General features: G+C 54.3%; 99 protein-coding genes, 3 rRNA genes and 1 pseudogene (2 of these 103 running past the window's edge). 60 read left to right on the top strand and 43 right to left on the bottom strand.

The genetic code is table 11. From position 1 onward, the window contains the following. The 4 genes in view from rnd to QEN58_RS12085 are tightly spaced (at most 30 nt apart) and all read left to right on the top strand, a layout consistent with a single transcriptional unit that may run on beyond the window. Window positions 1–8 carry the 3' portion of a ribonuclease D gene (gene rnd, locus QEN58_RS12100; RefSeq protein WP_280106934.1) on the top strand. 1,129 nt of this gene lie to the left of the window's left edge, so only the last 8 of its 1,137 coding nucleotides appear in the window; its start codon lies off the left edge, out of view; it ends in the stop codon at window positions 6–8. Further along, entirely contained in the window at window positions 5–319 is a 315-nt protein-coding gene (locus QEN58_RS12095) for a YcgL domain-containing protein (RefSeq protein ID WP_280103903.1), read from the top strand. The genes rnd and QEN58_RS12095 overlap by 4 nt, the downstream gene beginning before the upstream one ends. Window positions 320–331: 12 nt before the next feature. After that, window positions 332–910 carry an acyl carrier protein phosphodiesterase gene (locus QEN58_RS12090; protein WP_280103902.1) on the top strand — a complete coding sequence of 193 codons (579 nt, stop codon included), beginning with the start codon at window positions 332–334 and terminating at the stop codon, window positions 908–910. A gap of 30 nt (window positions 911–940) precedes the next feature. After that, window positions 941–1,396: a YcgN family cysteine cluster protein gene (locus QEN58_RS12085; protein WP_280103901.1), complete on the top strand. Its 456-nt coding sequence runs from the start codon at window positions 941–943 to the stop codon at window positions 1,394–1,396. Between the two features lie 11 nt (window positions 1,397–1,407). Here QEN58_RS12085 and QEN58_RS12080 read toward each other — a convergent pair whose 3' ends face one another. Together QEN58_RS12080 and QEN58_RS12075 are read right to left on the bottom strand one after the other, a co-directional pair. Further along, complete coding sequence (locus QEN58_RS12080) at window positions 1,408–1,563, bottom strand: hypothetical protein (protein WP_280103900.1); 156 nt, start codon at window positions 1,561–1,563, stop codon at window positions 1,408–1,410. A 97-nt stretch (window positions 1,564–1,660) separates the two neighbouring features. Continuing rightward, a pseudogene (locus QEN58_RS12075) lies at window positions 1,661–1,870 on the bottom strand (PAS domain-containing protein); the annotation flags it as partial. A 464-nt stretch (window positions 1,871–2,334) separates the two neighbouring features. Between QEN58_RS12075 and QEN58_RS12070 the strand changes: the two are divergent. Genes QEN58_RS12070 through QEN58_RS12060 form a run of 3 tightly spaced genes read left to right on the top strand, consistent with a single transcriptional unit; the run spans window position 2,335 to window position 8,945 of the window. Continuing rightward, the gene (locus tag QEN58_RS12070; protein ID WP_280103899.1) at window positions 2,335–6,900 is read left to right on the top strand and encodes an EAL domain-containing protein; all 4,566 of its coding nucleotides are present in this window, start codon (window positions 2,335–2,337) and stop codon (window positions 6,898–6,900) included. A gap of 7 nt (window positions 6,901–6,907) precedes the next feature. Then, on the top strand, window positions 6,908–8,389 hold the full coding sequence (locus QEN58_RS12065; protein ID WP_280103898.1) for a GAF domain-containing protein: 1,482 nt from the start codon (window positions 6,908–6,910) through the stop codon (window positions 8,387–8,389). After that, window positions 8,382–8,945 carry a biliverdin-producing heme oxygenase gene (locus QEN58_RS12060; RefSeq protein WP_280103897.1) on the top strand — a complete coding sequence of 188 codons (564 nt, stop codon included), beginning with the start codon at window positions 8,382–8,384 and terminating at the stop codon, window positions 8,943–8,945. The genes QEN58_RS12065 and QEN58_RS12060 overlap by 8 nt, the downstream gene beginning before the upstream one ends. On the opposite strand, the gene QEN58_RS12055 is transcribed toward QEN58_RS12060, so the two are convergent. Beyond that, complete coding sequence (locus tag QEN58_RS12055; RefSeq protein ID WP_280103896.1) at window positions 8,914–11,016, bottom strand: S9 family peptidase; 2,103 nt, start codon at window positions 11,014–11,016, stop codon at window positions 8,914–8,916. The two genes, QEN58_RS12060 and QEN58_RS12055, sit on opposite strands and share 32 nt — an antisense overlap. A 62-nt stretch (window positions 11,017–11,078) precedes the next feature. Between QEN58_RS12055 and QEN58_RS12050 the strand changes: the two genes are divergently transcribed. The 16 genes from QEN58_RS12050 (at window position 11,079) to arsJ (ending at window position 31,333) form a co-directional block, all read left to right on the top strand. After that, entirely contained in the window at window positions 11,079–11,504 is a 426-nt protein-coding gene (locus QEN58_RS12050) for a hypothetical protein (RefSeq protein ID WP_280103895.1), read from the top strand. 46 nt (window positions 11,505–11,550) lie between these two features. Further along, a complete protein-coding gene (locus QEN58_RS12045; RefSeq protein ID WP_280103894.1) occupies window positions 11,551–12,330 on the top strand; it encodes a class II glutamine amidotransferase in 780 nt (259 codons plus the stop codon). A gap of 210 nt (window positions 12,331–12,540) precedes the next feature. Continuing rightward, complete coding sequence (locus QEN58_RS12040; protein ID WP_280103893.1) at window positions 12,541–14,211, top strand: AMP-binding protein; 1,671 nt, start codon at window positions 12,541–12,543, stop codon at window positions 14,209–14,211. A 130-nt stretch (window positions 14,212–14,341) separates the two neighbouring features. Continuing rightward, window positions 14,342–18,346: an ATP-dependent RNA helicase HrpA gene (gene hrpA / locus QEN58_RS12035; RefSeq protein ID WP_280103892.1), complete on the top strand. Its 4,005-nt coding sequence runs from the start codon at window positions 14,342–14,344 to the stop codon at window positions 18,344–18,346. 128 nt (window positions 18,347–18,474) lie between these two features. Then, complete coding sequence (locus QEN58_RS12030; protein ID WP_280103891.1) at window positions 18,475–19,596, top strand: beta-ketoacyl-ACP synthase III; 1,122 nt, start codon at window positions 18,475–18,477, stop codon at window positions 19,594–19,596. Between the two features lie 32 nt (window positions 19,597–19,628). After that, window positions 19,629–20,468: an MlaA family lipoprotein gene (locus QEN58_RS12025; protein ID WP_280103890.1), complete on the top strand. Its 840-nt coding sequence runs from the start codon at window positions 19,629–19,631 to the stop codon at window positions 20,466–20,468. Between the two features lie 8 nt (window positions 20,469–20,476). Next, a complete protein-coding gene (locus QEN58_RS12020) occupies window positions 20,477–21,670 on the top strand; it encodes a PP2C family protein-serine/threonine phosphatase (RefSeq protein WP_280103889.1) in 1,194 nt (397 codons plus the stop codon). Further along, the gene (locus QEN58_RS12015) at window positions 21,660–22,178 is read left to right on the top strand and encodes an STAS domain-containing protein (RefSeq protein WP_280103888.1); all 519 of its coding nucleotides are present in this window, start codon (window positions 21,660–21,662) and stop codon (window positions 22,176–22,178) included. The genes QEN58_RS12020 and QEN58_RS12015 overlap by 11 nt, the downstream gene beginning before the upstream one ends. Before the next feature lie 139 nt (window positions 22,179–22,317). After that, complete coding sequence (locus tag QEN58_RS12010; protein ID WP_280103887.1) at window positions 22,318–23,505, top strand: multidrug effflux MFS transporter; 1,188 nt, start codon at window positions 22,318–22,320, stop codon at window positions 23,503–23,505. Between the two features lie 60 nt (window positions 23,506–23,565). Then, entirely contained in the window at window positions 23,566–24,297 is a 732-nt protein-coding gene (locus QEN58_RS12005; protein WP_280103886.1) for a sulfite exporter TauE/SafE family protein, read from the top strand. Window positions 24,298–24,427: 130 nt separating this feature from the next. Beyond that, window positions 24,428–25,441 (top strand): substrate-binding domain-containing protein, encoded by a 1,014-nt coding sequence (locus QEN58_RS12000; protein ID WP_280103885.1) that lies wholly within the window; start codon window positions 24,428–24,430, stop codon window positions 25,439–25,441. A gap of 153 nt (window positions 25,442–25,594) precedes the next feature. Beyond that, complete coding sequence (pstC, locus tag QEN58_RS11995; RefSeq protein WP_280103884.1) at window positions 25,595–26,845, top strand: phosphate ABC transporter permease subunit PstC; 1,251 nt, start codon at window positions 25,595–25,597, stop codon at window positions 26,843–26,845. An 18-nt stretch (window positions 26,846–26,863) separates the two neighbouring features. Beyond that, window positions 26,864–28,030, top strand: coding sequence for a phosphate ABC transporter permease PstA (pstA, locus tag QEN58_RS11990; RefSeq protein ID WP_280103883.1), 1,167 nt, complete (start codon window positions 26,864–26,866; stop codon window positions 28,028–28,030). Between the two features lie 24 nt (window positions 28,031–28,054). Beyond that, window positions 28,055–28,894 (top strand): phosphate ABC transporter ATP-binding protein PstB, encoded by an 840-nt coding sequence (gene pstB, locus QEN58_RS11985; protein WP_280103882.1) that lies wholly within the window; start codon window positions 28,055–28,057, stop codon window positions 28,892–28,894. 179 nt (window positions 28,895–29,073) lie between these two features. After that, window positions 29,074–30,105, top strand: coding sequence for an ArsJ-associated glyceraldehyde-3-phosphate dehydrogenase (locus QEN58_RS11980; protein WP_280103881.1), 1,032 nt, complete (start codon window positions 29,074–29,076; stop codon window positions 30,103–30,105). A 4-nt stretch (window positions 30,106–30,109) separates the two neighbouring features. Next, window positions 30,110–31,333, top strand: a complete 1,224-nt coding sequence (gene arsJ / locus QEN58_RS11975) for an organoarsenical effux MFS transporter ArsJ (protein WP_280106933.1) — start codon at window positions 30,110–30,112, stop codon at window positions 31,331–31,333. A gap of 3 nt (window positions 31,334–31,336) precedes the next feature. Here the strand turns inward: arsJ and arsB are convergent, their stop codons facing one another. After that, window positions 31,337–32,407 carry an ACR3 family arsenite efflux transporter gene (arsB, locus tag QEN58_RS11970; protein WP_280103880.1) on the bottom strand — a complete coding sequence of 357 codons (1,071 nt, stop codon included), beginning with the start codon at window positions 32,405–32,407 and terminating at the stop codon, window positions 31,337–31,339. A 197-nt stretch (window positions 32,408–32,604) separates the two neighbouring features. Here arsB and QEN58_RS11965 point away from each other — a divergent pair, with 197 nt between their 5' ends. Continuing rightward, window positions 32,605–33,018, top strand: coding sequence for an arsenate reductase ArsC (locus QEN58_RS11965; protein WP_280103879.1), 414 nt, complete (start codon window positions 32,605–32,607; stop codon window positions 33,016–33,018). Window positions 33,019–33,042: 24 nt separating this feature from the next. Continuing rightward, window positions 33,043–34,743, top strand: coding sequence for a methyl-accepting chemotaxis protein (locus QEN58_RS11960; RefSeq protein WP_280103878.1), 1,701 nt, complete (start codon window positions 33,043–33,045; stop codon window positions 34,741–34,743). A 90-nt stretch (window positions 34,744–34,833) separates the two neighbouring features. Here QEN58_RS11960 and QEN58_RS11955 read toward each other — a convergent pair whose 3' ends face one another. Then, a complete protein-coding gene (locus QEN58_RS11955; RefSeq protein ID WP_280103877.1) occupies window positions 34,834–36,021 on the bottom strand; it encodes an acetyl-CoA C-acyltransferase in 1,188 nt (395 codons plus the stop codon). 126 nt (window positions 36,022–36,147) lie between these two features. Here QEN58_RS11955 and QEN58_RS11950 point away from each other — a divergent pair, with 126 nt between their 5' ends. From QEN58_RS11950 to rlmM, 8 genes are all read left to right on the top strand, one after another. Beyond that, on the top strand, window positions 36,148–36,717 hold the full coding sequence (locus QEN58_RS11950; protein ID WP_280103876.1) for a TetR/AcrR family transcriptional regulator: 570 nt from the start codon (window positions 36,148–36,150) through the stop codon (window positions 36,715–36,717). A 189-nt stretch (window positions 36,718–36,906) separates the two neighbouring features. Continuing rightward, window positions 36,907–38,577: an AMP-binding protein gene (locus QEN58_RS11945; RefSeq protein WP_280103875.1), complete on the top strand. Its 1,671-nt coding sequence runs from the start codon at window positions 36,907–36,909 to the stop codon at window positions 38,575–38,577. A 52-nt stretch (window positions 38,578–38,629) separates the two neighbouring features. Continuing rightward, a complete protein-coding gene (locus QEN58_RS11940) occupies window positions 38,630–39,397 on the top strand; it encodes an SDR family NAD(P)-dependent oxidoreductase (protein WP_280103874.1) in 768 nt (255 codons plus the stop codon). 243 nt (window positions 39,398–39,640) lie between these two features. Continuing rightward, window positions 39,641–41,446: an acyl-CoA dehydrogenase C-terminal domain-containing protein gene (locus QEN58_RS11935; RefSeq protein ID WP_280103873.1), complete on the top strand. Its 1,806-nt coding sequence runs from the start codon at window positions 39,641–39,643 to the stop codon at window positions 41,444–41,446. 543 nt (window positions 41,447–41,989) lie between these two features. Continuing rightward, window positions 41,990–43,522 (top strand): 16S ribosomal RNA (locus tag QEN58_RS11930). Between the two features lie 247 nt (window positions 43,523–43,769). Beyond that, window positions 43,770–46,662 (top strand): 23S ribosomal RNA (locus QEN58_RS11925). Window positions 46,663–46,813: 151 nt separating this feature from the next. Further along, a 5S ribosomal RNA gene (gene rrf / locus QEN58_RS11920) occupies window positions 46,814–46,929 on the top strand. The 16S, 23S and 5S rRNA genes sit together here, the layout of an rRNA operon. Before the next feature lie 141 nt (window positions 46,930–47,070). Next, window positions 47,071–48,141, top strand: a complete 1,071-nt coding sequence (gene rlmM / locus QEN58_RS11915) for a 23S rRNA (cytidine(2498)-2'-O)-methyltransferase RlmM (protein ID WP_280103872.1) — start codon at window positions 47,071–47,073, stop codon at window positions 48,139–48,141. 19 nt (window positions 48,142–48,160) lie between these two features. Here the strand turns inward: rlmM and QEN58_RS11910 are convergent, their stop codons facing one another. Beyond that, window positions 48,161–48,448: an antibiotic biosynthesis monooxygenase family protein gene (locus QEN58_RS11910; RefSeq protein ID WP_280103871.1), complete on the bottom strand. Its 288-nt coding sequence runs from the start codon at window positions 48,446–48,448 to the stop codon at window positions 48,161–48,163. Window positions 48,449–48,477: 29 nt separating this feature from the next. On the opposite strand from QEN58_RS11910, the gene tusA reads away from it, so the two are divergent. Continuing rightward, the gene (gene tusA / locus QEN58_RS11905) at window positions 48,478–48,732 is read left to right on the top strand and encodes a sulfurtransferase TusA (protein ID WP_280103870.1); all 255 of its coding nucleotides are present in this window, start codon (window positions 48,478–48,480) and stop codon (window positions 48,730–48,732) included. A gap of 88 nt (window positions 48,733–48,820) precedes the next feature. Here the strand turns inward: tusA and QEN58_RS11900 are convergent, their stop codons facing one another. The 3 genes from QEN58_RS11900 to QEN58_RS11890 form a co-directional block, all read right to left on the bottom strand. Then, window positions 48,821–49,516, bottom strand: a complete 696-nt coding sequence (locus QEN58_RS11900; protein WP_280103869.1) for a hypothetical protein — start codon at window positions 49,514–49,516, stop codon at window positions 48,821–48,823. Between the two features lie 109 nt (window positions 49,517–49,625). Continuing rightward, window positions 49,626–50,618, bottom strand: coding sequence for a DUF3080 family protein (locus QEN58_RS11895; RefSeq protein ID WP_280103868.1), 993 nt, complete (start codon window positions 50,616–50,618; stop codon window positions 49,626–49,628). A 2-nt stretch (window positions 50,619–50,620) separates the two neighbouring features. Further along, window positions 50,621–52,039 (bottom strand): MATE family efflux transporter, encoded by a 1,419-nt coding sequence (locus tag QEN58_RS11890; protein WP_280103867.1) that lies wholly within the window; start codon window positions 52,037–52,039, stop codon window positions 50,621–50,623. Between the two features lie 137 nt (window positions 52,040–52,176). On the opposite strand from QEN58_RS11890, the gene QEN58_RS11885 reads away from it, so the two are divergent. Beyond that, the gene (locus tag QEN58_RS11885) at window positions 52,177–52,761 is read left to right on the top strand and encodes an elongation factor P hydroxylase (protein WP_280103866.1); all 585 of its coding nucleotides are present in this window, start codon (window positions 52,177–52,179) and stop codon (window positions 52,759–52,761) included. Here the strand turns inward: QEN58_RS11885 and QEN58_RS11880 are convergent. The 9 genes from QEN58_RS11880 to dctP all read right to left on the bottom strand — a co-directional run bounded on the left by QEN58_RS11880 (window position 52,758) and on the right by dctP (window position 61,296). Beyond that, window positions 52,758–53,237 carry a hypothetical protein gene (locus QEN58_RS11880; RefSeq protein WP_022522953.1) on the bottom strand — a complete coding sequence of 160 codons (480 nt, stop codon included), beginning with the start codon at window positions 53,235–53,237 and terminating at the stop codon, window positions 52,758–52,760. The two genes, QEN58_RS11885 and QEN58_RS11880, sit on opposite strands and share 4 nt — an antisense overlap. A gap of 13 nt (window positions 53,238–53,250) precedes the next feature. Continuing rightward, window positions 53,251–54,102 (bottom strand): TatD family hydrolase, encoded by an 852-nt coding sequence (locus QEN58_RS11875; protein ID WP_280103865.1) that lies wholly within the window; start codon window positions 54,100–54,102, stop codon window positions 53,251–53,253. Window positions 54,103–54,583: 481 nt separating this feature from the next. Continuing rightward, window positions 54,584–55,675 carry an SMP-30/gluconolactonase/LRE family protein gene (locus tag QEN58_RS11870; protein ID WP_280103864.1) on the bottom strand — a complete coding sequence of 364 codons (1,092 nt, stop codon included), beginning with the start codon at window positions 55,673–55,675 and terminating at the stop codon, window positions 54,584–54,586. Between the two features lies 1 nt (window position 55,676). Next, window positions 55,677–56,438 carry an SDR family NAD(P)-dependent oxidoreductase gene (locus QEN58_RS11865; protein ID WP_280103863.1) on the bottom strand — a complete coding sequence of 254 codons (762 nt, stop codon included), beginning with the start codon at window positions 56,436–56,438 and terminating at the stop codon, window positions 55,677–55,679. A 15-nt stretch (window positions 56,439–56,453) separates the two neighbouring features. Continuing rightward, window positions 56,454–57,386, bottom strand: a complete 933-nt coding sequence (gene kce / locus QEN58_RS11860; RefSeq protein WP_280103862.1) for a 3,5-dioxohexanoate:acetyl-CoA acetone transferase — start codon at window positions 57,384–57,386, stop codon at window positions 56,454–56,456. 47 nt (window positions 57,387–57,433) lie between these two features. Continuing rightward, window positions 57,434–58,207: an SDR family oxidoreductase gene (locus QEN58_RS11855; RefSeq protein WP_280103861.1), complete on the bottom strand. Its 774-nt coding sequence runs from the start codon at window positions 58,205–58,207 to the stop codon at window positions 57,434–57,436. A gap of 68 nt (window positions 58,208–58,275) precedes the next feature. Further along, entirely contained in the window at window positions 58,276–59,610 is a 1,335-nt protein-coding gene (locus QEN58_RS11850; RefSeq protein WP_280103860.1) for a TRAP transporter large permease, read from the bottom strand. Further along, a complete protein-coding gene (locus QEN58_RS11845) occupies window positions 59,607–60,107 on the bottom strand; it encodes a TRAP transporter small permease subunit (protein ID WP_280103859.1) in 501 nt (166 codons plus the stop codon). Before QEN58_RS11845 ends, QEN58_RS11850 begins: the two co-directional genes overlap by 4 nt. Window positions 60,108–60,207: 100 nt before the next feature. Then, window positions 60,208–61,296 (bottom strand): TRAP transporter substrate-binding protein DctP, encoded by a 1,089-nt coding sequence (gene dctP / locus QEN58_RS11840; RefSeq protein ID WP_280106932.1) that lies wholly within the window; start codon window positions 61,294–61,296, stop codon window positions 60,208–60,210. A 254-nt stretch (window positions 61,297–61,550) separates the two neighbouring features. Between dctP and QEN58_RS11835 the strand changes: the two genes are divergently transcribed. Both QEN58_RS11835 and QEN58_RS11830 read left to right on the top strand, forming a co-directional pair. After that, window positions 61,551–62,591: an AraC family transcriptional regulator gene (locus QEN58_RS11835; protein ID WP_280103858.1), complete on the top strand. Its 1,041-nt coding sequence runs from the start codon at window positions 61,551–61,553 to the stop codon at window positions 62,589–62,591. A 221-nt stretch (window positions 62,592–62,812) separates the two neighbouring features. Continuing rightward, window positions 62,813–64,729, top strand: coding sequence for an ATP-binding cassette domain-containing protein (locus QEN58_RS11830; protein WP_280103857.1), 1,917 nt, complete (start codon window positions 62,813–62,815; stop codon window positions 64,727–64,729). Between the two features lie 62 nt (window positions 64,730–64,791). On the opposite strand, the gene QEN58_RS11825 is transcribed toward QEN58_RS11830, so the two are convergent. Continuing rightward, a complete protein-coding gene (locus QEN58_RS11825) occupies window positions 64,792–65,244 on the bottom strand; it encodes a universal stress protein (RefSeq protein WP_280103856.1) in 453 nt (150 codons plus the stop codon). A 182-nt stretch (window positions 65,245–65,426) separates the two neighbouring features. Between QEN58_RS11825 and QEN58_RS11820 the strand changes: the two genes are divergently transcribed. Then, the gene (locus QEN58_RS11820) at window positions 65,427–65,993 is read left to right on the top strand and encodes a preprotein translocase subunit YajC (protein WP_280103855.1); all 567 of its coding nucleotides are present in this window, start codon (window positions 65,427–65,429) and stop codon (window positions 65,991–65,993) included. Here the strand turns inward: QEN58_RS11820 and slyA are convergent. Together slyA and QEN58_RS11810 are read right to left on the bottom strand one after the other, a co-directional pair. Beyond that, window positions 65,972–66,424: a transcriptional regulator SlyA gene (gene slyA, locus QEN58_RS11815; RefSeq protein WP_280103854.1), complete on the bottom strand. Its 453-nt coding sequence runs from the start codon at window positions 66,422–66,424 to the stop codon at window positions 65,972–65,974. The genes QEN58_RS11820 and slyA overlap by 22 nt on opposite strands. Before the next feature lie 76 nt (window positions 66,425–66,500). Further along, a complete protein-coding gene (locus tag QEN58_RS11810; RefSeq protein WP_280103853.1) occupies window positions 66,501–67,655 on the bottom strand; it encodes a DUF5924 family protein in 1,155 nt (384 codons plus the stop codon). 233 nt (window positions 67,656–67,888) lie between these two features. Here QEN58_RS11810 and fadB point away from each other — a divergent pair, with 233 nt between their 5' ends. Next, the gene (fadB, locus tag QEN58_RS11805) at window positions 67,889–70,075 is read left to right on the top strand and encodes a fatty acid oxidation complex subunit alpha FadB (RefSeq protein WP_280103852.1); all 2,187 of its coding nucleotides are present in this window, start codon (window positions 67,889–67,891) and stop codon (window positions 70,073–70,075) included. 23 nt (window positions 70,076–70,098) lie between these two features. Next, complete coding sequence (fadA, locus tag QEN58_RS11800; protein WP_040480633.1) at window positions 70,099–71,277, top strand: acetyl-CoA C-acyltransferase FadA; 1,179 nt, start codon at window positions 70,099–70,101, stop codon at window positions 71,275–71,277. A gap of 112 nt (window positions 71,278–71,389) precedes the next feature. On the opposite strand, the gene QEN58_RS11795 is transcribed toward fadA, so the two are convergent. Both QEN58_RS11795 and QEN58_RS11790 read right to left on the bottom strand, forming a co-directional pair. Next, the gene (locus QEN58_RS11795; RefSeq protein WP_280103851.1) at window positions 71,390–72,478 is read right to left on the bottom strand and encodes a histone deacetylase family protein; all 1,089 of its coding nucleotides are present in this window, start codon (window positions 72,476–72,478) and stop codon (window positions 71,390–71,392) included. A 151-nt stretch (window positions 72,479–72,629) separates the two neighbouring features. Further along, on the bottom strand, window positions 72,630–73,106 hold the full coding sequence (locus QEN58_RS11790; RefSeq protein ID WP_280103850.1) for a flavodoxin family protein: 477 nt from the start codon (window positions 73,104–73,106) through the stop codon (window positions 72,630–72,632). Between the two features lie 93 nt (window positions 73,107–73,199). Between QEN58_RS11790 and QEN58_RS11785 the strand changes: the two genes are divergently transcribed. From QEN58_RS11785 to QEN58_RS11775, 3 genes are all read left to right on the top strand, one after another. Further along, on the top strand, window positions 73,200–73,574 hold the full coding sequence (locus tag QEN58_RS11785) for a thiol-disulfide oxidoreductase DCC family protein (protein WP_280103849.1): 375 nt from the start codon (window positions 73,200–73,202) through the stop codon (window positions 73,572–73,574). 43 nt (window positions 73,575–73,617) lie between these two features. Further along, window positions 73,618–74,094: a YbhB/YbcL family Raf kinase inhibitor-like protein gene (locus QEN58_RS11780; RefSeq protein ID WP_280103848.1), complete on the top strand. Its 477-nt coding sequence runs from the start codon at window positions 73,618–73,620 to the stop codon at window positions 74,092–74,094. Between the two features lie 76 nt (window positions 74,095–74,170). Continuing rightward, window positions 74,171–74,512, top strand: a complete 342-nt coding sequence (locus QEN58_RS11775; RefSeq protein ID WP_280103847.1) for a zinc ribbon domain-containing protein YjdM — start codon at window positions 74,171–74,173, stop codon at window positions 74,510–74,512. 77 nt (window positions 74,513–74,589) lie between these two features. Here the strand turns inward: QEN58_RS11775 and QEN58_RS11770 are convergent, their stop codons facing one another. Next, window positions 74,590–74,793, bottom strand: a complete 204-nt coding sequence (locus tag QEN58_RS11770) for a putative motility protein (RefSeq protein ID WP_280103846.1) — start codon at window positions 74,791–74,793, stop codon at window positions 74,590–74,592. Window positions 74,794–75,108: 315 nt separating this feature from the next. Here QEN58_RS11770 and QEN58_RS11765 point away from each other — a divergent pair, with 315 nt between their 5' ends. The 7 genes from QEN58_RS11765 to QEN58_RS11735 all read left to right on the top strand — a co-directional run bounded on the left by QEN58_RS11765 (window position 75,109) and on the right by QEN58_RS11735 (window position 81,909). After that, a complete protein-coding gene (locus tag QEN58_RS11765; RefSeq protein WP_035580287.1) occupies window positions 75,109–75,573 on the top strand; it encodes an SUF system Fe-S cluster assembly regulator in 465 nt (154 codons plus the stop codon). 79 nt (window positions 75,574–75,652) lie between these two features. Next, window positions 75,653–77,095: a Fe-S cluster assembly protein SufB gene (gene sufB, locus QEN58_RS11760; RefSeq protein WP_035580285.1), complete on the top strand. Its 1,443-nt coding sequence runs from the start codon at window positions 75,653–75,655 to the stop codon at window positions 77,093–77,095. Between the two features lie 73 nt (window positions 77,096–77,168). Then, window positions 77,169–77,918, top strand: a complete 750-nt coding sequence (gene sufC, locus QEN58_RS11755; RefSeq protein ID WP_035580283.1) for a Fe-S cluster assembly ATPase SufC — start codon at window positions 77,169–77,171, stop codon at window positions 77,916–77,918. Beyond that, a complete protein-coding gene (sufD, locus tag QEN58_RS11750) occupies window positions 77,915–79,255 on the top strand; it encodes a Fe-S cluster assembly protein SufD (RefSeq protein WP_280103845.1) in 1,341 nt (446 codons plus the stop codon). The genes sufC and sufD overlap by 4 nt, the downstream gene beginning before the upstream one ends. A gap of 26 nt (window positions 79,256–79,281) precedes the next feature. Beyond that, complete coding sequence (locus tag QEN58_RS11745) at window positions 79,282–80,562, top strand: aminotransferase class V-fold PLP-dependent enzyme (RefSeq protein ID WP_280103844.1); 1,281 nt, start codon at window positions 79,282–79,284, stop codon at window positions 80,560–80,562. A gap of 36 nt (window positions 80,563–80,598) precedes the next feature. Further along, window positions 80,599–81,168 (top strand): putative Fe-S cluster assembly protein SufT, encoded by a 570-nt coding sequence (gene sufT, locus QEN58_RS11740; RefSeq protein WP_280103843.1) that lies wholly within the window; start codon window positions 80,599–80,601, stop codon window positions 81,166–81,168. 18 nt (window positions 81,169–81,186) lie between these two features. Next, window positions 81,187–81,909: a SanA/YdcF family protein gene (locus QEN58_RS11735; RefSeq protein WP_280103842.1), complete on the top strand. Its 723-nt coding sequence runs from the start codon at window positions 81,187–81,189 to the stop codon at window positions 81,907–81,909. Here the strand turns inward: QEN58_RS11735 and QEN58_RS11730 are convergent. The 4 genes from QEN58_RS11730 to QEN58_RS11715 form a co-directional block, all read right to left on the bottom strand. Further along, complete coding sequence (locus QEN58_RS11730) at window positions 81,906–82,352, bottom strand: hypothetical protein (RefSeq protein ID WP_280103841.1); 447 nt, start codon at window positions 82,350–82,352, stop codon at window positions 81,906–81,908. The two genes, QEN58_RS11735 and QEN58_RS11730, sit on opposite strands and share 4 nt — an antisense overlap. An 87-nt stretch (window positions 82,353–82,439) precedes the next feature. Then, on the bottom strand, window positions 82,440–83,348 hold the full coding sequence (rimK, locus tag QEN58_RS11725) for a 30S ribosomal protein S6--L-glutamate ligase (RefSeq protein WP_280103840.1): 909 nt from the start codon (window positions 83,346–83,348) through the stop codon (window positions 82,440–82,442). A gap of 41 nt (window positions 83,349–83,389) precedes the next feature. After that, on the bottom strand, window positions 83,390–83,830 hold the full coding sequence (locus QEN58_RS11720) for an ATP-dependent zinc protease family protein (protein ID WP_280103839.1): 441 nt from the start codon (window positions 83,828–83,830) through the stop codon (window positions 83,390–83,392). Window positions 83,831–83,866: 36 nt separating this feature from the next. After that, the gene (locus QEN58_RS11715) at window positions 83,867–84,904 is read right to left on the bottom strand and encodes a DUF3549 family protein (protein WP_280103838.1); all 1,038 of its coding nucleotides are present in this window, start codon (window positions 84,902–84,904) and stop codon (window positions 83,867–83,869) included. 329 nt (window positions 84,905–85,233) lie between these two features. Here QEN58_RS11715 and QEN58_RS11710 point away from each other — a divergent pair, with 329 nt between their 5' ends. Continuing rightward, window positions 85,234–85,569 (top strand): YqcC family protein, encoded by a 336-nt coding sequence (locus QEN58_RS11710; protein WP_280103837.1) that lies wholly within the window; start codon window positions 85,234–85,236, stop codon window positions 85,567–85,569. Window positions 85,570–85,651: 82 nt separating this feature from the next. Here QEN58_RS11710 and QEN58_RS11705 read toward each other — a convergent pair whose 3' ends face one another. From QEN58_RS11705 to QEN58_RS11675, 7 genes are all read right to left on the bottom strand, one after another. Further along, the gene (locus QEN58_RS11705; RefSeq protein ID WP_280103836.1) at window positions 85,652–86,278 is read right to left on the bottom strand and encodes an OmpW/AlkL family protein; all 627 of its coding nucleotides are present in this window, start codon (window positions 86,276–86,278) and stop codon (window positions 85,652–85,654) included. A 336-nt stretch (window positions 86,279–86,614) separates the two neighbouring features. Beyond that, window positions 86,615–90,280 (bottom strand): bifunctional proline dehydrogenase/L-glutamate gamma-semialdehyde dehydrogenase PutA, encoded by a 3,666-nt coding sequence (gene putA, locus QEN58_RS11700; protein ID WP_280103835.1) that lies wholly within the window; start codon window positions 90,278–90,280, stop codon window positions 86,615–86,617. A gap of 76 nt (window positions 90,281–90,356) precedes the next feature. After that, window positions 90,357–91,847, bottom strand: a complete 1,491-nt coding sequence (gene putP / locus QEN58_RS11695) for a sodium/proline symporter PutP (RefSeq protein ID WP_280103834.1) — start codon at window positions 91,845–91,847, stop codon at window positions 90,357–90,359. Between the two features lie 245 nt (window positions 91,848–92,092). Next, on the bottom strand, window positions 92,093–95,284 hold the full coding sequence (gene putA / locus QEN58_RS11690; RefSeq protein ID WP_280103833.1) for a bifunctional proline dehydrogenase/L-glutamate gamma-semialdehyde dehydrogenase PutA: 3,192 nt from the start codon (window positions 95,282–95,284) through the stop codon (window positions 92,093–92,095). A gap of 162 nt (window positions 95,285–95,446) precedes the next feature. Then, the gene (locus QEN58_RS11685) at window positions 95,447–96,268 is read right to left on the bottom strand and encodes an AraC family transcriptional regulator (RefSeq protein ID WP_280103832.1); all 822 of its coding nucleotides are present in this window, start codon (window positions 96,266–96,268) and stop codon (window positions 95,447–95,449) included. Window positions 96,269–96,342: 74 nt separating this feature from the next. Beyond that, the gene (locus QEN58_RS11680; protein ID WP_280103831.1) at window positions 96,343–96,702 is read right to left on the bottom strand and encodes a hypothetical protein; all 360 of its coding nucleotides are present in this window, start codon (window positions 96,700–96,702) and stop codon (window positions 96,343–96,345) included. Window positions 96,703–96,999: 297 nt separating this feature from the next. After that, the gene (locus tag QEN58_RS11675; RefSeq protein WP_280106931.1) at window positions 97,000–97,407 is read right to left on the bottom strand and encodes a CBS domain-containing protein; all 408 of its coding nucleotides are present in this window, start codon (window positions 97,405–97,407) and stop codon (window positions 97,000–97,002) included. 241 nt (window positions 97,408–97,648) lie between these two features. Here QEN58_RS11675 and QEN58_RS11670 point away from each other — a divergent pair, with 241 nt between their 5' ends. The 7 genes from QEN58_RS11670 to QEN58_RS11640 all read left to right on the top strand — a co-directional run bounded on the left by QEN58_RS11670 (window position 97,649) and on the right by QEN58_RS11640 (window position 103,391). Beyond that, window positions 97,649–98,188 carry a YqaE/Pmp3 family membrane protein gene (locus QEN58_RS11670; RefSeq protein WP_280103830.1) on the top strand — a complete coding sequence of 180 codons (540 nt, stop codon included), beginning with the start codon at window positions 97,649–97,651 and terminating at the stop codon, window positions 98,186–98,188. Between the two features lie 101 nt (window positions 98,189–98,289). Further along, window positions 98,290–99,159 carry a carboxylate/amino acid/amine transporter gene (locus tag QEN58_RS11665; RefSeq protein WP_280103829.1) on the top strand — a complete coding sequence of 290 codons (870 nt, stop codon included), beginning with the start codon at window positions 98,290–98,292 and terminating at the stop codon, window positions 99,157–99,159. A 63-nt stretch (window positions 99,160–99,222) separates the two neighbouring features. After that, entirely contained in the window at window positions 99,223–100,158 is a 936-nt protein-coding gene (locus QEN58_RS11660; RefSeq protein WP_280103828.1) for an NAD(+) kinase, read from the top strand. Window positions 100,159–100,160: 2 nt separating this feature from the next. After that, window positions 100,161–101,147 (top strand): metallophosphoesterase, encoded by a 987-nt coding sequence (locus QEN58_RS11655; protein WP_280103827.1) that lies wholly within the window; start codon window positions 100,161–100,163, stop codon window positions 101,145–101,147. Between the two features lie 253 nt (window positions 101,148–101,400). Then, window positions 101,401–102,252 (top strand): rhomboid family intramembrane serine protease, encoded by an 852-nt coding sequence (locus tag QEN58_RS11650; protein ID WP_280103826.1) that lies wholly within the window; start codon window positions 101,401–101,403, stop codon window positions 102,250–102,252. A gap of 10 nt (window positions 102,253–102,262) precedes the next feature. Beyond that, window positions 102,263–102,547 (top strand): YeaC family protein, encoded by a 285-nt coding sequence (locus QEN58_RS11645; RefSeq protein ID WP_280103825.1) that lies wholly within the window; start codon window positions 102,263–102,265, stop codon window positions 102,545–102,547. Beyond that, entirely contained in the window at window positions 102,531–103,391 is an 861-nt protein-coding gene (locus QEN58_RS11640) for a DUF2797 domain-containing protein (protein ID WP_280103824.1), read from the top strand. The genes QEN58_RS11645 and QEN58_RS11640 overlap by 17 nt, the downstream gene beginning before the upstream one ends. 163 nt (window positions 103,392–103,554) lie before the next feature. On the opposite strand, the gene QEN58_RS11635 is transcribed toward QEN58_RS11640, so the two are convergent. Further along, window positions 103,555–103,854 (bottom strand): winged helix-turn-helix domain-containing protein, encoded by a 300-nt coding sequence (locus QEN58_RS11635; protein ID WP_041158640.1) that lies wholly within the window; start codon window positions 103,852–103,854, stop codon window positions 103,555–103,557. Between the two features lie 41 nt (window positions 103,855–103,895). Then, complete coding sequence (locus QEN58_RS11630; RefSeq protein ID WP_280103823.1) at window positions 103,896–104,981, bottom strand: PA0069 family radical SAM protein; 1,086 nt, start codon at window positions 104,979–104,981, stop codon at window positions 103,896–103,898. 182 nt (window positions 104,982–105,163) lie between these two features. Between QEN58_RS11630 and QEN58_RS11625 the strand changes: the two genes are divergently transcribed. Next, complete coding sequence (locus QEN58_RS11625; protein ID WP_280103822.1) at window positions 105,164–105,703, top strand: DinB family protein; 540 nt, start codon at window positions 105,164–105,166, stop codon at window positions 105,701–105,703. Between the two features lie 233 nt (window positions 105,704–105,936). On the opposite strand, the gene pgi is transcribed toward QEN58_RS11625, so the two are convergent. The 4 genes from pgi to ptsP form a co-directional block, all read right to left on the bottom strand. Next, window positions 105,937–107,604: a glucose-6-phosphate isomerase gene (gene pgi / locus QEN58_RS11620; RefSeq protein ID WP_280103821.1), complete on the bottom strand. Its 1,668-nt coding sequence runs from the start codon at window positions 107,602–107,604 to the stop codon at window positions 105,937–105,939. 329 nt (window positions 107,605–107,933) lie between these two features. Continuing rightward, window positions 107,934–109,667 carry a PTS fructose-like transporter subunit IIB gene (locus QEN58_RS11615; RefSeq protein WP_280103820.1) on the bottom strand — a complete coding sequence of 578 codons (1,734 nt, stop codon included), beginning with the start codon at window positions 109,665–109,667 and terminating at the stop codon, window positions 107,934–107,936. Continuing rightward, window positions 109,664–110,647 carry a 1-phosphofructokinase gene (gene pfkB, locus QEN58_RS11610; protein ID WP_280103819.1) on the bottom strand — a complete coding sequence of 328 codons (984 nt, stop codon included), beginning with the start codon at window positions 110,645–110,647 and terminating at the stop codon, window positions 109,664–109,666. The genes QEN58_RS11615 and pfkB overlap by 4 nt, the downstream gene beginning before the upstream one ends. Then, complete coding sequence (ptsP, locus tag QEN58_RS11605; RefSeq protein WP_280103818.1) at window positions 110,647–113,517, bottom strand: phosphoenolpyruvate--protein phosphotransferase; 2,871 nt, start codon at window positions 113,515–113,517, stop codon at window positions 110,647–110,649. The genes pfkB and ptsP overlap by 1 nt, the downstream gene beginning before the upstream one ends. Window positions 113,518–113,701: 184 nt before the next feature. Between ptsP and cra the strand changes: the two genes are divergently transcribed. Next, window positions 113,702–114,679, top strand: a complete 978-nt coding sequence (gene cra / locus QEN58_RS11600; RefSeq protein WP_280103817.1) for a catabolite repressor/activator — start codon at window positions 113,702–113,704, stop codon at window positions 114,677–114,679. Here the strand turns inward: cra and QEN58_RS11595 are convergent. After that, window positions 114,676–115,152, bottom strand: a complete 477-nt coding sequence (locus QEN58_RS11595; RefSeq protein WP_280103816.1) for a methylglyoxal synthase — start codon at window positions 115,150–115,152, stop codon at window positions 114,676–114,678. The two genes, cra and QEN58_RS11595, sit on opposite strands and share 4 nt — an antisense overlap. Window positions 115,153–115,231: 79 nt before the next feature. Continuing rightward, window positions 115,232–115,343 carry the end of a pyruvate kinase gene (gene pyk, locus QEN58_RS11590; RefSeq protein WP_280103815.1) on the bottom strand. The gene runs 1,409 nt beyond the window's last position, so the window shows 112 of its 1,521 coding nt (coding positions 1,410–1,521); its start codon lies off the right edge, out of view; the stop codon is at window positions 115,232–115,234.

The following is a 115,343-nucleotide window of genomic DNA, read 5'->3' as shown; positions in this document are numbered from 1 at the left end:
CATCATGAGCGACAAATTGATTTGCGAGGTTTTCAAAAGCTCGCGTAAAGATGAAATGTATTTATACGTCGATAAGCGTCAAGGGCTTGCAGATGTCCCAGAGCAATTACTGGAGACCTTCGGCAAGCCTGTGCCGGTATTTACCATGCTGTTGACCGCTGACAAAAAATTGTCCCGGGTGAATGCAGCAGACGTGGTGGACGGTATTAAAGACAAAGGATTCTATCTGCAAATGCCGCCGGCTAAAGAGGCCTATTTGCTCGACGTGCATCGCGCCCATGTTGCCTCGCGTTCTGATGACCGTACTGACGAACAGTAGCGCCATTCGGTTATGAATTTTCTTGCCCATGCGTGGTTAGTGAGCGCCGGTAGCGATGATTTTCTCTACGGCAATTTAATTGCTGATGGCGTTAAGGGGCGCGATTTAAGCGATTGGTCCACTGCTACTGCGCTGGGCATTCGCCATCACCGGCGTGTGGATGCCTGGGTGGATAGCCATCCTAGCGTTATTAATGCGCGGCGGCGTGCGCCAGCGGGTCAGCGTCGCTATGCGGGAATAGCGCTGGATATGGTGTGGGATCATTTCCTGGCTCGGGATACGGCGGGGCAGGCGCATCAAGAGGCGATTATTGAGCGTTGTTATCGGCTGCTCTCCACCCGCAACGCGCCGAATCGGCTAGCTGGTATGATGCCGATTCTCGTCGAGCAAGACTGGCTAAGAGGCTACGCTGACTTTGCGTTTACCTGCCGGGCCGTTGCCGGGATTGGGCAGCGTTTGTCTGGCCCTAATCAGTTGGCTGCCTTAGTGCCTTGGCTATACGACGATTATCACGCATTAGAGGGCGATTTCCAGACACTATGGCCCGCTCTTATGGCTGAATTAAGCCATCAAGACAGATTCCCATCATAAAGAGTTATTCCGTGACAATGAGGTAGCAGGATGGAAACCACGATGCGCGAACGTTTTTGGGAGCGCTTTACCCTTGAAGAGCTGACGCCCCAGGAGTGGGAAGCGCTATGTGATGGCTGTGGACAGTGCTGCCTGTTGAAGTTGCACGATGAGGACACCCAAGAGCTGGCGGTGCTCAATGTTGCCTGCCGTCTGCTGGATACCCACAGCTGTCAGTGCAGTGATTATGCTAACCGTTTTGAAACGGTTCCCGACTGCACCCAACTGACACCAGCGTTGGTTAAAGAGTTTACTTGGCTGCCGCAGAGCTGTGGCTACCGGCGAGTGGCAGAAGGGCGCAAGCTGGCGGGTTGGCATCCGCTGTTAAGCAATGACGCCGAGCGGGTTCACCGCAAAGGCATCAGCGTGCGCAGCTTTGCAGTGTCCCAAGATGATGTGCCTGAGCAGCAACTTGAGTCACATATCATTGCCGTACTGCCAATGTAATTCCTGACGCTTTAAGCGCTGGGCTGGCGCTTAGGGGTATCCCAAATAGACAAAAACGCTTCTTTAACCGGTGAAAGCAGCTGTTTAGCTGGCGCCTGGTTAGCGGATTTAGCGCTAGTCTTTTGAGGTGCGTCCCAAATGGTCGGGAAGTGATCTTGGTATTTCATGGTTTCAACTGACTCCTTGAGAACTGTCATAAGCATTGAGCGTATAAATCGCGCTTAGACATTAGTGTATGCGGCTAAGGTCTAGTATGGCGCAGAATCATGGACGAGTGAATGGTTTTTGGAAAATATTTTCATAAATAGCTGGCGCGAATCCGGTATGTTTTGGGTCGCTGTCTTCGCCCTGGAGAAACCGGCAGTTGTGTCCTATGGCTTCTTCAAGCGTATAGCCAGTGATGGCTACAAAGGCTGGGTTGACGAACAAAATAGGGTAGTCAGGCTGTTGAGCCTCGCAAATTAAAATACCGTTACTGCTGGTTTCACTGCTGCGCTAATTTCCAGCAGAGTGAGAACTGATCGATTCACGCTGAGGTATCTGCCGCTGAGATCAAGGGAAAAACACCGCTAGTATCGTCGTATGTTCTGCCAGTGCGTCTGCCGGTGACATGATAGATATCGCAGGCAAAAGGCCGTCGCCCTCGTTCAACAAGTGGCCATTAGAATGAAGAAAATGCACCGCATAAACACCATTAGCTGCGCTGGTTTCCTGCTCCATGAGTAGCGCTATATCGAGCACGACGACTAACTGAAATCTTAAGCAGGACTAGATGCATATGGATTCTGGAGTTGTAGCCAAATGCAGTAGCAGGTTCGAATATAATCTGCATTATAAAACAGGCGTTTATTGGGCTGTTTCCAGATTTTGAAATGTCGCTTTGCGCAATAAGGTGTGTAAACTGAACGGTGACTGTTACGCATAAGTAAAGGACGATCATGACTGCTGCCAGCTTCCCTCCAATCTCTCCCCTTGTGGTGGGTATCGGCGCCTCTGCTGGCGGTTTAGAAGCCATTTCAAAATTGATTAAGCCGCTTGATCCAGGTATGCCCCTAGCGTATGTCGTGTTACAGCATGTATCACCAACGCATAAAAGTATGCTGGTCGACATTTTAAGTCGTGAGACCCGCTTACGAGTGCAGCGCTTTGAAAACAATCAAACCCCTGAATCTGGGGTTATCTATGTGGTGCCAGCGAATACCAATGCTTTGATCAAAGAGGGGATTTTTTATACTACCCCCATAAAACCCCATGTGGGACCAAAGCCATCGGTAAACGAGTTTTTTATCTCGTTAGCGGAGGATGCCCATGAGGCTGCAGTGGGTATCGTGCTATCGGGCACAGGCTCTGATGGTACGGCGGGCTTACGCGCTATTATGGCGGCCGGTGGTATCACTATGGTGCAAACGCCCGCTAGTGCTAAATACAATGGCATGCCCCAATCGGCGCTAGATGCTGGCGTCATTGATTATATATTGGATGTAGAGGCGATGGGGTCACGTTTGGCCGATCTTTCTCGGCTTGAGCGTTCAAGTCTTGAAGATAACCAGACCTTCGTCCCGGAACGTTTATTAGCGTTATTAAAAGAGCACCGACAGTTAGATTTTTCCGGCTATAAAAAAGGCACGTTAAGCCGACGAATAAGGCGACGCCTGATTGCCACTAATGTGGCGGATATGCACCAGTATTTATCGTTAGTGGAGTCAAGTCATGCGGAGTTAGAGCAGCTAGGCCGTGATATTTTAATTTCGGTGACGGCATTTGTACGCGACAGATCCGCGTTTGATGCTTTGGATGGGGCTGTGAATAGCCTTATCCAAGAGGCTAGTCGCGAACCCATTCGGGTTTGGGTGGCGGGTTGTGCGACGGGCGAGGAGGCTTACTCGATTGCGCTAATGATTGCCGAAGCCAGGCGGCGGCATGGTGAGTTCAGCCGGGTAGTGCAGATTTTTGCTACTGATATCGATGAAGATGCTTTGGAAATCGCTCGGCGTGGTCGCTATATAGCGGCTGCCCTTGAGGCGTTGCCATCCGAGTGGGTGGAGCGTTATTTCACTGCTGACGAGCATACTTACGAGGTCAATAAAGAGCTGCGTGATATGGTGGTGTTTGCCAAGCATAATTTGGTCGATGACCCACCGTTTTTGCGCTTGAACTTGGTTTCTTGCCGTAATGTATTGATCTACTTTAATAATGAATTACAGACGCGGGTGCTGCAGCGCTTCCATTTTGGCTTAAGAGCGAGAGGCATGCTATTTCTCGGGCGCTCGGAAAGCATCGCCCAAACCGAAAGTTTATTTATGCCGCTTAATAGACGTGAGCGCCTGTTTCGTAAACTGGGTGAAAGTCGCGAAGTAGCCGTGCGCTCATCGCAGGGGGCCGTTGAAAGCCAGCCTTCACGTCGGCGTAATCACGATATGCAGCAACTGTTAGATGCGCTGGCTTCCCATATGGAAGCGACTATTGCTCTTTGCGATACCCAGGGAAGCGTCTTACATACTGCGGGTGACGTCGGCAAATTCTTGCATTTTCCCGCTGGTCGTACGCAAGTGGGCATTAGCGATGTGATTAGTCCGGTTTTTCGCGGTGAGCTGATGGCGATGTTGCATCAATTTCAGAAGCTGCGAGAGCCTCAGGTAGGGCGCCGTCGGCGCTTTGAAGACCGCTGGTGGCAGCTCAGTGTGCGGTCACTCTCAGAGGGCGATGATGACCGCCGCCTTCTGGTGATTCTGACACCGAATCAAGTTATCGACACTGTTCCGGTGACCGATGTTGCATTAGATCGGTTGATGGAGCCACTGCCGCTGGACAAAAGTAACAGCTTAGAAGATGAACTGGTGGCTACCCGGGAGCATCTCCAAGCGCTGATTGAAGAGCTGGCCACGGCCAATGAAGAGATGCAATCGCTTAATGAAGAGGCGCAGGCGTCCAATGAGGAGCTTCAAGCCGCTAATGAAGAGATGGAGGCCGCCAATGAGGAGCTTCAAGCCACTAACGAAGAGTTGATAAGCCTTAATGAAGAGCTAAATGTTAAAACCAGTGAGCTGACGCAGCTTAACGAAGAGTACACCTACCTCTATGATGCGCTTGATTTTCCGCTGCTGGTGTTTGATACCGACCACTGTCTGAAGCGTTACAATGCACCTGCGGCGCGCTATTTTAATTTCCGACCCACCGTCCTTCAGCGGCATGTGGCGGGATTAAATCTACCTTCCGCGATCAATAACTTGGAAGAGCAGCTTGTCAGTGTTATGGCCAGCGGGGTGCCGGAAGAGGCCGTGGTTGACGTTGAAGGGCGGTTGCTGCAACGAGTGCTGACCCCTGGCGTTAGTCGCGAGGGCAAAGTAGAGCTGTTGATAGTGACGCTGATGGATATTACCGACCTTAGCCATGTGCAGGCCAAATTACGCCAGTCTCAGGCGCAATTGCATGCACTCATGGAAAATAGCACGGTGATGATGGCGCTCAAGGATCTCAATGGCCACTACACTTTTGCCAATCCCCAGTTTTTAAATACGTTTGGTTTCTCCCAGAATGAGCTTGTAGGCCATACCCCCTTTGAATTATTTCCAGAAACTTATGCAAGCTCCTTGTGGACATGTGACCTTGAGGCGCTGCGCTATCAACGTATGGTAAAAGCTGAGCATGTGCTGACCGCTCCTGAAGGTGGAGTGCGCATTTTCTCGGCGGTTCACCAACTGTTGCGCGATGAGCAAGGCCATCCCCATCTGATCCTCACAGAAGCTGAAGATATTACATCACGCAAGCAGGCCGAGCGGGAAATGCAGGTGGCCGCCAAAGTATACGAGCAGGCGGGTGAGGCCATTGTTGTCATCAATGCCTTGGGTAATGTGCAGTCAGTAAATGCTGCTTTTTCGCGGATTACTGGATTTTCCGCACACCAGGTATTGGGTACGCCGGCGCTTCCGATTCTATACAGTGAACAAGAAAATGGTGTGGATGCTGAGCCTTCTTCCACCTGCCACATTTTATGGGGGCTGGTTCAGCATCATGGCTTTTGGCAAGGAGAGGTTTGGAACCGCCGGCATGATGGCACGCTTTTCTCACAGTGGTTGACGCTTAATAGTATTGAGCCGGATAGCCATGAAGAGATGCTCTATGTAGCGGTATTTTCGGATATCACTCATATTAAAGAGTCCCAGCAGCACGCAGAGTACCTGGCCACGCACGATGCTTTGACAGGGCTCCCCAATCGAACCTTGTTTCAAGACCGTCTTCAGGTGGCCATTGCCCACTCCCGACGTAATAATCAAATCAGCGCATTGATGTTTCTAGACCTGGATAACTTTAAAAGCATTAACGACACACTGGGTCATGACGTTGGCGATGAACTGCTGATTCAAGTAGCTGTTAGACTTCGTGAACTGGTGAGAGATATGGACACCGTGGCTCGGTTGGGGGGCGATGAATTTACCATTATCGTCACGGAAACCACGATTGAAGGTGCCGAGCAGGTGGCCAAGCGGATAGTTGAGTCGCTTGCCAAACCTTTTGAAGTCCGCCGTCACTCGCTATTTGTCACCTCAAGCATTGGCCTGGCTTTTTGCCCCGATGATGGTGAAGATGTGGCAGGACTAACCAAAGCTGCCGATACGGCGATGTATCGTGCCAAAGAGAATGGCCGCGATCGTTTTGAGTTGTTCAAACCTGAGCTGCAAGAGCGCTTAATGCGTGACGTCGCCATTGAGCAAGCCCTGCGTGAAGGCATGGAACAAGGTCGTTTGCACTTAGTCTATCAGCCTAAATTTACTAGTGCGCCCCCTAACCAGCTTGTGGGGGGCGAGGCGCTACTGCGCTGGAACGATCCGGTTTTAGGCGCGGTAAGTCCTGCCGATTTTATACCTGTCGCTGAAGCCACGGGCTTGATCTTAGAGCTGGATCGGCATGTCGCACTGCTGTTGGTTAATCAGTTGGCGCAATGGCTTGCCGATGGCATCCGCCCGCCGCCAGTGGCCATGAATGTCTCAGCCCGCAGCTTTCAGGAGGAGCGGTTCATCTCCCACTTGTTTTCCTGTTTAAAGCAGTACCGTGTTCCCCACGAGCTTATCCAGGTGGAAATCACCGAAAGTACGCTTGTTGATCGCTCAAGTGCGGCATTAGGCAATATTGAAAAGCTGCGTGAAGCCGGTATTAAGCTGGCGGTCGATGATTTTGGCACCGGCTACTCCTCTCTGGCGTATCTAAAACGGCTACCGTTGGCAGAACTGAAAATCGACAAAAGCTTTGTTGATGGCCTAGGCAGCGCTGATGAAAGTGACCAGGCGATTGCGCTGGCTATTTTAGGCATGGCCAAAGCGCTTAACATACGCACGGTGGGTGAGGGAGTGGAAACTCAGTCCCAACTGAATTGGTTGACCGCTAATGGCTGTGATTACGTTCAAGGGTATTTATTATCCAGGCCCCTACCGCTGGCTGAGTTTACCGTGTTGGTAGCGGACTATGCTCTGCCTCCGAGCAACGATGATAAGGAAAGGAATTCCTAACGTGGCCATGCAAGACAGATTTATTGAAGGGTGTGAGCAAGAGCAACTGCATCTTTCCGGCGCTATTCAGCCTCACGGGGCGCTGGTGGTGAGTGATCTTCAAGGACTTGTCAGCCATGTGTCGGCTAATTTGGCAAGCTTACTCGCTTTGGATACGCGTATAGAGCAGCTATTAGATCAACCGCTGCCCGATTTTCTTGAGGAGGTTCACAATATCGCCCCACCCCTTAACCAGGGGGAGCGCTATATTGGTCAAGGGAATGTTGGGCAGCAAGAGTTTGATGTGATCATTAGTCATAACGGCGAGCAGCTGATCTATGAGCTTTACCCAGTGGATGCTTATGCTGAACCTATGCCAATGGGGGGTGAAGCTTTTCCTGTGCCTGAAGACCGCCATGCGCTGGAAAATCAGTGCCAACAGCTATTAGTGGCCCTGCTGGCGCTAAGCGGATTCGATAGGGTGCACTATTACCGCTTTATGCCGGAAGGTGACGGTGAAGTAACGGCGGAAGCCCGCCAGCCGGAGGTAACTGGCAGCTATTTAGGACTGCGTTTCCCGGCCAGCGATATTCCTCAGGTGGCACGTCAGCTCTACTTACAAAACCCCTGGCGCTCTATTCCCCAAGCCAGCGCTGAACCTGCGGCCATTGTTGGTCGTGGCCAGTCATCAAATCCCAATCTTACCTGGGCTGATCTACGCAGCGTATCGCCTGTTCATCAAGAGTATATGGCCAATATGGGCGTTGGGTCGGCTATTTCTCTCCCCATTACCCAGGCCGGTGAGCTTGATGCGCTTATCTCGTGTCACAATGCGGTGCCAAAACAGTTAACGGTTAGCCAGTTACAGGCCATGAGTGCGCTTTCAGAAGCCTTTAATTTACGTTTGCGGGACTATAAAGCACGCCGGCGGTTACAGATATACGATGGATTGCAGCGCCAGTTTGATCACGCCAAGGCGGTGTTGATGCGCCATGGTGAGCTAGAGAGTGCTTGGCCCGAACTAAGTCGCTGGCTAATGGATACGTTTAGTGTTGATGGCGTTATTTTGCAGGTGGGAAGTGAGTGCCATCAAAGAGGAGCAGTGCTATCGGCTAGCGCTGTCAACGTAGTCGCCGAGGCAGCCAGGTTTGAAACGTCGTCCGTATGGATAAGCGATAATCTGCAACGCGATTGTGGCGATATGCCATTGAGTGAGATTGCGGGCGTTGCCGTAGTCAGTGATTTGCCTCTGGATCAGTATCACAACGTTAATCTCTATCTTTGCCGGCTGGAATACCTCTATGAAGTCACCTGGGGCGGTAATCCAGATAAACCTATCGACTATCGTGATGGCAACAGTGCGATTGCCCCGAGGCGATCATTTGAAGCCTGGGTGGAGCAGCGTGTGGGTCACAGCAGGCCCTGGTTTTCAAGTACTCGTATCTACCTGCTGAAACTTCGTGCCTTACTTCAACAGGCAAAGTCATTTAGCTGGACAACGAATGAGTAATCCAACGCTTAGCGAATGGTTGAAGCGAGAAACACGTGCCGACCATCGTCGAGTAGATCAGCACCCAGCGTTGAAACCACTGCTTAAGCGAGATTTAACACTGCCTGAGTATGCCACTGCGTTAAGCGCCCTTTATGTGCCGATAGCCAGCTTAGAAGAGGCGTTGAGTATTGGCTTAACCGCTCTCGGTGCTCATTACCCCCTCACTCAACGAGCAGCGCTGCTGAAGGCGGATATGGATCAACTAGGCCAGCATGCGAGCGTACCCCATTGCGCTTCGCTCCCTAAGAGTATGGCGAGCATCGTAGGCATGCTCTATGTGCTGGAAGGGTCGCGTTTGGGTGGTGCCATGATTGCCCGACACGTTAAGCGCGTGATGGGAGATCAGGTGCCACTGCGTTTTTTTACGACTCACCCTTTAGAGGAGGCGCAGTGGGCTGACTTTTGGCATTTCGCTGAGTATCACTGCCCGCCCCCTACCTGGCCTGCTGTATTGGCGGGGGCACAGCAGGCCTTTACGCTCTTTATGCAGGAGCTGGAGATGATTGAGCGTTAAGGCCCAACGCCCAAAGAATAAACGCATCTTGCCGCGCCGTATCATGCCAGGCTTTGAAACGCCCCGAGGCCCCACCGTGTCCGCTGCTCATGTCAGTACGCATTAGAACCGGCGCTGAACCCTGCTGCTGTAGGGATACTTGGGCATAAAACTTGGCTGGCTCCCAGTAGCTGACTCGGGTGTCGAACCAACTGCCCTCAATCCATAGGGCAGGGTATGCCTGCTCTTTAATATTATCGACAGGCGAGTAAGCGGCTATTCGTTCGGCGACCTCTGGTTCTTCAGGGTTGCCCCACTCGCTGTACTCTGCGGTCGTCAGAGGCAACTCCGGGTTCTGCATCGTGCGCAGTACGTCCAAGAAGGGCACATCTAGCAGCGCGGCACAAAACTTTTCCGGGGCACGATTAATGCAGGTGCCGACCAACAGCCCTCCAGCGCTGGCGCCATAGGCCGCTATGCGCTGTGAATCACTGACACCCTGCTCCACAAGCGCCTCCCTGGCGGCCAGGAAATCGTTAAAGCTGTTCTCCTTGTGGGCCATCTTGCCGTTTAAATACCAGGGTTCGCCGCGCTCGCCGCCGCCGCGCACATGAGCAACGGCAAAGGCCGCACCACGTTCAAGCAGTTCCAACCGGGCAATCGAGAACCAGGGGTCGAGCGCCTCGCCGTAGGCGCCGTAGCCATACAGCAGCGTGGGTAAGGGCCTATCCGCCAGGTCGGCGCGCATCACCACCGATACGGGCACTTGCTCGCCATCGCGGCTGGTTGCCCAAAGGCGGCGGCTGACTAGCTGCTCCGGCTGTAAATTGCCGTAAACAGGTACTCGTTTCAGCAGCGTTCGTTCGCCACTGGTTAGATCGAGTGAAAACCAGCTGGGCGGCTGGGTAAACGACTCTTCGCGCAGGCGCACTACCTGGGTATCGAAGTGCGGCGCATCTTCCAGCATCTGCGAACAGGGTTGTTCAGGTAGTGCCAGGGTCTCGTCCAGGGTGCAGTTGTGCTGGGCATCGAAAAGCAAACGCCGCAAACGCACTTGCGCCTGGGCATGGTCGCGCTCAGCCAGCATCAGCCCCCAAGAGAACGCATCAACCCCTTCCAGGGTAGCTTCTTCACGGTGGGCGATTAGGGTTTGCCAATTCAATTGGGACTGACCAAGCTGATTTTCGGGCAGGAAATCGAGCTGAAAGTGAGCGCCTGCTTGGTTGTGCAGGCGATAAAAGCTGCCAGGGCGGTGATCAATGTTGTACTCAACCCCTGGTTGGCGCTGTTGAATACACCGCGGTGCTGAATCAGGCGAGTGGGCGGGCAACAGGTGAATTTCACTGGTGTCTTTTGAGCCGCTTTCGAGCAGCAGCCACGACCGTGAGCGCGTTTTGCCGATGCCGAGCCAAAACTCTGGATCTTCTTCCCGTAGCACCAGAACTGGCTCTTTTGAGGCGCCAGGCTCCGTCAGCGAAAGTGAAAAGCGCCAAACGCTGTCGGGGCGCTGAGTGTCGTCAAAGCGAGTGAACAGCAGCGTCGCCGTGGTGGCAGTTTGATCTTCTGCCCAGCACAGCCCTGCGCCAATATCGCTTAACAGTTGCACGGGAGGCCCGCTTGGCAATGCTTTCATCCACAGGGTAAAACGCTCGTCGCCTTGAGTATCTTCTGTCCAGGCCAACCACTGCTCATCGGGTGAGAGTGCCATATCGCCCATGTCGTAAAAGTCGTGCTCGGCAGCGCGGGCTCTAACGTCAAAAAAGCATTCGTGCTGTTCAGGCTGATGGTTGGGGTGGCGCCACCAGCAGGGGTAATCATCCTCGGCACCGGTTTCGTTCCAGAACGTGAAGTGGTCAAGCGTTGTCTTAAGGCTGGTCACGGCTAATTCGCGGCGCGCCAGGTGACTCTGGTATAACGCTTCCTCCAGCGGGGCAAGCGGGGCAAACCAATCGGCTTGTTGCTGGTTGGCGGCCTCTAAAAAGGCGCTGACCTGTGGGTCATCGCGCTCTTCTAACCAGTGCCATTGCGGGTCATTAGCGCGATAATAGCGTGCAGCGGGTAAGCCTGAAGGTATGCCTTGCTGTGCTTTCATAAATTGATAGGTACCATAACGGGAAATCAACGTCGGGTGAACTCACCCATATGAGGGGTATTATGCTGTTTGCAAATTCAACGCCACTACTGTGGTTGAGTTATTACGGGCTGTCGCTGTTAGTGGTTGTCGCGGTCTATTTTGCGCTCACTTTTCTGCCTCGCTTGCCACGTCTTGTACTGACCTGGATGGTGGCAGGCGCGATATGGGCACCTGCCACTTTTCGGCTGCCGTTAATAGAAGAGGGTGAATTCTATACCGGTTGGGCACCTTCGGCGATGGTGGCAGCGGTTGGCTTTTTAGAAAACAACGGCTCGGCACTTCGCGGTGGGCTGATGTGGCTGGTGTTGGGGATGGCATTAGGCGCGCTTATCGGCGTTGCCCTGTGGTGGTGGCGCCGCCCTGGGGACGATGAGTATGCCGTCCAGGAAGAAGAGAGTGTCGATGAAAGCGAATCACCACGCCGTCGCGAACCGGTGATTGGTTGATGGCCGCTTTGAACAACATTTTGGTGTCTAAGCATGTGTAAAGCGTATGTGTGAACTGCTGGGTATGAGCGCCAATGTGCCCACTGATATCTGTTTTAGCTTTTCGGGCTTTTTGCATCGCGGTGGGGGCACCGGTCCTCATCGCGATGGTTGGGGAATTGCCTTCTACGAAGAGGGCGGTTACCGCGATTTTCGCGACCCCCATCCTTCCGTTGACTCCCCCATCGCCCGGCTGATTTGCGACTACCCGATTAAGTCCGATGTAGTGATCAGTCACATTCGCCAAGCTAACGTGGGGGGCGTAAAGCTTGCCAATACCCACCCTTTCACGCGAGAAATGTGGGGGCGACCCTGGTGCTATGCCCACAATGGCCAATTAAGTGGCTGGGAAAGCCTAGCATTAGGAAACTACACCCCGGTTGGCAGCACTGATAGTGAGCACGCCTACTGCTGGTTAATGGGGGAGCTTCGCCGCGAGTTTCCTGCCCCGCCCGCTGATCCCACAACGCTGTGGGAGCGCTTGCACCAGCTGTGTGAGCAGCTAAGAGCGCTGGGCGTGTTCAATATGTTGCTCTCCGATGGAATCTATCTGTATACATTTTGCGCTACGAAGCTTGCGCATATTACTCGCTGCGCGCCCTTCGGCGAGGCGGAACTCTCCGACGCTGAGATGACGGTGAATTTTGCCGAACATACCACGCCTAACGACATCGTTTCAGTCATTGCCACTGAACCGCTCACGCACAATGAAGCCTGGCAGCGCATGGTGCCGGGTGAGCTATTGGTCTGGCGCGATGGAGAAATTCAGGCGCGTTACTGTCCATAAATAGACGATCTACTAAATTGGAATGAGGGAAGTAGCAGCGCATCAATTGAACTCGACTATGGGCTAAAGTTGAAACGCCAGTTTCAATCGATCGTTTTACAGCCTGTTAGAGGTCGTATATCGTTGGGCTTCTTAACCTATTTTCAGATAGAACCTAGCGACAACAACAAGGTCGGTGACTTACGCCGACGCTAATAGCGGAGATTGCCCATGAGCGAACACGCCAACGCCGCCGTTTTACGTGGCCCAGCGCTTGAAGGGTTGGATCAGTACGATTCAGTCACGGATGTTTTTCATACCGCAGTAGAACGTTTTAAGGACAAGCCTGCATTTTCCTGTATGGGGAAAACGCTGACCTTCGCCGACCTTGATCGCCTTTCCGCAGACTTTGCCGCTTGGCTGCAGCACGAAACCGACCTCGTTCCCGGTGATCGAATTGCCATTCAGTTGCCCAACGTACTGCAGTTCCCAGTAGCGGTATTCGGTGCACTGCGTGCAGGCTTGGTCGTGGTTAACACCAATCCGCTGTATACCGAACGGGAAATGGCCAACCAGTTCAAAGACTCCAACGCTAAAGCCATTGTGATTTTGGCCAATATGGCCGACAAGCTGGAGAAAGTGCTCGATAAAACAGATATCAAACACGTTTTAGTCACTCAGTTAGCCGATTTGCACGATGCTCCAAAGCGCTGGCTAATCAATGCAGTGGTCAAGCACGTTAAGAAAATGGTACCTGCCTATTCACTGCCTAATGCTGTGGGTTTTCGCGGTGCATTGAAAAAAGGTGCCTCGCTAAGCCATACCGAGGTGAATAGAAGTCCCGACGAGTTAGCCGCACTTCAATACACTGGAGGCACCACGGGTATGCCCAAAGGTGCCATGCTGACCCATCGCAATCTCATCGCCAATATGCTGCAAGCGCGGGAAGCGATTGGCCCTCATCTGACCGATGGTGAAGAGCTGGTTATCGCACCACTGCCGGTTTATCACATTTATACTTTTACGGTTAACTGCCTGTTTCTAATGGAAACCGGTAACCACTCTTTGCTGATCACTAACCCTCGCGACCTGGATGGTTTTGTCAAAGAGCTCAAGGGGCTGCCCTTTACCGCTTTTATCGGCCTCAATACGCTGTTCAATGCGCTGTGTAATCGCGACGACTTCAAGCAGCTCGATTTTTCCAAATTGAAGCTAACGATCTCCGGCGGCATGGCGCTGACCAAAGCAGCGGCGCAGCGTTGGGAAAAAACTACCGGTTGTCCAATCGCGGAAGGGTATGGTCTGACCGAGACTTCTCCCATTGTCAGCTTCAACCCCACCGACGCGATTCAACTGGGTACAATCGGTAAGCCAGTGGCAGGCACCGCGGTTAAAGTCGTCGACGTCGATGGTAATGACGTTGCGATGGGCGAGCCGGGAGAGCTTTGTGTCCAAGGGCCGCAGGTGATGAAAGGCTACTGGCAGCGCGAAGACGAAACCCGCGACGCCATCGATGAGAATGGCTGGTTCCACACCGGCGACATCGCTGTGCTACAAGATGATGGCTACATCCGCATCGTTGATCGCAAAAAAGACATGATCCTGGTTTCTGGCTTTAATGTTTACCCCAACGAAGTTGAAGATGTGGTGGCAGCCCACCCAGATGTACTTGAATCGGCTGCGGTCGGTGTGCCAGATGAAAATGCTGGTGAAGCCATCAAGCTGTTTGTGGTCAGTAAAAATGATCAGCTAGATGAAAAAACGCTACGTGACTGGTGCAAAAAAGAGCTCACTGGCTATAAGGTGCCCAAGATCATTGAGTTTCGCGATGAGTTGCCCAAAACCAACGTAGGCAAAGTGCTCCGCCGCCAGCTACGCGACGAAGAGCCCTCAAAAACGTAACCGTTAAATGACGACTCGGCGCTGTGGTTAGGCGTCGCGGAGCTGAAAGCGTTACACTATACGACCCGCTCAATTGAGCGGGTTGATTTTTTATATTTGTTATTAATATCTCTTGTTAATGCCCAAGCGAATGGAAGCCGACTCAATCGTGACCACCGACACATCCCCAGCCCCCACCGATAGCCAACGTCTTGCGTCGCTGAAACAGGTCGCGGGCGATGTGATGCTGCGCGATGCAGAGCGGCTGGAGCGGCGGCTGGCCGGTTTAAACCGTCGTCTGCGCGATAACAAGCCGATTAGCCGTGGTTTGGACGAAGTGGAGCGTGAGTTTAGCCGCTCCCAGCAGCAGCTTAGCCAGCGCGAAAGCCAAAAGGTCGCCCTCAACTATCCGCCAGAATTGCCGGTGGTCGAACGGCGGGAAGATATTCTCAACGCCATCCGTGACCATCAGGTGGTGGTAGTGGCTGGGGAGACCGGCTCAGGCAAAACCACCCAGTTGCCTAAAATGTGTTTAGAGCTGGGTAGGGGCCGCCGTGGCTTAATTGGCCACACTCAGCCGCGTCGCTTGGCTGCCCGCAGTGTCGCCGGTCGTCTGGCGGAAGAGCTGGAAGTCTCTTTGGGCGAGCAGGTGGGCTATCAGGTGCGCTTCACCGACCAGAGCAGCCCGACGACCTTGGTTAAGCTGATGACCGACGGGATCTTGCTGGCCGAAACCCAGCATGATCCGCTGCTGATGCGTTACGACACCATCATTATTGATGAAGCCCATGAGCGCAGCCTGAATATCGACTTTCTGCTTGGTTACCTCAAGCGTTTGCTCCCCAAACGGCCCGACCTAAAAGTCATCATTACCTCGGCGACTATCGACGTGGAGCGCTTTGCCAAGCACTTTGGCACCGCCAAAACGCCCGCTCCTGTGGTGGAAGTCACCGGGCGCACCTATCCCGTAGAAGTGCACTACCGGCCGCTGGTGCGCGACGAGGACGATGAGGAAGACCGCACGCTTCAAGAGGGCATTCTGCACGCGGTGGAAGAGATTGAAGCCATTGAGCGCGAAAAAGGCTGGCTGCACGGCCCACGGGATGTGCTGGTGTTTTTACCGGGTGAGCGCGAAATTCGTGAAACCGCCGATACTCTGCGCCGTGCCGAGCTGAAAGGCACCGAAATCCTGCCCCTTTACGCACGGCTCTCCAACGAAGAGCAGAACCGCGTGTTTGCGCCGCACCGCGGCCGGCGCATTGTACTCGCCACCAACGTCGCGGAAACGTCGTTGACGGTGCCTGGAATTCGCTATGTGATCGACCCAGGCCTCGTGCGTATCAGCCGCTATAGCTACCGTTCCAAGATCCAGCGACTGCCGGTAGAAGCGGTTAGCCAGGCCAGTGCCAACCAGCGTAAAGGGCGCTGTGGGCGGATTGCCGAAGGCGTGTGCATTCGCCTCTATAGCGAAGAGGATTTTCTCTCCCGACCCGGCTTTACCGACCCTGAAATCCAGCGCACCAACCTGGCCTCGGTGATTCTTTCGATGCTGGGGCTCAAGCTCGGCGATATTGAGGCCTTTCCGTTTGTTGATCCGCCGGATAGCCGCTTTGTTAAAGACGGCTTCCGACTGCTGTTCGAGCTGGGCGCGGTGGACGAAAAACAGCGCCTTTCTCCGCTCGGACGTAAGCTGGCGCGGCTGCCAATTGACCCACGCCTAGCGCGTATGGTGCTGGCGGGTGTCGAATTCGGCAGCCTGCGAGATGTACTGATCGTCGTCTCGGCGCTGGCCATCCAAGACCCCCGTGACCGACCAGCGGATAAGCGCCAAGCCGCTGACCAAGCTCACCAGCGCTGGCACGACCCGGATTCCGACTTTGTCGCCTTGCTGAACCTCTGGCACGGTATTGAGAATGCCCGCGAAGCGCTGTCGGGTAATCAGTTGCGCCGCTGGTGCCGTGAGCACTACATCAACTACCTGCGTATGCGCGAATGGCACGATACCTTCCGCCAACTGCGCCAACTGCTGCGCGATATGGATATCGACGTGCCCGCGCCGCCGCCCCGCAATGAAGACGAGAGCGAAGAGCAGGCGCGTCAAACACGGCGTAAAACGTCGGGCAAGGTGCATCAGGCGCTACTCTCGGGGCTGCTCTCCAACCTGGGGACGTTGGTCGAGAACCGCGAGTATCTCGGCGCCCGCAATCGCAAGTTTATGATTCATCCAGGCTCTGGGTTGGCCAAGAAGTCGCCCAAGTGGATCATGGCGTTCGAGATGGTGGAAACCTCCAAACTGTTTGCTCGCACCGTGGCCAAAATCGATCCGCAGTGGATCGAACCCCAGGCGCAGCATCTGGTGAAGCGCAGCTACAGTGAACCGCATTGGGAAATGAAACGCGCGCAGGTAGTGGCCTTTGAACAGGTCACGCTGTTTGGTCTGCCGATTGTGGCGCGGCGCAAGGTACATTACGGGCCAATCGCGCCTCAGGAGTCCCGGGAACTGTTTATTCGCCGTGCGCTGGTGGAAGGGGAGTTTCAAACCAAAGGGGCCTTCTTTGCTCATAACCGCGCGCTAATCGATGAAGTCGAAGCGCTGGAAGACCGCGCTCGGCGGCGAGATATTCTGGTCGATGAAGACACGCTCTATGACTTTTACGACCAGCGGATTCCGGCGGAGATCGTCAACGGCAAGGGCTTTGAGCACTGGCGCAAGCAGGCCGAGCAGCAGGAGCCGGAATTACTGCATTTCGATATTGATTCGCTCAAAGCGCGCGATGCTGATGACGTTACCCAGGCGCAGTATCCTGATCATTTAGTTCTGGCGGGCGTTGCGTATCCGGTCAGCTACCACTTTGACCCTGAAGCCGAGGATGACGGTGTTACCCTGACCGTTCCCGCCGCCATGGTGCCCCAGGTGCCGGTGCACGCTCTGGAGTGGCTGGTGCCTGGGCTGTTGCGTGAAAAGTGTATTGCGCTGCTCAAATCGCTGCCCAAAAGCATCCGCCGTCAGGTGGTACCGATTCCCGATTGGGTGGATGCAGCGCTGGAAACCCTGGTTCCCGATCAGCGTCCGTTAACCGAGGCGTTAGGGGAGTTTATTCGCCGCCGGACATCGACGCGGGTGCATCCTGACGATTGGCGCCTAGACTTGCTCGAACCGCACCTGATAATGAATATTCGCGTGGTCGATCACGCGGGCGAAATCTTAGGGCAGGGGCGCGATCTGCGCGCCTTGGAGCAGCGTTTTGAAGCGGCAGCCAGCGCAGGCGCCCAGGCCCTGGCTGAACAGGTTAGCCACGAACCCGCCGTTGCCGGGCTTCCCAAGACGCCGCTGCCTGCTTCACGGGTCACCACCCAGGCAGGCATTCGCGTAGAGGCGTATCCTGCATTGGTTGCCGAAGCCAGCGAGTTCAAAGTGGCGCTGTTTGATCACCCTGCAAAAGCTGACGCCGCCCACCAGGAGGGCATTGCCCGGTTGGGCATTGCCAGGCTTCCCGAGCAGGTTAAAGCGATTAAGCAACTGCCGGGTGTTGAGAAGTGCGCGCTGCTGTTCGCCAAAGTGGGCAGTAAACAAGCCTTGATCGACGATCTGCTGCTAGCGGTGTTTACCCAGGTAGTGGCTCAGCACCCCCTGCCACGCTCTGAAGGTGAGTTTAGCCAGCGCCTCGACGCTACTAAGAACCAACTCGTGGACGAAGCGAAAGCGCTTTTGATACGCGTAGAGGTTGCGCTAAAAGGCCACCTGGCGGTTAGTAAGGTGCTCAAAGGGAAGCTTAATTTTGCCCTGGCGCTGGTGTACAGCGATGTTAGTGCACAAATGCAGCGCCTGGTCTATCCAGGTTTTATCCGCGATGCAGGTGCCTGGCTGGATGAATACCCGCGCTACACAGAGGCGGCGCTCATTCGGCTTGAGAAAGCCGCCCGGGAACGCGGCCGCGATCAAATGATGATGCAAGACGTCCAAGCATTAGAGGCCCGTTTTGATGCGCGCCGGGAAAGTGAGCGACGCGGAAGGGTGGAAGACCCGGAATTGGTCGCTTTTGGCTGGTGGTTGCAAGAGCTTAGGGTATCGCTATTTGCGCAGCAGTTGGGGACTAGCATGGTGGTGTCGGTAAAACGATCGGAAAAACGCTGGCAAGAGATCACTAGTGTTTAGCTAGGGGTTGAAAAAGTTGCTGGAAAAACCGCTATTTTACGCACACAGTAACGGGATGGGTTCGCCGTAAGTCACGCGCTAGCCATTGTTGGCCGGTCACGTCGGCAAGCCGCTTAGAGGAGATTGGCATGACACATGTGGTGATAACCGGTACAGGACTCTATACACCGGAACACGCCATTGATAATGCGGCCCTGGTGGCGGCATTTAATGCTTGGGTAGATAGCGACAATGAACAGCACGCCGCAGCCATTGCAAGCGGCGAGCGCGAACCGTTGGCCCACTCGAGTAGCGAGTTTATCGAAAAAGCCTCGGGTATTAAGAGCCGCTACGTGCTTGATGCATCTGGCATCCTTGACCCACAGCGTATGCGGCCTAAACTGCCGCAGCGGGGCAATGACGAGCCCTCTATTCAGTGCGAGATGGCGACCGCTGCCGCACAGCAGGCGCTGGCAACTGCCAAGGTCGATGCTGCCGACATTGAACTGGTGATCGTGGCCTGCTCAAACCTGGAGCGTGCCTACCCCGCCGTGGCGGTCGAAGTACAGCAGGCCCTGGGAACAAGCGGCTACGGGTTTGATATGAATGTGGCCTGTAGCTCTGCGACATTTGCCCTGGAAACGGCTGCCAACGCCATAGCCGCTGGCAGTGTTAAGCGCGCTCTGGTGGTCAATCCGGAAATTTGCTCGGCGCATCTTAACTTCCGAGACCGTGACAGCCACTTCATTTTCGGCGATGCTTGTACCGCTGTGGTACTAGAAAATAGCGCCGTGGCGGTTGCTGATGAGCAATTTGAAATTCTCGGAACTCGCTTGGCCACCCAGTTTTCCAACGCGATCCGTAATAACGCAGGATTTCTTAACCGCGTAACGGACAGTGACCCGCTGGCTTTGGATAAGCTGTTTGTGCAGGAAGGGCGACGTGTGTTTAGGGAAGTTTGCCCGATGGTGGCTAAATTGATCACTGATCATTTGGCCTCTTTAGAGTTGACCGGTGGCGATCTTAAGCGCATGTGGCTACACCAGGCTAACCGGCATATGAACGATTTAATCGCCCGTAAAGTATTGGGCTATGACCCGAGTGAAACACAGGCGCCGATCATATTGGATCGTTACGCCAACACCAGTTCAGCGGGTTCTATCATCGCTTTTCACCTCCATCGCGAGCAGCTTGTGGAGGGCGATATTGGTGTGATTTGCTCCTTTGGAGCAGGTTATAGCGCGGGCAGCGTGGTCATCCGGCGTTTGTGAGTGTGTTGCGGAATTGAAAAAAGGAAAAAGTCATGTGGCAGTGGTTAAATAAAGAGAAGCCAGCACTTTCGCTGCGTAGCAAAGGGTTGCCACTACTGCTGGTGACGTTACTCGCAACCGGCGGCTGTGCCAGCACGCAAATGGCGGAAACGGCTGCTCCCGAAGACCCGTGGGAGGGCTTTAACCGCAAGGTGTTTGCGTTTAACGATGTGTTGGATCGCTATGCGCTCAAGCCGGTGGCAAAAGGCTATCGCGCTATTACCCCTGATCCAGTGGAAACGGGGGTGGGTAACTTTTTCTCCAACTTAGGTGAAGTGCGTACTGCGCTCAATAGCGTGCTGCAGGGCAAACCGGCCAACGCGGGTCTCGCCACATCCCGTTTTTTGATTAACTCTACGGTAGGTGTTGGCGGGCTGTTTGATCCTGCTACTCGGATGGAAATTGCCGCCGATGAAGAAGATTTCGGCCAGACGTTAGCGGTATGGGGATGGGAAGATTCGCGTTATCTGGTGTTGCCTTTCTTCGGCCCAAGCACGCTGCGGGACACCACTGGTATGCCCGCTGATATGGCAACGTACCCCGTTACCTATGTAGAAGACGATACCGTTCGAGTAAGTCTTACCGCACTCAATGTGATCGATATTCGAGCGGGCCTGCTTGACCAGGAAGAATTAATTCGCGGTGATCGCTACCGTTTTATTCGTGACGCTTACTTACAGAGTCGCCAATTTGAGGTGAGCGATGGAGAATTGGGTGATGATCCCTTTGCCAGCGAAACCTTCGAGTTTGATGACAGCGATTTTGAAGACAGTGGCTTCGACAACAGTGACCAGAATGACAGCGACTTTGGTGGCGAAGAAGTCACCGATTGAGGCATATGATGGATCATTCTAAGCAGTTGATCGCGGTAATCGACGAACCCGGTCGTGAACGCGATGCGCTGGCTGAAGCGATTACCTGCGACGGTATGTGGGTGTTTGCCGCTGAAGATATTGAGCGTTTACCCGCTAACACGGCGTTCATTGTTGCTCATGCCCGAGCGGTTCCCAGACAGCAGTGGTCGCAGTTGACACGCCGCCTACCCACGCTGGTGGTCAGCGACTCGCGCCAGGACGCCGACTTGATCAAGGCCATTGATGTAGGGCTGGTGGATTATATTGTTCATCCACTGCGTCACGCTGAGTTGTTGCGTCGAATGATCCGCAAGGCCATTGAGCTTAACGAGTTGGCGTTGGAGCGCGAGCGTGACCATGCACGGCTGGCGGAGTTAAATGAGAGCCTGGAGACACACTTGGCGCTGCTGCGGATGGATCAGCAGAGCGGGGGGCACATCCAGCGGCGTTTATTACCGCAACGCCCCAAAGTGATTAACGGGGTCTTTTATGACTACGTTTTTGCCCCATCACTCTATTTATCCGGTGATTTCTTAGATTATCAACGCTATAACGAGCGTTACAGTGCCTTTTATTTCGCTGATGTATCGGGGCATGGCGCTTCGTCGGCGTTTGTCACGGTGCTGCTGAAATATTTATGTAACCGCTGGCTGAGTGAGTGGGATGGCCAGCACCCGGAAAACTTGCCGCCTGATTGGCTAAAGGCGATGAACCGTGAGCTGCAGGGCACCGATATTGGTAAACATGCCACCTTATTTGTCGGTGTTATTGACCATGAGGCTCATACTCTTCACTATTCGCTCGGCGCGCAGCTTCCCATGCCCTTGTTGGCGGCAGAGGGTGAGCTACGCCGTTTAGATGGCGAGGGAATGCCGGTAGGCCTTTTCCCCGATGTGGAGTATCCTTCGCTGAGTTGTGCATTGCCGAATAAATTTCGTCTATGGCTCTGCTCAGATGGAGTATTGGAATGCTTGCCGGGTAAAACGCTCGACACGCGGCTCAAGGAGCTTGAGCAATTAGTAAGCGAGAGTGTCACGCTTGAGCAGTTGCGCAACCGGCTAGCAGAAACAAACACACTCCTTGCAGAAGGAGATGCGGAGTTTGATGCCAACCAAGAGCGCGATGCTTTACCCGATGATATTACAATCATGATGGTGAGCGGATTTGGTCATGCTGATTGAAGAAGGCCGCATTAAAGCGGCGTTCGATTCTGGTGTTTTTGTTCTAAAACTGTGTGGCGATGTGCGCTTGACGCTTTGCGCCACGCTGGATACCCAAGCCCAACGTCTCGCAGAGACGCCGGGGCTGCGTGCTGTATTGATTGACCTACGTGAAGCCACTAACGTGGACTCAACGGCGCTTGGCTTTCTGGCCAAGGTGGCGATGGCGGTGAAAGGGCGCCTGGAGCAACCGCCAACGATTATTGTCGATAATCCTGACGTGCGGCAGATGCTCGACGTGATGGGCTTTGCGCGCTTTTTTACGTTGATGGAAGCGCCGCTACAGCAGGCGACCACGCTCAATAATGAGCTTGAAGAGCTGCCCCAAGAGCCTGCTGATGAAGAAGGATTGCGCGATCGGATATTGGAAGCCCACCGCATTTTGATGCACATGAACGAGCATAACCGTGAGCAGTTTCAGCCACTGGTTGACATGCTTGAGTCACAAGACGCCACCCCGCGCCACTAATATCCCTCATCCTGATAAGCCCCTGGTCGCTTCCAGGGGCGATCTACTGATAGCCTCCAATCCCGACAAATGTTTTCAAATCGGCTATGATTAGCGGCCTATCTATTTCAGTGCATACACTATCGCCTTAAGGAGACCCATGGATCTTAATCCTCGCCGGGTAGCACTGTTGGTGGCCGCCAATACTGCACTGGCGCCCTTTGCTATCGACGCTTATTTGCCTGCCATGGGTATCATTGCCGAGAGTATCGGCGCCAGTATTCATCGTACTGAACTCTCCATCAGCGTATTTTTGTTTGGCTTTGCGCTGGGCCAGCTCTGCTTTGGCCCGCTTTCGGATCGTATGGGCAGAAAGCCTGTGCTTCTAGGTGGGCTGGTGGTGTTTATGCTGGCGAGCCTTGCTATTACGCTGGTGGACAGTTTGCCCACGCTGCTGCTCTGGCGGTTTATCCAGGCACTGGGTGGAGGAGCTTGCGTGGTCAATTCGGCGGCGATTGTGCGCGACTGCTTTAGCGGGCGCGAGGCCGCTAAAGTGATGTCCACCATGGCAATGATTATGATGCTGGCGCCGCTGGTGGCGCCAGCTGTGGGCAGTTTGCTGCTGCATGTGGCTGGCTGGTGGCTGATTTTTGTGTTCTTAGCCATCTATGCAGGTTTTTTACTCTGGCTGTTAGGCACGCGTCTGCCTGAAACCCGCGACATGTCGTTGCCTGCCGCGTCACCACGGCAGGTAGTACGCAACTACGCCAGTGTGCTTACGCATCGTGAAGGCATGGGCTATATCTGTGCGGTAGCGGCTTCCTTTGCAGGTCTTTTTGCCTTCGTGACCGCTTCGCCGTTTCTCTATCTCGACTATTTTGGCCTCTCGCCCGGCACCTATCCGCTTGTGTTTGGGGTCAATGTGGTGGTGATTGCGCTCTCTAACCGGGTCAATATTCATCTGCTCAGCAAGCGTACTCCCCAGCAGAATTTGCGTTTAGGTTTGCTTGTACAGCTGGTGGCAGCGCTTGGGTTGGTAGCGGTAACCGCCCTGGACATTGCGTCGCTAGTGATCGTGGTGCCGTTAATTATGCTGTTTACCGGTATGATCGGGCTGATTACGCCCAACGCGATCTCGTCGTTATTGGATCATTTTGGCCATATCAGCGCCACGGCAACAGCGCTACTGGGTGGTATTCAGTTTACTTGCGGCGCCCTCGCGGGAGTGATGGTAGGACTATTCGAGGTTGAGCACTTATGGCCAATGGTGCTCACCATGCTGGGCGCTGCATTGCTAGGCAATATCGGTGTGCGCAAACTGACTAAAGCACCCGCTGCGGATGGATAGTTTCTCAAATGGGCAGGGTGTATGGGCAGGGCGTATTGATAGGGCGTAAGGATAGTTTGAATGGATAGCATGCTGGCCTGGGTCAATATGTCGATGAGCACATGGTTAGCTTGCTCCGCTGTGCTGTTACTGGGGGCTTTTGTGCAGCGGGCTACCGGCTTCGGATTGGCTGTCATAGGCGCGCCGCTATTGTTAATGCTTGAGCCTCGTCTGGTGCCGGTTATTCTGGTGCTGTTTGGTTTTACCGTCTCGCTGATGATGGTGCGTCACTACTGGCACGAGGTGCGTCTGGATTCCATTGGCATGGCGTTGGTGGGGCGCCTACCCGGCAATGCGCTGGGTATTTGGCTGCTACTTGCCGCACCCATGTTTGTGTTAGAGAAGCTAATTGCGGTCATTGTCCTGTTTGCAGTGTTTGTCACCTTGTGCCGCTTTCAACTGCCGGTAAACCGAATTACGCTGTTTGGCGCTGGGGTGCTCTCCGGTATTTTCGGCACCGTTGCGGCGATTGGTGGCCCGCCCATCGTACTTTTAATGCATGCCCTACCGGCAGATCGTGTGCGCGGTAACTTGGCCGCCTTTTTCATTTTAACCTCCATGTTGACCTTGATTACCCTTGCCTTGGCTGACCAGATTCAGCTCTGGCATTTCCAGGTCGCGCTTACCTTCCTGCCCGCAGTATTAATCGGTAATGCGTTGGCAGATGCCATTGCCCACCGCTTGGATAGACGCCTACTGCAAGGGGTCTCGCTGGCGTTATGCACCTTCGCCGCGCTAGGGCTTTTATGGTGATGTGGGGCCTGAATGCTTCTCCATAGCGAAAACTTTTTCACGTTCTGCTCTCTGTCATGAAGTTGTCATGGAACCAGTGCAAGGTGTGTCTTGCGAAGGTTAGATCCCTACATGAACAGGAGTTTTTCGCATGAACCGTATTCTAAAAACCACCGTTATCGCGGCTGCTGTAATGAGCGTTGCCGGTGTTGCCCAAGCCCGTGATCAAATCCGTATCGTGGGCTCCAGTACCGTTTACCCATTTGCCAGCTACGTAACTGAAGAGTTTGGTGCCACTACCGGCAACCCGACACCCGTTATCGAATCAACCGGTTCGGGCGGTGGTTTGCGTCTGTTCTGTAACGGTGTTGGCGAAGGCACGCCAGACATTACTAACGCTTCACGCCGCATGAAGGTAGCAGAGTTTGAGCGTTGTGAAGAGAATGGCGTCACCGATATCACCGAAGCCAAAATCGGCTCTGATGGTATCGTGCTTGGTCAATCAAGCGAAAACGATGACGTTGCTTTAACTCGTGAGCAGATCTTCATGGCGGTAGCTGCCATGGTGCCGGTTGACGGTGAATTGGTTGAAAACCCCTACACCAACTGGAGCGAGATCGACTCAGCTCTGCCCGATCGCGAAATCTCCATCTATGGTCCGCCAACGACTTCCGGTACACGTGACGCTTTTGAAGAGCTAGTGATGGAAAGCGCCTCTTCAGACATGGAAATTTATGGCGAAGAAGGCTACACCGATATTCGCTCTGACGGTGTTTACATCGATGCTGGTGAAAACGACAACCTGATCGTTCAGCGTCTATCAGAAGACACTGGCGCCTTTGGTATCTTCGGTTACTCCTTCCTAGAAGAAAACATGAACACCATCAGCGCTGCTACCATTGACGGTGTGGCGCCTGAAGCTGAAGCAATCAGCTCGGGTGACTATCCTATCGCGCGCTCACTGTGGTTCTACGTGAAGAACCAGCACGCTGAAGAAGTTCCGCCGATGTACGATTACGTCGACATGTTTATGAGCGAAATGATGATTGGCGCAGATGGTTACTTGAAAGATATCGGCTTGATCGTGCTGCCGGAAGACGAGCGTGAAGAGTGGCGTCAGGCTGTCGCAGATCGCACTACGATGTCAGTAGACGTTCTTAAGTAATTCGTTAAGTTAGAAATGAAAATGGCCGGCAGCGAAAGCTGCCGGCCTTTCGTTTTATGACAGCGATATATTGGCGTTTGTCACATTGTTGTAATGTTTGTGCGCCAAAGTAGTCGCCAATACGATTTCATTAAGTAATGCGAGAGAAATTCGATGCAGACTAACCAGCTTCTTCTGATTTTTTGCGGTGCGTTACTACTGCTGGGGCTGCTGGCGTTTTTTGCTGGCCGTTCAAAAGCCACTCGTTTACGTAGCGCGGGTACGGCGATGTTTGCTCAGCCAGACCAATACGCCTGGTTTACCGTGCTCTCGACCGCAGGCCCAGCCGTATTGGTGAGTACGCTGGGGGCTTTTGTACTGCTTTTAATGGGCGCCGATATACCCACGCTCTATTTGCTGGCAGCGAGTCTGGTGGTAGCAGCCATAGGGCTGATGGTGAGTCTTAACCAAGTAAAGCCTGATTTTCATGCCCGCCAGGCCATTGAGCGGGTAATCCGCATGGTTTTAGCTGGGGCAGCGTTAATATCGATTTTCACTACGTTCGGTATTTTGTTCTCGATCATTTCCGAGGCGCTGCGCTTTTTCCAAATGCACAGCTTCTGGGAATTTATTACCGGCACCACGTGGAACCCAGGCGCGAGCTTTTTAGCGTCAGCGGGCCGTGGAGATGGAAGCGGCGCTGAGTTTGGTTCAGTGCCGCTGTTTGCCGGTACCTTTATGATAACCGCTATCGCCATGCTGGTAGCTGTTCCTATCGGTCTGCTCTCGGCGATTTATATGTCCGAGTATGCGCCGCGTAATGTGCGCACCGTTGCTAAGCCGGTGCTTGAAGTTCTGGCGGGTATACCGACTGTGGTGTACGGCTTTTTTGCCGCGATTACGGTAGCGCCTATTATCGTCAACATCGCCGGATTCTTTGGGCTCGACGCTTCTTACAATAACGCCGTCGCCCCAGGTGTTGTGATGGGGATTATGATTATCCCGTTTATCTCATCGTTGTCTGACGATGTGATCAACTCGGTGCCGGATAGTATGCGCCAAGGGTCGCTGGCACTAGGCATGACCAAAGGCGAAACCATTCGAGACGTGGTTATTCCCGCTGCTCTGCCGGGTATTATTTCAGCGGCACTCCTGGGTATGTCGCGCGCGCTGGGTGAAACCATGATCGTGGTCATGGCCGCAGGTATGCGCCCAAATCTCACCGCTAATCCGCTGGAAGATATGACCACGGTCACCGTGCGTATTGTTGCCGCGCTTACCGGGGACCAAGAGTTTGAAAGCGCAGAAACATTGTCAGCCTTTGCGCTAGGGCTGGTGCTGTTCGTTATTACACTTTTGCTTAATTTGGTGTCGGTTCTGATGATCCGTCGTTTCCGCGAAAAATACCGCGTGAATAACCTGTAACGCTGAGGAACTGTTTCGATGAGCCATACTTTTGACGAAATCAGCCAGCAGCTAAAAAAGCGCCACCGAAAGTCTGCTCGGCTTAAGTGGATAACCATGGGGTCGCTAGGTCTCGCGGGTCTTTTTCTGGTGCTGTTTTTTGCCGATATGCTGAATAAAGGTCTTCCCGCTTTTCAGCAGGCGTATATTCAAGTCGAGATCAACTATACCGAAGAAGCACAAACAGACGGACGGCGGGCGTTTGATGAAGAGCTACTGCCCATCATCAGTCGCACTATGGTGCGCGTGATACCGATGGAGCTTCGCAACAATCCTGGCATGATCGGCACCAGCGAAAACGATTGGGTATTGGCGACTAGCGAAGTGGATCAATACTTAAAGGGACACCAAAATAGCTTAAGCCCTGAACAGCAGGCCGCCATTGATGAGCGGGTTGAATCTGGCCAAGTGGATATGCGTTTTAATACCACATTTTTTACCAATGGTGATTCAAAAATAGCCGAATATGCCGGGATTATATCGGCAGTATTGGGCACCGTGATGACTATGATCGTCACGCTGGCGATTTCGTTTCCCATCGGCGTAATGACGGCAGTTTACCTGGAAGAGTTTGCACCCGATAACCGCTTTACCCAAGCGATTGAAATTAACATCAATAACCTCGCTGCGATTCCCTCGATCTTATTTGGTTTGCTGGGCTTGTCGATTTTTATCAACTTCTTTGGGGTGCCACGTTCGTCGCCATTGGCCGGTGGTATGACGCTGGCGCTAATGACGTTGCCGGTGATTATTATCTCAACGCGAACTGCGCTGCGTAGCGTACCGGACTCCATTCGTCATGCTGCTTTTGGGGTAGGGTGTTCTCGCTGGCAAGTCGTACGCGACCACGTTTTGCCGTTGGCAATGCCGGGTATTATGACCGGCTCCATCATCGGCCTTGCGCAAGCGATGGGTGAAACGGCGCCGCTGATAATCGTGGGCATGGTGGCCTTTATCCCCGATGTCGGCGCATCCTTTACTAACGCGGCCACCGTTATGCCTGCACAGATATTTACTTGGTCAGGCGAGCCTGAGCAAGCGTTTGTAGAGAAAACAGCCGGCGGTATTTTGGTGCTACTCACCATACTCATCTCACTTAACGCCTTCGCCGTTGTGTTACGTAAGAAATTTGAGCGTCGCTGGTAGGCCAGCGCGATAGAGGACATGACTATGAATAGCCGAGCACCTGTAATGAACGACCAGCATGCACCTGCGGTTGGGCAGCCCTACACCCGTAACGATCAGGCCTGCCACGATTTGAGTATCCGAGTGCGAGATTTGAACCTGTGGTATGGCAAAAACCAAGCGTTGAATAACCTTAATATTGATCTGTTCCAGAAAAATGTGACGGCGCTAATTGGCCCTTCCGGGTGTGGTAAGTCGACCTTCTTACGCTGCTTGAATCGTATGAATGACTTGATTCCAAGTGTACGTACCGAAGGGCTGGTTGAGATGGACGGGCTAGACGTTAATGCGCCTAAAATGGATGAAGTGGCGCTGCGTCGTCGGGTAGGCATGGTATTCCAAAAGCCGAACCCCTTTCCTAAGTCGATCTATGAAAATGTCGCCTACGCGCCACGTATGCACGATTTGGTCAGCCGTAAAGCAGAGCAGGATGAGTTGGTTGAAAATGCATTGCGTAGCGCCGGTCTGTGGAACGAAGTCAAAGATAAGCTACAGGAGCCAGGCACCTCTCTCTCTGGTGGTCAGCAGCAGCGGCTGTGCATTGCCCGTGCTATTGCGGTACAGCCTGATGTCATCCTGATGGATGAGCCAACCTCAGCGCTAGACCCCATTTCGACCGCCACCATCGAAGATTTGATGGACAAACTTAAAGAGCAGTTCACCATCATCACCGTGACGCACAATATGCAGCAGGCGGCGCGAGTGGCGGATTACACGGCGTTCTTCCACCTGGGGGAAATCATTGAGTACAACGACACTAAAGTGATGTTCTCAACCCCGGCGCAGAAGAAGACCGAAGACTATATCTCGGGTCGTTATGGCTAATTAACGCTTACCAAGCAAGCTCATCGTCAATCGGTGGGCTTGTTCATTTATGAACCTTTTTTTCAGCTTTTATATATGCTTTATCGTATATGATCGTTATGCTTTTTAAACAGGTCGTTTGCAAATTTATAGCTTTGAAAACATATAGCTTTGAAAAACCGCAAGCTTAGGAGGCTCCCGTGGCATTACGTATCGGTATCAACGGTTTTGGACGTATTGGGCGCTTGGCACTGCGCAGTTTGTGGGCAAAGGTGGCAGCGGGTGACGTTGAGCTGATTCGTATCAATGACCCCGGTGGCGATGCGGCTACTTTTGGCCACCTGCTGGAGTTTGATTCGGTACACGGGCACTGGGCACCAGGGAAGGGCATCTCGGCAACTGATAACGTTATTGTTATCGACGGTAAAGCTGTCGCCTTTAGCGCTAATAAGGCGCTTGCCGATAGCGACTGGTCGAACTGCGATATAGTGATTGAGTGCTCGGGCGTTATGAAAACCACGGATCAGCTCCAGGCGTATCTTGATCAAGGCGTCGACCGTGTGGTGGTGAGTGCGCCGATGAAAGAGGCGAGCGTGCTTAATGTGGTGGTGGGGGTGAACGACCATCTTTACGATTCTGCTCAACATAAGATCGTCACCGCTGCCAGTTGCACCACTAACTGCCTAGCACCGGTGGTCAAAGTTATCCAGGAAACCTTTGGTATTCGCCACGGCTCGATGACCACGGTTCACGACATCACCAATACCCAAACCATTTTAGATGCTCCACACAAAGACCTGCGCCGCGCGCGTGCCTGCGGCATGAGCCTGATTCCCACCACGACCGGTTCGGCCAAAGCGATCACCGCGATTTTCCCAGAGTTAGAAGGCAAGTTGAATGGCCATGCGATTCGCGTGCCGCTGGCGAATGCTTCACTCACGGATATGGTGTTCGAGCTTGAGCGTGAAGTGAGTGTCGAAGAGGTCAATCAGGCGCTTAAAGCCGCTGCCGATGGCGAGCTTGCCGGTATTTTGGGCTATGAAGTGCGCCCGCTGGTGTCGATTGATTACCGCACCGACCCGCGCAGCTCGATTATTGATGCGCTCTCCACCATGGTGATCAACGGCACTCAGCTAAAGCTCTACGCCTGGTATGACAACGAGTGGGGCTACGCCAACCGCACGGTCGAGTTGGCCCTGATGGTAGGCAGTGGGCAGGTCGATCGTGGCTGAATCGATGCTGCAAAGGGTAAATGCGCTACCTTTCGAGGTGCGCCAATATATGCTGATTACCGGTAACTACTGGGCGTTCACGGTCACCGACGGCGCGCTGCGCATGCTGGTGGTCATGCACTTCCACCAGCTTGGCTACTCGCCGTTAGAAATCGCCATGCTGTTTCTGTTTTACGAAGCCTTTGGCGTGGTGACTAACGTGGTAGGCGGCTGGCTGGGCGCGCGGTTGGGGCTCAACCGCACCATGAATGTGGGCCTTGGGCTGCAAATTTTTGCCCTCGCCATGCTGATGGTGCCCGCTAGCCTGCTCACTGTCGCTTGGGTCATGGCCGCTCAGGCGCTATCGGGGATTGCCAAAGACCTCAACAAAATGAGCGCTAAAAGCGCTGTTAAGGTGCTGGTGCCCAAAGAGAGCGTTAACGCCAATAGCTCGCTCTACCGTTGGGTGGCGATGCTGACCGGCTCTAAAAACGCGTTAAAGGGGGTAGGCTTTTTTGTTGGTGGGTTGCTGCTAACGTTGATTGGCTTCCAGGCGGCCGTATTGGTGATGGCGGTGATGTTGGGCGGCGTGTTGCTGCTTTCACTACTGCGGCTCAAGGCGGATTTAGGCCGCCGGAAAGTGAAGCCCAAGTTCTCCGAAATCTTCTCAAAATCACGCGCTATTAACGTGCTCTCCGCGGCGCGCTTTTGCCTGTTTGCGGCGCGGGATGTGTGGTTTGTGGTGGCACTGCCGGTGTTTTTATACGATCAGCATGGCTGGTCGCACTGGACTGTGGGCGGGCTCCTTGCGATATGGGTCATCGGCTACGGCGGGGTTCAAACCCAGGCGCCCAAGTTAACCCGGCTGATCAAAGGCGATGCATGGGCACTCACCGCTGGCTGGGCGGCGGCGCTGGCAGTGCTGGCGATTGTGTTGGCAATGCTGCCCTTGGCGCAAGTAGGCTGGTTAGTCGTCGGGCTGCTCGCCTTTGGAGTGTTGTTTGCCATTAACTCCAGCTGGCACAGCTATTTGATTGTGCATTATGCCCGCGCCGACGGCGCCTCTATGGATGTTGGTTTTTACTACATGGCCAATGCCATGGGGCGTTTAGTGGGTACGCTACTGTCAGGCTGGCTGTATATGGCATACGGGCTGAGCGCCTGCCTGTGGGTATCAGCGGCCTTAGTGGCTGCCAGTGCATTGATGGCGCTGGCGTTGCCGCGGGGTAGTGATTTAATAAGCAAATAGCCACTAGTTAACAGGAAAATGATGGCGAGTTTTATTGGCAATTCTGACCAGCGCGAGCATTAGCGGTACTTCGACCAATACGCCGACAACAGTGGCTAGCGCAGCGCCCGACTGTAAGCCAAATAGCGCGATAGCCGCTGCCACCGCCAGTTCAAAGAAGTTGCTGGCGCCGATCATTGCCCCTGGAGCAGCAATGTTATGCGGCAATCGCCAGGCTTTAGCCCAACCATAGGCAATAAAAAAGATTAGAAACGTTTGAATAATCAGCGGTATCGCGATCAATATGATATGCAGCGGATTATTGAGAATGACCTCGCCTTGGAAGGCGAATAGCAGTACCAGGGTAATGATCAAGCCAATCGGGGTTATTGGGCCAACCCGCTTTATAAACACGTTGTCGTACCACTCGTTGCTGTGCTTTTTAATCAAGCTTTGCCGCGTGATATAACCCGCCGACAGGGGTATCACAATGTACAGCACCACTGACAGGGCGACCGTGTCCCACGGCACCTGAATATTGGAAATGCCCAGTAGGAAGACCACGATAGGGGCAAAGGCAAACAGCATAATCAGGTCGTTGAGTGCCACTTGCACCAGGGTGTAGGCGGCATCGCCGCGGGTCAGGTAGCTCCACACGAACACCATGGCGGTGCATGGCGCGGCGCCCAGTAGAATCGCCCCTGCTAGATACTGACTGGCTAACTCGGCGGGAATAAACGGCCGAAATATCACCATCAGAAATAGCCAGGAGATGGCGAACATAGTGAAGGGTTTAATCAACCAGTTCACCGATGTAGTGATGATCAAACCTTTTGGCTGACGACGCACGCCCAGCAGCGAGGTGAAGTCAATTTGCGCCATCATGGGAAAAATCATTGCCCAAATGAGTACCGCCACTGGAATCGACACCTGCGCCACTTCAAAGCGTGAAAGCGTTTCCGGTACCGCTGGGATAAATTGGCCAACTAAGATACCCACCACAATAGCGAGTGCTACCCATAGCGTAAGGTAGCGTTCAAACACGCCCATGCCTTCGGCGGTGGAGGGCGAGGTGTTGTCATGTAGTGCTGGCATGTAAGGCTCCTATTAGATGGCGCGCTGGTTAACGCGCTTGGAGAGTTCTGCAGCGCTCTATTCGAGTCAATTTAAGTCGATCTCTCTATCATATGTGTTTTTTCGTATATTTCTAGCGCTGCTTTATGTTTGCAATATTGCCGTCATGAACCCGGCGTAGAGTGACAGCCACTAACTACATAAGAGGCTGTTTATTTATGACGAAGCGCCGCGTGTTGTTCCTCTGCAATGCTAACTCTGCAAGATCTCTGATGGGAGAGGCGCTGCTTCGCCATTTGGCAGGTGATCGTTTTGAAGCGTTCAGCGCCGGTTCTGAGCCGGATGAACCCCATTCATTGACGCTTGAAGCGTTGCGCAAACACGGACTTCCCACCGAGGGCCTGCGCAGTAAGTCGTTGGATGAGTTTGAAAGCGACAATTTCGATTTTGTCGTTGTGCTATGCGACAAAGCCCAGCAAGCCTGCCGCGATTGGCAAGGGGGGGCGGGCGAAGTGCTGTCCTGGGATATTCGTGATCCTCGCTTGATCGGTAAGTCAGATGCGTATGAGCAGGCGTTATTAGAGATTCGTCGGCGCCTGCAGCTATGGCTGCCCCTTCACAAGTCTGATTAATCTTACTGAAAGGGGCGGGTCGAGATGAAATGGATTAATAACTTAAGCGTCAAGGCGAGTTGGACGCTCGTATTAATGGCCTTTAGCGGCCTGGTGGTTGTCATTGGCGCACTGGGTTTGTTCGCCAACCATTTTGGTCGTGAAGCATTTACATCGCTTCATGAACGGGATATGGCGCAAATTAGCAACCTGGATAGCGCCTACTCCCAGCTGTTGCGCGCGCGTATTCAGATGAATCGGGCGGCTGAGTTAATTCGTACTCCGTCGTTCGATCGACCTGATCCTCTGATAGAAGAAGCCCACCGTTTGCTTGACGCGGCGACCGAGAATTTCAATCAATTTACAGCCAGCGACTTTGATCAAGATCAGCAGGCGGTTGTTGACCAGTTAGCGTCAAACTTTCAATCATTTGTTAACAATAATCTCAACCTTCAAATGATGATGCTTGAAGAGCGCGACGTGTCTGGTTTTTTTTCGGGTGAGTCGCGAGTGGATGATAGCAGCCAGCACTTTGTAGCAAGCGCCGAGGCTTTTTTTGACGCTTCCGTTCAGCGGGGTAACGCCTTACTTATGCGCTTTGAACAGGTCTCCTCACTACTTTTTTGGGGTGTGATTGCAGCGCTTTGTGCTGCGCTGTTGGTAGTGACAGTCGTGGTATGGGGCGTGCGTAAAAATGTGCTTCGACCATTGAAGACGATCACTGGGCATTTCCAGCGCATTGCTAAAGGTGACTTGTCATCGCCGGTAACGGCGCACTCATCAAATGAAATTGGTCAGCTATTTAGTGAACTGGATAAGATGCAGCACTCTTTGACGACCACGGTTAATCGACTTAATGCGAGCAGCCAGCAGGTGTATAGCAATAGTCAGGAGATGACCGAGCAGAACCAGCTTTTGGCGAGCCAAACCGACACTCAAGTATCAGCCTTGCAGCAAATGGCGGCGAGCTTGGAACAGCTAACCGCCACGGTGAATCAAAATGCTGAAAGTGCTGCGCATGTTAATCAGTCCACGGCGGATGTGTCCCATAAAGCGCAGCAGGGTGACGAGGTGATTATCCAGTTTATCGCCACCATGGAAGCGATAAATAATCACTCCGAAGAGATTCAAAGCATCATTCGAATGATTGAAAGCATTGCTTTTCAAACCAATATATTAGCGCTCAATGCATCGGTTGAAGCGGCGCGTGCCGGTGAACATGGGCGTGGATTCGCGGTGGTCGCTAACGAGGTGCGTGCACTGGCAACGCGCAGTGCCAATGCTGCAAGCGAAATTCGGACGCGTATTGAAGCGTCGAGTGCGAGTGTCCAGCAAGGTAGCGTACTGTCTCAGCAAGCGGGTGAGCATACTCGGGCGATTATGCAAGCAGCCAGTAATGTGAATACGCTGATGACGCAAATCACCCATGCTTCTGAGGAGCAGCGGCGGGGCATTGAAGAGGTTAACCAAGCGGTCATCCAAATCGATACCACCACCCAAGATACTATGCGCTTAGTCAATCAGGCGGCCCAGAGCGCAGAGGTGTTATCCCAAGAAGCCTTGCAGATGCGCGAATATGCAGGACAATTTAGTGTTGTAGAGGAAGTCGCTGAGGCAGGCCGACATGCCAATGGTAATGACCCCGAATATCCCGGATGGGAGCAAATGAGCCAAGATGGACCAGTGATAGCACGCCCCCAGCAGGATGATCATAAAGCCCGGTTGCTGGCCGCCTCATCGCCGTAATTACGAGTTGGCAAAACGCCCTGGTGGAAATCTGCCAGGGCGTTAAGCGCAGTGGGTTAACCCTATGAAATTAGCCTAGAAAATCGCGGACTAATCGATTAGCTCGACGGCGACGGCGGTTGCTTCGCCACCGCCAATGCATAAGCTAGCAATGCCGCGCTTGCCACCTTTAGTGCGCAGCGCATGAATGAGCGTGGCGATGATGCGCGAGCCGGTAGAGCCTATCGGGTGGCCTTGGGCGCAGGCACCGCCAAACACATTGACCTTGTCATGGGGAAGACCCAAGTCATCCATGGCCATGAGTGTGACCACCGCAAAGGCTTCGTTGATTTCAAACAGATCAACGTCATTAACGCCCCAATCTAGCTTTTTCATCAGCTTTTCAATTGCACCCACAGGCGCGATGGTGAATTCGCTAGGGTGTCGCGAATGAGTCGTGTGGCCTAGCATACGCGCTAGCGGCTTAATACCTTGCTGATCCGCAGCTTCCTGACTCGCCAAGATAAGTGCCGAAGCGCCGTCGGAAATTGAGCTGGCGTTAGCGGCGGTAATCGTACCGTCTTTGGCAAAGGCGGGGCGCAGCTGGCGGATTTTATCGAGCTTAGCCTGGAAGGGCTGCTCATCGTGTTCGACAAGGGTTTCTCCTTGACGAGAGGTGACCATCACCGGTGCCATCTCTGCGCTTAGGTGGCCGGAGTTGGTGGCGGCCATGGCGCGCTCAAGGGAGGCAATAGCAAAATCATCCAGGCGCTCGCGTGTGTAACCGCGCTCAGTAGCTACATCCTGGGCAAACACGCCCATTAATTTGCCCGTTTCGGCGTCTTCCAGCCCATCTAGAAACATGTGGTCTTTAAGCTCGCCGTGCCCCAGTCGGTAGCCACCGCGTGCCTTAGTCAGCACGTGTGGGGCGTTAGACATGGACTCCATGCCGCCAGCCAGCAAAATATCACCACTGCCCGCTTTGATTAAATCGTGGGCAAGCATCGCTGCTTTCATGCCCGAGCCGCACAGCTTGTTTATGGTGGTGGCGCCATTGGCATCAGGAATGCCAGCTTGTCGCATCGCTTGCCGCGCTGGGCCCTGCTTAACACCGGCGGGGAGTACACAGCCCATAATGCCTTCGCTGATGGCCGCAGGATCGATTCCGGCCTCCTCAATGGCCGCTTTGATAGCGATGGCGCCAAGCTGTGGCGCTGTCATGTTCGCCAGGCTGCCCATCATGCCGCCCATCGGCGTGCGTTTGGCAGCGAGAAATACAACATCGGTGGGGTTACTCATGACCAATCTCCTTCAGAATTATTGTGATTATCATGCCAAGTGGTGGTTGATACGTTGACCCGTAGACGGTGCTGTGGTTCTCTCCAGAGTAACCAAGCAAGCGCTAGTGTAAATGACATGAATGTAATGAATGCTTCCCCTCGCCGCAAGGAATTGACGAGCCTCGCGGCTCAGCTATTCGTCCAAGAGGGCTTTGATCGCACAACGGTGCGTATGCTGGCGCAGGAAATGGGTATTAAGTCCGGCAGCTTGTTTCATCATTTTAAAGATAAGCAGGAAATCCTCGCCGCGGTCATTGAAGAGGGCACGCAAAATGCCTTGATGATCGCGCGTAAAGCGCTGAATGAGTGCGCCGCTGAGCCTGAAGTACGCCTGCGGACCATGGCGCGTGCCCATCTCGAAACCCTCTTTACTGACCGCAATGCCCATGTGGTGGCATTGTTTGAGTGGCGCCGACTCGACCCGGCGGCCAGTGCTCATTTAAGCCATTTACGCGATGCTTATGAGGCGCTGTGGGTTGCTGTTATCGACGATGCTTTGGAAGCAGGCTTGATCCATGGCGATCGCTTTCTTGTCTCGCGCTTTGTGTTGGGCGCGCTGAACTGGACGGTGCGCTGGTACGACCCCAACGGGCCACGCTCGCCTGATGACCTCGCTGACGAGCTGGTCGCCATGATTATGCCTACCTCGGTTTGATGCTTTGATGACGTTTGTCTCGACCAACGTCTAACGCTACAACTTAGAACAGTGCTTGCTCTCTGTGCCGTTTACTTTTAGCGTTGCTATTATCTTTAAGCTTACGTTAACGTCAACGGATAAATATAACAATATTGCTTGTGCCCATTCTCACTACGAGCTCATTTCCAATAACACAAGAGAGCCATCATGACAGCGACATCACATTCACTGCCCGACTATCACCACTATCTCGATAACTTTTCCGTGGATAGCGTTATCGCTCGCCTGGATGACCACCAGGACGGCCTGCTAAATGCCTTTGAGGCATGCTGTGGGCGTCATGTGCGCGCTGGACGCGGCGATGTGCTAGCGCTGGTTCAAGAGGATTCTCAAGGTGATTTGCATACCCTGACCTACGCCGAGCTAGACGAGCAGAGCGCCAAGCTGGCAGGGTGGTTTCAGTCTCAGGGGTTGGGTATAGGCGACCGCATCGCCTGCATGCTGCCACGGTCACCACAGCTATTGGTTGCGGTCTTAGCAACATGGCGTATTGGCGCGGTTTATCAGCCGCTGTTTACCGCCTTCGGCCCCGATGCGGTGGACTATCGACTAGGGCGCGCAGGCACCAAGTTGGTGATAACCGATCACGCTAATCGCTATAAATTCGATGGTCTTAGCCAATGCCCGCCGGTACTGGCTGCGGGTGGGGCGACCAGCGAGCACTCAGGTGATCATGATTGGCAAGCTGCATTGACGCATACGTCAATGAGCGATCAGCCGCCGAGACTCGCGCCTGAAGCGCCATTTCTGCAAATGTTCACCTCTGGCACCGTAGGCAAACCGAAAGGCGTTGCCGTGCCACTGGCGGGCATGACTGCTTTTGCGATCTATATGGAGCTGGCCATTGATCTGCGTGACGATGACCGCTTCTGGAATATGGCCGACCCCGGCTGGGCCTATGGTCTCTATTATGCGATTGCCGGGCCTTTACTGCTCGGCGTAACGACGCATTTCTGCGAAGCAGGATTTAGCGCCGAGGGGGCGCTGGCGTTTATGAAGCGCCACCATATTACTAATTTTGCTGCCGCGCCGACCGCTTACCGGTTAATGAAAGCATCAGGGCTATTTGATGACGCTCATGAAACGCTAGAGCTACGTGCGGCGAGCTCGGCGGGCGAACCTTTAAATACTGAAGTGGTGACCTGGGTGGAGAAGTCGCTGGGCTGTCCGGTCATGGATCACTACGGCCAGACGGAAACCGGCATGACGTGCAATAACCACCATTCGCTTGACCATCTAAAGCATGTGGGTGCAATGGGCGTGCCGATGCCGGGTTATCGCTTGGCGATTTTGGATGCCGAGTATCGCGAGCTGCCTGCCGGGGAGCCTGGTGTCCTTGCCGTCGATATCAAGAATTCACCTGCGCACTTTTTCCAGGGCTACACCTGGCAAGAGAAGAACCCCTTTGTAGAGGGCTATTACCTGACTGGCGATGTGGTTATCCGCAATGAAGACGGCACCTTTCAATTTGCCGGGCGTGACGACGACATTATTACCACGGCGGGTTACCGGGTGGGACCTACGGACGTAGAAAATAGCGTGATGACGCATCCTGCGGTCGCCGAGTCAGCGGCAGTGGGGCAGCCTGATGAGATTCGCGGCGAGGTGATCAAGTCGTATATCGTGCTACGCGAAGGCTATGAGGCAAGCGATGAGCTTGCTGATGAAATCAAACAGCGAGTGCGCGATCGGCTTTCGACTCACGCTTTTCCGCGCATTATTGAGTTTGTCGATGAGTTGCCTAAAACCCCTAGCGGTAAGATTCAGCGCTTTAAACTGCGTGCCCAGGCGGTAGAAGAAGCCAAAGCTAGCGAATAAATCAATCGACTATATATGGCAACCGTACATAACAAGCATAGGGAATACGGAGATGCAGGTTAAGGAGAGTACATTTTTAATTACCGGGGCCGCTTCGGGATTGGGGGCGGCTACCGCAGAGCGCTTGGTCGCTGCAGGTGCCCGCGTCGTGTTATGCGACTTAAATGACAGTGTCAATTCCCACGCCCAGCAGTTGGGGGCAAATGCGCGTGCCATTCTGGCGGATATTACTTTAGGCGAACAGATGCAGCAGGCTGTAGATGCGGCCGTAGCGCTGGGTGGCGAACGTGGGCTTTCCGGCGTGGTTCATTGCGCGGGGGTGGTTAGCGTAGCCAAGCTTGTTGATCGCGAAGGCAACCCGGCTGATCTCGAAAGCTATATGAAAACGATCAACATTAACCTCGTAGGCACCTTTAACGTTATGCGCCTTGCGGCTGCCGCGATGGCTAAAAACGCGCCTAATGAGAGTGGTGAGCGCGGAGTAATTATTAATACCGCGTCCATTGCTGCTTTCGATGGGCAGGTTGGTCAGTGCGCTTATAGCGCTTCTAAAGCTGGCGTCGTGGGTATGACGTTACCTGCGGCTCGGGAATTGTCGCGGCACGCTATCCGGGTAATGGCCATCGCCCCTGGTGTGTTTGAAACGCCGATGATGAGCGAAATTCCCGACGAGGCTGCCCAGGCGCTAGCGGCAGCGGTGCCATTTCCTAAGCGTTTAGGTAAGCCGGATGAGTTTGCTCAATTAGCCGAGCAGATTATTACCAATCCTATGCTCAATGGTGAGCTGATCCGTTTAGACGGCGGCATTCGTATGCAGTAAGCCGATCGCAAGTGGGTAAAAGAGAAATAAAACGACTCGTCAGCTTTTGGTTGGCGAGTTTTTTTATTATTTGCACCATGAGTTTATGTATTGGGCGACCAAAGTTCTAGTGTGTTTTCAGGCTAAATTCAAACGCCCGCTTGACTCTGGAAGGCGCCCGCGCTAATTTTCAAACATGTGTTTGAAAGTCGTGAGCTCAAATGTACTGATCGGCTCTCAACCCCCCTTTTTAGGAGAAGTGCGATGCCCAGCTATCAGGCCCCTATTCGTGATATGCGTTTCGTTATGGACGAGATGCTTGACTACCCCGCTCACTACGCGCGTCTGCCAAATGGTGACGATGCGTCGCCAGATGTGGTCAGCGCTATTTTGGAAGAGGGTGCGCGCTTCGCCCGCGACGTATTGCTACCGATCAATCAGAGTGGCGATGAAGAGGGTTGTTTGCTGGAAGGGGGCGAGGTCAAAGCGCCTAACGGTTTCAAAGAGGCATACCAGCAGTATGTAGAGGGTGGTTGGCCGAGTCTGGCCGCCGATCCTGCTCATGGTGGGCAAGGTCTGCCGCCTTCATTGGCGATGCTGCTGTCGGAAATGATCTGTGCCACTAACTTGGCGTGGGGCATGTACCCGGGGCTCTCTCATGGTGCGGCGGATGCACTGCGCCATCATGGTACCGATGAGCAGAAGGCGACGTATCTCACCAAGCTGGTTGAAGGGGTATGGACGGGCACTATGTGCCTAACCGAGCCGCACTGCGGTACTGACCTAGGCTTGATCAAGACGCGAGCAGTGCCCGCTGACGGTGATGCCTATGCGATTACCGGTACCAAAATTTTTATTTCGGCCGGTGAGCACAACCTGGCTGAAAATATCGTCCATTTGGTATTGGCAAAACTGCCCGGCGCACCGGAAGGCTCCAAAGGTATCTCGCTATTTGTAGTGCCCAAGTTCTTGCCCGATGCCCAGGGTGATGTGGGTGAGCGTAATGGTGTCACCTGCGGTTCGCTCGAGCACAAGATGGGCATTCATGGTAATGCCACCTGCGTGATGAACTTCGATGGTGCAACTGGCTACCTGGTAGGGCCACCCAATAAAGGGCTGGCGTGCATGTTCACCATGATGAACGCAGCGCGTCTCGGGGTGGGCATTCAAGGTCTGGGTTTGATTGAAGCCAGTTTTCAGAATTCATTGAGCTATGCCCGTGACCGGTTACAGATGCGTGGATTATCGGGCAAGCAGGCGCCTGAAAAGCCCGCTGATCCGATCATCGTTCACCCCGATGTTCGCCGCATGCTGCTAACCCAGAAAGCTTTCGCCGAAGGTGGTCGTATGCTGGTGCTTTACACCGCGCAAATGCTCGATGTGGTGGAGCATGGTGAGCCGGGTGAAGAACGGGACCACGCTGAAACTCTACTTGGTTTGCTAACGCCGATTGTTAAGGCTTTCCTGACCGAAGTTGGTTTTGAAAGTACTAACGAGGGCGTACAGATCTACGGCGGTCATGGCTTCATTAAAGAGTGGGGCATGGAGCAATTGGTGCGCGATGCGCGTATCACCCGTTTGTATGAAGGTACTACCGGTATCCAGGCGCTTGATCTGCTGGGCCGTAAAGTACTCATGAGTCAGGGTGAATCGCTGAAGGTATTCACCAAAGAGATTCATAAGTTCTGTAAAACTGAAGCCGACAATCCCGCTCTCAAAGAGTTTGTCGGGCCGCTGGCTAAGCTCAATGCAGAGTGGGGTGAGCTGACCATGGGGGTGGGCATGAAAGCAATGCAAGACCGCGAAGAAGTAGGCGCGGCGAGTGTTGATTACCTTATGTACTCGGGCTACGTCACGCTGGCGTACCTATTTGCCCGCGCGGCCAAACAGGCGTCGGCCTCTTTAGAAGGTGACGATAAGGCCTTCTATGCCGCTAAATTGAATACGGCTCGCTTCTATTACCAGCGACTATTACCGCGCACCAAGGCCCATGCACAAATGATTCAATCAGGCGCTTCCAGCCTAATGGCTATCTCCAGCGAAGACTTCGGCTTGGGTTTTGAAATCTAATTAACGGCTAAGATGCTAAAAGAGCACTCTCTGGTCAGGCGTTCTGATCGGTGGTTTGCGGCAGAAGGGCAACCTTCTGCTGCTTTTTTATACGCAATAACTTCTTTTACTTGCTATCTTGATAGTGAGGCCTTAAAGTACGCATCCGCTGCCGGGGACGCCTAGCGTTACCAGCGGTGTATGAGGTGTAAAAGCCTTGGTTTGTCAACGAGTTAGCGGGTTTTAAAATCGCATATTGACAACCACCTGGAACTGCGTAGAATACGCCTTCCTCGCGGCGGCAAGCCAAGTCAACGGCAAGCCGGTTACTTTCACAGTAACTATCCAGCGAAACAGCTCTTTAACAATTTGATCAGGTAATTCATGTGGGCGCTTGCTGATGTTGGTGACAAATCACCTAATATCAAGGCAAGCGACTCAAGCAATAAGGTTTTGAAGGATTCGTCCTTTGGGATCTGTTTTGAATGAATTCGTTTGAACCTTGAGCCAAGTTTGATCCGCTTTTGTTGCCTTCGGGTGACATGTAAGGATCACATAGATCTTAAACTGAAGAGTTTGATCATGGCTCAGATTGAACGCTGGCGGCAGGCCTAACACATGCAAGTCGAGCGGTAACAGATCTAGCTTGCTAGATGCTGACGAGCGGCGGACGGGTGAGTAATGCATAGGAATCTGCCCGGTAGTGGGGGATAACCTGGGGAAACCCAGGCTAATACCGCATACGTCCTACGGGAGAAAGGGGGCTTCGGCTCCCGCTATTGGATGAGCCTATGTCGGATTAGCTAGTTGGTGAGGTAAAGGCTCACCAAGGCAACGATCCGTAGCTGGTCTGAGAGGATGATCAGCCACATCGGGACTGAGACACGGCCCGAACTCCTACGGGAGGCAGCAGTGGGGAATATTGGACAATGGGGGCAACCCTGATCCAGCCATGCCGCGTGTGTGAAGAAGGCCCTCGGGTTGTAAAGCACTTTCAGCGAGGAAGAACGCCTGGTGGTTAATACCCGCCAGGAAAGACATCACTCGCAGAAGAAGCACCGGCTAACTCCGTGCCAGCAGCCGCGGTAATACGGAGGGTGCAAGCGTTAATCGGAATTACTGGGCGTAAAGCGCGCGTAGGTGGCTTGATAAGCCGGTTGTGAAAGCCCCGGGCTCAACCTGGGAACGGCATCCGGAACTGTCAGGCTAGAGTGCAGGAGAGGAAGGTAGAATTCCCGGTGTAGCGGTGAAATGCGTAGAGATCGGGAGGAATACCAGTGGCGAAGGCGGCCTTCTGGACTGACACTGACACTGAGGTGCGAAAGCGTGGGTAGCAAACAGGATTAGATACCCTGGTAGTCCACGCCGTAAACGATGTCGACCAGCCGTTGGGTGCCTAGAGCACTTTGTGGCGAAGTTAACGCGATAAGTCGACCGCCTGGGGAGTACGGCCGCAAGGTTAAAACTCAAATGAATTGACGGGGGCCCGCACAAGCGGTGGAGCATGTGGTTTAATTCGATGCAACGCGAAGAACCTTACCTACCCTTGACATCTACAGAAGCCGGAAGAGATTCTGGTGTGCCTTCGGGAACTGTAAGACAGGTGCTGCATGGCTGTCGTCAGCTCGTGTTGTGAAATGTTGGGTTAAGTCCCGTAACGAGCGCAACCCTTGTCCTTATTTGCCAGCGAGTAATGTCGGGAACTCTAAGGAGACTGCCGGTGACAAACCGGAGGAAGGTGGGGACGACGTCAAGTCATCATGGCCCTTACGGGTAGGGCTACACACGTGCTACAATGGCCGGTACAAAGGGCTGCGAGCTCGCGAGAGTCAGCGAATCCCTTAAAGCCGGTCTCAGTCCGGATCGGAGTCTGCAACTCGACTCCGTGAAGTCGGAATCGCTAGTAATCGTGAATCAGAATGTCACGGTGAATACGTTCCCGGGCCTTGTACACACCGCCCGTCACACCATGGGAGTGGACTGCACCAGAAGTGGTTAGCCTAACGCAAGAGGGCGATCACCACGGTGTGGTTCATGACTGGGGTGAAGTCGTAACAAGGTAGCCGTAGGGGAACCTGCGGCTGGATCACCTCCTTAAACGATGCGTCACGCGTTAGTAAGCGTCCACAATGAATTACCTGATCAGATAGCTGTGATATGAGCAGTGATAAGCCAAGCGCCTGCGGCGTTGCCTTATCACTGCTTATAGCAGTCGCTCTTTAACAATGTATATCATGCTGACAAGAACACTTCGCAAGAAGTGGTCTTAAATTGTGATACGCGTCAGCGTATCCGGCAAATTGAAACGTGATTATTGCGATATCCAGACTCCTTCGGGTTATAGGGTCAAGCAATTAAGCGCACACGGTGGATGCCTAGGCAGTCAGAGGCGATGAAAGACGTGGTAGCCTGCGATAAGGTTCGGTGAGGTGGCAACAACCTGTGACCCGGACATTTCTGAATGGGGAAACCCACTGACCATAAGGTCAGTATCTTACACTGAATACATAGGTGTAAGAGGCGAACCAGGGGAACTGAAACATCTAAGTACCCTGAGGAAAAGAAATCAACCGAGATTCCCCTAGTAGCGGCGAGCGAACGGGGACCAGCCCTTAAGCATGTGAATGATTAGGCGAACAGATTGGGAAGTCTGGCCGTAGCGGGTGATAGCCCCGTAGTCGAAAATCTGATCATGTGAAATCGAGTAGGTCGGGGCACGAGAAACCTTGACTGAAGACGGGGGGACCATCCTCCAAGGCTAAATACTCCTGACTGACCGATAGTGAACCAGTACCGTGAGGGAAAGGCGAAAAGAACCCCGGAGAGGGGAGTGAAATAGATCCTGAAACCGTGTGCGTACAAGCAGTAGGAGCAGACTTGTTCTGTGACTGCGTACCTTTTGTATAATGGGTCAGCGACTTATATTCAGTGGCGAGGTTAACCGTATAGGGGAGCCGTAGGGAAACCGAGTCTTAACTGGGCGACACAGTCGCTGGATATAGACCCGAAACCGAGCGATCTATCCATGAGCAGGGTGAAGGTTGAGTAACATCAACTGGAGGCCCGAACCAGGATCTGTTGAAAAAGATTTGGATGACTTGTGGATCGGAGTGAAAGGCTAATCAAGCTCGGAGATAGCTGGTTCTCCTCGAAAGCTATTTAGGTAGCGCCTCACGTAGTACCGCCGGGGGTAGAGCACTGTTTCGGCTAGGGGGTCATCCCGACTTACCAACCCGAGGCAAACTCCGAATACCGGTGAGTAACGCGTGGGAGACACACGGCGGGTGCTAACGTCCGTCGTGAAAAGGGAAACAACCCAGACCGTCAGCTAAGGTCCCGAAATCCTGGTTAAGTGGGAAACGATGTGGGAAGGCTTAGACAGCTAGGAGGTTGGCTTAGAAGCAGCCATCCTTTAAAGAAAGCGTAATAGCTCACTAGTCGAGTCGGCCTGCGCGGAAGATGTAACGGGGCTAAACCAGGTACCGAAGCTACGGGTTCATCCTTTTAGGATGAGCGGTAGAGGAGCGTCGTGTACGCCAATGAAGGTGGATTGAGAAGTCTGCTGGAGGTATCACGAGTGCGAATGCTGACATGAGTAACGATAAAGGGAGTGAAAAACTCCCTCGCCGGAAGACCAAGGGTTTCTGTTCGACGCTAATCGGAGCAGAGTGAGTCGGCCCCTAAGGCGAGGCCGAAAGGCGTAGTCGATGGGAAACGGGTCAATATTCCCGTACCGGACATGGTTGCGATGGGGGGACGAAGAAGGCTAGGTGAGCCAGGCGTTGGTAGTCCTGGTGAAAGTGAGTAGGCTGGGATCTTAGGTAAATCCGGGATCCTTTAAGGCCGAGACACGAAACGAACTGACCACGGTCAGGAAGTCACTGATGCCACGCTTCCAGGAAAAGCCTCTAAGCTTCAGATCATGTGCGACCGTACCCCAAACCGACACAGGTGGTCAGGGTGAGAATCCCAAGGCGCTTGAGAGAACTCGGGTGAAGGAACTAGGCAAAATGGTGCCGTAACTTCGGGAGAAGGCACGCCGGCGTAGGGTGATGAGACTTGCTCTCTAAGCCCGAACCGGTCGAAGATACCAGGTGGCTGCAACTGTTTATTAAAAACACAGCACTCTGCTAACGCGCAAGCGGACGTATAGGGTGTGACGCCTGCCCGGTGCCGGAAGGTTAAATGATGGTGTTAGCCGCAAGGCGAAGCTCTTGATTGAAGCCCCGGTAAACGGCGGCCGTAACTATAACGGTCCTAAGGTAGCGAAATTCCTTGTCGGGTAAGTTCCGACCTGCACGAATGGCGTAATGATGGCCACGCTGTCTCCACCCGAGACTCAGTGAAATTGAAATCGCCGTGAAGATGCGGTGTACCCGCGGCTAGACGGAAAGACCCCGTGAACCTTTACTATAGCTTCACACTGGACGCTGATGTTGCCTGTGTAGGATAGCTGGGAGGCTTTGAAACTCGGACGCCAGTTCGGGCGGAGCCAACCTTGAAATACCAGCCTGGCATCATTGGCGTTCTCACTCAGGTCCGTTATCCGGATCGAGGACAGTGTGTGGTGGGTAGTTTGACTGGGGCGGTCTCCTCCTAAAGAGTAACGGAGGAGCACGAAGGTACCCTCAGCACGGTCGGACATCGTGCATTGAGTGCAAGAGCATAAGGGTGCTTGACTGCGAGACAGACACGTCGAGCAGGTGCGAAAGCAGGTTCTAGTGATCCGGTGGTTCTGTATGGAAGGGCCATCGCTCAACGGATAAAAGGTACTCCGGGGATAACAGGCTGATACCGCCCAAGAGTTCACATCGACGGCGGTGTTTGGCACCTCGATGTCGGCTCATCACATCCTGGGGCTGAAGTCGGTCCCAAGGGTATGGCTGTTCGCCATTTAAAGTGGTACGCGAGCTGGGTTTAGAACGTCGTGAGACAGTTCGGTCCCTATCTGCCGTGGGCGTTGGATGTTTGAGAAGGGCTGCTCCTAGTACGAGAGGACCGGAGTGGACGACCCTCTGGTGTTCCGGTTGTCACGCCAGTGGCATTGCCGGGTAGCTATGGTCGGACGGGATAACCGCTGAAAGCATCTAAGCGGGAAGCCCCCTTCAAGATGAGACATCCCTGAGGCCTAGAGCCTCCTGAAGGGCCCAGCGAGACCAGCTGGTTGATAGGCACGGTGTGGAAGCGCTGCAAGGCGTTGAGCTAACGTGTACTAATGGCCCGTGAGGCTTGACCCTATAACACCCAAGGGGTCTGGTCGTGATGATGACGTTGATGAATGCCGGATACGCAGCGTGTGGCCCAAACGACATAACGTAAGGGCGGCAGGCGATAAGACGCACACAATTGAGTTAAAAACAGTCAGCATGATGTACATAGCCAGTTACGCCTGACGACCATAGCACGCGTGAACCACCTGATCCCTTGCCGAACTCAGAAGTGAAACCGCTTAGCGCCGATGGTAGTGTGGGGTCTCCCCATGCGAGAGTAGGTCATCGTCAGGCACTTATTCAACGAAGAACCCAGCCACCCGGCTGGGTTTTTTGTTTGTGTGGAAGAAAATAAATAGTGCTGGATAAATGCTATGATGCGCCCCAATTAATTAGTCAGCCCTCATCGTTTGTGATGGGCGGAATCGAGGTGAAGTGGTGAGTGAAACGGTACCTACGTCATGGTTAGTTTACTGCCGTCCTGGGTTTGAGAGTGATGCGCTGGCAGAGCTACAGCATCACGCAGCATTGCAGGGCATTGCCTGTGAATCATCTTATGGGGAAGGGTGGGTAAGCTTAACGCGTGTCGATGGCGAAGCGGTGAATGATTTACACCGTCAGGCAGCGTTTAATAAGCTGATTTTCGCGCGGCAGAGCTTAGCGGCCTTGCCTGCGCTTACTCTTTCACGTGACGACCGTCTTACCGCGATCTTGGAACAGGTCAAAGCCAGTCGCTGGAGCTTTGAAGAGATTTGGCATGAAACGCCGGATACCAACGATGGCAAAGCGCTGGCCGGGCTGATTAAGGCGCTTACCAAACCGCTGGAAAGTATGCTGAAAAAACGTGGTGCGTTAAGGCGCAGCGCGGGCGCACGACGCCTACATATTTTCTGGACTGACGGTGATCAAGTGCAGTTGGCGATGAGCTTCCCAGGCAATCGTAGCGATTTGATTAATGGTATTCGTCGGCTGCGCTTTCCTTCCCGTGCGCCCAGCCGCTCAACGCTGAAGTTGGAAGAGGCGTGGCACGAGTTTATTCCTAGGGATGAGTGGGAAGTGCGGCTAGCACCGCATATGCAGGCAGCTGACTTAGGCGCTGCCCCAGGTGGTTGGACATGGCAGTTGGTTCAGCGGGGCATGTACGTATATGCCATTGATAATGGCCCGATGGAATCACAGTTGATGAAAACGGGGCAGATTGATCATCTCAAAGAGGATGGTTTTACCTGGGAGCCACCACAGCGCCTAGACTGGCTGGTCTGCGATATTGTTGATAAACCAGTGCGAGTGCTAGCCATGGTGGAGCGGTGGCTTATTCGGAAATGGTGCAAGGAGGCGATCTTCAACCTCAAGTTGCCCATGAAAAAGCGCTGGGATGAGGTAAAACGTTGCCTGATGGCATTGGAAGAGTCGCTGGAAAAAGCGGGCGTGCATGCAAGCGTATCATGCCGTCACCTCTACCATGATCGTGAAGAGGTAACGGTGCATGTAAGGCTAAGGGATTAACGCTAGTGAAACCTCATGTTTAATAGCCAGGCTCGTAAATCCTGATAGTTTCATCTTCGGTTAACAGCGGTAAAATACGCTGCATGGCCATTGTTCGCGCTTCGCTTGAGTGCCACTCCTTCCAGGCGCGGATGTCACGCCATTTGGTAATCATCAGTCGGCGGTCAGTATGACCCAGTTCTACAAGTGTTTCACCACTGATGAAGCCCCTTGCACCTAGTGAAGCGCGCATTGCCTCCCGCGCTGCTTGCTCGAATTCTTCTTCAAGACCGGGCATAATTCGCCGTTCGATGATAACTTTAATCATACTTTTTGTTTCCTACATCGAGGATGTTAATGGCTGACAATACGGGTACGTTACCCAACTTTGACGCGGTATTGGACACCACAGGACTCTACTGCCCAGAGCCGATTATGCTTATGCATAATAAAGTGCGCGACATGACCCCAGGCCAAGTGCTCAAAGTGATTGCCACCGACCCAGCCACCACGCGAGATGTGCCCAAATTTTGTCAGTTTTTAGGGCACGAACTGCTTGAGCAGGATACCGCCGATGAGAGTAACTACCTCTACTTCATTCGTTTGGCATAGCTCTTTGTTTGGCATAGCACATAAACCCAGGCGAGGCTCAAATCAACTAAGAGATATTGGCCTCGCCCACGGCTCCAGGACTAAAGATTTAATCACTGGCCACTACCATCATGGCTAGAGCATCAAGCGTTGCTGGATCTTCTTCCAGTATACGGTTGGCGATATGACGCTGGAAAAAGTAAACGGTTTGATGGCGGGCGTGAGCGCTGTACAAGCACTGATCCCCTAATAAAATCGGCGTCATCGCCGCTTTGTTCTCGTCGGCAAGCAGCGCGTCCAGACTACCGTCGCTGTAGAGGCGCCAGCCGTATACGGGTTTCATATGCCAGGGCGAGTTGGGGTGATTCATACACAGCGCGTGGGTGCCCAGAGTATCGGGGATTTGCTGAATGAGGGTGACTTCGCCAGAGGCCTCATAATCAAAGTATTCAGCTGCCGCAACTAGCTCGTGGTATTTGTGATCTGGAGGAGTATCAAAAATTTCTTCCGTTTCAGGATCACGATAACCTACGAAGTAGCCATTCTCCTGGCTATTCAGATCGTGGCAGGCTGCCAGGGTTTCCATCCACGGCACCAAGCCGATGACGCTACCGTCCTCTCTTAACCCCCAGGCCAAAATAGGCAAGCCATAGTAGGTATCGGGACTCGCAGCGAGCTGGTACACCATCTCTAATCCATCTAGCTCAGGGGCTAAACGGACTAAGCACTTTTGCGCCTGCTGACGCTGGCGCACAGTTGCCAGGTCGATGACCTGGGCAGAGCGGGGTGACAGGGATGCGCCCATTGTGTCCCTCCTTATGCTGCGTGGTCATCAGATTGGCAAAGCAAACTCATTTACCTCTCATATCCACAAATAGCACAACTTGCTCATAAGGTTAAGGGTTCTGCGTTTTTTAATTATCTGCGCAAGGTGGAAAGCGTGCTCGTTGCGCTTGATGCTCGGTAAGTGCTTGTTGAAACTGGCCCCAAGGTGCTTGGGCATTTTCCATCGAAAGCCAGTGCGACTGATAGCGATGGATAGCCATTGGCTTGTCTACCTGCTGTGCGTCAATTAAGCGGTTAATCGCGGTTAGCCACTGCTTGGCTGTACTTGCTAAGCGGTCAAGCGACCGTGATTCCCAGTGGCTCAAGCAGCGTGTGGTGGCATTGCTCTGCTGAGCTAACAATGTATTCGCTTCTGTTAAGCGTTGAGTAGCGAGTAGTAGGGCGCGCAACACCTCGGCGGTCATTGGCCGCTCTCGCAGGGTTTTTAAATGGTTTTCGAGGGTTGCAGAGTCTTGCTGCCAGTCACGGTCAAACTGGTGGTCGGTCATTCGCTGTAAGTAATCAATGGCCTCAAGCTGAGTTGCGATAGTGGTTTCATCGACGTTAGTTAAAGGTTGGCTTGCCCGTGAAAAGCTTTTAACCCACTCGCTGGAATCAAAAATAGCGTTCCAGCTTACTGCGGGCAGCTGTTCTGTTTTAGTTGTTGTTAATTGATTTAAGCGCGTTCGATCTTCATCGCTTAACTGCTCGGGAACCTCACTATTTAAGCAGGCGCTTAGCCGCTGCCATAGCGTGCGTTCATATAACCACTGTTGGCTGGGCGGCGCTACGCGCCCCAGTTGGTTGTTACGTGCAGCGACTAGCGACGTGATTTGGCATTCGCGCAGTGCGTATACATTCAGCAGGCTGTCCCGGGTTTCGGGAATATCTATGAGCCGATCGGGGCGCTCTGGGAAGTCACCGATATTAACCGGATCGTCGCGTTCAATGTCTTCCACTGCCAGGTCATCGGCGAGTTGTTGATGGTAGCGTTGCCACTGCTGCTCAGCGGGGTTATCGCCACAGCCAACCAAGAGGGCGCTTAGGATGATCGCTAGGGAAAGGTTTCTCCATTGAGCCATGTTCACCCCCGAATGCTAATACGCTGTAAACGCCAGCCAAGTAACAGTGCTGCGGTGCTCAAACCCGCAATCAACCCGATCCAGTAGCCATGAACCCCTAGCGGGGCGACCCTATCGCCCACTCCATAGGAGCCCAGCCAGTGTCCGCCACCCAAGCCTACAATCCAGTAAGAGAGCACCGTGATTACCATTACAATACGAGTATCTTTATAACCGCGTAAGGCGCCGGCTAAATTGACCTGTAATGAGTCGGAGAGTTGAAAAATAACGGCTAAAGCGATGATTGAGAGCGCTAGTGCCTGTATCTCACTATTGGAGGTGTAAAGCGCGATCACTGGCACGGCGCTTACCCAAAGAAGAATGCTGTTAATGACCGCGACGACGACACTGATCACAATGCCATTCCAGGCGACTTTACGGGCTAGGGCCAAACGCTGTTGCCCCAGCGTATTACCCACTCGTACGGTCAGCGCCATACTGAGCGACATCGGCAGCATAAACAGAATGGAGGTGAAACTTAGCGCTATTTGGTGAGCTCCCACCGTAACTTCACCAAAGCTGGCAATGAAGAGCGCAATGAGTGTGAACAGGGTTACTTCAACAAAAATGGCCACGCCAATAGGAACTCCCACCACCACTAATTCACGTATACCTTGCCATTGAGGCGGTGTCAGTGTGTGCCAAATCGCAACGCTTTTATAAGTACTTCCCTTACGTGTGTAGTAGGCCATCGCCAGCGCCATCGTCCACATGGAGAGTGCCGTCGCAATGCCACAGCCAAAGGCGCCCAGGGCCGGTAACTGTTGCAAACTACTGGGAACCCAGGAGCCAAATAGATCAACCAAACCATCACCGCCGTAGATCAAAAGGTAGTTGGCAGGAATGTTTACGCTTAAACCGACCAAGCTGATCCATAGCGCCGGGCGGGTATGATTCATACCATCGGAAAACGCTCTAAGTGCCTGAAACAGAGCAATCCCCGGCATACCAAATGCGACAGCAGAGAGATAGGCGACTGACTGGCTGGCAACCGCTGGGGGTACATTCATTAATTCAAATATCGGCTTGACGGCCGACCAGAGCAGCACAGCCGCAACGGCGCCTAGTACTAGCGCGACCCACAGCGCCTGGTGAACGGCAGGGCGTATAGCCGTATTGCGCTGCCCACCCAGCAAATGAGCCACAATCGGGGTAAGCCCCATTAAAGTGCCCGTCATAAATAGCATGAGTGGCATCCAAAGGCTTGAACCCACAGAAACGGCGGCGAGAGACGTGGCATCATGACGGCCCGTCATCATAACATCAACGACACTCATCCCCGCTTGAGCCAACTGGGCACCGCAAATAGGCAGTGCCAAGTGCATCAACGTTCGTGTTTCTGGCCAGTAAACCGATTTAATTTGCTGAGTAAAGCCGCCCACTTTTTGGCTCCTGGAGGGGGAAGGTTGCTTTGAAAGGCCGCTATATTAGCAGGAGTGACTCACTTTTAGGGTTAGTCGTTAGCTTGTATTAATCGTGTGGGTATAATGCCCCCAAATCAGTATCAAACGAGGTCAATGTGAGTGACAGGCAGGAGCGGTGGACGCTCAAGGATATTACCGCGCTTTTTGACGGAATTTTTGCTGAGCGCTATCAAACTCGATTGATTCGCGGCGGGGACGAGCCCCTCTATCGGCCCGCTAACAGCGAAACCCCTTATCATCAGGTTATCTTTGCGCGGGGCTATTATGCCAGTGCGCTGCACGAGATCAGCCACTGGTGTATTGCGGGCGCACAGCGGCGCCAACAAGAGGATTACGGCTACTGGTACTGCCCAGATGGCCGCGATGCTGAGCAACAAAAAGCGTTTGAACAGGCTGAGATAGCCCCACAGGCGTTGGAGTCTATCTTTACCCGTGCCTGTGGTCGCATGTTTCATGTCAGCGTGGACAATCTAGGCGGCGATATAGAGGTAGATATAGAGGCCTTTGCAGCGCGGGTAGAGGCCCGTGCCCAGCGCTACTTGTATGAGGGCTTACCGACCCGCGCCAACGCCTTCAAAGTGGCGCTTGAACACTTCTATCAACATCAGGAAACGCTTGCGGAGGCCGTGAACCAGGCGCATGCCGCGTTGGATGAAAAGGATAAAGCGCTACCGGCTTAATCCTCTTCGGTCAGGCGCTGATGCATCGAAAGCATCACTTCCAGCTCATGTTCTGGGCGCATTGGCTCTAGGCCCAGCTCGCTAAACGTTTCGCGCCGCTGGCGGTGCCATTCGCCTGGGGTAAGCGAAGGGTAGAGCACCGACGCTGGGGCTAGCTCAACAAAAGGGTCTAGTCCATAGGTGTCAAAGAGGCGCGCCAGCGCCGCTTCGTCGTCACCGTTGTCGCTGGTATAGAGCGTGGCGGAGAAGTGGTCATTCTCAAGCTCGCGAATCACCTCTAGGGGACTAACCCCTAAGCTCTCCAACTCTTCCATGCTGTAGGCGCCCATGGCGTTGGTATCTTCTTTGATCCAGCTATCGTCCGGTTGAATCAATGTCTGCTTCACCCGGCCATCGGGTAGCGACCAGGCAATGGCTAGCGGAAGCCCATCGTCTTCGCCTGTTTCAATGGCTATAAACCCTGGATAATCGGCCACGCTAATACTCCTTTCAAAATTCCGTGGGAAGACGGAAAAAATGCTGGGCGGTCTGTGTGGTTGCCGCACCTAGCTCTGTTTCGCTAATACCCTGCCACTGGGCGATCTCGCGGACAATCCACGGTAGCAACGCCGGTTCGTGTCGGCGACCCTTTAACTTCGCCGGTAGGTTGCGGGGCAACAAATAAGGGCAGTCGGTTTCTATCATCAAGCGCTCTAAAGGTATATCGCATACCAGTGGGCGCAGGTGGTGACCGCGCCGCTCGTCGCAAATCCAACCGGTCAGGCCTATATGCAAGTCTAGGTCGAGATAACCAAACAGCGTATCGCGGTCAGCGGTAAAACAGTGCACTACCGCGTGGCTGATATCGTCTCGCCACGCATGCAGGATTTCGCGCATACGCTGGCCTGCATCTCGTTCATGTAAAAACAGCGGCAAACCGCTTTCTACTGCCAGAGCCAACTGCGCTTCAAAGGCACGCTCCTGCTCCTGGGGCGTCGAGAAGTTGCGATTAAAATCCAAGCCACACTCGCCTACGGCGACCACTTCCGGCATAGCATGCAGGCTCGCCATGGCATGCTCAAGGTTCTTATCCCAGCGACTGGCATCATGGGGGTGCACTCCCGCTGTGGCGTAGAGCCCAGGATACTGCTTGGCCAACGCAACCGCTTGCTCGGCGTGGGCAAGGTCGGTGCCGGTGACGATCATGGTCGTTACCTGCGCCGACTGGGCGCGCTGGATAACCGCCTCAAGATCACGCCCGAAGCTTTCGTGGGTCAAGTTAGCGCCAATATCCACCAACGGAGTGCTAGGCCGAAACTGGAGTGCTTCGGGTAAAAAATCATCGGCATAAGCGGTGGCCAAAGGTGTCTCCCGTTTGATATGCGAAGGCACTATTGTAACTGGGCCGACACGTAACCTGCCAATCCTAATATCGCAGAGCGTTAAAGTTCTTCCGCGGCCTTTTTATTTCACATGCTTGCAGAGGTAATGCAAGAGGAATGGTTGGACAATATCGTCGAGGGTATGTAGAAATAATCTTTCCAGGATTTACTTAGATTATATTTTAATAGTTTAAGCAGAGTGGCTTGGTTTAGAATAAAGAATAAAGAATAAAGAATAAAGAATAAAGAATAAAGAATAAAGAATAAAGAATAAAGAATAAAGAATAAAGAATAAAGAATAAAGAATAAAGAATAAAGAATAAAGAATAAAGAATAAAGAATAAAGAGTAAAAGAAAAAGGTATCGCATAGAATTTAGGGGCGATACCTAGTGTTTTGAATAATACTAAGTTTATAGTGAAATGACCGAACTGGAGCGCATCACATTAGTTAGCATGTTTTCTATTTATGAGAATACAATGGCGTACCGTTAGCAAAGCCATGAGTTTTAAAAATCTGCGAACCTTCACCACCATCCCCATCATTCGTAAAGATAAAAAGCTCATTTGTTCCCGGCTTGAAAGCCATGCTTGTTGACCTTAAATTGTGGCCTTCATCTCTTTTGGGCAAAAGAATTTGACCAATCGGCAGGCCATTTCTATTAAAAACCATTACTCGAGCTTGACCGTACATTGCAACGTAAACGTTTCCATCTACGTCTGTTCGCATAGAGTCAGGAGTGCCCGTGAAATGATATGGGACTGCCGTACCAAAAGGCGCTATTTCTCCCGGACTTGCTAAGGAAACTCTATGTAGCCTGCCTGCACTGAGTTCAGATACCCATACAACGTTTTCTTCTGCGTTTAATGCCACGCCGTTGCCAATTGAAAGATTTGGAAGCACGGGTGTAATCTCGCTGAAGTTTGGGCTGACATAAAGCATACCGCCGTCAGGCTCCGAGGAGTTCCCTCTAAAATCAGTGAAGTAAAACCCTCCGTGCTCATCAAATACTAGATCATCCGGCAGGTATTCATGAGACTCATCAATGATCACGTCCATATCAGTGCCATCTGGGCTTATTGAGAACACTGTACCACCTGTCTCAAAATCGCCAAGCCCTGCAATGAACAGTTTTCCATTATTATGAATTGCCAAACCAGCTGCAGAGTAGTCATTCTTTTCAAGTATGGTCGTTAACACCATTTCAGGCGAAAGCTTAAAGACTCTCCCATCAAAAACTTCTACAAAGAATAGGTTGCCTTCTTCATCAAATGCAGGCCCCTCAAGCTGAATGCCTTCCTCTGACACCTTGTACCAAGGTTCTGCAGTGACAGTTTGAAGATTTTGCTCAGAAGGAGATATAGGGACATTCATTAATGTCTCTTTTTCTCCACTATAGCTTAGTCCTACGCTATTCTCTGCAAAGGCCATTCCGTATGCCATTATGGTGCTTGTCAATAGAGCGGATAATAGGATTTTATTTTTTAAGGTGCTCATATATAACTTCCTCTTTAATTTTTTTATCTTTTTTATCGTTGTGTTTTCTTCTTTCAAATTACATCCTTAAACCACCGTCACACTCAATAATCCTGCCTGTGAAGTAGTCGTTCTCTACAATAAACGCCACACATTGGGCAATATTATCTGCTTCTCCTAATCGCTTAAGTGGCACAGAGCCTGCAATTTTCTCGTACATATCAGGACGCATGGTGGCTGTCATGGGTGTGTCGATAAACCCTGGTGCCACGGTGGCGGTGCGAATGCTGTATTTAGCCAGCTCTTTTGCCCACGTTACCGTTAGAGCATGGACACCCGCTTTGGCCGCCGCGTAGTTGGTTTGACCCATATTGCCGGCCCGGGAAATACTTGAGATGTTAACGATGACACCGCCTTTTCCCGACTCCACCATCTGGCCAGCAGCTTCGCGGCCACACAGGAAAACGCCGGTCAGGTTGACATCAATGACACGCTGCCACGCATCTAACGACATGCGCTTGGCCACTACGCCGTCTTTGACTTTTAATAAAAGCGCATCGTCAGTAATACCCGCATTATTGACACACCCATCAATAGGCCCTAATCGATCGGCAATATCAGCAAATGCTTTAGTTACTGAATGTTTATCTGCCACGTCTAGCGGAAACCCGTGTGCATTAATTCCCTGTACAGCAAGCTTTGAGATAGCTTCGTCTAACGTGGCGGCACTTTTATCCATCAGCGCTAGTACGGCCCCTTGCTCGCCTAATCGCTCTGCCATGGCGTAGCCAAGCCCGCTTGCGCCCCCGGTAATCGCAATGACTTTATTTTTTATATTCATCGTTGATTCCTGTGTTTAAAAGCCGACGTTGCTGGCGCCTTTTAGTTGCAGCATTTCACGCGCTTCGTCGGGGGTCGCTATCTCCAAGGAGAGACCTTCGAGAATTTTACGTACCTTGGTCACCTGGCTTGCATTGCTCTCGGCGAGTTGGCCAGGCGAGAGCCATAGCGAGTCTTCAAGACCGACACGCACATGCCCACCCATCGCAGCAGACTGCGCGGCAATGCGCATCTGGTTACTGCCTGCGCCAAGTACAGACCACTCGTAGCTGTCTCCGAACAACCGGTCAGCTGTGCGACGCATGTGAATAACATCCTCGGGATGCGGCCCGATGCCACCTAAAATACCGAACACGCTCTGCACGAAAACACGTCCTCCTATAAAGCCGCGATCCATCATATGACGAAGGCTGTAGAGGTGACCGATGTCATAGCACTCGCACTCAAAGCGAGTACCATTCGCCGCGCCCAGCGTCATGGCCTTTTCGATATCAGCAAAGGTGTTCTTAAATACCAGGTCGCGACTGTTCTCAAGGTGTTCTGTTTCCCACTGGTGCTGAAAGCTCTTGTAGCGGTTAAGCATGGGAAACAGGCCAAAGTTGATCGACCCCATATTCATCGAGGCAAGCTCGGGCTTGAACTCCATGGCTGGCCGCATACGCTCTTCCACACTCATGTGCGGGCTGCCGCCGGTGGTGAGATTAATGACGGCGTCGCTAGCAGCCTTAATGCGAGGCAAGATGCGCTCAAAGACAGCGGGATCTTGGGTGGGCTTGCCGGTATCCGGGTCGCGTGCATGCAGGTGAATAATGGCAGCGCCTTCCTCAGCGGCAGCGATCCCTGCTTCAGCAATTTCTTCCGGCGTTACCGGCAGGTGCGGCGACATAGACGGGGTATGAATGGCGCCGGTTAAAGCACAGGTGATGATGACCTTTCGTTGGGTAGCCATAAAGGTGTCTCTTATAAGTAGGGTGACGCAAAAAAAGGTGAAAGCGGTTAGATTGTCTCGACATTTGCACACACGCTTAGCGCTTGGCCCGAGATATTGGAGCCGCCAGGTGCGGACAAAAACAGCGTCATCGCAGCAATGTCAGTAGGTTCAACCATGCGCCGCATAGAGACTTTGGAGAGGTTCTCCTGCTCCATCTCGGCATAGCTGATGCCACGTTTAGCAGCGCGGTCGGCGATGACTTTCTCAATGCGGGGCCCGCGCACGATACCAGGCAGAATGGCGTTGACCCTTACTCCCTCGGGGCCAAGCTCGCAGGCAAGGCTTTTGGTAAAGCCAACAATCGCCCATTTGCTCGCGGCATAAGGAGTGCGATAAGCAAAGCCCAGGCGCCCAGCGACCGATGCCATATTGATCAGCAGCCCCTGGCTCTCGCGCAGCAAAGGAGTTGCTCGGCTAGCTACCCGGTACTGGCCATTGAGGTTGATATTGATAGTGCGGTTCCAGCTTTCAGGATCGATATCTTCGATGCTCGCGGTTGGGCCGGCGATACCCGCGTTGTTCACCACCACATCTAGCCCGCCTAAGCGAGCAGCGTCCTGAAACAGCCGGTCAACATCCGCTTCCTGGCTGACATCGGCGTGGGTATAGGTGATGCCTTCCGGCAGTGCAGCCAGCGCCTGTTCATCGATATCGCAAACGTGAACGCGCGCGCCCGCCTCCTGGAAGGCCTGGGCAATAGCCAGACCGATGCCGTTTGCGCCAGCAGTAATCAACACTCTGAGTCCTGAACGGGGAACCAAGCTTTCGATAACTTTCATTGACTATTTACTCCAAAGAATCTCAACGCTGGCCCTGCCGAAGTCGTCTGGGCCGCACAGGGTTTGAGTTAATGATCCATCATCCATGAGGGCAGGCCAGTCACCAGCGTTGGGAAGATGGACATAAGTATGCAAGCCAGCACGATCAGAGCCACAAAGGGAATCACCGCACGATAGAGGTCAAACATCTCAACCCCAGGCGGTGCGACGCCTTTGAGATAGAACAGCGCATAGCCAAATGGCGGCGTCAGGAAAGAGGTCTGTAACACTACGGCGACCATCACCACAAACCACAGGACATCTACACCCATCTCAGCCACGATTGGCAGCATGATCGGGAAGCACAGCAGCACGATGCCAGTCCAGTCGAGGAACATTCCCAAAATGAAAACCAGTAATAGCATGAGGATTAGAGCCCCGGTGGTGCCGCCTGGCATGGCTATGACTACTTCGTGAATGATCTGCATGCCACCGCCGCGTGAGAAAACACCGGTAAAGGCGGTCGCACCCACCAGTACCAACATCACCATAGTGGTGGTTTTACTGGCTTCGATCAGTGCGCGGTAGCAGGTAGCAGGCTTGCGGTCACCAAAAATCAGAAACAGCATAAAAGCGATAAAAACGCCAATAGCAGAGGCCTCAGTGGCGGTGGCAATTCCGACGAACAAAGACCCCAGTACACCCAGGATCAACGCCATTGGCGGCAATACGTACTTGAACAGCATGCCCACAAGCTGACGAGTGGACACATTGGCACGCTCCTCGGCTGGCACTGGCGGGCCATAACTTGGCTTGATATAGCAGATGACCAGCACGTATAGGGCATACATCGCACCGAGCATGACGCCTGGTATCAGGGCGCCGGCAAACAAAGCTCCTACCGAGACCGGCGAATAGCTGGCCATAAGAATCAGCATGATGCTGGGTGGAATCAAAATACCTAAGCAACCGCTAGCCATAATTACCCCAGTACTCAGTTCCTTGTTATAGGAGTGCTTAAGCATGGGCACCAGCGCGATCATTCCCATCACGGCAATTGAGGCACCGACGATGCCAGTAGTTGCCGCCAGCAGTACTGAAACGATGACCACCGTCAGCGCCAAACCGCCGCGTAAATTGGCCAGCAGCAGACGCATCGACTCGAACATCTTCTCTGTGACACCCGAGTCGTTGAGGAAGCGCGCCATTAGCACGAAGAGAGGAATTGCTACCAGGACATAGTTATCCATGGCATTGCCATAGATATTGTTGATGATGGTGCTAAGTACGCGCTCACCGGGGCCTAAAAAGGCGCCGATGACGGCAACACCGCCCAGCACGAAGGCCAGTGGGTGGCCCATAAATAGGCCAATAAGCAACCCACCGAACATCACCAGCGTAAGGAGCTCTGGGCTCAAGTTCATGCGGTTTCCTCCCGCAGTTGCTGGGTGGCGCGGATCACGATAGCGACGGCCTGTAGCAGAATAAGAACGGCGGCCACCATAATCACCCCTTTGATGGGGTAGACCGGGAGCGAGACCATGCCGTAAGTAGTTTCGCCACGGCTAAAGGAGCGCTCGAAGAACGCCCAGCCATAGGTGATCAGCAGCCAAATAAACGGCACAAAGAAGATCAGGTAGCCGAGAAGCTCAAGAGCTGCCTGCTTGCGACGCGATAGCAGGCGCTTGACGACGTCAACCTCGACATGGGCATGATGGCGTAAAGCAAAGGCGGCCATCAGCATGAAGTGAGCACCGAAAAGCATCTTGGTGACGTCAAACGCCCAATCACTTGGACGCCCGACTAAAAAGCGCATGGAGATGTCGTAAATGACGATTATTGTGATGACAGCAAGAAGCGGTGCAATCAATCGACCAAACCCTTCATTGAGGGCATCTATGGCTTTAGCGATAGCATTCATGGGAAGGTTCTCGAAAAAAATCGGCGGATGGCATTTAAAAGAGGCGCATCAGCGCCTCGCCGGAGAGGATGGGCCTTATAAGAGCCCATCCTTTAACCGCTTATTGATTCATACAAATTTCGAGTTCTTCTAGCGAGGGAAGATTGTCGCTGACTCGGCTCATATTGAACGGAACAGAAATATCTCGCCAAGTCGCGTAGTGCTCCATATAGCTGATCATTGAGTGGTAAACCTTGGCATGATCCGGATGCTCGCAGGCGCCGCGCACAATCACCTCGTTAGTAATCTCTTGTATGCGTGCTAAATCTTCTTCAGAAAATTGGTTAATAGTGATGCCAGCATCAATAAATTTTTGAGTAGCATCGGTAGACTGCCGCTCGGACCAAGCCAGTGACCACCCCATGGTAGCGTCGGCAGCCATCTCAAGCTTTTTCTGAGTCTCCTCGGAAAGTGCATCCCAAGCGTCTTGATTGATCATCACACCAAATACCGTAGCGGACTGATGCCAACCGGGTGTCGCCCAGTATTCCGCTACTTCGGCTAGGCCAACGCTATAATCAATGCCCGGTGCCGAGAACTCTGCGGCGTCAACGACACCGCGCTCAATCGCCTGGTAGACTTCACCACCAGCAAGCGTCACCTGGGACCCACCCAGCTGCTCCATTACTCGCCCTTGGTCGCGACCTGCAATACGTAAACGCTTACCTTCAAGATCGGCTATGCTCTCGATCGGCGTGCGGCCCATGAAGCCTGACTCGTTATTCAATACCCCATAAGGCAGATAAACCATGCCAAACTGGCCGTAGATCTCCCGGTATAGTTCTCGGCCGCCCCATTGCTGAATCCAGTTGAAGTAGTCTAAAGCATTGAATAAGCTCGTCGTCGTCGCTAATGGTGAGAATGCGGGATTAAGACCAGCCCAATAGCCAGGCCAATCACCAGAGGCCTCAATGCTGCCGGTTTCAGTGGCATCAAACACTTCCGTTCCGGGCATTAAAGTGCCACCTGCGTGAAACTCAATTTTGAGTTCCTCTCCGGCAATATTGTTGACCATATCAACCCAGTGCCGATCAATTTTTACCGCGTCAATGTTCTCCGGCCAAGTAGATGTCATCGTCCAGGTTTGCTGGTCTTGAGCATTAGCGTGAAGGGGTATCAAGGTGGCGCTCAAAGCGAAACCGGCGAGCATAAGGGCGTGCTGATTTTTCATGCTTTTATCCTTTCAATGGCAGTCAGCTTTGAGCTGATTTTGTTGTAAATATCTTCAATAACTATTCTTTTTAAGCTTCCGCCTTAGTCATAAGTCTAATGCTGGTTTATCAAACTTATAAATTTGGGGGAGCCTTATTGCGTGAGGCTACTCTACAAAGTTACTCTATGATCAAGGAAGGTCTGAAACGGTCTTCGTGAGGTCTTTTTCGGACATTTTGATGAGAGCTTAACATGGCCACCTTTCAGGCTAACTTGCTGAATCAGAAGATATATGCTCCCTATAAAATTGCTGCTTTACTGGCTACGGTAGCGGAGCAGGGTATTACGGCTGACAAGGTGCTAAGGGGGCTCAACTTAAGCCAAGCTGCGCTTGCTGATCCCGCCACACTGGTGACTATCAAACAGTATGTAGACGCTTGTACGAATGTGATTGATGCTGGAGCAAATCTTTCTACCCCTTTCGAGACGGCCACCCGATTGCATTTAACCGCTTACGGTATGTATGGATACGCGCTTCTCACCAGCCCCACCATGCGGGACTATTTTGACTTCGGTGTTAAATATCACCCTTTAGCCACGCCAACTCTATATATGACCTGGAGAGAAACCGACGAGTCTGCAGTTTTCGAATTCAAAGAAACGTATTCGTATATAAAAAGTATAAAAACACGCAATTTTTTAATACAACAGCAAATGGCCCAAAATATTACCCATATTCGCGACTCGGCTGGTTCAAACCTATATCCTATAAAAGCGTTGTTGTCTTACTCTGGTAAAGAAGTTAAACAGATACATGAAAAATATTTGCTTTGTGACTGCCATTTCAATCAAGAAGTTAATGAAATTCATTACCCGAAATCAATACTTGAACAATCTCCGCTATTAGGTAATCAACTATCCATCAAATTACTTCAGAAAACATGCAATCAACTGCTTGGCCGTACCAAGATGTCAACGGGAGTTGCGGGCGAGGTTTATCAAATACTGATGATGTCACCGAATAGCTTTCCTACCATGGAAGCCGTCGCCGATCTCCTCTGTATAACGACGCGCACATTGAGAAGAAAACTAAATGCGGAGATGACAAGCTATAGAGATATATTAGACGATGCCCGTTGCACGTTAGCAACGGAGTACTTACTAGTAACCAAAATGAGCACCGAAGACATAGCGGCAAGGCTAGGATTTAGCGACAGTGCAAACTTTCGCAGAGCATTTAGACGCTGGACAGGCAAAACCCCCCATCAGGCTCGTGAAGAGACGCAACGTTAACCGTTAAGAGTAGGCTTTAGTGGCAGAGCGCATTTTCATAGAGCTTTAAGGCCTTTGATTGGAAAGTCGCTATACCTGTTTTAGATTTTAGAAAATTCACCTAGCTGATCCCTAATTCAACACGTCATCACACACTAGCTTTTTATTGCACACCATAACGTTCCCCCTCCTGGGTCGCTCATGCGTTACACTGTGCGCCTCACGATTTAGGAGGACACCGCGTGACCCTGTTACGACTCGAACAGCTGCAACTCGCCTACGGCACCCATGTACTACTCAATCGCGCCGACCTGACGGTTGAAAAAGGCGAGCGGCTGGCGCTGGTTGGGCGCAACGGCACCGGCAAGTCCACTCTGCTAAAGCTGGTAGCGGGGGATATCCTGCCCGACGATGGCTCCATCTGGCGGGCACCTGGCCTTAAAATAGGCGTGTTGGCTCAGGAGTTACCTGAGTCATCCGGCTTGACCATTTTTGATATGGTCGCCCAAGGTCTGCCGGAAGCCGGGGAGCTGCTCTCCGAGTACGACCACCTTATCAATGATCCTGACCCCGACATGGATCGCATGGCGACCCTGCAAACGCGTCTGGAAGCCATTGATGGCTGGTCGTTCCATCAGCGTATCGATACTGTGCTGACCCGTTTGGGCCTGCCCCCGGCGGCTGAGATGAGCTCCCTCTCCGGTGGCTGGCGCCGTCGGGTGGCGCTGGCGCGCGCCCTGGTCGCCGAACCCGATCTGCTGCTGCTCGATGAGCCCACCAACCATTTGGACTTAGACACCATTGCCTGGTTGGAAGAGCAACTGCTGGCGTTTAACGGCGCGGTGCTGCTGATTACACACGATAGGGCGTTTCTTTCCAAACTGGCGACCAACATTCTGGAGCTGGATCGTGGCCAGCTAGGACGCTACCCCGGCAAGTACGAAGAGTATCAGGCCCGCAAGCAGCACGAGCTTGAAGTAGAAGCTCGGGAGAACGCCGAGTTCGATAAAAAGCTTGCCCAGGAAGAAGCTTGGATTCGTCAGGGCGTTAAAGCCCGTCGTACCCGTAATGAAGGCCGGGTGCGGGCACTCGAAGCAATGCGTAACGAACGAAGCCAGCGCCGCGAGCGTCAAGGCAATGCCAACTTGACGGTAGATCGCGGCGAGCGCACCGGTAAGCGCGTTGTGGAACTGCAAGGCGTCACCCAGCGGTTTGGTGACGAGGTGATACTGCGCGATATCAATCTTGAGGTACTGCGCGGTGACCGTATTGGCTTCCTGGGGCGCAACGGTGCGGGTAAAACAACCCTGCTGAAAATCCTGCTGGGAGAGTTGGAACCCAGTGAAGGCAAGGTTCAGATGGGCACCAATCTGAAAGTGGCTTATTTCGACCAGCTGCGCGCCGGGCTTGAACTGGAAAAAACCGTTTACGACAACGTTGCCCAAGGCAGCGACCGGGTCAGTGTGGGCGGTAAAGATCGCCACGTGATGAGCTACCTGCAGGACTTTCTCTTCACCCCAGAGCGGGTACGCCAGCCGGTGAAGGCGCTCTCCGGGGGGGAGTCCAACCGCCTGCTGCTGGCCAAGCTATTCACTCAGCCAGCTAACGTACTGGTGCTTGATGAGCCAACCAACGACCTCGACATGGAAACCCTGGAGCTGCTCGAAGAGCTGTTGCTCGATTTCGATGGCACGCTGCTACTGGTCTCCCACGACCGAACTTTTATGGACAACGTGGTGACCAGCATGCTTGCCTTTGAAGGCGATGGCGTTGTACGTGAATACGTGGGTGGCTATACCGATTGGATTCGCCAGGGTGGTAAGTTGCCGCCAGCGCCTTGGGAAGGGGCGGCGCGTCAGCGTACTGAGCCCACCTCTGAAGCGCCCAAAAAAGTCGCTGAAGCACCTGCTGTAGCGGCCAAGAAAAGCGTCAAACTCTCGTATAATCTGCAACGTGAGCTAGATGCATTGCCCGCCGAAATCGAACGCCTTGAGGGGCAAGTAGAGGCGTTGGAGAGTGAGATTGGTGACCCTGCGTTTTATCAGCAGGATGCCGACGCCGTTACGGCTAAACTGCAAACGCTTGAAAAAGTACAGAAGGCGCTAGAAGTCGCGATGGAACGCTGGATGGAACTGGAAGCCATGGCTGCAGGCGAATAAGCTTGAAACCGTTAAAAGGCGCCGTATGGGCGCCTTTTTTGTAAGCGATATAACTCAGTAGGTTACTCGTCGCTTTTTTCGCCTTTATTGCCCACGCGTACCGCGAGGACATCGCACTGGGCACCGTGCAGCACGCCGGTAGAGGTTGAGCCAAGCAGCAGGGCGAAGCCGTGGCGGCCGTGGGAGCCCACTACTATCAAGTCCACGTCGTGCTCTTCGGCAAAACGGTGGATCTCGGTGTCGGGCATGCCTACCACAACATGCTGGTCAGCCTCGGCAATATGCGGGGCGGCTATTTCGGCTAAGCGTTTTTTGGCGTGTTCATCCAGTTGGTCCTGGATGCTGGTCAAGTCCATGGGTATATCGCCACCGTAGGCGAACCCAAGCGGTTCCAGGGTATGCATGATGGAAATTTTCGCTTGATCGTTGCGTTCGGCGATCGCAACGGCCCGTTCCAGAATCTTGTGGGAATCTTTGGTTAAGTCAACGGCAACTAAAATGTGGTGATAGCTCATGGCATATCTCCTTGGCAGTAGGTAACAAAGAGGCTCTTTGTTCAATGACCGTTACTTTAGATGGCGCGTCCTGTTTTAACAATAGCAAGCGTTTTAACAATGACTTGAGTCAAAATAGCGACCAGAGCCATGGTTTTTAGAATAGTTTATACAGTGTGGCTTATGTGGGAGGAAATGTAGAGATGGAATGGTTAATTATCGTGTGTATTATGCTATTTGTGATTGCGCCGGTGATGTGGCTAAAGCCCAGCCCGCGCCAAAGACGCCAGCAGGCGCTGCGCTCGCAAATTGCTAAACAGGGCGTCAGCATCAAACTGGAAAAGCCGCCACTACACCATTTTAAAGGCACCATGCCAGCTTATCGCTGGCACTATACCCAGGAAGGGCCGGGCCCGGATTTTCTATTGGTTAGAGACAGCAATGCCAGTGAGGCATTAACGCCATTCCATGCTGGCTGGCGCTGGCGGATTGCCCCCTTGCGGCCTTTACCTGATGCTGCCACCGCAGCGTTAAAAACACTACTTGAACGCTTACCGCAAGACGCCTTGGTGGTGCAGTCAACTCCCTATGCCCTGACGCTTTGGTGGTGGGAGTCGCAAACCGCAGAGCGATTCGCAACCTATCTACCCGAATTTCAGCAACTGCGGGAGGCACTACGTGGCCATGCTGACCAGCCTTTCAGTCAGCCGTTAAAGGGCACTGAACAGGCGTCGTCCACCGCTAACGGTCAAGATGCCGGGCTATCCTGATCCCGTGCTTGTATCGCCAAGCCATTTGATTCAATCACTGCCAGCCAGTCGTTGAGTTGTTCGAGGTTCTCCTCGCTTAAACCAGCGAACATCTCTTTGCGCGCTTGTTGCGCAACGTTGTCGATCTGTTCCAACAGTGGCATAGCGGCGGGGGTAAGATAAATCCGCTTGCTGCGACGATCATTGTCGCAGGCACGGCGCTCAACTAAGCCTTGCTCTTCGAGCTGTCCTAGAGTGCGCACCAAAGAGGGTGCTTCTACGCCAATCGCACGGGCTAGATCGCACTGGGGATGGCCCTCGCCCAGACGCCATAGATGGTACAGCGTCACCCAGCGTGTTTGGGTTAAACCCAAAGGCGCGAGGCGTCGATCCAGGATGGAGCGCCACAAGTGGGGCAAGCGTGCGATGCGAAATCCAATCGTTGATGCCATAGGTAACTAGCTGCCAGTAAATGTGAGTAGTCGAATTGTCATAAGCTGCGCCGCTGAATGCAAGGTGCTTAACAATTCAATCTTCCGGTCGCGCTTCTTCATCATTAGGGCGGCCAGGCACGAATCGTCGTAAGTTTAATCCACTTAGACCGCTGGCGCGTATCTCTCCATCCGCCAGGGAAGCCTGCTGGCTGTCGCTCGATACCTCAAAACGAATCAGTCCTAGCCGTTGTCCACTCCCCGTCATGATATCGATGCGCCAATCCCCGCTAGGGTCTTCAGGGAAATTTTGTTTGTGACTCCACGCGCGGTAACCCTCCTCGCGTCCGCCGTCGATATTGAGTTCCACAACGTCCATTGGCTCACCATTATGATGCCAAGCATGAGTAATGGTTTCACTTAACCCTCTCGGTGCCCGAATAGCGGTGTAAACATAAAGGCCATTTTCGCTAATCGCTTGCGGTGTTAGCGCCATCGAGCCCTGAGGCTGGCGTTGTTCAACATCAAACGCAGGCGACAGTGCGCTACTGGTCATCCATAGACTGGCGGGCGGCACCCAGATGCGCCCTAGCCAAGCGCCGTAGGCGAGTAATAGCGTTAAACCAAAAAAAGCGCACCAGCGTTTGAGCGAGCGTTCCTTAAGTAAGTGCCAAAAGCTTGGCAAAGCCACCAGAATGGTGATTCCCAGGGCCAGCAGCAAACTCTGGCCGGTAGTGAGGTGTACCATGATGGGGAGCGTCACCAGCAGGACAAGAAAGACGCACAGGGCGTGGAAGATGAAGTAGATACTCCGCCAGCGATCGGCAACTTTGAAGTAGAGAGGATCGATAATTGACAGCAGCGCCATGCCGATCACCAGAAGCGCAAATAGCGTTTGCCCGCTATTCCACACAGTAGTGACTAAAATAAACGGCAGTGTGAAGAAAAGCGTCTCCTGGTGAATCATTTGTGCAATAAAGTGGGTTACGCCCTTCGGCGGAGTGGGATGCCCGCGTCGTGACAACCAGCGACTGATTAAACTTTCAGAGAGCAGGAGCGTCCAGGCGAACAGTAACCCCAGCGCCAGTGCTGCGCCGAGCCACTGCTGGCGATCGACCAGAAAGAAGCTGCCTAAACCTGCAGTGAACGCCATGGGCGGCCACATCCAGCTCCACGGTTTTAGCCGTTCGACAATGCTTTCAATACGCCGCTGAACGGCCTCAATACGTGATGGCGTGAGCAGTGTGCCCATAACAAGGTAACCTACAAAAATAAAAGAAGCGTGATCCTAGCAGTATGAACGCACACAGGGGAGTACTGGTCTCACTAGATAGACAAATTAGCCAAAAGTCTGGGCTTGACGTTGCCAAGCAACTCAACCAAGCTAAGGCAATCAAACGACCGTATGAAAGTCGTGTAAAAGCCGTACGAGAAATGTGGCGGGTTCTCTTTTCAGAGCCAGCCCGAAAAGTGGAGAGAGCGCGGATGATCTATCAAGGCAACGCCATCACGGTGACACGTCGTGACACCCCGAGTGGCAATGACATCGCAATGCTCACTTTCGATCTGAAAGATGAGTCCGTCAACAAGCTTTCCAGCGCCGTAGTTGCGGAGCTGGGCGAGGCTGTAAAAGCTGTTCAAGCTGAAAATGGCTTAAAGGGTTTAGCCATTGCTAGCGGCAAAGATGTGTTTATTGTGGGCGCCGATATCACCGAGTTTCACAGCCTATTTGATAAAGGCGAAGAGTACCTGGTCGAGATGAATCTCAAGGTACACGATATTTTTAATGCTATTGAAGACCTGCCGTTTCCCACGGTAACCGCGATCAATGGTTTGGCGTTGGGTGGCGGTTGCGAAGTATTGCTGACCACCGATTTTCGCGTAATGGCTGAAAAAGCCAAGATCGGCCTGCCAGAAACCAAGCTTGGCATCTTGCCCGGCTGGGGCGGCTGCGTACGTCTGCCACGTATTATCGGCGCCGATAACGCCATTGAGTGGATTGCCGGTGGCACCGAAAACCGTGCTGATGCAGCGCTAAAAGTAGGCGCCGTCGATGCGGTGGTAACAGCCGAACAGTTGGAAGAGGCCGCGCTGGATATTCTTGACCGTGCCAACGCCGGTGAACTGGATTACCGGGCCCGTCGTGATGAAAAGACCAGCCCGCTGAAGCTCAACCCGATTGAGCAGATGATGGCATTTGAAACTGCCAAAGGCTTTGTTGCCGGTAAAGCTGGCCCGCATTATCCAGCGCCGGTAGAAGCGATCAAAGTGATTCAAAAAGGCGCTGGCGAAGAGCGCGGCCGTGCCCAGGCGATTGAGGCCAAAGCCTTCGCCAAGCTGGCGCTAAGCAGCGTGGCATTTAACTTGGTTGGCCTGTTCTTAAACGACCAGGTGGTCAAGAAAAAAGCCAGCAAGTATGAGAAACAGGCGCAGCCGGTGAAACAAACCGCCGTGTTGGGTGCGGGCATTATGGGCGGTGGTATCGCTTATCAGAGCGCCTCTAAAGGCACGCCGATCCTGATGAAAGATATCAAGGACGACGCCATCGAGCTGGGCCTAAAAGAAGCTCGTAAGCTTTTTGCCAAACAGGTCGAGCGCAAAAAGCTGACCACCGAGCAGATGGCAGAGAAGCTGACCAATATTCGTCCCACGCTCTCTTACGGTGATTTTGGCAACGTCGATCTCGTCGTCGAAGCGGTGGTTGAAAACCCCAAAGTCAAAGATGCCGTACTCACCGAAGTGGAAGGTATGGTGAGCGAAAACACCATTCTCACCTCTAACACTTCGACGATTTCCATCAACCGCTTGGCGCAAAACCTAAAGCGGCCTGAAAACTTCTGCGGTATGCACTTCTTTAACCCCGTGCACCGCATGCCGCTAGTAGAAGTCATTCGTGGCGAGAAAACCTCCGATGCCGCCGTTGCCGCTACTGTGGCCTACGCACGAGCAATGGGCAAAACGCCGATTGTGGTTAACGACTGCCCAGGCTTCTTGGTCAACCGGGTACTCTTCCCTTACTTTGGTGGCTTTAGCTTCTTGGTTGAGCAGGGCGCTGATTTCCAGCACGTTGATAAAGTCATGGAGAAGTTCGGCTGGCCCATGGGCCCGGCCTACTTGCTGGATGTGGTCGGCCTGGATACCGCTGTTCACGCCAATGAAGTAATGGCTGAAGGCTTCCCAGATCGCATGGCTCGCGACGGTAAAACCGCCATTCAGGTCATGTACGACAATGACCGTTTAGGCCAGAAGAACGACAAGGGCTTCTACGCCTACGAAGAAGACAAAAAGGGTAAGCCGAAAAAAGTCACCGACGAAGCGGCTTACGCTTTAGTCAAAGAAGTGGTTAAAGAGCAAAAAGAGTTTTCCGACGAGGACATCATTGCTCGCATGATGGTGCCGCTCTGCTTGGAAACCGTACGCTGCCTGGAAGACGGCATTGTGGCGACGCCAGCTGAAGCTGATATGGCACTCATTTACGGTATAGGCTTCCCGCCGTTCCGCGGCGGTGCATTACGCTACATCGATGCCATGGGCGTGGCGGCGTTTGTGAAGCTGGCTGAAGGGCTAGCCGAAGAGCTGGGCCCGCTTTACGCGCCTACCGACAAGCTGCGACAGATGGCTCAAAACAATGAGCATTTCTATTCTAACGCAGCGTCTGTTAACCAAGTTTAACCACCACGCATAGGAGATATAAGATGAGTTTGAATCCGAGAGATATTGTGGTGGTTGACGGTGTCCGTACCGCCATGGCTAAAGCCAAAAATGGTGCTTTTCGCAACGTGCGCGCTGAAAATCTTTCTGCTGCTGCCATGCAGGCACTATTTACCCGTAATCCTAATCTAGATCCTTCTGAAGTGGATGACGTGATCTGGGGCTGTGTGAACCAGACCCTCGAGCAGTCGATGAACATTGCTCGCAATGCGGCGATTATGACCGGCATTCCGCGCTCGGTGCCTGCACAAACCGTTAACCGTTTGTGTGGTTCTTCGATGACGGCGCTGCATATTGCCGCTGCCAATATCAAAGCGGGTATGGGCGACTTCTTCATCATCGGCGGCGTTGAGCACATGGAGCACGTACCCATGGCTCACGGCGTTGATGTTAACCCGGCTGCCAGCAAATACGCTGCCAAAGCGGCGATGATGATGGGTCTGACCGCCGAGCTGCTGGGTAAAATGCACGGCGTTTCCCGGGAAGAGCAGGATAAGTTCGGCGTGCGCTCCCACCAGCGCGCCCAGGCGGCGATGGAGAAGGGCTACTTCGATAACGAAATCATCGGCGTTGAAGGTCACGATCAACGCGGTTTTAGAGTGATGGTTCAGCGCGATGAAGTGATACGCGGAGACTCCACGCTGGAGTCTATGGCGAATCTGAAGCCGGTATTTGATCCGCGTAACGGTACCGTAACTGCGGGTACTTCTTCGGCGCTTTCCGTGGGTGCCTCGGCCATGGCCGTCATGAGCTACGAGCGCGCTCAAGCCCTGGGCTTAGAGCCCATCGCGCGAGTACTGTCGACCGGTGTGGCAGGCTGTGATGCGTCGATCATGGGTTATGGCCCGGTGCCCGCGTCGAAGAAAGCGCTGAAAATCGCTGGCCTTTCCGCGGCGGATATTCAAACCGTTGAGCTCAACGAAGCCTTCGCCGCTCAGGGTATTCCAGTGCTGAAAGATCTCGGCTTTCTTGATGCGATGGACGAGAAGGTTAACCTCAACGGTGGTGCAATTGCACTGGGCCACCCATTGGGCTGCTCAGGCTCGCGTATTTGCACCACGCTGTTGAACGTTATGCAGCAGCGCGATACCACGCTAGGCTTGGCGACCATGTGTATTGGCATGGGGCAGGGTGTTGCGACGGTGTTTGAGCGTCTGAAATAACCCCCTGTGGCTTCATCACTTTAAATCGGTATTAGAAAACGGCACCTTGCGAGGTGCCGTTTTTATTTACAAAGCTCTTATTCAATAAAGTGCTATTCGGCTTAGAAAAACGCTACTCGGATTGAAAAGCCGTGCGGTGGAAATCCGCGGCGGCTTGAACTTCCGCAATGCCGCAGGTATCGGGTTCAGGTACGGCATTGCCAGCCAGTACTGCGAGCACCGCTCGGGTGCCGTTGGCCAGTGACTCCAAGTTGTAACCGCCCTCTAATACGAAGACCAAACGTCCATCGCAGTGCTGTTCAGCGAGCTGTTGCATGAAGCCGGTCAGGGCGCCAAACCCTTCATAGGAAACGTTTAAGGCTAAATCGTGCCAGTGAGGGTCAAAGCCCGCTGATACCAAAATAATGTCGGGCTTAAACCACGCTGCGGCTGGGGCGAGAATATCGCGAAACGCTTTGAGGTAGGCCTCATCGCCAGCGCCAGCCGGTAACGGAACATTAATGGTGGTGCCTTCAGCTAAACCGGCGCCCACCTCTTCCAGATGGCCAGAACCGGGATAGAAGGGAGCTGCGCGGTGAATATCGAAAAACATCACGTCGGGTTCTGCCCAGAAAATATCCTGAGTGCCGTTGCCGTGATGGGCATCCCAATCAACAATCAGCACTCTTTCACAGCCCAGCGCGCTGCGCGCATGAGCCGCTGCGACCGCCACATTGTTGAATAAACAAAAGCCGCGGGCGCGGACGGGCTCTGCGTGGTGCCCAGGCGGGCGTACAAGGGCAAAGGCGCTTTTAGCGCGCTTATCAATCACCGCTTCTACTGCGGCAATGGCCGTTCCAGCGGCGACTTCGGCGGCATCTACGCTACCCGGTGAGACTGCCGTGGTATCCACATCCAGCCAGGCATTTTTCCCGCGTAGGCTAAAAATATCGCTTAGATAGGAAGTGGTATGCACTCTGGCGAGTTGTTCATGAGTGGCTGCTTTGCCACCTTCAATGTGCAGGCCCGCAATGGGCGCTTTCTCAAGCAGATGCTGAATGGCTTTCAAGCGGCCTGGATGTTCAGGGTACTTCCATGGCACCGGGAGCCCCGCAAGTAGGTGACGAATGCGCTTGTCGATCCGTTGAGGTAGAAAGTCGGCGTCAATGTTGGGCTCGTGAGCGAGCACTCGATCATCATAGAAAGCAATGACTTTATGCATAATGGCTACCTAATGTACGTGCGCTAAGTTACAGCAGTAAATTCAAGCAAGTTAATGCTGTCCTTCAGTCGCACAATTGGCACGAAATGCTTATCTATATTAAGGCAGGCTAGCCGGGGTTATACAATATCACTCTCAAGCGGTGTCGCCCTCAGACAATGCCACTCTCAACACTAAACGCTAGCGTCATGCTGAGTTCTTCTACCTGATCTGTAAATAAAGGCTGCCATTCGCCACGCAAAATGAGCGGTGGCTGTACCCAGCGCCAGCGTAATCCAGTGACAATGCTTTCCACTGCGCGCTGGGTGCCAGTGCCATCGTGCCCTGCGCGAATATAGAGCGCGCAGGGCAATCCCTGTTTTTTTTCAATGACAGGATAGTAGCTGCGATCAAAAAAGTCCTTGAGCGCGCCGCTCATATAACCGAGGTTTTCCGTGGTGCCGAGCAGAATCGCATCGCAGGCAAGCGCATCTTCGGGGCCAGCTTCCAAGGGCGCTTTTACCACGCAGTGCACCTGCTCAAGATCAGGATGACTAGCACCTTGAAATGCTGCATCACGCAATAAGCGGGTATTCGCCGATGGGGCATGGGCAATAATTAATAGCTGTTTTTTGAACTCAGATTTCATAGCCATACCCTAAGTAGGCAGTAAATATCTAAAAGTTTGCGACCAGTGCTGGAAATGCCACACTGCTTCAGTGACTTTAATTAGAGAGCCTATATGCCTAATAAGCCCCCTATCAATGTCTTTTACGATGCGCAGTGCCCGCTGTGCCGTAAAGAACGCCGTCGCTATGAGCGCTGGTCGGGGCGGCATGCTGCTGATATAGGCTGGCTTGATGTAAGTGAACATGAGCAGACCCTGCGGCAAAAGGGCGTTGACCCCACTACGGCGCTGCGCTCTTTGCATATAGAAACGGCACCAGGACAATTGGTAGAGGGTATCGATGCTTACCGTTTACTAATGAAGCGTATTCCCTTACTGGTGCCGGTCGCCTGGGTGATTGGTCTACCGGGAATTAAACCAGGATTGCGGACGCTTTATGATGCCTGGGTTAAGCGGCGCCTGAAGAAACAAGGCCGATGGAGTTGTTAGGGTTTGTACGAAAAACGCATCAGATAAACCAAGGAGATAAAGCATGGCATTTGCACTTTCATCAATGAAGGTTACCAGCTCGGCGTTTGCTGACCATCAAGCGATCCCTTCAAAACATACAGGGGAAGGTGAAGATGTGTCGCCGGCACTTGCTTGGCAAGATGCTCCTGAGGGAACCCAGGGGTTTGCGGTAATCTGTCACGACCCTGATGCGCCTTTGGTCAAAGACGGCAGCTATGGCTTTGTCCACTGGGTGCTCTATAACTTGCCTGGCGATACCCAGGAATTAGCAGAAAAGACCGCCGTGGGTACGGTAGGTATGAATGATGCAGGCAATAGTGGCTACGGCGGTCCGATGCCGCCAGAAGGGCACGGCAAGCATCTTTACTATTTCTGGGTACTGGCGCTGGATCATCAAACCTCGCTGCCAGAAGGTCTTACGCTGGCTGAGCTGCTCAAAGAAGTAGAGCCGCACCTGCTAGGGATGAACCGTTTGGTGGGTACTTACCAGCGCGATTGATCTAGCCTCTGGCTGGACATTTTGCGTAACCCGTGTAGTCTCCATCGCTTTCTAACTGTGGTGATGGAGCCGTCTGATGAGTGATCTGCCTAACTGTCCTGCCTGTGCCTCTGAGTTTAGCTACGACGATGGACTTCAATATGTCTGCCCAGAGTGCGGTCATGAGTGGTCAAAAGTGGCAGAAGAAGAGGGCGCTGATGACGCTTCAGGCGTGCGCGATGCAAACGGCAATACGCTGGCCGACGGCGATAGCGTCACGGTGATCAAGGACTTGAAGGTTAAGGGCAGTTCACTGGTAGTTAAAGTGGGCACCAAAGTGAAAAGCATCCGCTTGGTAGAGGGTGATCACGATATCGACTGTAAAATTGACGGTATCGGCCCGATGAAGCTTAAATCAGAATTTGTTAAGAAAGCCTAGCGTTAAAGTAGATAGCCAAAAAAAATAGCCCCCTGACGATAGTCAGGGGGCTATTTGCTTAACTAGTAACTCATTTATTAAGCAGTGGTATTGATCTGAGTGCCAACACTTCCGCTGGTTGCCAGCTGTGGATCTAGTGCGACACTATCCATCAATGAAGAGATTTGTGCTGCCTGCCCATCTAACGCCTCTTTAAAAACGCTGAACTGAGCCTCTTGGATGACTTGCGCCTGCTGCATCGCCATTGATGCACTGACCATGTTATTTACCGCTGCATCCATATTGTCACCTCGAATAACTGAATAGCTTTAGCCATCCGCAGCGATGGCATCTAATTTGCCTGAAACTACCAGAACCTGCTGACTGGTGCAAAGCCAACGGCGAAACCGTCTGTAGCATTAATGACAATAGCTTTTTTAAATGATAATGATTGTTGTTTTTGATGGCATCAGCGCCGAACGTGCCGATATTTTGCGTAAATTGCTATCCATTTTGCTCAGGGGCTTCACATCAAATTTATACAGGACTAAAATGGTACTCAATTGACGTGGCGACCATTTGATTCGCTGCGTACTAATGACATAAAGGGAGTCGACATGCTTAAGCTTTCTCGGCTGACAGACTATGCCGCGGTGGTCATGGCGCAAATTGCTCGTCATCCCCAGGCGTCGCATGCAGCGACAGAGTTAGCAGAGGCCGTGCAGTTGCCCCATCCGACGGTGAGTAAGACGCTCAAAATGCTGGTGCGGGCAGGACTGCTGGTTTCCCAGCGTGGCGCCCAAGGCGGTTACCGCCTGGCCCGGCCCGCATCGCAGATTACCGCCGCCGATATTATTGCGGCGATTGAGGGCCCCGTCGCCATGACCGAGTGTAGCCAAGCAGAAGGCGATTGTGAGCTTGTGGCTACCTGCGGTGTGGCAGACAACTGGCAGCGGGTCTCCTTGGCTATGCGTACGCTGCTTGAAAGCGTGACGTTGGCGCACCTGGCTGATACAGCGCCAATTAAGCTGCCGGTGCAACTGCCTATTCAAACGATCAGCCTGTCGGCGGCGTCGGCCTAACGGCGGCGCGAGTACAGCAGGCCTAACTTATTATTTAAAGGCGATGACCTCGCCACCCAACTGCCCGGAGGGTATCACCATGGCAAGCGAAGAAATGGAACAGTTGGTTCGTCGCGAATACAAAGATGGCTTTGTAACCGATATTGAGAGCGACACCCTGCCACCTGGCCTGGATGAAAACACCATCGCCTTTATTTCCAAAAAGAAGGGCGAGCCGGAGTGGATGCTGGAGTGGCGTCTGGATGCCTACCGCCAGTGGTTGAAGATGAAAGCCCCTTCCTGGGCGCATCTGGACTATCCGCCGATTGATTACCAATCGATCTCCTATTTCAGCGCGCCGAAGCGCCCGGAAGACCGACCGCAAAGCCTGGATGAAGTAGATCCCAAGCTGCTGGAAACCTATGAGAAGCTGGGTATCCCGCTGCACGAACGTGCTGCGCTAGCAGGCGTTGCCGTTGATGCGGTGTTTGACTCCGTTTCGGTCGCCACTACCTTCAAAAAGCAGCTGGGCGAAGCAGGGGTTATCTTCTGCTCTATCTCTGAAGCTATCCGCGACTACCCAGAGCTGATCAAACAGTATCTGGGCACGGTGGTTCCCGTGGCGGACAACTACTTTGCCGCGCTGAACTCAGCGGTATTTACCGATGGCTCCTTCGTTTTCGTACCTGAAGGCGTCACCTGCCCGATGGAGCTGTCTACTTACTTCCGTATTAACGCGGCCAACACCGGCCAGTTTGAGCGCACGCTGATTATTTGCGAAAGCCGTGCTCAGGTCTCTTACCTGGAAGGCTGTACCGCGCCGATGCGCGACGAGAACCAGCTCCACGCCGCAGTGGTCGAGCTTGTCGCTCTGGATGACGCCTATATCAAATACTCCACCGTGCAGAACTGGTACCCCGGTGACGAGAACGGTGTTGGCGGCATCTATAACTTCGTGACCAAGCGCGGCGACTGCCGTGGCGACCGTTCACGGATTAGCTGGACCCAGGTGGAAACTGGCTCGGCGATTACCTGGAAATATCCTTCCTGCGTACTGCGCGGCAAAGACAGTATTGGTGAGTTCTACTCTGTCGCCGTGACTAACGGACGCCAGCAGGCCGATACCGGCACCAAGATGATTCACATTGGTGAAGGCACGCGTTCGTATATTGTCGCCAAGGGCATCTCGGCGGGCAGGAGTGATCAGTCCTATCGCGGCCTGGTGAAAATCGGCCCGCGGGCCAAAGGGGCGCGTAACTTTACCCAGTGCGACTCCCTGCTGATTGGCGATAAGTGCGGTGCACACACCTTCCCTTATCAGGAAATTGGCAACAGCACGGCGACCATTGAGCACGAAGCGACCACCTCGAAAATCGGTGAAGACCAGCTGTTCTACTGTCAGAGCCGCGGTATCTCGGAAGAGGACGCCGTCAGCATGATTGTGAATGGTTTCTGTAAGGACGTCTTCCAAGAGCTGCCCATGGAGTTCGCTGTTGAAGCCGAAGCGTTGCTCAACGTGACCCTGGAAGGCGCGGTAGGTTAATCGTTAGCCGTTTAGACTACTTAATTATATCAGTGTCGCCGTAGCGACTCGTCAGAATTAGAAGGTAATCAATATGTTGCAAGTGAATGACTTACACGTCTCCGTCGAAGGTAATGAAATCCTCAAAGGCCTGACCCTGACTATCAAGGCGGGTGAAGTGCACGCCATTATGGGGCCGAACGGCGCGGGTAAATCGACGCTATCCGCGGTCATCGCCGGTAAAGATGGCTACGAAGTCACACAAGGCACGATTACCTTTGAAGGCAAAGACGTGCTTGAGATGGAAATTGAAGAGCGCGCCCAAGCCGGTTTGCTGCTGGGTTTCCAGTACCCGGTCGAGATTCCAGGGGTTAAGAATATCTACCTGCTGAAGTCGGCGCTCAACGCCCAGCGCGTAGCCCGCGGCGAAGGCGAAATGCCCGCACCGGAGTTTATGAAGCTGGTGAAAGAGAAGCTGGGCTATATGAAAATGGACGCCAGCTTCCTACAGCGCGCCGTTAACGAAGGCTTCTCCGGCGGTGAGAAAAAGCGCAACGAGATTCTGCAAATGCTGGTGCTTCAGCCCAAGCTCGCCATGCTGGATGAGATCGATTCGGGGCTGGATATCGACGCCATGAAAATCGTCGCTGATGGTGTGAACAGCCTTCGCGCTGAAGACCGCGCCATTCTGCTGGTCACCCACTACCAGCGTCTGCTGGATTACATCGTGCCGGATAAGGTTCACGTGCTGGTCGATGGCCGCATCGTCAAAACTGGCGACGCCGAGCTTGCCAAGCAGTTGGAAGCCAATGGGTACGAAGGTATCGAGGAGTCTGTGGCATGAGCGATACGCAAACCTTTTTAGACACGCTGAAGGCGCGCAGCTCGAACTATACGGCGGAACCCACCTGGATTGCCGCGCGTCGTCAGGCAGGTGCCGCGCGTTTTGAGGCGCTGGGTTTTCCCACGCGTCGCGATGAAGAGTGGAAGTACACCGACGTGCGCTCGATTGCCCAGGGCAACTTTGCGCTAGCCGACAACGCCGAATTCTCCCAGGCCAGTGCCGCGGCGCTAACGCTGCCCATCGATGCTTACCGCTTAACCTTTGTGGATGGCGTTTTCTCATCGGCGCTTTCGGATCTAGACTCACTGCCGTCAAGCGTTCAGGTATTACCGCTTTCCAAGGCGCTAGCAGAGAACCACGAAGCAGTTGGTGGTCCGCTTGGGCGCTTAACAGGGGTGGATTTCTCGCCCTTCGCTGCGCTTAACACGGCGTTTATGGAAGAAGGCGCAGTGGTTCGCATCGCACCGGGAACAGTGGTTGAGAAACCCATCCTGCTGCAGTTTTTGTCCCGTGCCGGTCAGCCGGTAATGTGTCATCCGCGGGTGCTAGTGGAAGCGGGAGGCCGCAGTGAGGCCACGCTGATCGAGCATTACACCGGCGAAAGCGAAGCAGCTAACTTCACCAACGTGGTGGGCGAGCTGATGCTCGACCGTGGTGCGATCTTGGCCCACTACAAGCTGCAAGAAGCGCCGCTGGGTGATATGCATGTAGCGAGCATTCACGTAGAGCAGGGCCGCGATACGCGCTATACCTCCTACAACCTAAGCCTGGGCGGTGCACTGGTGCGCAACGACTTGATCAGCGACTTGAATGGTCAAGGCGCTGAAACCAACTTCCTGGGGCTGTTCTTTGGTCAGGGTCGCCAGCATGTCGATAACCACACCAAGGTAAACCACAATGCGCCGCTGACGTTCTCCAACGAGAACTACAAGGGCATTCTGGATGACCGCGCCCACGGGGTGTTTAACGGCAAGGTCTACGTCAAGCGCGATAGCCAGAAGATTGAAGGTTTTCAGAGTAACCAAAACCTACTGCTATCGGATCGCGCCCACATCGATGCCAAGCCCGAGCTTGAGATCTACGCCGATGACGTTAAGTGCTCACACGGTACGACGACTGGCCAGCTTGACGAAGAGGCGATCTATGCACTGCGTACCCGCGGTATCGATGAAGCCACTGCTCGCGGTCTGCTAACGCTCGCTTTCGCTGGTGAAGTATTGGACAAAGTCACCCTGGATGAGATTGCCGAGCGCGTTGAATTAGCGGTTGCCGGCAAGCTGCCCGAGCGCTTCAATCTTGCCGGGCTTGTCGAAGCGGCGGTTTCACTTAACGACTAGCGCCACTACCCAATCAGGAGCGTCTGATGTCACATTCCGTTATTGAGCCAACGCCCAGCCTTGAGCAAGCGAGCCCCGCGCAAGCGACCTTTGATGTTATGCGCCTGCGCCAGGACTTTCCGGTGCTGGCCCGTGAGGTGCACGGCAAACCGCTGATCTATTTAGATAATGCGGCCACCTGCCAGACGCCTCAGCAGGTGATTGACGTATTTAGCGATTACTACTCGCGCTATAACGCCAATATTCACCGCGGGCTGCATACCCTCTCTGATGAGGCGACGGCGGCGTTTGAAGGCACGCGTCAAAAGGTTAAGGCTTTCCTTAATGCGGAAGATGCGCGTCAGATCATCTTTACCCGCGGTACCACAGAAGCGATAAATCTGGTCGTTCATAGCTGGGGGCGCGCAAATCTTGCTCCCGGCGATGAAGTGCTGATTTCGATGCTGGAGCACCACTCCAATATTGTGCCCTGGCAGCTGTTGGCCGCCGAGCTTGGCTTTACCATCAAGGTGATTCCCGTTGAGGCCAGCGGTGCGCTTGATATGGGCGCTTACCGGGGGCTGCTGAGTGAACGCACTAAGCTGGTAGCGGTCAATCATGTCTCCAATGCCCTGGGTACCATTAACCCAGTGCAAGAGATGGCAACGCTTGCCCATCAGCATGGCGCCTTGATCTTAGTTGATGGTGCGCAGGCCGCGCCTCACCAAGTGGTCGATGTCCAGGCAATCGACGCCGACTTCTATGCCTTCTCGGGGCATAAAGTGTATGGGCCAACAGGCGTGGGCGTACTCTACGGCAAACAGGCGCTGCTGGAAGCAATGCCGCCCTGGCAGGGCGGCGGGGAGATGATCAGCACGGTCTCCTTTGATGCGGGTACCACCTTTGCCGCTATTCCGCATAAGTTTGAAGCGGGTACGCCCGCTATTGCCGAGGTGATCGCGCTGGGCCGAGCACTTGAGTGGATGGAGAGCATCGGTATAGACGCCATCGGTGCCTGGGAAGGCCAACTTCTGGATCACGCTACCCAGGCGGTCGGTCAAATCGATGGGCTGCGTATTTTAGGCACGGCGCCGAACAAAGCGGCCGTTCTTTCCTTTGTTGTGGATGGGGCGCATTCGCAAGATATTGGCCTGCTGATCGATCAGCTCGGCGTTGCTATTCGTACCGGCCACCACTGCGCGCAGCCCTTGTTGCATCATTTTGGGGTCGACGCGACGTGCCGTGCTTCATTTGCTGCGTATAATACGCTCGAAGAAGTGGATCGCTTTATCGAAGCACTCCAGCGTGTCATTGGTATGGTGCGTTAAGGTCGGTTCTTTAAGAATCGTCATTTAAGGACAGTTATGGATCTTGAGCAAGTTGCCAGTCTCGAACGCGGTCAACAGTTGCCGCTCCAGCGCGATGTGGAGGCTATTGCCATTCCGTTTGGTAGTACGGAAACACTGGCCGAAGATAGCGTTGTTAGCGTCATGCAAGCGAAGGGCAGTACGGTAAGTGTCGGGTTTGAGGGGCGACTCTACCTAGTTGAGGGGAGTAACCTGGATGCACTGGGGCTTGAGCCGCTACCGCGTCCCACGCTGCCGGAGACGGCTACCGAGGAAGAGATAGAGCAGTTCGTGTGGGACCAGCTGCGCACCTGCTTTGACCCGGAAATACCGGTCAATATCGTTGACTTAGGTCTTGTCTACGGCTGCCGCATCGAGCGCCTTATCAGCGGCGAGCGTATGGTAACGATCCGAATGACGCTGACCGCCCCTGGGTGTGGGATGGGCGATGTGATCGCGGCGGATGCGCGCAATAAGATCCTCGGTGCGCCGCAGATCAGCAAGGTTCACACCGAAATAGTCTTCAGTCCGCCCTGGAGCCGTGACATGATGAGTGACGAGGCCAAGCTTGAACTCGGCATGTTCTAATCCCGGCTGGGGAGCTGGATGCATAAAGTGTTACTGACGTGGTCGAAGCGTTTTTTAATGTCGCTAGGAGCATTGTTGCTGCTGGCGACATTGCTGTTTATAGGTGGCAATTTTTGGGTGCTCGCGACGACCGCTGCTTATATTGAACGTCAGCCGCAGCAGTGTCGTCCAGCAGAGGTAGGGATCGTCTTTGGGACCTCTCATTGGACGCGAAGCGGGGTGCGAAATCCGCACTTCCATGCGCGCATGCGTACCGCTGCTACCTTAATTGAGCAGTCCCAGGTCGAGCATCTTTTGCTCTCTGGGGATAATCGTACCCAGGCGTATAACGAGCCACGGGCAATGTGGCGCGAGCTTTATCGCCGCGGCGTCGCATCTGATCAGTTAACCATGGATTTTGCTGGCTTTAGCACCTACGACACGCTAGCGCGTGCCCGGGACGTCTTTCAGCTTGATAAAGCACTGCTAGTCACCCAGAGCTGGCATCTCCCCCGCGCGGTATATATTGGGCGCGCGCTAGGCATTGATGTCACTGGCTGTGTGGCAGATGATCCTAACGTAACGGTAGGATGGCGTTTAAAGCTGCGCGAGTGGGCAGCGCGGGTGGCCACCCTGGGCGATCTCTACGTGTGGAAGAGAGAGCCCTATTTCCTGGGTACGCCCGAACCCATAGAGATACCGAGACGCGCCCCTATCGACCTTATTCTGCCGTCATTGAACGATCGTTTTACCAATCCCTAGCGGTGGGTTTTACGCTTTTGCAGCGCATATAGCTCACGGATTAGTTTGCGGCACCCCTGCATGCACTCTTCTACCACCGGTTCGATCGGGTCGGGTAACGGGTGTGTATACAGTGAGGAGAGCGCTTGCATTAATACACGCTCTTGCTCCAATAGCTCATTGATCAATACTTGGCTATCGTTGCCGACAAAGCTTTTTAGCCGACTCCACAGCCATAAAAAATCATCGCGCTCAACGTCCGCATCCCGGGGCAGCATTTTCAAATGCGCACGGGCAAGTTCCTGCAACTGACCCATCTGCTTGAGCCGCGCAGCGTAATGCGGCTGTAAAGCCTCACGCAGCGAGGGGCGCAGGCGTTCAATATTGTCTTGGAAATAATCAATGCTATCGGCCAGCGCTTCCAATACGCTGTCCATCGCCACTTGGCGATTATCGAGAAACATGAGCGTCTACCTCCTTCGGTGACGCAGATTGTGGAGGTGGCAGTGACGATTTGCCACCCCCGAATCAGATTATTTTAAAATATTGCCTTAGCCTTTAGGCTTGGGCGGTGCTTTACGGGCTGGCGTGGCATTTCTTTCAATGTGTTCAATGATCATTCCCGCAATATCCTTGCCGGTGGCGTTCTCAATGCCCTGCAAGCCAGGCGAAGAGTTAACCTCCATAATCACCGGGCCGTGATTCGAGCGCAGCAAGTCGACACCGGCAACGCGCAGGCCCATGGCCTTGGCAGCACGAATCGCCGTTGAACGCTCTTCAGGGGTGATCCGGATCACGCTGGCGGAGCCACCGCGGTGTAGATTCGAGCGGAACTCACCATCCGCCGCCTGACGCTTCATTGAGGCGACGACCTTATCGCCGATCACCAAGCAGCGAATATCGGCGCCACGCGCCTCTTTGATGTACTCCTGCACCATTATATTGGCTTTCATCCCCATGAACGCTTGAATCACAGATTCTGCCGCTTGATTAGTTTCCGCCAACACCACGCCAATCCCCTGGGTACCTTCCAGCAGCTTGATGACCAGTGGTGCACCTTTAACCATGGTGATCAGATCGGGAATATCGTCCGGAGAGTGGGCGAAGCCGGTAATCGGCAGACCCAGCCCTTTGCGTGACAACAGCTGCAGTGAGCGCAATTTATCCCGCGAACGGGTAATCGAGACGTTATCGTTGATAACGTAGGTGCCCATCATCTCAAACTGACGTAACAGCGCGCAGCCGTAAAAGGTGACTGATGCACCAATGCGTGGGATAACCGCATCAAAGTGCTCAATCTCTTGGCCTTTATAGTGGATCGAAGGGTGGTGCGAGGTAATGCTCATATAGCAGCGCAGCGTGTCCACCACGCGCGCGGTATGCCCACGCTGCTCCGCGGCTTCAACCAAGCGGCGGGTAGAGTACAAATTGCGATTGCGTGACAGCAGAGCGATATGCATTTAAGGGACTCCGAGCCTTGGTTAAGGCGACTAATAAGGGGTTAAGGCTCACCGTGCAAGAATGCAGCGCCGGGTGCAACCATGAGGCGACGCATGGCGCGGCGTCCTAGTAGCATCGGGTGACGCATATCGCTGCGATCAGTAAGGGTGAGTTCAACAGGAAAATTCAAATCGCCCATCTGCATAGGGGTGCGAATTACATAACGCCACTCGCTATGACCGTTGGAGCTCGTGATACGGCGCCGATCATGCAAGTGCAAACTGTAACGGTGGGCCGGCGTTGTAGGACCACCACTGTGGGTAATAAAACTGACCCAAAGTTGACCATGTTCATCTTCATGTGTCTCTATCTCTTCTGCATGCAGAGCAGAAGTGCGCGCGCCCGTGTCTGCTTTACAGCATAGGTGAAGCCCTAGTTCAGGTAACGTCACCATCTCGCGGCGGCCAATGACCGCTTTGGCCTGATAGGGTAATTCCTTCACGGCTCACTCCTTGCAATTAAAAGTGACAACATCGGATCAAGCGTTGCTCTGTGACATCATCAGGGACAACCGGCGTTGAATAGGGGAGCCAGCAGGCGCATCCCGCAGTGCCATCATGACCGGTAAACGTAGCCTGGGTATTAACGCAATATCACGAACTACAGCGGCAAAATCGCTACGCTCATTTTCCGCTAAGCGCTGCAGAAAAAGCGGCAGGCGCTGAGCATCTTCAAGATAGCCCCAGCCGCGCCCTGCTATTGCCGCCAGAACGTCCGGTCCACAAGCCGCTGTGTCATTGAGTAAGGCCGTGTACCAATTGCCTACCGCTGAAGCATCCGTATTACCCACTGCACGCAGACAGGCACACAGTGTTTCAATGTCGCCCGCTTGGGCGGCGGCTTCGCCGCGATGCTGCAGTGCGTCGACTAACGCTTGTGGTAATGGCTGGTGCTCTAAACAGTAGCACAAGGAGTGAATTACGGCGGTAGGCAGTTCAGGTAGCCGCTGCGCTAGCGATTCAGCGTCAAGTGTTTCCATCCTAACGACGTAATCGGCAATCCCTTGTAATCCCAACGCCTGCCAATCAATCGCTTGCTGGCCACTCAAGTAGGCGTCAACCGGCTCAAAATGCTGGCTGGCAGGCAGCCCACTCGCATGGGTGGCGCGGGCATTGAGCATGGCTTGGAAGGTAACGCTAGGTGTGAAGGCGAGGGGATTATCCTTCATTAAGTGATCCACGTCCGCTGTTTCTTCACGACCCACGTTAGAAACCGCGCGCCCCAGTGTTTCCAACAAACGATTTAAAAATGCATCGCGCTGGGCGGGGGCAATTATTCCTTGCTCATCCAATGGTAAGGCTAAAAACCAAATAGCCGGTTCGGGCATATCGCCAAGCCGAAACACCATGGCCAAGCGCGCTTGGCCTTGCCATGGTTCTGGCCAGGCCATTTCGCCACGTTCAAAGGCAGCAAGTGACTCTCGCGGGCAGGGGACGACATGGCGCCCCATATGGTAAAGGGAAACCTCGCCACCGCTGCGGGTAAAAAACTCATCTAGGGTCTGAATCGGTTGCATGACATCCTTCCGCGTTGCAAGCCTGCACTCTACCTTGCTGATGTGACACTGTCAGCCGCCGTGGCTGATAAAACATGGTGTTAATGACAGTGCCTTAAGATCTTAGTATTAATGACAACGCGGTTAAAAATTAATCAACTGTGTGAAAGCCCCATGAGAGCAAGCGTTGCGACACCTTTCCATAGTTTATCCACAGGCTCGTGCAGGTTTTCTGTGGGTCTATGGATAACTCCCTGCAAACGTTGATAATTGGCAAGGAGCCCACAGAGTGAGGATAATGGCAGGATGCCACATGTTTTTCATTTTCCGAGGTAGTGACAAACGACTTTATGAGTACTTATCAACCGCTGCAGACAGCGCTTTTGGAGCTAGAAGCGTCGATGAAAGCCGCCGATTTATGGCGTATGCCGACACCCGATGCAGAGGCATTCGCCAGCCAGCAGCCATTTTGCATCGACACGATGTCGCTGCCTCAATGGATACGCTTTGTGTTTATTGCCCGTTTGAATGCTTTGATTGATGCCCATGCTGCCATGCCCGCAAAGTGCGATGTGGCGCCCGCCGTGGCGGCCTATTTGCAGCAGGAAAAAACACCTGCCCACCACCAACTGCTTATTGTTAGAGCGGTAGAGAAGGTCGACCAGATCGTCACTGAAAGCACTTAAAGTGACACGCCTTTAAATGCACAAAGCCTGCCGTGAGGCAGGCTTTGTGGATAACATCCGTCTTAGCGGTTTTGCAGGCGCTTTAGAAGCGGTAACTGAGGCCTGCCATGACGACGAGAGGGTCGATTTCCACGGTACCTGCTGCCGCACCGTTAACGCTCGCATCGGTATCGATGTCGATGTACCAAGCGGCGGCGTTAAGCGCCCAGTGGTCATCAACCAGTAGATCGACACCTACTTGACCTGCCGCGCCCCAGGAGTCATCCAGCTCTAAATCACCAATCGTCAGCTCTTCATCGGAGAAAAAGGTGTAGTTAATACCGGCGCCGACATAGGGCTGTACGCGTGACTGAGTGCCGCCTAGCGGGTAGTACTGCAGTGTTAGCGTAGGTGGTAAGTGCTTGGTCGAAGCAATATTAGCCCCGTTCAAATGGATATCGTGCTCAAACGGCAGCGCGGCCAGGAGCTCAACGCCGACTTTATCGTGGAAGCGGTAGCCCAAGGTGAACGCGAAATTAGTTTCATCCTGTACATCCACGGATAGCGCGCCGTTGGCCAGTGAGCCGTTGTCGCTGGTGGGGGCAACTTTGGCAACGCCCACGCGGGTGAAAAAGTCCCCAGCGCCGTAGGCGAGCGCCTGGCTGCTGATCATCATTGCCGCTGCGGCAACAGTGGTTACGAGTAGGGTAGGCATGACGGCTTTACGCATGGGTTCACTCCTGGTGTTAAAACAGTTCGTTTCGAACGACGAGTTGCAAAGCTGGGCGGCCATTCGATAGCCGCTTAACGATGAAACAAGTGTAACGAGGCCCAGGGAGTGGATTATTGATCCAGGGCAAGAGTTATTAGAGAAGGGGTATTAGAGGTAGGCGGTGCGCCTAGGACAGAGCGTTCCAGGGCTAACGTTCCAGGGCTGAAGTGTACAAGCCCTAAAATGGAAAAGGGCCTCCCGTGAAAAGCTGCCTGACATGGCAGCTGACACGGTAAGGCCTAATATCAACTTCTTGATGAGGTCGCGAAATAGAGCGCCTGTATGCTGGCTAACCTATTCAGCAGTTGCCAGCAGGCTGGCGTTGCCACCCGCCGCGGTCGTATCGATGCACAGATGGCGTTCCACCACGTAGCGATCCGGCGAGATGGTTTGGGTCTCGAGCGGTACGATAGCGCCGTCGCGCTTGGCGAGCGCAATCCGCAGTTCACGGGTCCAGTCGCTGCTGCCAGCGGCGGCAACTGCCGCAATGCCTTTGACCTCGCTCACTGTCTCGGTCGAGACGCCGCCATCAAGCCCGATCACCGGCGCTCCGGCATCGACCAACGGCTTCACGGCTTGTTCAGCACCTGGCGCGACCACGACGGCCGCACAGCCCGTACCCAGGGCCTGCGCTGCTTGAGCAATGGCGATATCCAGGCTTGGTCCAAGGCACAGCACCGCTCCCTTCGGATACATCGCCAAACGATTGCTTTCTCCCGTCGGCCCCGGCAGCGTCTGCGGCGTCATGTCGAGGGCTGCCGTCTCATTGAGCGCCTTGCGGATTACGCCGCCTTTGCCGGAGAGCGCCTTGCGCAGTACTTCGATGCGATTGGGTCGTACCGCCCAGTTACGCGCATCCAGGCCGTTGAAGGCCGATTGGAGATCGTCGAGTGATACGGCTTTACTCTCCGGCACCTCGTGGCGCTCGGCGGCGGCGGTGCGACGGAAACGCGAGACATAGAGCGGGCCGCCAGCCTTGGGTCCGGTGCCTGAGAGGCCCTCACCGCCAAATGGCTGAGAGCCAACGATAGCGCCGATCTGGTTGCGGTTGACGTAGACGTTGCCGACATGGATGCGCTCGACGATCTGCTGTACGCGGTCATCGATGCGGGTATGCAGGCCGAAGGTTAGCCCGTAGCCCTTGCCATTGATGTCGTCGACGACCTTGTCGATATCCCGCGCCTTGAAGGTGGCCACGTGTAGCACCGGACCAAAGATTTCACGTTCGAGATCTTCAATGCCCCCAACCTCGATCACTGCCGGGGTGACAAAGGTGCCGATTTCCGGCGTAGACAGCTTCTTCAGCACTTTGCCAGCTTTCTCATTCGACGCCACGTAGTCGCTGATTTCCTGTTGCGCGTCGGCGTCGATCACTGGTGAGACGTCGGTATCAGTATTCCAGGGGTCGCCAATGGTGAGCGCGTCCATGGCGCCGTAGAGCATGTTGAGCAGCCGGTCGCGGGCCTCTTCCTGGACATACAGCATGCGCAGCGCCGAACAGCGCTGGCCAGCCGACTGGAAGGAGGAAATCAGGATGTCGCGCACCGCCTGCTCGGTCAGCGCGGTGGAGTCCACGATCATGGAGTTCAGCCCGCCGGTCTCGGCGATCAGTATGGCATCAGGACCTGCGTTGTCCGCCAGGGCCTTGTGGATGATCTGTGCCACCGGGGTCGAGCCGGTGAAGCAGACACCCGCGATACGTGGATCGCTGGTCAGCGGGCCACCCACCGTTGGGCCATCGCCGGGCAGTAATTGCAGTGCAGCTTCCGGCAGACCCGCCTCACGCATCAGCTCGACGGCGCGGGCGGCGATTAGGGGCGTCTGCTCGGCGGGCTTGGCGATGACCGCGTTACCAGCCACCAAGGCTGCCGCAATTTGGCCGGTAGTAATGGCCAGAGGGAAGTTCCACGGGCTAATGCAGACAAAGATGCCGCGGGCATTGCCGGGCTCTTCCGCTTCCAGCCGCTCGCCTTCGTTGGCGTAGTAGCGGAGAAAATCCACTGCCTCACGCACTTCGGCGATGCCGTCGAACATCATCTTGCCGGCTTCGCGGGTAGTGATCACTGTCAGCTCGGCGATGTGCTCTTCGTAGAGATCGGCGGTGCGGCGTAGCACTGCGGCGCGTTCGGCCGCAGGGCGCGCCGACCATTCGCGGAAGCCTTCCTCGGCAGCGTCGAGGGCGGCCGTTACCTCAGCAGGGGTGGCTTCGTGTACCTTGCCGATCACCCGCGAGCTGTCAGCGGGGGAGACGGCATCGCGAGCTGGCCCCTGGGGTGCGGGATTGCCCACCAGCATCGGGCCTGCCGTCCAGGTGGCGTCGGCAAACGCTTCGCGGGCGTTGAGCAGCGGCAGGATCGAGGCGGGTTCGTTGATGCGGTAACCCTTGGAGTTCTTGCGCTCGGGCTCGAACAGCTTGCCGGGCTGGCGGATCAATGGGCTTGAGACGTCGCTGCCGAGCTGCTGGAAGCCTTCGATAGGATCTTTTGAGACCTCGCTCGCTGGAATCGAACTGTCCACCACCTGGTTGACGAACGAGGAGTTTGCGCCGTTCTCAAGCAGTCGGCGAACCAGATAGGCCAGCAGGTCGCGGTGCGCACCGACAGGGGCGTAGATGCGACAGTGCGTGCCCTCTGACTCCTTGACGATGTGGTGCAGCGATTCGCCCATGCCATGCAGGCGCTGGAACTCGTAGCTGTCTTTATCGTCGCCCGCCATTTCTACAACGGCGGCGCAGGTATGGGCGTTATGGGTCGCGAACTGCGGATAGATGCGGTCACGTCGGTCGAGCAGCATTTGCGCGCAGGCCATGTAGCTGACATCGGTGTTGACCTTGCGAGTGAAGACCGGGAAGGTTTTGACGCCCATCTCCTGGGAGAGCTTGATCTCGGTATCCCAGTAGGCGCCCTTAACCAGCCGCACCATTATCTTGCGGTCAAACCGCTCGGCGAGTTCGTAGAGTGTCTCGATCATCGGCGCGGCGCGGCGCCCGTAGGCTTGCACGACGACCCCGAAGCCGTCCCATCCGTCCAGACTGGGGTCGGCCATTAGCGCCTCGATCACATCGAGGGAGAGATCCAACCGATCCTGCTCTTCGGCGTCGATATTGAAACCGATATTGGCCTTGGCCGCCTGCTGCACCAACTCTTTGGCGCGTGGCAATAGCTCTGCCATCACCGTGTCGCGGTGGGTGTATTCATAGCGCGGATGCAGCGCCGAGAGCTTTACCGAAATGCCGGGGCTACCGCGCACGTCGCCCTTGGCCTGCTCGGCGATGGCGGAAATCGCCTTGGCATAAGCCTCATGGTAGCGTACGGCATCTTCGTCGGTACGCGCCGCTTCGCCCAGCATGTCGTAGGAGTAGGTGTAGCCCTGTTTCTCTAGCTCGCGGGCATTCTTCATGCCTTCTTCGATGGTCTGGCCGAGCACGAACTGGCGGCCGAGAATCTTCATCGATTGGCCAACCGCTTTGCGTACCACCGGCTCGCCCATGCGGCGTACCAGACCGCGAAGCGCTCGCGTTGGGCCCTTGGGGTCTTCTTCCAGCACCTTGCCGGTCAGCAGCAGTGCCCAGGTCGAGGCATTGACCATCGATGAAGATGATTTGCCCAGGTGCGCACCCCAGTCGGATGGCTCGATCTTATCGTGGATCAGGTCGTCGATGGTTTCCGCATCGGGAACGCGCAGTAGCGCTTCTGCCAGGCACATCAAGCCGACGCCCTCGGTAGTCGACAGCCCGTACTCGGCCAGGAACGCCTCCATCATCGAGGGAGACCTTTCCTTACGTACTCGCTCCACGTAGTTGGCGCCGACAGAGGCGACCTTCTTACGGTCGTCTTCCGAAAGCTTGATGCGCTCGATAAGCCCGTGCAGAACATCTGCCTCGTGGGCGTCGTAGTGGGTGCGAATGCGTGAGCGTAGTTCACTTACGTCACTATGCATATGAAGTTTGCCTTCGTTCATACTGGTCTCTCCTTGCTACACGAAAGGGCTCCCTTGGGAGCCCTTCGTTACTTTGAGTGCGTCCTGCGTGCTGTTACTAGCGAGTGATATGCTGATATTCACCCGAATCGGTAGTTGCACTGCTCACCACCATGATGGCAATGAAGGACGCGATGAAGCCAGGAATAATCTCGTACACACCGGGACCACCCATGAACTCACCGTTCCAGCCCATTGAGATCCAGATCATGACGGTGGCAGCACCGACCACCATGCCCGCGATGGCACCATTTCCGTTCGTACGTGGCCACATCAGCGAAAGAATAATCAACGGGCCAAATGCCGCGCCGAAGCCTGCCCAGGCGTTACTGACCAGACCCAGCACCTGAGAGTTTTCGTCAGACGCAATAAAAGCAGCCACAACGCCCACCAGAACCACACAGACACGGCCTACGGCCACACACTCTTGCTCGCTGGCGTTCTTGTGCAGGAACAGGCGATAGAAGTCTTCCGTCAGTGATGATGACGACACCAACAACTGACTAGAAATAGTACTCATGATGGCCGCAAGCAGCGCCGCATAGAGGAAGCCGGTGATCAGCGGATGGAACAGCAAGTTCGCTAGGATAATAAAGATCGTTTCTGGATCCTGGACATCCAAGCCATTACGGATGGCATAGGCACGGCCAAATATACCCAGAGAAACGGCACCAATCAGGGAGATAAGCATCCAGCCCATGCCAATGTTACGGGCAACAGGAACGTCTTTCTGTGACCGGATAGCCATAAAGCGCACGATGATGTGCGGCTGTCCGAAATAGCCCAGCCCCCAGGTAACCGCCGACAGCCAGCCAATAAAGGTGAGTCCTGACGTCCAGGATAGCAGGGTGGGATCGACTTCATTCAGGGTCTGTGACGCCTGTGAGTAACCGCCGCCACCTTCACCAAAGAGTACCACCGCTGGCATGATCACCAACGCTAGCATCATGATGCAGCCTTGTACGAAATCCGTCATGCTCACGGCCAGGAAGCCGCCGACAACGGTGTAAATCAGCACCACGCCTAGCGTAATAACCACACCCATGGCGTAGTTGCTCATATCACCAAAGTTGTAGACGCCTGTGAACGCGCTTTCAAACAGCTTGCCACCTGCCACTAGGCCGGATGCGGTATAGACCGCAAAAAAGATAACGATAACGATGGCAGACACCGTGCGCAGGGACATCGCGCGCGTTGGGAACCGATTCGCTAGAAAAGCGGGAATAGTAATCGCATTGCCGTAGTGAATCGTTTGTTCACGCAGGCGTGGGGCGACCAAAATCCAGTTGAAGAGTGCACCCACGAGCAGGCCGATACCAATCCAGGCCGAACCCAGACCCGATACGAACATTGCCCCAGGCAGACCCAGTAGCAACCAGCCGCTCATATCCGAAGCACCGGCCGAAAGGGCCGCTACTTGCGGACTGAGGGTCCGGCCACCCAGCATGTAATCTTCAGAAGAAGACGTAGACTTGCGCATGGCATAAATGCCGATGGCGATCATGAGCGCAAAGTAGCCAAATAAACTAATCCATACACCAGTAGCCATGAAATATCTCCAATTCGTCAGGACGGAGCTAGCTCCGACAGGTTAGTGCGCTTACCGAGAAGAATCCGGTAGCGGCACAGCCTTGTTTTTGTTAACTCATATTCACGTTACTGGCCCCAGCGAGCCCGCCAAGGAGGTAGTCAGAAAGGTTATTTGTACGTTTGTACGCATTGATCCCTATATTATTGTCGACCATAGGATGGTTTCCTGTTTATGAGTTCAGGTTAGTGATGTTGATGAGCAGCTCACTCATCGCCTAGCGCCAACAGCGACGCATTCCCGCCTAAGGCGGCGGTGTTATTAGTAATCGTTTTCTCGGTGACAAAGCGCTGCAGGTAGTGCGGGCCTCCGGCTTTTGGGCCAGTGCCTGAAAGGCCTTGACCGCCAAATGGCTGCACGCCAACCACGGCACCGATGATATTACGGTTGATGTACACGTTGCCTACGCGCATTTTCTGGGCGACTTCAGCGGCAAACGATTCGTTGCGGCTATGCACGCCAAACGTCAGGCCGTAGTGGCGACCGTTGATGTCGTTGATGACCTTATCCAACTGGTTGGATTTGTAACGCACGATATGCAGCACTGGTCCGAACTGTTCCCGGGAAAGTGCATCGATGCTATCAATCGTAAAAGCAACGGGCGCTACAAAAGTGCCATCTTGAGTGTGTTCAGCGGCCATTGGCGTTTCAGCGACAAGGCGATTCTCAGCCTTGAGTTTTTCGATGTGTTCCAGCAGGCCTGTGCGGGCGTCTTCGTCGATAACCGGCCCAACATCGGTTCCCAAGTCGCGGGGGTCGCCAATGCGTAGCTCGTTCATGGCGCCTTTGAGAATCTCGATCACCCGATCGGCAACGTCATCTTGTAGATACAGTACGCGCAGTGCCGAACAGCGCTGCCCGGCGCTCTGGAAGGCTGACTGAATCACATCCACCACGACTTGCTCGGGCAGGGCGGTGGAGTCAACAATCATGGCATTCATGCCGCCGGTTTCGGCGATTAACGTGGGCAGCGGGGCGTTTTCCCGTGCCGCCAGGGCGCGGTTGATAATTTGCGCGGTGTCAGTGCCACCCGTAAAGACCACGCCGGTAATCCGCGGGTCGGAGGTCAGCACGCTGCCTACCGTCGGGCCATCGCCGGGCAGTAGCTGAACCACGTCCCGTGGCATACCGGCTTCGTATAGCAGCTCAATCACCCGGTGAGCGACAATGGAGGTCTGTTCCGCTGGCTTGGCCAGTACGGTGTTACCAGCGACTGCCGCCGCGACGACCTGGCCACAGAAAATCGCCACTGGGAAGTTCCAGGGGCTAATCGCCGCGAATACACCTTTGCCTCCCATCATCAGTCGGTTGGATTCACCGGTGGGGCCAGGCAGCACAATCGCTTCACCGAAGTCCTCTTCTGCGCGCATGGCATAGAAGCGGCAGAAGTCGACGGCTTCTCTGATCTCATCGACACCATCGGTAAGCAGTTTGCCGCCTTCCCGGGAGCAGAGCGCCATCAATTCAGCCATGTGCTCTTCCATCAAATCGCCCAAGCGACGCACGATAGCGGCGCGTTCGGCCACGGGCGTGGCATCCCAGCGGGGGAAGGCGGCCCAGGCAGCATCCAGTGCCTTGGTTGCCTGCTCTTTGCTAGTCCACTGCACGCTGCCCACGGTATTGCGGCGGTCATAAGGGCTGGTAACGCTATGGGTATTAGCGGCATCGTCGGCGACTTCAAACGCCAGCAGCGGCTTGGCCGGGTACTGCTTATCCATAAACGCGGCCATCTTCTCCATCAGCGGGTAGTAGTGGCTGCGAATGTTCAGGTTGACCCCGCGGGAGTTGCGACGTTTAGGTCCGTAAATATCCTTGGGCAGTGGAATGTTCGCATTGGCCAGGTTTTTCTGCTGGCGCAGGGTCTCAATAGGGTGCTGGCAGAGCGATTTGACCGGTACGTCCGGGTCGACCAACTGGTGGACAAACGACGAGTTGGCACCGTTTTCGAGCAGGCGGCGAACCAGGTATGGCAGTAGGTCTTTATGCGCGCCCACCGGGGCATAAATGCGGCAGTAAGTACCTTTCGGTGCACGCTCAAGCGCGGCGTCATAAAGGGCTTCACCCATGCCATGTAGGCGTTGAAATTCGAACGGACGACTGTCGCGGTTGGCGAACTCTAGGATCGTCGTCACCGTGTGGGCGTTGTGGGTCGCAAACTGCGGGAAAATACGCCCACGGGTGTCGTTAGAGAGCAGGAACTGGGCACAGGCGAGGTAGGCAACATCGGTGCCCGCTTTGCGGGTAAACACCGGGTAGCCGTCGACTCCAAGCTGCTGGGACTCTTTGATTTCGGTATCCCAATAGGCGCCTTTGACCAAGCGTAGCGGAATCTCATCCCCCTGCTGGTCGGCCAATCGGTTGATGTAGTGCAGTACCGGCAGGGCGCGTTTGGAGTAAGCCTGAACAACCAAGCCGAAGTGTCCCCAGCCTTTGGCGGCTGCACTTTCGTAAACCGCGCGGAAGACTTCCAGGGAAATCTCCAGCCGATCAATCTCTTCAGCGTCAATCGTAACGGCCACATCCAGTTCACGGGCCTTGCTGACTAGCTTGATAACGGTGTCGACCAGTTCGGCGAGCACCTGCTCGCGGCGGCCAAATTCATAGCGGGGATGTAGCGCAGAGAGCTTGATGGAGACCGACGGCGCCGGGGTCTTATCACTTAAGGTTTTACAGGTTTTGCCGACTTGTTCGATCGCGCGGGCGTAGTCGTCAAAATAGCGCTGGGCATCGGCCCGGGTGCGTGCCGCTTCACCCAGCATATCGTAAGAGTAGGTGTAGCCTTTATTGAACAATGGCTTGGAGCGCTTGAGGGCTTCATTAATATCGCGGCCCAGCACAAACTGCTTACCCATGATTTTCATTGCTTCGTACATGGCGCGGCGAATAACCGGCTCGCCCATGCGATTGACCATGCGATTGATAAAGTTGGCGGGCTGACCCTCTTTGGGGTGATCCATTTTCAACACGCGGCCAGTCATCAATAAGCCCCAAGTAGAGGCATTGACCATCCACGATTCGCTCTTACCTATATGAGACTGCCAATCGGCGGGGCCGAGTTTGTCCTCGATCAAGGCGTCGGCGGTGGCTTTGTCTGGGATGCGTAGCATGGCTTCCGCCAGACACATCAGCATCAGGCCTTCGTGGGTATCCAGACTGTATTGCTGTAACAGCTCGTCGATGGTGTCGACAGCCGTGTCCATTTTACGGACATCCTCAACCAGCGCGGCGGTATTGGCTTCAATGCGACCGAAATCTTCGCGATTGGCATTCAGCACCTCGATCAGTTCACTGACGTAGCTGCTTTCATCCACTAAGTAGTGGTCGCTAACACGCGTCATGAGAGTGTCGAGATCGGTTTGCCAGATGGCAGGGTCACGCATGTCGTTGGCATTGAGCATTGAAGCCCCCGAAAGTCTGAACAGAGCAAATGGGTAACAGGGCATTACGCCCAAGCAAATAAGCGAATGTAGAGTGCAGCTCCCTTTGGTGTATGTTGAATTCAGGGCAAAACGTGTCAATTTCGCGGCAAGAGTAAACGTCATACGACTTTAGTAGTGTTTTTACTGGCCTGCTACTGACCCTAAGGCATCCTTTAATGGGTTAATCGCGATCGGTGGTACATCCGCTTGGCGTAATTTCCGCGGCGATAATCCGTAACTGAGGCGAAATGCATGAGATAGCGCGCTTTGGTTGGCAAAGCCGGTTTGAAGCGCAATGTCAGTGAGTGGCAGGCGGCTTTGCAGAATCAGTTGACGTGCCGCATGGAGACGTTGGCGCTTGACGTACTGCCAAGGTGAAAGCCCCGTTTGAGCGCGGAAACAGTCAGAAAAATGCGCTTCGCTTAGACAGGCTAGCCGCGCTAAATCGGCAACGCGTAGGTCTTCGGCGAGGTGTTGACGAATAAAGCGGTTAATACGTGTCAAATCCAGTCGCTGCTGCGTACTGTTAGTGGCAGTGCCTAGGCGCGCTTTTAGAGAACCCAACAGCGTGGCGGCTAAACGGTCTTGCTGAAAGGAGTTAGTCGACGTATCAAACCCTTGAGCAAGTTCGCTCTGCATAAACGCTAAATAGTGACGCAGTGCGTTATCTAGACCAAAAAAACGTGGAGCGTCAAACAAGGCTACCAGTTCGCGATTCTCACCGGTTAGGGCGGGGGCGTCTTCTGGAAGGTCGAAAATTAATTGGCGATTATGGCCGTAACCTGAGTAGTAGTGCTCGTGGTTTGCGGGCACGATACAGCCCGAGAATGCATTAACTCGCCCACCCAGGCCTTCAATTTCAAATTCTGAAGAACCACACAGCGTAATCACAATCTGATGAAAGTCATGTGTATGGTGATGTGTAGCGCTGGCTAGCGGTATTTGTCGAATGGTGCTGGGCATGCAGGTCTCCTGAATTGCATTACGTCAGTTGCAGTAGGTCTCCTGAACCGCAATACGCGTTTAAATCGCAACAGCTACTGCTGGCGGAGGGCTGTGTGGGCATGCAGGTGGTCGCGAAGAGCCTGAAGTTCTGCCTGACCCTCTTGATTAAGCAGCGGCTTGCCCTGTGCCACCATCCAGCGTCGGCCATGCTGCTCCATTAAATGCGCCGCACGGCGTCTAATGCCGTCCAGATATTCGTTGTGCCGGATGGGGTAACCGATCATAGCGTTCCACTCGGTTTCGCTCACCTGGCTGTTAAGCGCTTTATCAAACAGCGCCAGTAAGTCTTTGGGCTCTGTGCGGTAGCGTGGGGTGCTTGAAGTCATCAGCACCAGCATTACTGCACCAATCACGAGTAAGCAGACTCCAAACACCAATAAATACAGCGCCATTCGCTCTGCTCCTGGGCATCATCCGTTAATAAGTAACCACCAAATTATACGCTTGACGCCGCTAGGATCGAAAATTTTACTTTTTTTGCGAACTTTTCCTTCACTGCGTGTCTGAGTATGTACAGGCAACATCGCGATAGCAGTCGCTAAAGTTGTTGTTCTGGCTCTATTGTTTTGATCCCTTGCTTCCGCTACTCCCTGAGTAGCGGTTTTTTTTGTCTAAAGCTCAGCTAATTTTCAAAAGCTATTTTTGCAAGCCTCTCTTTGAGAAACTCAGCAAAACGTTAATCAGTTCTGCTAATGGCGCCGCAAAGCCAGTAGCGCCACCAGGATATCACGTCGTGTCACGATTCCTATTAGACGCTGCTGCTCAACTACCGGGTAAACTTTAGGTTTAGGGCCAAGCATTTCCTGAGCCAGGTCGGTAATGCTTTTATTGGGAGAGACGCTGAGCACTTCGTGGCGCATCATTTCTTTCACCAAGGGGGCTTCGTCATCGTGGTAAATACTGTCCAGCACACGGCCCATGACATCCTGCTCTGAAATAAAGCCGATTAATCTGTCGGCATCATCAACTACCGGTGCGCCAGGTAGGCGGTGCAATGCCAGCCCTTTAGCCAGGGTTGTGATTGAGGCGTTGGGCGAGACACGGTAGCAATCGCGGGACATAACATCGCGAACGACGTTGGGGGTTGCTCTATTCATCATGGACACTCCTTGCTCATCTTATTCATCGCTATGGCAAACAGGGCATCGCAAGCAAAGCGATCTGATCAGTTGTCTCTAGGTGCTAAAGTAGCCTCGACTCTTTCACTGTAGGCGATTTAAAGGGCCACGCTCTGCCTGCAAAGCATCTTTATTCAACGCTGTAAGTACTGAATTTTCTAAGCCGTTAATTTTCCAACCATGCAAATGAATCGTAAATTAACGCATTGAGGAGCTACCTATGGATGCACGTGAGTACTTAAACCGCAAAGGGGTGGGAGTTGACCGAGATCCTGACCGGCCTAATACCTTGGAAGAGAAGGCCTGGGAGCGTGCGCGTGGTTCAGGGCATCAACGCCCCAAATCGGGGACGCCTCACGACTGGGAGGATTGGGAGCGCCACCATGATGATCTTGCTGAAGGGGCTGAAGGCTTAGAGCAAAAAATTGATAAAGAGGCCCATCGGCTTGCCCAAGAGCGGGCAGCTAAGGCATCGGCTGATGAGTCAGCCTCCAGTTCAGTGGAGCACTTCACTCCGCCACCCAAAGTTGAACAAGCGCCTGCCGAAGCCACGCCGTCTAAAGCGACCCCCGTGGAGCAAACGGTACCAGAGCCTGGGGCGTTAAAACTCGCCTATTATGCTCTGGCGTTACTACTGCCACCGTTGGCGGTGGGCTTAACCAATGGCGGTAGTCAACGGGTGGGGTTAGCCGTGGCGTTAACACTGGCAGGCTGGCTACCCGGCGCTGTGTATGCCATCTGGTGGTTGCAGCAGCGTTAACAAGAGGCTTCTGCTCAGAAGGCTTGGTGACGTTTACTGCTTGGCAGTCTTCACTAAGTGCGTATAATCCGCGTAAACTAATTTATAAAACGAGGTTTACGATGGGTTGCCTGATCGGCGTCACCGCCCTATGGGCCTTCTCCTTTTCGCTAATAGGGGTCTATCTAGCGGGTCAGGTCGATAGCTACTTTGCGGTGCTCCTGCGGGTAACGCTTGCCACGCTGGTGTTTTTACCGTTTTTACGCCCCAGTTTGCTGCGAGGTAAGCAGCGGCTAGCGCTTATGGGTTTAGGCGCTATACAGCTGGGCGTGATGTACACCTTCTTCTATCAATCCTTTCTGTTGCTGTCGGTACCTGAAGTGCTGCTGTTTACTATCTTCACGCCTGTTTATATCGCGCTGCTGGATGATCTACTGTTTGGGCGTTTTACACCGATCTATATAGTTACCGCACTGCTCGCCGTCGTGGGTGCGGGGGTTATTCGCTACGATGGCGTTGATAGTGGTTTCTGGGCAGGCTTTTTGGTCGTGCAGGGTGCCAACCTCTGTTTCGCGCTTGGTCAGGTAGGCTATCGCCGTTTAGCCGCTGATTTGCCGCCTACTTTGGCATGGCATAACGTCTTTGGTTGGTTCTTTATTGGCGCCATGGTCGTGGCCTTGCCCGCCTATTTGCTATTTGGCAACAGCGCGGCCCTGCCGACCACGTCTCTCCAGTGGGGCGTACTTGCATGGTTGGGGCTAGTGGCGTCTGGCGTCGGCTATTTTGCATGGAACCAAGGCGCCACCAAAGTGGATGCAGGCACCTTGGCGATTATGAACAATGCACTGGTACCGGCGGGGCTAATCGTCAATCTCGTGATTTGGAACCGCGATGCGGATATTCCGCGTTTATTGTTGGGGGCGCTTATTATGGCCGCCTCCCTATGGCTCAACCACTGGTGGCAGCAACGCAGCCAGGTAGCCGTTAGCTAAGCCTATTTGCCCGATAGCAGAGGTGTCTCCATAATGGCGACTTATGTTAGCGAGAGTCGGCCCATGAGCAACACCTTATCAGCAGACGCGAAGTCAGCGCCCTCCACCGATCAATCTAGCCGACCCTTTAAAACCATTGGGCTGATTGGTCGGCTGGGGAGTGACAAAGTGGTCGACTCCCTTCAGCGCCTGGTGACCTACCTTACAGCCCATGACTACTCGGTATTAGTTGAAGACCGCACCGCTACTGTAATACCGCACCATGGCCAGCCGGAAGCCAGCCGCCGCATGCTGGGCGAGCTGTGTGATCTGGTGATTGTGGTGGGGGGCGATGGCAGTCTATTGGGCGCGGCGCGGGCGCTATGCCGCAGCGGTACGCTGATTTTAGGTGTTAATCGGGGTCGCTTGGGGTTTCTGACCGATATCTCCCCAGATGAGTTGGAAACCCGCGTCAGTGAGGTGCTGGCGGGGGAGTTTGAGGTTGAAGAGCGTTTTTTACTCGATACCGTGCTCTACCGTAATGGCGTTGCCGTGGGTAATGGCGACGCCTTAAACGAAGTCGTGCTGCACCCCGGCAAAGCGGTTCGCATGATTGAATTTGAGCTGTTTATTGATGGCCAGTTTGTCTATAGCCAGCGCAGCGATGGTTTGATTGTGGCTACCCCCACCGGTTCTACGGCCTACGCGCTCTCTGGCGGCGGGCCGATCATGCACCCGAAACTTGATGTTGTGACGCTGGTGCCGATGTTCCCCCATACGCTGTCGAGTCGCCCCATTGTGATTGATGCCGCCAGCGAAATACGTATTCACATTGGTGAAACCAACCAGTCCTACCCGCATATCAGCTGCGATGGACAAACCCGGGCGGTAGCCAAACCCAACGATGTGCTGGTGATTACCCGCAAGCCTGAACGTGTCCAGCTGGTGCATCCCATCGGCCATAATTTCTACGAAGTGCTGCGCAGCAAGTTAGGCTGGAGCCATCGGTTGGGGGATTGAGTATGGAGGGATACGACCTTATTGGCGATGTCCACGGCTGCGGTGCTACGCTCGCTTCACTGCTGGAAAAGCTGGGTTACCATCAGCGCAATGGTGTCTATCGCCACCCGCGTCGCAAAGTGATTTTTCTGGGTGATCTGATTGATCGTGGCCCGCGGATTCGCTTGGCAGTAACCATTGCCCGGAGAATGGTCGAGCAGGGGGAAGCGTACATTGTCATGGGTAATCACGAATATAACGCCCTGGCGTATACCCATCCTGGGCCCCCAGGTAGCCACAAACGCTGGTTGCGCGAGCATACGCCACGTCATAATCGTATTATTCAGGATACCTTAGAGCAGTATCGCGACTATACCAACGAGTGGGACGATACCCTGGCTTGGTTTAAAACCATCCCAATGTGTTTGGAGATCGACGGTATCCGCGTGGTGCATGCCTGCTGGGATGAGGCGCTGATCGAAGAGCTTAAACAGCGTCGCCCTGATTGCTGCATGGACACTCAGTTTTTGATTGAGTCCACCGATCCCAAAACCCAGGCGTTTCGAATTTTAGACCGCCTCACCCGAGGCCCGCATGTCTCACTACCCAAAGGGATTGCGATACACTCCGGTGATGGCTTTACAAGGCAAAGCTTTCGCGCCCACTTCTGGGCCCAAGCACCCCAGCAGTGGGGCGATGTGGTCTTCCAGCCGGATAACTTGCCCGGCGATCTTGAAACGCGCGAATTGACCAATGAAGAGCGCCAGAAGCTTAGCTACTACGGGCCAGAACAACCACCGCTGTTTATCGGTCATTACTGGTGTGAAGGCATACCGGCTCTACCGACCCATAATATTGCCTGCCTGGACTATAGTGCCGTCAAGTATGGGCGTTTAGTCGCTTATCGATGGAGTGGTGAGACGGTGTTAAATGCCGATCATTTTGTGTGGATTAAAGTACCGAAAGAGGAACGGGCACTGCCGAAACCGTGGGAAATCGATTTCGATTAACAAAATTTAATTTTTATTACATAAAATTACATATTTTTCTCAAAACAGCTGAACTAACCCTGCTGTCGGCTATCAGAGTAAGTGTTCCCTTGAATGATCCCTTGCTTTTATTCCCCGGCGGTCCCCACCGCCGGTTTTTTTTGCCTGTTTTTTGGCAGCCGTTTGGTTCATTCAGTCATTGTCTACAATAACTGTCTTCAATAGCTACCCGCTGCGGACAGCGTGCCGTACGCGCTTTAATTAGAGGGATGTTATGCATCCAGTGATGCTTCTGCCTGATCACGCGGATACGAGCGAACTTCGCCAGGCACTCTGGCGCCACCGCATTGGTCACCGCATTACCGATGAAGCGGACGGCCAACTGCTATGGATCGCCGACCCACGCCAGCTTGGCGAACTTAAAGCACTGCTAGAGCACTGGCAGCGGGGCGAACCCCTGGTGCTTCATCAGGCTGCTCAGCGCCCGCGCACCATGACCCACTCCTTGACATCGCTAAAGCAAGTGCCGGTAACGGCGCTGATGATTGTCATTAGTCTGGTGATATTTGCCCTGATTGGTGTTTTTGGTGACCAGTTGATTGTCACTCTCACCATCGTGCCAATAGGTATTTCAGGTGGTGAGTTGGTCTTTGGCAATCTGTCGCAAACACTTGCCTCTGGGCAAGTATGGCGCTTGCTATCGCCCGCTTTTCTGCACTTTGGCTGGATGCATTTAATATTCAACCTGATGTGGGTGTGGTATTTCGGCCGCCAGATTGAAGCACTGCAGGGCAGCCGCACCATGCTACTACTGCTTATTGTGGCGGGCATTGGCGCGAATGTGGCGCAGTACGCAACCGGCACCGTGCTATTCGGCGGAATGTCCGGGGTAGTTTATGCCTTACTGGCCCACGTTTGGTTGATGTCACGCCGGGTTCCCCAAAGAGGCTTCTTTGTACCGCAAATGCTGGTGGTCTTTATGCTCGGCTGGATGGTGTTCACCATGACCGACATGGCGGGCAGCGTTGGCTTTGGCAATGTCGCTAATGAAGCACATTTGGGCGGTCTACTCGTGGGGCTTGTCACAGGCTGGTATTATTCATCCCGCCGTTTGAAAAACCGTTAAGAGGCCTGCAATGAGCGAAATGACGTTCGAAAAAATGATCAACCAGATGACCCCAGCGATTTACGAAAGCCTTAAACAGGCGGTATCGCTGCGCAAATGGCCCGATGGCCGTCGCTTAACGCCGCAACAGACCGAACTCTGCTTGGAAGCCGTCATGCGCTTTGAGGTGGAGAACAACGTGCCGGAAGAGAACCGTGTAGGCTATTTAGAGCAGCGTACCTGCGGGGCGGCGGCTAGCGGCGCTGGCGTATCGCCTGAACAGGCGGGCTTGGCACGGGATGCAACGCGTGATTGAAGCGGCAGTACCGGGCTTTTCAGTACAGGGCTGTTTAAGCAAAATGGCGGCAGCGCTACCTAGCCGCCAAGACCAACCGGTGGTTTACCACTTGCGCGCGGGTGAGCACCGTGTTGCGCTTAACGAACGTATCGGTGAGCCACTTAGTTTGCGGTGGACGGGATCAATTGCCTGTACGCACTGTGGGCGGGCAACCAAGAAGAGCTTTGCCCAGGGCCACTGTTACCCCTGCTTCAAGCGGCTAGCCCAGTGCGATACCTGCATTATGAAGCCGGAAACCTGTCACTTTTTCCAAGGCACCTGTCGTGAGCCGGAGTGGGGAGAGCGGCACTGCTTCCAGCCCCATATCGTCTATTTGGCTAACTCGTCGGGGCTCAAAGTCGGCATTACCCGCAAAACCCAAATGCCTACCCGCTGGCTGGATCAAGGCGCGATTCAGGCGCTGCCGATTCTTGAAGTGGATACTCGTCAACAGTCCGGTTTTGTCGAAATGCTGTTTAAAGAGCAGGTGGCAGACCGCACCAACTGGCGGGCGATGCTCAAGGGCGATGTCGAAACCATGGATTTAAGCGCCGAGCGTGATCGTTTGCTGACCCTGCTAGCTGATGGCTTGAACCAGCTGCGCGAAACCCATGGCGCGGACGCCATTCGCTTGGCGGAACAGCCAGCACAGCACTTTCACTATCCTGTCAGCGTTTTTCCCAAAAAAGTGGTATCGCACAATTTTGATAAGCAGCCGCTGGTAGAAGGCGTGCTGCTAGGCGTCAAGGGGCAGTATTTGATCCTTGATAATGGGGTCATTAATCTACGCAAATTTACCGGTTATGAGATTCAGGTGAGTTAAGCGGCTAGTCATATAGGGGGTAGCTAGCACTGGTGGCGGCCGATGTTTGTATGCCCTCGCTATTAGCGTACTTGCCATGGCGGCAAGCTCGCTGACGGTTACCGTCAACGCTGCACGGCTGACCTGAGCGGTGGCGGATGAAAATGGCTAAATAGCTAAATATCTAAATAGCATAGCCGAGTGCCTGTTTAAGCCGCTCGGCGTGTGTGGCCACCCAACGTGGATCTATCGCCCCCCAATCACGTATCTGGTAGCGACCAATGTTGTGGCGCTCGCCGTCATCCTTAGTAAATACACACTCGATATCCAACTCGGCAAGGGAGGCAATCGTATCCTGGGCGGTGCGCCGCGGCATACCGGTGGCCTCGATTAGCGCAGGCACGCTGGCAGCACCTTGTTCGATCAAGTGGGCGACGTATAAGCGGCGGTAAAAACTCGATTTGGTTTTGCTTAGAGCAGGCATTCGGCTTCCTTTGCAGCTAATTTATGCGCGTGCTGCCTAGCTTAAATGAATAAATCCTGCTGCGCTCGTGGTGGGCGAAAATCCCGGGTGTTCAAGCCCTGTTCGGTGCGATCCTGCATGTTCCACTGACGGCTGGCGCGGGCAAAGCGTTGCGCAATTAAATCGGCAAATACCCCTTCACCGCGAAAGCGCTTACCAAACTTGGCATCGTACGCCTTACCGCCACGGCACTGACGCATTAAGCTCATCACTTTCGCCGCGCGCTCCGGGTAGTGGGCTTCTAACCACGCTTCAAATAGCGGCGCCACTTCATAGGGTAAACGTAGCAGCATCCAGGCGGCGGTTCGCGCTCCTGCACGGCTGGCGGCTTCCAAGAGCTTTTCAATCTCATGATCGGTTAGCCCCGGAATAACCGGCGAAATCAGCGCACCCACTGGAATGCCCGCGGTATTCAGTTCACGAATCGCCCGCAAGCGCGCTTGAGGTGATGCCGCCCGTGGCTCTAACGTGCGTTTCAAGTTGGCATCCAGGCTGGTCAAACTGACAAACACACGCACTAGCCGGTGCTCGGCCATTTCCGCTAGGAGTTCTAAATCACGCAACACCAAGGTGCTTTTGGTCACCAGCGTTACCGGATGGCGACACTCCAGCAGCAGCTCCAGTAAACGACGTGTGGTTTGGTAGGTAGCCTCTAACGGCTGGTAACAGTCGGTGTTGCCGGAAAGGTTGATCGGGCGGCACACGTAATTAGGGTGGGACAGCTCTTCGGTTAACCGCTCCACTAAACCGCTGCGGGCAATCAGCTTGGTTTCAAAATCCAGCCCTGGCGATAAGTCCCAGTAGGCGTGAGAAGGGCGGGCATAGCAGTAAACGCAGCCGTGCTCACAGCCGCGATAAGGGTTCAGCGAGCGGTCAAACGGCAAGTCCGGCGACTTATTCCATGACAGAGCGCTTTTGCTCACTTCTTCGCGCACTTCGGTTGCGATGGTCGTAGACGCTTCTTCCCGCCACCAGCCGTCATCTTCAGCCACGCTGCGGGTTGGCGCAAAACGGTTGTGCGGGTCGTACGTTGCCCCGCGACCTTTACGTACGGCTGAAACACTAGACGTTTGATCGGGCGTCGTCATTTGCCACCTCTTACCTGTATAACTGTATATATGGCTATATATACAGTATATGGCGTTTGGGTAAAGGCGCAAGGAGAGGCTTAGGGGCTTAAATGCCAAATTCGGGGGATGAACAGACGCGTTGTTATTTCATACTCTTAAAGAGCCCGCTGGCACCAGTATTGAAAGAGGCGATGTGACCTATGGAGCTGCAACCACATTTTGCATTAATGGCATCCTATAATCAGTGGATGAATGCAAAGGTATACGAGGCCGCCAGCAAGCTGACGGCTGCAGAACTTACCCAAGAGCGTAGCGCTTTCTTTGGTTCGATGTTTGGCACGCTAAATCACATCGCGGTCGCCGACACTATTTGGCTCAAGCGGTTTGCAACGCACCCCTCTTCTACGGCAAGAACGCTTGCGGTAATGATTGACCTTCCTACGCCAGAGCGGCTTGACCAAGTGATGTTTGATGACTTAGCAGGACTGAAAGCGCATCGTCGATGGCTCGATACCGTAATTATTAACTGGGTAGCGGCGCTGACAGACGATGATTTGAGTACCACGCTGAGTTATCACAACACGAAAGGAGTAGCCTCAAAACGGCGCTACTCGAGCCTGATCCTTCATTTCTTCAATCACCAAACCCACCATCGCGGTCAGGTATCTACCTTATTATCTCAAGCCGGTGTGGATGTTGGCGTCACCGATCTGTTGGCGCTGATTCCGGATGAGGGGTAAGGTTAATTAGAAGTATGGGATTAATCGTCTGGGTACTTTGATTATCCGTTCTCAAACCGTTCGATACACATATTGGCAATGAATCTTGCCATCCATTGCATCCAATCGTTACAGCGAGTTCGACGGTCGTCTTGTTAATGCTAAAAGCTTAGTCGCCCAACTTCCCTAAAAAAACGCCTTGGTCCTTTCAAACCAAGGCGTTCGTTTTTCTATCGATTTACCAACCTATCCGTTCAACGCTTCTTGCGTGATGGCTTTTTATCGGCACTGGCCGGTGCGCTTTCCTCTTCCCCGCTGTTGCCATTGGGGAAGTGAGCACGCACCAGTTCCAACAGGCCTTGAGTGGAGGTGTCGAAGTCAGCGGCGTTGGTGTCGATGCGTTCGCTGATTTCGCCGGCGATGCGCTTGCCGAGCTGCACGCCCCACTGGTCGAAGGAGTTGATGTTCCAGATGACCCCTTGCACAAACACCTTATGCTCGTAGAGCGCGATTAGTGCACCCAGGTTTTTTGGCGTTAGCTCATCCAGCAGTAGGGTGCTGGAGGGGCGGTTGCCGGGGCAGCTGTAGGGGTCGTGTTGGCTTAGCTCTTTGCTATCGCCTTGGCTGCCTTCCATAAAGGCGTTGGCCTGGGCGAGCATATTGGTCAGCAGGGCGAAGTGGTGGTCTTCCACGCCGGGCTCGGGCTTGAGCGAGGCAATAAAATCAATCGGCACGTAGCGGGTGCCCTGGTGCAGCAACTGGAAGAACGCATGCTGGCCATTGGAGCCGGTTTGGCCCCACACAATCGGGCCGGTTTTGTAGTTCACCGGGTGGCCGAAAATATCCACCGACTTACCGTTAGACTCCATATCCAGCTGCTGCAGGAAGGATGGCAGTTGGTTCAGCGCCTGGTCGTAGGGCACGATAGCCTGGGTTTCGGCGCCAATAAAGTTGATGTACCAAATACCAATCAGCGCCATCAGCACCGGCATGTTTTGCGAGAAGGGCGCGTTGATGAAATGGTTATCCATCTCATGAGCGCCTTCCAGCAGCTCGATAAAGCCTTCGAAACCGATCGAAAGCGCAATCGGCAGGCCGATAGACGACCACATGGAGTAACGGCCGCCCACCCAGGCCCAAAACTCGAACACGTTCTCTTCGCGAATACCGAACTCCATCGCCGCTTTGCGGTTGGTGGAGGCGGCAATAAAGTGCGCGCCCACGTCCGCATCTTCACCAGCGTTCTCCAGGAACCAGCGCCGCGCGGTTTTGGCGTTTAGGAGGGTCTCTTGGGTAGAGAAGGTCTTGGTAGAGACGATAAATAGCGTAGTTGCCGGGTCAAGGCGCGAGAGCACCTTCTGAATATGGGTGCCGTCCACGTTGGAAACGAAGTGGAAGTGCAGTTCCGGGTGGCGGTATTTGAGCAGCGCACGCACCGCCATATTGGGGCCAAGATCCGAGCCGCCAATACCGATATTGACCACGTCTTTAATGCGTTTGCCGCTGTAACCTTTCCACTCGCCGCTGCGTACCGCCTCCGAGAACAGTTTGATCTGCTCGCGAGTGCGGGTGATCTCCGGCATGACGTCTTCGCCGTCCACATAGACCGGTTCATCGCCTAAGTGGCGCAGCGCCGTATGCAGTACCGGGCGGTTCTCCGTCACGTTTATGATATCGCCAGAGAACATCTGAGCCCGGCGCTGTACCAGGGCGGAGTGGTCGGCTAGCTCAATCAGCTTGGTGAGTACTTCATCGGAGACATGGTGCTTGGAGTAGTCAAGAAACAGACCGCCCACCCGTAAGCTCATTTTCTCAAAGCGCTGCGGGTCATTGGTGAAGTAATCACGAATGCGGTCGTTGGCGGTTTTGTCGCGCAGGCGGTCAAGCGCCTGCCAGGTAACGCTGCGAGTTAGCTGAAACATAGGGCGATCCGTTTGTTATGAAACCTCTGATTAACTATTGCGCTTGCCCATACGGCGTTAAAAATCGCCTCAAAATGCTCATTTACACCCACGTAAACTCCGCTTTTTCGTTGATTTTTGCCTTGTCTGGCCTACGTCATTACGTTAATCAGAGGTTTGTTATAAGTGAATTGGGTGATCAAAATCGAAAAGTGGGCTATGTAAAAATACTACATAAAAAATGACAAAGAGTAGAGGGTATAAGTGGCATGAAAAGGTATTAAATGCGTAAAGCGACGTATTTAAAAGGGCAGGCATGTTCGCCTGCCCTCACTTTTTGGTAACAGCGGTTAGGTGGCGAGGGCTACCTGGGCCGCATCACGTTTGATAAATGCATAGCCTAGTCCCGTCACCAACGAGCCAGCCACAATGGCACCAAGGTAGAGTAGTACCGGGGTGATGGCGTTAGGGATCAGCAGTACAAAGATGCCGCCATGAGGGGCCATTAGTTTTGCACCTACCAGCATCGAGAGAGCGCCTGTGAGGGCGCCCCCTGCGATACAGGCGGGGATAACACGTAGCGGGTCTTTCGCTGCAAAGGGGATTGCACCTTCACTGATAAAACACAGGCCCAGTACAAAAGAGGCTTTGCCCGCTTCGCGCTCCGGTGCAGAGAACTTGTTGCGCGCGACAAAGCTGGCAATCCCCATACCGATGGCAGGCACCATCCCTGCGGCCATGATCGCCGCCATGGGGCCGTAAGTTTCAGAAGCCAGCAGACCCACGCCAAAGGTGTAAGCGGCTTTGTTGACCGGGCCACCCAGGTCGAAGCACATCATCGCGCCCAGCAGAATACCCAGCAGTACTGCGTTGGTGGAGCCCATGGATTCCAGGAAGCTGGTCAGGGCATTAAGCAGCGCCGCGACCGGTTCGCCAATCACGTAGATCATGGTCAAGCCGGTGACCAGGCTGGCAACTAGTGGAATGATCAGAATCGGCTTAAGGGATTCAACGCTGGAGGGTAGTTTGACGTAGCGTGTCACCGCCAGGGCCACATAGCCTGCCAGGAAACCCGCCAAAATACCGCCGATAAAGCCGGAGCCGATATTGGCCGCCAGCATGCCGCCAATCATACCCGGCGCGATGCCGGGACGGTCGGCGATGGAGTAGGCGATATAACCTGCCAGCACTGGAATCATCAGCGCAAAGGCGGTGCCGCCACCGATCTGCATCAGCGCGGCGGCCAGGGTGCCTTCCTGCTCGAAGGCTTCAATGCCAAACACAAAGGAGAGGGCAATCAGCAGGCCGCCCGCCACGACCATGGGCAGCATAAACGAAACGCCGGTGAGCAGGTGCTTGTAAACGCCTTTCTCTTTGACGCTCTTATTGGCTGAGCCCGCATTGCTGTTGCCGCTCTCTATGGCGGCGTCGCTGAGCGCAGCTTCAAGGGTAGGGCGCGGCTTTTTCAGCGCGTTGCCGGTAGAGGTGCGGTAGATGCGCTTACCAGCAAACCGCGACGGATCAACGTCGATATCACAGGCCAGTACGACTATGTCGGCGTCGGCGATCTCTTCTTCGGTCAACTTATCTTGTGCGCCCACCGAGCCTTGGGTTTCCACGCGAATGGCGTGGCCCATGGCTTTGCCTGCCTCTGCGAGTGCTTCGGCGGCCATAAAGGTATGCGCCACGCCGGTGGGGCAGGCGGTGACGGCAACGATTTTCTTGCCACTCGCGCTGCTTGCAGCGGTAGGTACGCTAGAGGCGGCAGGTGCGCTATAAATCGGCGCTTCACGCTTTGCCTGGGCCAGGAAAGCGCTGGGGTCGGGGAGTGCACTGGCAATCGGCGCTTGGAATAGCCGCTTGCCTTCAAAGCGCTCCGGGGCAGGTACGTGATCGGCGGCGACCACGATCAAATCGGCATTGGCGATCTGCTTGGCAGTGGCGGCCTGGAGTGGCGCGACTTCTCCGTGCATTTCCACATGCGCCGACCAGCCTTGGCGCTGGGCGGCTTGTTCCAGGCGCTTAGCAGCGAGGAAGGTGGTCGCCATGCCGCTGGGGCAGGAGGTAATCAGAATAATATTCATAGCGTGGCTCCCTCGGTGATGGTGTCATCAAGACGCCGTATCCGGGTGTGTTGTTGGAGTGAATCGAAATCGGCAGCGCGGGGGTTGCCCACGCCAACATGGCGCACGGCCTCGGCCGAGAGCGCGGTGGCAAAGCGCAGCGTCTGCTCAGCGTCTTGCTGGCTGTTCTGATGAGTCAACAGGCCGTGGAGCATGCCCGCGACGAAGGTATCGCCGGCGCAAACGGTATTCGTCGCGGTAACCTTAGGGGGTGTGGCGTGCCAGGCACCTTGAGCGTTAACCCACAGCACCCCTTCGGCACCCGCTGAAATCAGCACATGGGCGATGCCGCTTGAATGCAGCCGCTTGGCCGCCTTCAAGCGCGCATCGGAAGAGGTCATATCTTCGCCTGCCCACTCTGCCAGTTCATTTTCATTAGGCTTAACACCGGCGGGGTGAGTCGCTAGCGCCGCATTGAGTGCCGGGCCACTGGTATCTACCCAGAGCGGTACGCCGCTGGCGTTTAAGTGGTTTAACAGCGCGCTGAAATCCTCCACTGACAGCCCGGGGGGCAGGCTGCCCGCCACAACGACCGCCTGGGGGGGCGTCGTGCTGGAAAGCTCGGTATTCAGCGTGTCGGTCAGCGCCTGCAAATCCGCGCCATCAATGGGCATGCCGGGGCCGTTAATATCGGTAACGCGGCCGCTCTGCTCAGCAATTTTGGCATTGATACGGGTTTCTCCCGGCACGCGCACGAAGGCGTCGGTCAGGCAGTACTGGGTAAATGCCAATTGGAAGGGAGCATCGTTGTCGGCACCTAAAAAGCCGCTGACGGTGACATCGTGGCCAAGGCCTGCTAATACGCGGGCAACGTTAACACCTTTACCTGCCGCTTCTAACTGCGCGCTGGTGGGTCGGTTGACGCTGCCCAGTACCAAGGCGTCAAGATTAAACGCCAAATCCAGCGCCGGGTTCAATGTAATGCATAGCACGCGGGCCATTAGCGGGCCTCCAGTGCATCGCGCACTTCATCGCTGGTGGCTTGGGCAAGCGCTAACTGAGCACTGGCTTGGGCATCAGCGAAGTCAAACTCGCGCAGGCGGGCTTTGACCAGCGGGATCTGCCGCGCGCTGACGGAAAGCTCGTCCACGCCGAGGCCTACCAATACGGGAATGGCCACGGCGTCTGAGGCCAACTCGCCGCACACGCCGACCCATTTTCCTTGTGTATGGGCCGCCGCCACGGTCATTTGAATCAAACGCAGCACTGCGGGGTGCAAACCATCGGCTTGGGCAGAGAGTTCCGGGTGGCCGCGGTCGATCGCCAGGGTGTACTGGGTCAAGTCGTTGGTGCCTATCGAGAAGAAATCGACTTCGGCGGCAAGGCTGGGTGCCAGCAGCGCGCTAGAGGGTATTTCAATCATCACCCCCAACTGCACATCGGTGGCGCGTTGGGAAGTGGGTATCTCTTTGAGTAGGCGGTCGTAGATGGCTTTTACAGTGCGGAACTCGGCGATATCTTTGACCATCGGCAGCATAATCCGCAGGGGGTTATTCCTACCTGCCATTAACAAGGCGCGTAGCTGCGTTTCGAGTACCTCGGGTTGGGTCAGCGCTAAACGAATACCGCGAAGACCTAGGAAGGGGTTGTCTTCTTGGGGCACCGGCCAGTAGGGCAGTGGCTTATCACCGCCGACATCCAATGTGCGCGCTACCAGCGGGCGGCCATCCAGGGCATCAATTGCCTGACGGTACTCGCTAATCTGAGTCGCTAAATCTGGTGCGCTGGCGTGGGCCATAAACAGGAACTCGGTACGCAGCAGGCCAACGGCTTCAGCGCCACGCTCCACCGCATCAACGGCGTGGGCAGTGTTGCCCAGGTTGGCGGCGACTTCGACGCGGTGCCCATCGCGCGTTTGGGCGACCTCAAAACGGGTTTCCCAGGCATCGGCTTCGCGCTGCTGGAGGTCGAGCAACTGCTGCTCGGCACGCTGCAGGCGCTCTTCGGAAGGTTGTGGCGTCACCCGGCCACGTTCGCCATCCAAAATCATCATGCTGGCGTTGTTAAGCGCCATCACCGCTTGCCCGGCGCCAACGACAGCAGGAATACCCAGTGCGCGGGCCAGAATAGCGCTGTGCGCCGTGGCGCCACCGCGGACGGTGAGCAGCCCGCGCACACGGGAGGTATCCAGGCGGGCCACATCGGAAGGGCCGATATCGTCCATCACCAGAATGTAGGGATGATCCGGCGGTTCGGGGAGCGTTACATCGCAGAGTACGCCCAGCACCCTGCGACCTACGTCGCGCAGATCGGCAGCGCGCTCGGCCAGCAGCCGGTCGGCGAGCATTTCCTGGGCGTGGGCCGCGGTTTCAATCGCTTCCCACCAGCCCGCTTCCGCCGAGCGTCCTTCGCGAATGGCATCCGTCGCGGCGTGGTGGAGTTCCGGGTCGTCGAGCATCTCTTCGTGCATCGAAAGAATATCGGCGACTTCGCCACCGGGGGCGTTATGCACCAATGTGTGCAGCTGGGCGGCGCCCTCTTTCAGCGCGCTATTTAAACGGCTGATTTCGTGTTCAGCGTCGCTGGCGTGCTCGGTGTACTCAAACTGCATCGGGCGAATGACAAACACGGGCGCAATGGCCAACCCCGGCGAGGCGGCCACGCCGGCGTGGGGCGTATCGGCAGCGAGAGGCTCGACGGCCGGTGTAGCGGTGCTCGCTTCCGGCGCGCTATCAAAGCCACCGTCAAAGGGCGTTACTTTCTCACCCAGGCCCGATTCAACCGCCTCGGCGACGGCCTCTAGCGCTGCGCTTGCCTGCTCACCCTCGGCTGAAAGCACCAGCCACTGGCCACGGCGTGCGCCCAGGCCAATCACTTTGGTCAGGCTGGCGGCGGAAACCGGGGTGGCGCTGCCTTCTTCCAAACGTGCCTGAATCGGCATGGCCTGGGCGCGCGCTATCTGTACAAGCTGTTTGGCGGGGCGGGCGTGTAAGCCATGGGGGTTAAGTACCCGCACACGGCGAGTCTGAGTGCTGGCGGTTTCGCCCGCCAGGGTGGCCAGCAGCTGCGCGCTGGTTTTGCCCACCAGGCTTTGGCTTTCGCTGTTTTCCAACACCGCCATCAATTGCTCTAGCAGCGGGCGGTGGGCATCACCGTGGGCGGCCAGGCAGAACAACGCATGCACCGGATGGCCAGCGCTTTCCAGGCTTTGTTCAGCAGGCGTGGCCACCCCCAGCGCGGGCTGATTAACGCCCTGGGCGCTGCTTGCCAGCCACAGCCCTTTGCCTAACCAAGTCGGCTGCGCGGAAGCGACGGCGGTAATAAAGCTGTTATCAACACAGCCGCTTTGGCGTAAGCGAGCTGCTGCTGCCAGGGCGAGTTCCTGTGGGTCGCGTGCCGGAAAGTTCACGCATAGCGTGTCGGCATCCAGGCGCGGTTCCAATGCGGGTTTGGAGAGCAGCCGCGCGACATCTGCCGCGGAGGTGGCGTTTGCCAGCTGCTCGGAAACGCCTTCGCGATCCAGCACGTGAGTGAGCTGGCGCAGAATATCCAGGTGCTCATCGTTTTGGGCGGCAATCGTTACCAGCACGTGCACCTGCTGGCCGTCGTGCCACTTAATCCCTTGGGGAAACTGCAGCACGCGCACGCCCGTTTTCTTTACATACTGACGGCTTTCTGGCGTACCGTGGGGGATCGCAATGGCGTTGCCTAAAAACGTTGATGATTGTGCCTCGCGGTCGTGTAGGCCGTCGCGGTACTCGGCCTCAACTAATCCAGCGTCAACCAGCGCCTCAGCGGCATTGTCCAGCGCGGTTTGCCAGCTGGCGGCGTGGCGGCCTAGCAAGATGTCATCGGGGCCGAGTGTCAACATAGGTGTCTCCGTGTAGAACCATAGTCGTAGCGCTTCGAAGTGAGCTAGATGAATCGTATCATCTGTGTATAGTTGGCTATGCTGAATCGATTCACTGCATGACACAAGGCTTGGGCGTTTAGACTTTGGTCTGGTAGGCGCTAACTTGCTGATAAACTGCTTGGTTACATTAAGGGAGACCCGAATGACTCTTGCCGATATTGCCCGGCTGGCCGGCGTCTCGCGCACGACCGCTAGCTACGTGATTAATGGTCAGGCCGAGCAGCGGCGCATAAGCGCAGCGACGATTGAAAAAGTGATGGCGGTGGTTCGCCAGCACCGCTATCACATTGACCCCCAGGCGGCTGCACTGCGCCGGGGCGCAAGCCGGTTGCTGGGGCTTATCGTGCCGGATCTGGAGAACATCAGCTATGCCCGCTTAGCTAAACGCCTGGAGCGGGGTGCACGGGAGCAGGGTTATCAGCTGTTGATCGTAAGCTCGGATGACTGCGCAGAGAGTGAACGAACACTGGCGTTGGCGCTGCGTGCCCAGCGCTGTGAGGTGTTGATCACCGCTAGCTGTTTGCCCAGCGACGACACTTTTTATGCCGAACTGGTAGACGAGGGCTGGTGCGTGGTGGGAATGGACCGTGGCCTCAATCCAGCGCGCTTTGCCAGTGTCGTGAGTAACGACCAGGAGGCGGCGAAGACATTGACCCGCTCGGTGATCGGCACGACAACCAAACGTGTTGCCTGGCTGGAAGCGATGCCGGATCTGTCGGTTAGCTGCGAACGGCGGGCGGGTTTTCAGGCAGCCCTTGAAGGCCACGAGATAGAGCCGCTTTATCTAACCGGATCACACTACGAGCGCAGCGAAGGGGCGCGTTTAGCGATTCAGCTGTTGGACGAGCAAGGCGGTGCCGACGCACTGGTGACAGCGTCCTATACACTGCTGGAAGGGGTGTTTGATGTGTTCTTAGAACGCGGTGGCCTGCCGGAAAATATTCGCCTGGCCACCTTTGGCGACCACCGGCTGCTGGATTTTCTTCCTCAGCCCGTTAACTCAGCGCTACAAAATTACGACCGTATCGCCGAGTTAACGTTGAACTGCGCCCTGGCCGCCATGAACGGCCACTATGAGTGTGGCTTACAGGTGGTGGCGCGCCATCTGCACCGGCGTTAAACCGTGCGGGCCTGGGCCCAAGCCGCTGCATCCGGTATCGACATGTCGTAGGTTTCGCTCAAGTAGGGCGAGGAGAGCAGGAAGTCAGCGCTCGCCGCATTGCAGGCGACCGGTACATTCCATAGCGCGGCTAAACGCAGCAGTGCTTTGACATCCGGATCGTGGGGTTGGGGCGAGAAGGGATCCCAAAAGAAGATAAGGACATCCAGCCGCTGCTCCGCTATCCGTGCGCCAATCTGCTGGTCACCGCCCAAAGGGCCGCTCATGAGTCCCTCGACTTCAAGCCCTAACGCTGTCTTAAGTCGCTCAGACGTGGTGCCAGTGCCAATCAGTTCGTGCTGGCTAAGCGTATCCTTCCAGTGGGTTGCCCACTCCAGCATCTCCATCTTTTTTCCATCATGGGCAATCAGTGCAATGCGCTTGCGCGCTTGCAGGGTGCGGATGGCCTGGCGGGGCGGTTGCGCGTCACTCATTGGGTCACTTCCCTCATGGTTCTATTGCCTTACGGCCGAATGGCATTTTTGTTTTAACGTCGCTACCGAGGTTAGCCGATTACTCGCTTTCCAGGGCAAGAATTTTCATCGTATTGGTGCCGCCATGGGCATTCATATGGTCGCCGCGAGTAAGAATGACATGCTCGCCAGGATGGATAAATCCTTGCGCC

Origin of the sequence: Halomonas alkaliantarctica (genome assembly GCF_029854215.1) — a bacterium.
Lineage (GTDB): Bacteria > Pseudomonadota > Gammaproteobacteria > Pseudomonadales > Halomonadaceae > Vreelandella > Vreelandella alkaliantarctica_A.
The sequence above is the reverse complement of the archived record's forward strand: the minus strand, read 5'-3'. Positions and strand labels throughout refer to the sequence as shown.

What these genes read in the sequence shown, in the direction of transcription:
- dctP (WP_280106932.1), bottom strand. Translation starts at nt 61,296, where the DNA reads ATGCTCGCCGGTTTCGCTTTGAGCGCCACCTTGATACCCCTTCACGCT.
- QEN58_RS11845 (WP_280103859.1), bottom strand. Translation starts at nt 60,107, where the DNA reads ATGAATGCTATCGCTAAAGCCATAGATGCCCTCAATGAAGGGTTTGGT.
- QEN58_RS11965 (WP_280103879.1), top strand. Translation starts at nt 32,605, where the DNA reads ATGACGAAGCGCCGCGTGTTGTTCCTCTGCAATGCTAACTCTGCAAGA.
- fadB (WP_280103852.1), top strand. Translation starts at nt 67,889, where the DNA reads ATGATCTATCAAGGCAACGCCATCACGGTGACACGTCGTGACACCCCG.
- kce (WP_280103862.1), bottom strand. Translation starts at nt 57,386, where the DNA reads ATGGCTACCCAACGAAAGGTCATCATCACCTGTGCTTTAACCGGCGCC.
- QEN58_RS12070 (WP_280103899.1), top strand. Translation starts at nt 2,335, where the DNA reads ATGACTGCTGCCAGCTTCCCTCCAATCTCTCCCCTTGTGGTGGGTATC.
- QEN58_RS12020 (WP_280103889.1), top strand. Translation starts at nt 20,477, where the DNA reads ATGGATCATTCTAAGCAGTTGATCGCGGTAATCGACGAACCCGGTCGT.
- sufT (WP_280103843.1), top strand. Translation starts at nt 80,599, where the DNA reads ATGGATCTTGAGCAAGTTGCCAGTCTCGAACGCGGTCAACAGTTGCCG.
- QEN58_RS11735 (WP_280103842.1), top strand. Translation starts at nt 81,187, where the DNA reads ATGCATAAAGTGTTACTGACGTGGTCGAAGCGTTTTTTAATGTCGCTA.
- QEN58_RS12085 (WP_280103901.1), top strand. Translation starts at nt 941, where the DNA reads ATGGAAACCACGATGCGCGAACGTTTTTGGGAGCGCTTTACCCTTGAA.
- pfkB (WP_280103819.1), bottom strand. Translation starts at nt 110,647, where the DNA reads ATGGCCCGCGTGCTATGCATTACATTGAACCCGGCGCTGGATTTGGCG.
- rimK (WP_280103840.1), bottom strand. Translation starts at nt 83,348, where the DNA reads ATGCATATCGCTCTGCTGTCACGCAATCGCAATTTGTACTCTACCCGC.
- putA (WP_280103833.1), bottom strand. Translation starts at nt 95,284, where the DNA reads ATGCTCAATGCCAACGACATGCGTGACCCTGCCATCTGGCAAACCGAT.
- QEN58_RS11650 (WP_280103826.1), top strand. Translation starts at nt 101,401, where the DNA reads ATGCATCCAGTGATGCTTCTGCCTGATCACGCGGATACGAGCGAACTT.
- QEN58_RS11615 (WP_280103820.1), bottom strand. Translation starts at nt 109,667, where the DNA reads ATGAATATTATTCTGATTACCTCCTGCCCCAGCGGCATGGCGACCACC.
- QEN58_RS11705 (WP_280103836.1), bottom strand. Translation starts at nt 86,278, where the DNA reads ATGCGTAAAGCCGTCATGCCTACCCTACTCGTAACCACTGTTGCCGCA.
- tusA (WP_280103870.1), top strand. Translation starts at nt 48,478, where the DNA reads ATGGCTGACAATACGGGTACGTTACCCAACTTTGACGCGGTATTGGAC.
- sufC (WP_035580283.1), top strand. Translation starts at nt 77,169, where the DNA reads ATGTTGCAAGTGAATGACTTACACGTCTCCGTCGAAGGTAATGAAATC.
- QEN58_RS11850 (WP_280103860.1), bottom strand. Translation starts at nt 59,610, where the DNA reads ATGAACTTGAGCCCAGAGCTCCTTACGCTGGTGATGTTCGGTGGGTTG.
- QEN58_RS11900 (WP_280103869.1), bottom strand. Translation starts at nt 49,516, where the DNA reads ATGGGCGCATCCCTGTCACCCCGCTCTGCCCAGGTCATCGACCTGGCA.
- QEN58_RS12005 (WP_280103886.1), top strand. Translation starts at nt 23,566, where the DNA reads ATGGATAGCATGCTGGCCTGGGTCAATATGTCGATGAGCACATGGTTA.
- QEN58_RS11940 (WP_280103874.1), top strand. Translation starts at nt 38,630, where the DNA reads ATGCAGGTTAAGGAGAGTACATTTTTAATTACCGGGGCCGCTTCGGGA.
- pstA (WP_280103883.1), top strand. Translation starts at nt 26,864, where the DNA reads ATGAGCCATACTTTTGACGAAATCAGCCAGCAGCTAAAAAAGCGCCAC.
- QEN58_RS11635 (WP_041158640.1), bottom strand. Translation starts at nt 103,854, where the DNA reads ATGCCTGCTCTAAGCAAAACCAAATCGAGTTTTTACCGCCGCTTATAC.
- hrpA (WP_280103892.1), top strand. Translation starts at nt 14,342, where the DNA reads ATGGAAGCCGACTCAATCGTGACCACCGACACATCCCCAGCCCCCACC.
- QEN58_RS11865 (WP_280103863.1), bottom strand. Translation starts at nt 56,438, where the DNA reads ATGAATATAAAAAATAAAGTCATTGCGATTACCGGGGGCGCAAGCGGG.
- QEN58_RS11645 (WP_280103825.1), top strand. Translation starts at nt 102,263, where the DNA reads ATGAGCGAAATGACGTTCGAAAAAATGATCAACCAGATGACCCCAGCG.
- QEN58_RS11780 (WP_280103848.1), top strand. Translation starts at nt 73,618, where the DNA reads ATGGCATTTGCACTTTCATCAATGAAGGTTACCAGCTCGGCGTTTGCT.
- QEN58_RS11835 (WP_280103858.1), top strand. Translation starts at nt 61,551, where the DNA reads ATGGCCACCTTTCAGGCTAACTTGCTGAATCAGAAGATATATGCTCCC.
- pstB (WP_280103882.1), top strand. Translation starts at nt 28,055, where the DNA reads ATGAATAGCCGAGCACCTGTAATGAACGACCAGCATGCACCTGCGGTT.
- QEN58_RS11775 (WP_280103847.1), top strand. Translation starts at nt 74,171, where the DNA reads ATGAGTGATCTGCCTAACTGTCCTGCCTGTGCCTCTGAGTTTAGCTAC.
- QEN58_RS12095 (WP_280103903.1), top strand. Translation starts at nt 5, where the DNA reads ATGAGCGACAAATTGATTTGCGAGGTTTTCAAAAGCTCGCGTAAAGAT.
- ptsP (WP_280103818.1), bottom strand. Translation starts at nt 113,517, where the DNA reads ATGTTGACACTCGGCCCCGATGACATCTTGCTAGGCCGCCACGCCGCC.
- QEN58_RS12045 (WP_280103894.1), top strand. Translation starts at nt 11,551, where the DNA reads ATGTGTGAACTGCTGGGTATGAGCGCCAATGTGCCCACTGATATCTGT.
- QEN58_RS11825 (WP_280103856.1), bottom strand. Translation starts at nt 65,244, where the DNA reads ATGAGCTATCACCACATTTTAGTTGCCGTTGACTTAACCAAAGATTCC.
- QEN58_RS12030 (WP_280103891.1), top strand. Translation starts at nt 18,475, where the DNA reads ATGACACATGTGGTGATAACCGGTACAGGACTCTATACACCGGAACAC.
- QEN58_RS12040 (WP_280103893.1), top strand. Translation starts at nt 12,541, where the DNA reads ATGAGCGAACACGCCAACGCCGCCGTTTTACGTGGCCCAGCGCTTGAA.
- pgi (WP_280103821.1), bottom strand. Translation starts at nt 107,604, where the DNA reads ATGTTTCAGCTAACTCGCAGCGTTACCTGGCAGGCGCTTGACCGCCTG.
- QEN58_RS11855 (WP_280103861.1), bottom strand. Translation starts at nt 58,207, where the DNA reads ATGAAAGTTATCGAAAGCTTGGTTCCCCGTTCAGGACTCAGAGTGTTG.
- QEN58_RS11810 (WP_280103853.1), bottom strand. Translation starts at nt 67,655, where the DNA reads ATGGGCACACTGCTCACGCCATCACGTATTGAGGCCGTTCAGCGGCGT.
- QEN58_RS11960 (WP_280103878.1), top strand. Translation starts at nt 33,043, where the DNA reads ATGAAATGGATTAATAACTTAAGCGTCAAGGCGAGTTGGACGCTCGTA.
- QEN58_RS11785 (WP_280103849.1), top strand. Translation starts at nt 73,200, where the DNA reads ATGCCTAATAAGCCCCCTATCAATGTCTTTTACGATGCGCAGTGCCCG.
- putA (WP_280103835.1), bottom strand. Translation starts at nt 90,280, where the DNA reads ATGAACGAAGGCAAACTTCATATGCATAGTGACGTAAGTGAACTACGC.
- QEN58_RS11910 (WP_280103871.1), bottom strand. Translation starts at nt 48,448, where the DNA reads ATGATTAAAGTTATCATCGAACGGCGAATTATGCCCGGTCTTGAAGAA.
- QEN58_RS11895 (WP_280103868.1), bottom strand. Translation starts at nt 50,618, where the DNA reads ATGGCTCAATGGAGAAACCTTTCCCTAGCGATCATCCTAAGCGCCCTC.
- putP (WP_280103834.1), bottom strand. Translation starts at nt 91,847, where the DNA reads ATGGCTACTGGTGTATGGATTAGTTTATTTGGCTACTTTGCGCTCATG.
- QEN58_RS12080 (WP_280103900.1), bottom strand. Translation starts at nt 1,563, where the DNA reads ATGAAATACCAAGATCACTTCCCGACCATTTGGGACGCACCTCAAAAG.
- QEN58_RS12015 (WP_280103888.1), top strand. Translation starts at nt 21,660, where the DNA reads ATGCTGATTGAAGAAGGCCGCATTAAAGCGGCGTTCGATTCTGGTGTT.
- arsJ (WP_280106933.1), top strand. Translation starts at nt 30,110, where the DNA reads ATGCTGCAAAGGGTAAATGCGCTACCTTTCGAGGTGCGCCAATATATG.
- QEN58_RS11630 (WP_280103823.1), bottom strand. Translation starts at nt 104,981, where the DNA reads ATGACGACGCCCGATCAAACGTCTAGTGTTTCAGCCGTACGTAAAGGT.
- QEN58_RS11710 (WP_280103837.1), top strand. Translation starts at nt 85,234, where the DNA reads ATGAGTACTTATCAACCGCTGCAGACAGCGCTTTTGGAGCTAGAAGCG.
- QEN58_RS12010 (WP_280103887.1), top strand. Translation starts at nt 22,318, where the DNA reads ATGGATCTTAATCCTCGCCGGGTAGCACTGTTGGTGGCCGCCAATACT.
- QEN58_RS11745 (WP_280103844.1), top strand. Translation starts at nt 79,282, where the DNA reads ATGTCACATTCCGTTATTGAGCCAACGCCCAGCCTTGAGCAAGCGAGC.
- QEN58_RS11665 (WP_280103829.1), top strand. Translation starts at nt 98,290, where the DNA reads ATGGGTTGCCTGATCGGCGTCACCGCCCTATGGGCCTTCTCCTTTTCG.
- fadA (WP_040480633.1), top strand. Translation starts at nt 70,099, where the DNA reads ATGAGTTTGAATCCGAGAGATATTGTGGTGGTTGACGGTGTCCGTACC.
- cra (WP_280103817.1), top strand. Translation starts at nt 113,702, where the DNA reads ATGACTCTTGCCGATATTGCCCGGCTGGCCGGCGTCTCGCGCACGACC.
- QEN58_RS11955 (WP_280103877.1), bottom strand. Translation starts at nt 36,021, where the DNA reads ATGAGTAACCCCACCGATGTTGTATTTCTCGCTGCCAAACGCACGCCG.
- QEN58_RS11795 (WP_280103851.1), bottom strand. Translation starts at nt 72,478, where the DNA reads ATGCATAAAGTCATTGCTTTCTATGATGATCGAGTGCTCGCTCACGAG.
- slyA (WP_280103854.1), bottom strand. Translation starts at nt 66,424, where the DNA reads ATGGCATCAACGATTGGATTTCGCATCGCACGCTTGCCCCACTTGTGG.
- QEN58_RS11820 (WP_280103855.1), top strand. Translation starts at nt 65,427, where the DNA reads ATGGAATGGTTAATTATCGTGTGTATTATGCTATTTGTGATTGCGCCG.
- QEN58_RS11595 (WP_280103816.1), bottom strand. Translation starts at nt 115,152, where the DNA reads ATGAGTGACGCGCAACCGCCCCGCCAGGCCATCCGCACCCTGCAAGCG.
- QEN58_RS11730 (WP_280103841.1), bottom strand. Translation starts at nt 82,352, where the DNA reads ATGTTTCTCGATAATCGCCAAGTGGCGATGGACAGCGTATTGGAAGCG.
- QEN58_RS11675 (WP_280106931.1), bottom strand. Translation starts at nt 97,407, where the DNA reads ATGAATAGAGCAACCCCCAACGTCGTTCGCGATGTTATGTCCCGCGAT.
- QEN58_RS11790 (WP_280103850.1), bottom strand. Translation starts at nt 73,106, where the DNA reads ATGAAATCTGAGTTCAAAAAACAGCTATTAATTATTGCCCATGCCCCA.
- arsB (WP_280103880.1), bottom strand. Translation starts at nt 32,407, where the DNA reads ATGCCAGCACTACATGACAACACCTCGCCCTCCACCGCCGAAGGCATG.
- QEN58_RS12025 (WP_280103890.1), top strand. Translation starts at nt 19,629, where the DNA reads ATGTGGCAGTGGTTAAATAAAGAGAAGCCAGCACTTTCGCTGCGTAGC.
- sufD (WP_280103845.1), top strand. Translation starts at nt 77,915, where the DNA reads ATGAGCGATACGCAAACCTTTTTAGACACGCTGAAGGCGCGCAGCTCG.
- QEN58_RS11950 (WP_280103876.1), top strand. Translation starts at nt 36,148, where the DNA reads ATGAATGCTTCCCCTCGCCGCAAGGAATTGACGAGCCTCGCGGCTCAG.
- QEN58_RS11655 (WP_280103827.1), top strand. Translation starts at nt 100,161, where the DNA reads ATGGAGGGATACGACCTTATTGGCGATGTCCACGGCTGCGGTGCTACG.
- QEN58_RS11680 (WP_280103831.1), bottom strand. Translation starts at nt 96,702, where the DNA reads ATGGCGCTGTATTTATTGGTGTTTGGAGTCTGCTTACTCGTGATTGGT.
- QEN58_RS12055 (WP_280103896.1), bottom strand. Translation starts at nt 11,016, where the DNA reads ATGAAAGCACAGCAAGGCATACCTTCAGGCTTACCCGCTGCACGCTAT.
- QEN58_RS12065 (WP_280103898.1), top strand. Translation starts at nt 6,908, where the DNA reads ATGCAAGACAGATTTATTGAAGGGTGTGAGCAAGAGCAACTGCATCTT.
- QEN58_RS12090 (WP_280103902.1), top strand. Translation starts at nt 332, where the DNA reads ATGAATTTTCTTGCCCATGCGTGGTTAGTGAGCGCCGGTAGCGATGAT.
- QEN58_RS12000 (WP_280103885.1), top strand. Translation starts at nt 24,428, where the DNA reads ATGAACCGTATTCTAAAAACCACCGTTATCGCGGCTGCTGTAATGAGC.
- QEN58_RS11715 (WP_280103838.1), bottom strand. Translation starts at nt 84,904, where the DNA reads ATGCAACCGATTCAGACCCTAGATGAGTTTTTTACCCGCAGCGGTGGC.
- QEN58_RS11670 (WP_280103830.1), top strand. Translation starts at nt 97,649, where the DNA reads ATGGATGCACGTGAGTACTTAAACCGCAAAGGGGTGGGAGTTGACCGA.
- sufB (WP_035580285.1), top strand. Translation starts at nt 75,653, where the DNA reads ATGGCAAGCGAAGAAATGGAACAGTTGGTTCGTCGCGAATACAAAGAT.
- QEN58_RS11770 (WP_280103846.1), bottom strand. Translation starts at nt 74,793, where the DNA reads ATGGATGCAGCGGTAAATAACATGGTCAGTGCATCAATGGCGATGCAG.
- QEN58_RS11660 (WP_280103828.1), top strand. Translation starts at nt 99,223, where the DNA reads ATGAGCAACACCTTATCAGCAGACGCGAAGTCAGCGCCCTCCACCGAT.
- pstC (WP_280103884.1), top strand. Translation starts at nt 25,595, where the DNA reads ATGCAGACTAACCAGCTTCTTCTGATTTTTTGCGGTGCGTTACTACTG.
- QEN58_RS11685 (WP_280103832.1), bottom strand. Translation starts at nt 96,268, where the DNA reads ATGCCCAGCACCATTCGACAAATACCGCTAGCCAGCGCTACACATCAC.
- QEN58_RS12060 (WP_280103897.1), top strand. Translation starts at nt 8,382, where the DNA reads ATGAGTAATCCAACGCTTAGCGAATGGTTGAAGCGAGAAACACGTGCC.
- QEN58_RS11765 (WP_035580287.1), top strand. Translation starts at nt 75,109, where the DNA reads ATGCTTAAGCTTTCTCGGCTGACAGACTATGCCGCGGTGGTCATGGCG.
- QEN58_RS11640 (WP_280103824.1), top strand. Translation starts at nt 102,531, where the DNA reads ATGCAACGCGTGATTGAAGCGGCAGTACCGGGCTTTTCAGTACAGGGC.
- QEN58_RS11625 (WP_280103822.1), top strand. Translation starts at nt 105,164, where the DNA reads ATGGAGCTGCAACCACATTTTGCATTAATGGCATCCTATAATCAGTGG.
- QEN58_RS11935 (WP_280103873.1), top strand. Translation starts at nt 39,641, where the DNA reads ATGCCCAGCTATCAGGCCCCTATTCGTGATATGCGTTTCGTTATGGAC.
- QEN58_RS11945 (WP_280103875.1), top strand. Translation starts at nt 36,907, where the DNA reads ATGACAGCGACATCACATTCACTGCCCGACTATCACCACTATCTCGAT.
- QEN58_RS12050 (WP_280103895.1), top strand. Translation starts at nt 11,079, where the DNA reads ATGCTGTTTGCAAATTCAACGCCACTACTGTGGTTGAGTTATTACGGG.